The sequence below is a fragment of the Bradyrhizobium canariense genome, assembly GCF_019402665.1.
Lineage (GTDB): Bacteria > Pseudomonadota > Alphaproteobacteria > Rhizobiales > Xanthobacteraceae > Bradyrhizobium > Bradyrhizobium canariense.
Genome location: NZ_VSST01000005.1, coordinates 1 through 111521 on the forward strand (window position 1 = coordinate 1; position 111521 = coordinate 111521).

General features: G+C 64.7%; 109 protein-coding genes, 1 tRNA gene, 1 pseudogene and 1 riboswitch. Of the genes and pseudogenes, 66 read left to right on the top strand and 45 right to left on the bottom strand.

The genetic code is table 11. The features are described from left to right. The 3 genes from FXB41_RS01830 to boxB all read left to right on the top strand — a co-directional run. On the top strand, positions 1–211 hold a 211-nt coding region (locus tag FXB41_RS01830), incomplete at its 5' end, for an alpha/beta fold hydrolase (RefSeq protein WP_219679057.1). 73 nt (positions 212–284) lie between these two features. Then, the gene (gene boxC, locus FXB41_RS01835) at positions 285–1973 is read left to right on the top strand and encodes a 2,3-epoxybenzoyl-CoA dihydrolase (protein ID WP_219679060.1); all 1689 of its coding nucleotides are present in this window, start codon (positions 285–287) and stop codon (positions 1971–1973) included. 179 nt (positions 1974–2152) lie between these two features. Next, a complete protein-coding gene (gene boxB / locus FXB41_RS01840) occupies positions 2153–3604 on the top strand; it encodes a benzoyl-CoA 2,3-epoxidase subunit BoxB (RefSeq protein WP_007597900.1) in 1452 nt (483 codons plus the stop codon). A 165-nt stretch (positions 3605–3769) separates the two neighbouring features. On the opposite strand, the gene FXB41_RS01845 is transcribed toward boxB, so the two are convergent. Both FXB41_RS01845 and FXB41_RS01850 read right to left on the bottom strand, forming a co-directional pair. Beyond that, positions 3770–4570, bottom strand: coding sequence for an SDR family oxidoreductase (locus tag FXB41_RS01845; RefSeq protein WP_007597897.1), 801 nt, complete (start codon positions 4568–4570; stop codon positions 3770–3772). 221 nt (positions 4571–4791) lie between these two features. Then, positions 4792–5850 (bottom strand): polysaccharide deacetylase family protein, encoded by a 1059-nt coding sequence (locus tag FXB41_RS01850; protein WP_007597893.1) that lies wholly within the window; start codon positions 5848–5850, stop codon positions 4792–4794. Between the two features lie 164 nt (positions 5851–6014). Here FXB41_RS01850 and FXB41_RS01855 point away from each other — a divergent pair, with 164 nt between their 5' ends. The 4 genes from FXB41_RS01855 (at position 6015) to FXB41_RS01870 (ending at position 9348) form a co-directional block, all read left to right on the top strand. Continuing rightward, a complete protein-coding gene (locus FXB41_RS01855) occupies positions 6015–7409 on the top strand; it encodes an OmpA family protein (protein WP_007597891.1) in 1395 nt (464 codons plus the stop codon). A 2-nt stretch (positions 7410–7411) separates the two neighbouring features. Next, positions 7412–7708: a hypothetical protein gene (locus tag FXB41_RS01860; RefSeq protein WP_007597890.1), complete on the top strand. Its 297-nt coding sequence runs from the start codon at positions 7412–7414 to the stop codon at positions 7706–7708. 120 nt (positions 7709–7828) lie between these two features. After that, positions 7829–8419 (top strand): TetR/AcrR family transcriptional regulator, encoded by a 591-nt coding sequence (locus FXB41_RS01865; protein WP_007597889.1) that lies wholly within the window; start codon positions 7829–7831, stop codon positions 8417–8419. Further along, positions 8416–9348 (top strand): haloalkane dehalogenase, encoded by a 933-nt coding sequence (locus FXB41_RS01870; protein ID WP_007597888.1) that lies wholly within the window; start codon positions 8416–8418, stop codon positions 9346–9348. Before FXB41_RS01865 ends, FXB41_RS01870 begins: the two co-directional genes overlap by 4 nt. A 27-nt stretch (positions 9349–9375) precedes the next feature. Here the strand turns inward: FXB41_RS01870 and FXB41_RS41410 are convergent, their stop codons facing one another. Beyond that, positions 9376–9507 (bottom strand): hypothetical protein, encoded by a 132-nt coding sequence (locus FXB41_RS41410; protein ID WP_283843401.1) that lies wholly within the window; start codon positions 9505–9507, stop codon positions 9376–9378. A gap of 349 nt (positions 9508–9856) precedes the next feature. Here FXB41_RS41410 and FXB41_RS01875 point away from each other — a divergent pair, with 349 nt between their 5' ends. The 8 genes from FXB41_RS01875 (at position 9857) to phoB (ending at position 17617) form a co-directional block, all read left to right on the top strand. Further along, positions 9857–10912, top strand: a complete 1056-nt coding sequence (locus FXB41_RS01875) for a putative bifunctional lysylphosphatidylglycerol flippase/synthetase (protein WP_007597887.1) — start codon at positions 9857–9859, stop codon at positions 10910–10912. A gap of 33 nt (positions 10913–10945) precedes the next feature. Further along, positions 10946–12244: an ATP-binding protein gene (locus tag FXB41_RS01880; RefSeq protein WP_007597885.1), complete on the top strand. Its 1299-nt coding sequence runs from the start codon at positions 10946–10948 to the stop codon at positions 12242–12244. Between the two features lie 143 nt (positions 12245–12387). Further along, positions 12388–13401: a phosphate ABC transporter substrate-binding protein PstS gene (pstS, locus tag FXB41_RS01885; RefSeq protein WP_007597882.1), complete on the top strand. Its 1014-nt coding sequence runs from the start codon at positions 12388–12390 to the stop codon at positions 13399–13401. Positions 13402–13500: 99 nt separating this feature from the next. Further along, positions 13501–14490 carry a phosphate ABC transporter permease subunit PstC gene (pstC, locus tag FXB41_RS01890; RefSeq protein ID WP_007615692.1) on the top strand — a complete coding sequence of 330 codons (990 nt, stop codon included), beginning with the start codon at positions 13501–13503 and terminating at the stop codon, positions 14488–14490. A gap of 4 nt (positions 14491–14494) precedes the next feature. Continuing rightward, the gene (gene pstA / locus FXB41_RS01895) at positions 14495–15340 is read left to right on the top strand and encodes a phosphate ABC transporter permease PstA (RefSeq protein ID WP_007597877.1); all 846 of its coding nucleotides are present in this window, start codon (positions 14495–14497) and stop codon (positions 15338–15340) included. Next, positions 15337–16158, top strand: coding sequence for a phosphate ABC transporter ATP-binding protein PstB (gene pstB, locus FXB41_RS01900; RefSeq protein WP_007597875.1), 822 nt, complete (start codon positions 15337–15339; stop codon positions 16156–16158). Before pstA ends, pstB begins: the two co-directional genes overlap by 4 nt. Before the next feature lie 11 nt (positions 16159–16169). Next, positions 16170–16886 carry a phosphate signaling complex protein PhoU gene (phoU, locus tag FXB41_RS01905; RefSeq protein WP_007597873.1) on the top strand — a complete coding sequence of 239 codons (717 nt, stop codon included), beginning with the start codon at positions 16170–16172 and terminating at the stop codon, positions 16884–16886. A gap of 23 nt (positions 16887–16909) precedes the next feature. Further along, a complete protein-coding gene (gene phoB, locus FXB41_RS01910; RefSeq protein WP_007597871.1) occupies positions 16910–17617 on the top strand; it encodes a phosphate regulon transcriptional regulator PhoB in 708 nt (235 codons plus the stop codon). A 219-nt stretch (positions 17618–17836) separates the two neighbouring features. Here the strand turns inward: phoB and FXB41_RS01915 are convergent, their stop codons facing one another. Then, on the bottom strand, positions 17837–18349 hold the full coding sequence (locus FXB41_RS01915) for a GcrA family cell cycle regulator (RefSeq protein WP_007597869.1): 513 nt from the start codon (positions 18347–18349) through the stop codon (positions 17837–17839). Positions 18350–18804: 455 nt separating this feature from the next. On the opposite strand from FXB41_RS01915, the gene FXB41_RS01920 reads away from it, so the two are divergent. The 3 genes from FXB41_RS01920 to FXB41_RS01930 all read left to right on the top strand — a co-directional run bounded on the left by FXB41_RS01920 (position 18805) and on the right by FXB41_RS01930 (position 22215). Continuing rightward, entirely contained in the window at positions 18805–20007 is a 1203-nt protein-coding gene (locus FXB41_RS01920; RefSeq protein ID WP_035995336.1) for an aspartate aminotransferase family protein, read from the top strand. Then, entirely contained in the window at positions 20007–20954 is a 948-nt protein-coding gene (gene argF / locus FXB41_RS01925; RefSeq protein WP_007597866.1) for an ornithine carbamoyltransferase, read from the top strand. The genes FXB41_RS01920 and argF overlap by 1 nt, the downstream gene beginning before the upstream one ends. Before the next feature lie 241 nt (positions 20955–21195). Beyond that, positions 21196–22215, top strand: coding sequence for an Hsp33 family molecular chaperone (locus FXB41_RS01930; protein WP_035993783.1), 1020 nt, complete (start codon positions 21196–21198; stop codon positions 22213–22215). A gap of 49 nt (positions 22216–22264) precedes the next feature. Here FXB41_RS01930 and apaG read toward each other — a convergent pair whose 3' ends face one another. Further along, the gene (gene apaG / locus FXB41_RS01935; protein ID WP_088941063.1) at positions 22265–22669 is read right to left on the bottom strand and encodes a Co2+/Mg2+ efflux facilitator ApaG/CorD; all 405 of its coding nucleotides are present in this window, start codon (positions 22667–22669) and stop codon (positions 22265–22267) included. 193 nt (positions 22670–22862) lie between these two features. On the opposite strand from apaG, the gene FXB41_RS01940 reads away from it, so the two are divergent. From FXB41_RS01940 to FXB41_RS01950, 3 genes are read left to right on the top strand one after another with little or no spacing between them, the layout of a single operon-like run. Continuing rightward, positions 22863–24128, top strand: a complete 1266-nt coding sequence (locus FXB41_RS01940) for an OpgC domain-containing protein (protein WP_007597863.1) — start codon at positions 22863–22865, stop codon at positions 24126–24128. After that, a complete protein-coding gene (locus FXB41_RS01945; protein ID WP_007597862.1) occupies positions 24128–24907 on the top strand; it encodes an SGNH/GDSL hydrolase family protein in 780 nt (259 codons plus the stop codon). Before FXB41_RS01940 ends, FXB41_RS01945 begins: the two co-directional genes overlap by 1 nt. Positions 24908–24919: 12 nt before the next feature. After that, on the top strand, positions 24920–25912 hold the full coding sequence (locus tag FXB41_RS01950) for an SGNH/GDSL hydrolase family protein (protein WP_219679062.1): 993 nt from the start codon (positions 24920–24922) through the stop codon (positions 25910–25912). Between the two features lie 122 nt (positions 25913–26034). Here FXB41_RS01950 and FXB41_RS01955 read toward each other — a convergent pair whose 3' ends face one another. Beyond that, complete coding sequence (locus tag FXB41_RS01955) at positions 26035–27231, bottom strand: O-succinylhomoserine sulfhydrylase (RefSeq protein ID WP_219679065.1); 1197 nt, start codon at positions 27229–27231, stop codon at positions 26035–26037. Positions 27232–27301: 70 nt separating this feature from the next. Then, positions 27302–27381, bottom strand: a riboswitch (SAM riboswitch). A gap of 80 nt (positions 27382–27461) precedes the next feature. Between FXB41_RS01955 and FXB41_RS01960 the strand changes: the two genes are divergently transcribed. The 4 genes from FXB41_RS01960 to FXB41_RS01975 all read left to right on the top strand — a co-directional run bounded on the left by FXB41_RS01960 (position 27462) and on the right by FXB41_RS01975 (position 32129). Beyond that, the gene (locus tag FXB41_RS01960) at positions 27462–28598 is read left to right on the top strand and encodes a 2'-deoxycytidine 5'-triphosphate deaminase (RefSeq protein WP_376707474.1); all 1137 of its coding nucleotides are present in this window, start codon (positions 27462–27464) and stop codon (positions 28596–28598) included. Positions 28599–28775: 177 nt separating this feature from the next. Next, complete coding sequence (locus tag FXB41_RS01965) at positions 28776–29186, top strand: PAS domain-containing protein (RefSeq protein WP_219679067.1); 411 nt, start codon at positions 28776–28778, stop codon at positions 29184–29186. Between the two features lie 123 nt (positions 29187–29309). Next, positions 29310–30362: a hypothetical protein gene (locus FXB41_RS01970; RefSeq protein ID WP_007597854.1), complete on the top strand. Its 1053-nt coding sequence runs from the start codon at positions 29310–29312 to the stop codon at positions 30360–30362. A gap of 321 nt (positions 30363–30683) precedes the next feature. Then, the gene (locus FXB41_RS01975; RefSeq protein ID WP_219679069.1) at positions 30684–32129 is read left to right on the top strand and encodes an MATE family efflux transporter; all 1446 of its coding nucleotides are present in this window, start codon (positions 30684–30686) and stop codon (positions 32127–32129) included. Here FXB41_RS01975 and FXB41_RS01980 read toward each other — a convergent pair. The 5 genes from FXB41_RS01980 to FXB41_RS02000 form a co-directional block, all read right to left on the bottom strand. Further along, a complete protein-coding gene (locus tag FXB41_RS01980) occupies positions 32126–32608 on the bottom strand; it encodes a hypothetical protein (RefSeq protein ID WP_219679071.1) in 483 nt (160 codons plus the stop codon). The two genes, FXB41_RS01975 and FXB41_RS01980, sit on opposite strands and share 4 nt — an antisense overlap. A 100-nt stretch (positions 32609–32708) precedes the next feature. Next, the gene (locus tag FXB41_RS01985; RefSeq protein ID WP_219679073.1) at positions 32709–33110 is read right to left on the bottom strand and encodes an SRPBCC family protein; all 402 of its coding nucleotides are present in this window, start codon (positions 33108–33110) and stop codon (positions 32709–32711) included. Between the two features lie 141 nt (positions 33111–33251). Next, positions 33252–33611, bottom strand: coding sequence for a VOC family protein (locus FXB41_RS01990; protein WP_219679075.1), 360 nt, complete (start codon positions 33609–33611; stop codon positions 33252–33254). A gap of 56 nt (positions 33612–33667) precedes the next feature. Further along, positions 33668–34507, bottom strand: coding sequence for a helix-turn-helix transcriptional regulator (locus FXB41_RS01995; protein WP_219679077.1), 840 nt, complete (start codon positions 34505–34507; stop codon positions 33668–33670). A gap of 9 nt (positions 34508–34516) precedes the next feature. Next, entirely contained in the window at positions 34517–35095 is a 579-nt protein-coding gene (locus FXB41_RS02000; RefSeq protein WP_219679080.1) for a methylated-DNA--[protein]-cysteine S-methyltransferase, read from the bottom strand. Between the two features lie 171 nt (positions 35096–35266). Here FXB41_RS02000 and FXB41_RS02005 point away from each other — a divergent pair. Then, a tRNA-Gly gene (locus tag FXB41_RS02005) sits at positions 35267–35340 on the top strand. Positions 35341–35344: 4 nt separating this feature from the next. Here the strand turns inward: FXB41_RS02005 and FXB41_RS02010 are convergent. Beyond that, positions 35345–36337 carry an alpha/beta fold hydrolase gene (locus tag FXB41_RS02010; protein WP_219679082.1) on the bottom strand — a complete coding sequence of 331 codons (993 nt, stop codon included), beginning with the start codon at positions 36335–36337 and terminating at the stop codon, positions 35345–35347. 169 nt (positions 36338–36506) lie between these two features. Here FXB41_RS02010 and FXB41_RS02015 point away from each other — a divergent pair, with 169 nt between their 5' ends. Next, complete coding sequence (locus FXB41_RS02015) at positions 36507–37088, top strand: helix-turn-helix domain-containing protein (protein WP_219679084.1); 582 nt, start codon at positions 36507–36509, stop codon at positions 37086–37088. A gap of 10 nt (positions 37089–37098) precedes the next feature. Next, positions 37099–37566: a GNAT family N-acetyltransferase gene (locus tag FXB41_RS02020; RefSeq protein ID WP_007597839.1), complete on the top strand. Its 468-nt coding sequence runs from the start codon at positions 37099–37101 to the stop codon at positions 37564–37566. A gap of 1 nt (position 37567) precedes the next feature. Here FXB41_RS02020 and FXB41_RS02025 read toward each other — a convergent pair whose 3' ends face one another. Continuing rightward, positions 37568–38095, bottom strand: coding sequence for a DUF1003 domain-containing protein (locus FXB41_RS02025; protein WP_007597837.1), 528 nt, complete (start codon positions 38093–38095; stop codon positions 37568–37570). Positions 38096–38207: 112 nt separating this feature from the next. Between FXB41_RS02025 and FXB41_RS02030 the strand changes: the two genes are divergently transcribed. From FXB41_RS02030 to FXB41_RS02065, 8 genes and pseudogenes are all read left to right on the top strand, one after another. Further along, complete coding sequence (locus tag FXB41_RS02030; RefSeq protein ID WP_219679087.1) at positions 38208–39266, top strand: LacI family DNA-binding transcriptional regulator; 1059 nt, start codon at positions 38208–38210, stop codon at positions 39264–39266. An 83-nt stretch (positions 39267–39349) separates the two neighbouring features. After that, complete coding sequence (gene xylB / locus FXB41_RS02035; RefSeq protein ID WP_007597835.1) at positions 39350–40804, top strand: xylulokinase; 1455 nt, start codon at positions 39350–39352, stop codon at positions 40802–40804. After that, complete coding sequence (gene xylA / locus FXB41_RS02040; RefSeq protein WP_219679089.1) at positions 40805–42127, top strand: xylose isomerase; 1323 nt, start codon at positions 40805–40807, stop codon at positions 42125–42127. It abuts the gene before it with no gap. 12 nt (positions 42128–42139) lie between these two features. After that, complete coding sequence (locus FXB41_RS02045) at positions 42140–42898, top strand: ATP-binding cassette domain-containing protein (protein ID WP_219679093.1); 759 nt, start codon at positions 42140–42142, stop codon at positions 42896–42898. Further along, the gene (locus FXB41_RS02050; protein WP_219679096.1) at positions 42898–43980 is read left to right on the top strand and encodes an ABC transporter permease; all 1083 of its coding nucleotides are present in this window, start codon (positions 42898–42900) and stop codon (positions 43978–43980) included. Before FXB41_RS02045 ends, FXB41_RS02050 begins: the two co-directional genes overlap by 1 nt. 94 nt (positions 43981–44074) lie before the next feature. Then, on the top strand, positions 44075–45007 hold the full coding sequence (locus FXB41_RS02055) for a sugar-binding protein (RefSeq protein WP_007597831.1): 933 nt from the start codon (positions 44075–44077) through the stop codon (positions 45005–45007). A 103-nt stretch (positions 45008–45110) separates the two neighbouring features. Continuing rightward, positions 45111–45365 (top strand): annotated as a pseudogene (locus FXB41_RS02060) (aldo/keto reductase); the annotation flags it as partial. A 99-nt stretch (positions 45366–45464) separates the two neighbouring features. Beyond that, positions 45465–46313 carry an amidohydrolase family protein gene (locus tag FXB41_RS02065; protein WP_219679098.1) on the top strand — a complete coding sequence of 283 codons (849 nt, stop codon included), beginning with the start codon at positions 45465–45467 and terminating at the stop codon, positions 46311–46313. A 21-nt stretch (positions 46314–46334) separates the two neighbouring features. Here FXB41_RS02065 and FXB41_RS02070 read toward each other — a convergent pair whose 3' ends face one another. Then, positions 46335–47138 carry an ATP-grasp domain-containing protein gene (locus FXB41_RS02070; protein WP_219679100.1) on the bottom strand — a complete coding sequence of 268 codons (804 nt, stop codon included), beginning with the start codon at positions 47136–47138 and terminating at the stop codon, positions 46335–46337. 400 nt (positions 47139–47538) lie between these two features. On the opposite strand from FXB41_RS02070, the gene FXB41_RS02075 reads away from it, so the two are divergent. The 3 genes from FXB41_RS02075 (at position 47539) to FXB41_RS02085 (ending at position 50593) form a co-directional block, all read left to right on the top strand. Continuing rightward, complete coding sequence (locus FXB41_RS02075; RefSeq protein WP_007597827.1) at positions 47539–48312, top strand: ferredoxin--NADP reductase; 774 nt, start codon at positions 47539–47541, stop codon at positions 48310–48312. A 218-nt stretch (positions 48313–48530) separates the two neighbouring features. Further along, complete coding sequence (locus FXB41_RS02080; protein ID WP_219679102.1) at positions 48531–50252, top strand: FMN-binding glutamate synthase family protein; 1722 nt, start codon at positions 48531–48533, stop codon at positions 50250–50252. 98 nt (positions 50253–50350) lie between these two features. Further along, a complete protein-coding gene (locus FXB41_RS02085; RefSeq protein ID WP_219679104.1) occupies positions 50351–50593 on the top strand; it encodes a PilZ domain-containing protein in 243 nt (80 codons plus the stop codon). A gap of 74 nt (positions 50594–50667) precedes the next feature. Here the strand turns inward: FXB41_RS02085 and FXB41_RS02090 are convergent, their stop codons facing one another. After that, the gene (locus FXB41_RS02090; protein ID WP_219679107.1) at positions 50668–51963 is read right to left on the bottom strand and encodes a hemolysin family protein; all 1296 of its coding nucleotides are present in this window, start codon (positions 51961–51963) and stop codon (positions 50668–50670) included. 241 nt (positions 51964–52204) lie between these two features. On the opposite strand from FXB41_RS02090, the gene FXB41_RS02095 reads away from it, so the two are divergent. Together FXB41_RS02095 and FXB41_RS02100 are read left to right on the top strand one after the other, a co-directional pair. Further along, positions 52205–54280: a methyl-accepting chemotaxis protein gene (locus tag FXB41_RS02095; protein WP_219679110.1), complete on the top strand. Its 2076-nt coding sequence runs from the start codon at positions 52205–52207 to the stop codon at positions 54278–54280. A 117-nt stretch (positions 54281–54397) separates the two neighbouring features. Further along, positions 54398–55129, top strand: coding sequence for a sulfite exporter TauE/SafE family protein (locus FXB41_RS02100; RefSeq protein ID WP_219679113.1), 732 nt, complete (start codon positions 54398–54400; stop codon positions 55127–55129). Positions 55130–55136: 7 nt separating this feature from the next. Here the strand turns inward: FXB41_RS02100 and FXB41_RS02105 are convergent, their stop codons facing one another. From FXB41_RS02105 to FXB41_RS02115, 3 genes are all read right to left on the bottom strand, one after another. Beyond that, positions 55137–57119, bottom strand: coding sequence for a carbohydrate porin (locus FXB41_RS02105; protein ID WP_219679176.1), 1983 nt, complete (start codon positions 57117–57119; stop codon positions 55137–55139). A gap of 395 nt (positions 57120–57514) precedes the next feature. Continuing rightward, positions 57515–57778 carry a hypothetical protein gene (locus FXB41_RS02110; RefSeq protein WP_219679115.1) on the bottom strand — a complete coding sequence of 88 codons (264 nt, stop codon included), beginning with the start codon at positions 57776–57778 and terminating at the stop codon, positions 57515–57517. Between the two features lie 139 nt (positions 57779–57917). Continuing rightward, entirely contained in the window at positions 57918–58724 is an 807-nt protein-coding gene (locus FXB41_RS02115; RefSeq protein ID WP_219679117.1) for a creatininase family protein, read from the bottom strand. A gap of 138 nt (positions 58725–58862) precedes the next feature. Here FXB41_RS02115 and FXB41_RS02120 point away from each other — a divergent pair, with 138 nt between their 5' ends. From FXB41_RS02120 to FXB41_RS02150, 7 genes are all read left to right on the top strand, one after another. Beyond that, the gene (locus FXB41_RS02120) at positions 58863–59885 is read left to right on the top strand and encodes an ABC transporter substrate-binding protein (RefSeq protein WP_007597806.1); all 1023 of its coding nucleotides are present in this window, start codon (positions 58863–58865) and stop codon (positions 59883–59885) included. A 10-nt stretch (positions 59886–59895) separates the two neighbouring features. Further along, positions 59896–60726, top strand: a complete 831-nt coding sequence (locus tag FXB41_RS02125) for an ABC transporter ATP-binding protein (protein ID WP_007597804.1) — start codon at positions 59896–59898, stop codon at positions 60724–60726. Then, positions 60723–61541 (top strand): ABC transporter permease, encoded by an 819-nt coding sequence (locus tag FXB41_RS02130; RefSeq protein ID WP_007597800.1) that lies wholly within the window; start codon positions 60723–60725, stop codon positions 61539–61541. Before FXB41_RS02125 ends, FXB41_RS02130 begins: the two co-directional genes overlap by 4 nt. Continuing rightward, entirely contained in the window at positions 61541–62530 is a 990-nt protein-coding gene (locus tag FXB41_RS02135) for a 2-hydroxyacid dehydrogenase (protein WP_219679119.1), read from the top strand. Before FXB41_RS02130 ends, FXB41_RS02135 begins: the two co-directional genes overlap by 1 nt. Next, positions 62530–63222: an AprI/Inh family metalloprotease inhibitor gene (locus tag FXB41_RS02140; protein ID WP_007597798.1), complete on the top strand. Its 693-nt coding sequence runs from the start codon at positions 62530–62532 to the stop codon at positions 63220–63222. The genes FXB41_RS02135 and FXB41_RS02140 overlap by 1 nt, the downstream gene beginning before the upstream one ends. A 124-nt stretch (positions 63223–63346) precedes the next feature. After that, positions 63347–63754 carry a YciI family protein gene (locus tag FXB41_RS02145; protein WP_007597797.1) on the top strand — a complete coding sequence of 136 codons (408 nt, stop codon included), beginning with the start codon at positions 63347–63349 and terminating at the stop codon, positions 63752–63754. Positions 63755–63785: 31 nt separating this feature from the next. Next, positions 63786–65063 (top strand): RNA polymerase sigma factor, encoded by a 1278-nt coding sequence (locus FXB41_RS02150; RefSeq protein ID WP_219679122.1) that lies wholly within the window; start codon positions 63786–63788, stop codon positions 65061–65063. Here the strand turns inward: FXB41_RS02150 and FXB41_RS02155 are convergent. After that, positions 65060–66448: a peptidoglycan-binding protein gene (locus FXB41_RS02155; RefSeq protein ID WP_007597795.1), complete on the bottom strand. Its 1389-nt coding sequence runs from the start codon at positions 66446–66448 to the stop codon at positions 65060–65062. The genes FXB41_RS02150 and FXB41_RS02155 overlap by 4 nt on opposite strands. Positions 66449–66701: 253 nt before the next feature. On the opposite strand from FXB41_RS02155, the gene FXB41_RS02160 reads away from it, so the two are divergent. Together FXB41_RS02160 and FXB41_RS02165 are read left to right on the top strand one after the other, a co-directional pair. Then, on the top strand, positions 66702–67076 hold the full coding sequence (locus FXB41_RS02160) for a hypothetical protein (RefSeq protein WP_219679124.1): 375 nt from the start codon (positions 66702–66704) through the stop codon (positions 67074–67076). A gap of 162 nt (positions 67077–67238) precedes the next feature. Continuing rightward, positions 67239–67559 (top strand): YMGG-like glycine zipper-containing protein, encoded by a 321-nt coding sequence (locus FXB41_RS02165; protein ID WP_007597793.1) that lies wholly within the window; start codon positions 67239–67241, stop codon positions 67557–67559. Here FXB41_RS02165 and radC read toward each other — a convergent pair. Together radC and FXB41_RS02175 are read right to left on the bottom strand one after the other, a co-directional pair. After that, positions 67556–68272: a RadC family protein gene (gene radC, locus FXB41_RS02170; protein ID WP_007597792.1), complete on the bottom strand. Its 717-nt coding sequence runs from the start codon at positions 68270–68272 to the stop codon at positions 67556–67558. The two genes, FXB41_RS02165 and radC, sit on opposite strands and share 4 nt — an antisense overlap. 93 nt (positions 68273–68365) lie before the next feature. After that, positions 68366–69307, bottom strand: coding sequence for a DMT family transporter (locus tag FXB41_RS02175; protein WP_219679125.1), 942 nt, complete (start codon positions 69305–69307; stop codon positions 68366–68368). Between the two features lie 132 nt (positions 69308–69439). Between FXB41_RS02175 and FXB41_RS02180 the strand changes: the two genes are divergently transcribed. Continuing rightward, on the top strand, positions 69440–70036 hold the full coding sequence (locus FXB41_RS02180) for a bifunctional transcriptional activator/DNA repair enzyme AdaA (RefSeq protein ID WP_007597788.1): 597 nt from the start codon (positions 69440–69442) through the stop codon (positions 70034–70036). Positions 70037–70049: 13 nt separating this feature from the next. On the opposite strand, the gene map is transcribed toward FXB41_RS02180, so the two are convergent. Next, complete coding sequence (gene map, locus FXB41_RS02185; RefSeq protein ID WP_007597786.1) at positions 70050–70868, bottom strand: type I methionyl aminopeptidase; 819 nt, start codon at positions 70866–70868, stop codon at positions 70050–70052. A gap of 121 nt (positions 70869–70989) precedes the next feature. Further along, positions 70990–72306 carry a mechanosensitive ion channel family protein gene (locus FXB41_RS02190; protein ID WP_219679179.1) on the bottom strand — a complete coding sequence of 439 codons (1317 nt, stop codon included), beginning with the start codon at positions 72304–72306 and terminating at the stop codon, positions 70990–70992. A gap of 210 nt (positions 72307–72516) precedes the next feature. Between FXB41_RS02190 and FXB41_RS02195 the strand changes: the two genes are divergently transcribed. The 3 genes from FXB41_RS02195 (at position 72517) to FXB41_RS40445 (ending at position 75191) form a co-directional block, all read left to right on the top strand. Then, on the top strand, positions 72517–74310 hold the full coding sequence (locus FXB41_RS02195; protein WP_219679127.1) for a potassium/proton antiporter: 1794 nt from the start codon (positions 72517–72519) through the stop codon (positions 74308–74310). A gap of 335 nt (positions 74311–74645) precedes the next feature. Beyond that, positions 74646–74906, top strand: a complete 261-nt coding sequence (locus FXB41_RS02200; protein WP_018460075.1) for a PepSY domain-containing protein — start codon at positions 74646–74648, stop codon at positions 74904–74906. Further along, positions 74907–75191, top strand: coding sequence for a GntR family transcriptional regulator (locus FXB41_RS40445; RefSeq protein ID WP_246648522.1), 285 nt, complete (start codon positions 74907–74909; stop codon positions 75189–75191). It begins immediately after the preceding gene. A 92-nt stretch (positions 75192–75283) separates the two neighbouring features. Here FXB41_RS40445 and modC read toward each other — a convergent pair whose 3' ends face one another. The 6 genes from modC to mepA all read right to left on the bottom strand — a co-directional run bounded on the left by modC (position 75284) and on the right by mepA (position 79459). Continuing rightward, positions 75284–75946, bottom strand: a complete 663-nt coding sequence (gene modC / locus FXB41_RS02210) for a molybdenum ABC transporter ATP-binding protein (protein WP_219679129.1) — start codon at positions 75944–75946, stop codon at positions 75284–75286. 2 nt (positions 75947–75948) lie between these two features. Beyond that, the gene (gene modB / locus FXB41_RS02215; RefSeq protein WP_007597781.1) at positions 75949–76644 is read right to left on the bottom strand and encodes a molybdate ABC transporter permease subunit; all 696 of its coding nucleotides are present in this window, start codon (positions 76642–76644) and stop codon (positions 75949–75951) included. A gap of 12 nt (positions 76645–76656) precedes the next feature. Next, on the bottom strand, positions 76657–77442 hold the full coding sequence (modA, locus tag FXB41_RS02220) for a molybdate ABC transporter substrate-binding protein (RefSeq protein ID WP_219679132.1): 786 nt from the start codon (positions 77440–77442) through the stop codon (positions 76657–76659). A 179-nt stretch (positions 77443–77621) separates the two neighbouring features. After that, positions 77622–78125, bottom strand: a complete 504-nt coding sequence (locus tag FXB41_RS02225) for a hypothetical protein (RefSeq protein ID WP_219679134.1) — start codon at positions 78123–78125, stop codon at positions 77622–77624. 1 nt (position 78126) lies between these two features. Then, positions 78127–78336, bottom strand: a complete 210-nt coding sequence (locus tag FXB41_RS02230; RefSeq protein ID WP_007597777.1) for a TOBE domain-containing protein — start codon at positions 78334–78336, stop codon at positions 78127–78129. 178 nt (positions 78337–78514) lie between these two features. Further along, the gene (mepA, locus tag FXB41_RS02235) at positions 78515–79459 is read right to left on the bottom strand and encodes a penicillin-insensitive murein endopeptidase (RefSeq protein ID WP_219679136.1); all 945 of its coding nucleotides are present in this window, start codon (positions 79457–79459) and stop codon (positions 78515–78517) included. Positions 79460–79927: 468 nt separating this feature from the next. Between mepA and FXB41_RS02240 the strand changes: the two genes are divergently transcribed. Then, the gene (locus FXB41_RS02240) at positions 79928–82090 is read left to right on the top strand and encodes a putative bifunctional diguanylate cyclase/phosphodiesterase (protein ID WP_219679138.1); all 2163 of its coding nucleotides are present in this window, start codon (positions 79928–79930) and stop codon (positions 82088–82090) included. Positions 82091–82143: 53 nt separating this feature from the next. Here FXB41_RS02240 and FXB41_RS02245 read toward each other — a convergent pair whose 3' ends face one another. The 3 genes from FXB41_RS02245 to FXB41_RS02255 form a co-directional block, all read right to left on the bottom strand. Next, positions 82144–82887, bottom strand: a complete 744-nt coding sequence (locus FXB41_RS02245) for a hypothetical protein (protein ID WP_219679139.1) — start codon at positions 82885–82887, stop codon at positions 82144–82146. 206 nt (positions 82888–83093) lie between these two features. Further along, on the bottom strand, positions 83094–84248 hold the full coding sequence (locus FXB41_RS02250) for an acyl-CoA dehydrogenase family protein (RefSeq protein ID WP_219679144.1): 1155 nt from the start codon (positions 84246–84248) through the stop codon (positions 83094–83096). 106 nt (positions 84249–84354) lie between these two features. Next, positions 84355–85980, bottom strand: a complete 1626-nt coding sequence (locus FXB41_RS02255; RefSeq protein ID WP_007597771.1) for an amidase family protein — start codon at positions 85978–85980, stop codon at positions 84355–84357. A 257-nt stretch (positions 85981–86237) separates the two neighbouring features. On the opposite strand from FXB41_RS02255, the gene FXB41_RS02260 reads away from it, so the two are divergent. The 3 genes from FXB41_RS02260 (at position 86238) to FXB41_RS02270 (ending at position 88736) form a co-directional block, all read left to right on the top strand. Next, complete coding sequence (locus FXB41_RS02260; protein ID WP_376707475.1) at positions 86238–87638, top strand: TAXI family TRAP transporter solute-binding subunit; 1401 nt, start codon at positions 86238–86240, stop codon at positions 87636–87638. Positions 87639–88338: 700 nt separating this feature from the next. Next, positions 88339–88512, top strand: a complete 174-nt coding sequence (locus FXB41_RS02265) for a hypothetical protein (RefSeq protein ID WP_219679146.1) — start codon at positions 88339–88341, stop codon at positions 88510–88512. A 14-nt stretch (positions 88513–88526) separates the two neighbouring features. After that, entirely contained in the window at positions 88527–88736 is a 210-nt protein-coding gene (locus tag FXB41_RS02270) for a hypothetical protein (protein WP_219679148.1), read from the top strand. Between the two features lie 20 nt (positions 88737–88756). Here the strand turns inward: FXB41_RS02270 and FXB41_RS02275 are convergent, their stop codons facing one another. Further along, a complete protein-coding gene (locus tag FXB41_RS02275) occupies positions 88757–89095 on the bottom strand; it encodes a response regulator (protein ID WP_219679150.1) in 339 nt (112 codons plus the stop codon). Between the two features lie 165 nt (positions 89096–89260). Here FXB41_RS02275 and FXB41_RS02280 point away from each other — a divergent pair, with 165 nt between their 5' ends. Then, positions 89261–90034, top strand: a complete 774-nt coding sequence (locus FXB41_RS02280) for an SDR family NAD(P)-dependent oxidoreductase (RefSeq protein ID WP_219679153.1) — start codon at positions 89261–89263, stop codon at positions 90032–90034. 208 nt (positions 90035–90242) lie between these two features. Here FXB41_RS02280 and FXB41_RS02285 read toward each other — a convergent pair whose 3' ends face one another. Both FXB41_RS02285 and lepA read right to left on the bottom strand, forming a co-directional pair. After that, on the bottom strand, positions 90243–90530 hold the full coding sequence (locus tag FXB41_RS02285) for a hypothetical protein (RefSeq protein WP_219679155.1): 288 nt from the start codon (positions 90528–90530) through the stop codon (positions 90243–90245). Between the two features lie 208 nt (positions 90531–90738). Further along, positions 90739–92550: a translation elongation factor 4 gene (gene lepA, locus FXB41_RS02290; RefSeq protein WP_007597755.1), complete on the bottom strand. Its 1812-nt coding sequence runs from the start codon at positions 92548–92550 to the stop codon at positions 90739–90741. Between the two features lie 126 nt (positions 92551–92676). On the opposite strand from lepA, the gene FXB41_RS02295 reads away from it, so the two are divergent. Next, on the top strand, positions 92677–94302 hold the full coding sequence (locus FXB41_RS02295; protein WP_219679184.1) for a glycosyltransferase family 39 protein: 1626 nt from the start codon (positions 92677–92679) through the stop codon (positions 94300–94302). 15 nt (positions 94303–94317) lie between these two features. On the opposite strand, the gene FXB41_RS02300 is transcribed toward FXB41_RS02295, so the two are convergent. From FXB41_RS02300 to FXB41_RS02320, 5 genes are all read right to left on the bottom strand, one after another. Continuing rightward, complete coding sequence (locus FXB41_RS02300; protein WP_007597753.1) at positions 94318–94635, bottom strand: HPr family phosphocarrier protein; 318 nt, start codon at positions 94633–94635, stop codon at positions 94318–94320. After that, positions 94632–95033: a PTS sugar transporter subunit IIA gene (locus tag FXB41_RS02305; protein ID WP_007597752.1), complete on the bottom strand. Its 402-nt coding sequence runs from the start codon at positions 95031–95033 to the stop codon at positions 94632–94634. Before FXB41_RS02305 ends, FXB41_RS02300 begins: the two co-directional genes overlap by 4 nt. A gap of 133 nt (positions 95034–95166) precedes the next feature. Continuing rightward, a complete protein-coding gene (locus FXB41_RS02310) occupies positions 95167–95691 on the bottom strand; it encodes an HPr kinase/phosphorylase (RefSeq protein ID WP_219679157.1) in 525 nt (174 codons plus the stop codon). Continuing rightward, complete coding sequence (locus FXB41_RS02315) at positions 95688–97493, bottom strand: sensor histidine kinase (protein WP_219679159.1); 1806 nt, start codon at positions 97491–97493, stop codon at positions 95688–95690. Before FXB41_RS02315 ends, FXB41_RS02310 begins: the two co-directional genes overlap by 4 nt. A gap of 116 nt (positions 97494–97609) precedes the next feature. Continuing rightward, complete coding sequence (locus FXB41_RS02320) at positions 97610–98311, bottom strand: response regulator transcription factor (RefSeq protein ID WP_007597749.1); 702 nt, start codon at positions 98309–98311, stop codon at positions 97610–97612. 242 nt (positions 98312–98553) lie between these two features. Between FXB41_RS02320 and FXB41_RS02325 the strand changes: the two genes are divergently transcribed. The 3 genes from FXB41_RS02325 (at position 98554) to FXB41_RS02335 (ending at position 103901) form a co-directional block, all read left to right on the top strand. Beyond that, entirely contained in the window at positions 98554–99303 is a 750-nt protein-coding gene (locus FXB41_RS02325) for a HugZ family pyridoxamine 5'-phosphate oxidase (RefSeq protein WP_219679163.1), read from the top strand. A gap of 63 nt (positions 99304–99366) precedes the next feature. After that, complete coding sequence (locus FXB41_RS02330; protein ID WP_219679165.1) at positions 99367–101976, top strand: CHAT domain-containing protein; 2610 nt, start codon at positions 99367–99369, stop codon at positions 101974–101976. Positions 101977–102284: 308 nt separating this feature from the next. Further along, a complete protein-coding gene (locus FXB41_RS02335; RefSeq protein WP_219679166.1) occupies positions 102285–103901 on the top strand; it encodes a phosphoenolpyruvate carboxykinase in 1617 nt (538 codons plus the stop codon). Positions 103902–104113: 212 nt separating this feature from the next. On the opposite strand, the gene FXB41_RS02340 is transcribed toward FXB41_RS02335, so the two are convergent. Together FXB41_RS02340 and FXB41_RS02345 are read right to left on the bottom strand one after the other, a co-directional pair. Next, on the bottom strand, positions 104114–104929 hold the full coding sequence (locus FXB41_RS02340; RefSeq protein ID WP_219679169.1) for an acyl-CoA thioesterase: 816 nt from the start codon (positions 104927–104929) through the stop codon (positions 104114–104116). Positions 104930–105023: 94 nt separating this feature from the next. Continuing rightward, complete coding sequence (locus FXB41_RS02345) at positions 105024–107540, bottom strand: glycogen/starch/alpha-glucan phosphorylase (RefSeq protein ID WP_007597739.1); 2517 nt, start codon at positions 107538–107540, stop codon at positions 105024–105026. A 205-nt stretch (positions 107541–107745) separates the two neighbouring features. Here FXB41_RS02345 and FXB41_RS02350 point away from each other — a divergent pair, with 205 nt between their 5' ends. After that, positions 107746–108003 carry a hypothetical protein gene (locus tag FXB41_RS02350; RefSeq protein WP_007597738.1) on the top strand — a complete coding sequence of 86 codons (258 nt, stop codon included), beginning with the start codon at positions 107746–107748 and terminating at the stop codon, positions 108001–108003. Here the strand turns inward: FXB41_RS02350 and FXB41_RS02355 are convergent. Next, on the bottom strand, positions 107958–108302 hold the full coding sequence (locus FXB41_RS02355; protein WP_219679171.1) for a GIY-YIG nuclease family protein: 345 nt from the start codon (positions 108300–108302) through the stop codon (positions 107958–107960). The genes FXB41_RS02350 and FXB41_RS02355 overlap by 46 nt on opposite strands. A gap of 189 nt (positions 108303–108491) precedes the next feature. Here FXB41_RS02355 and FXB41_RS02360 point away from each other — a divergent pair, with 189 nt between their 5' ends. Further along, positions 108492–108923 carry a hypothetical protein gene (locus tag FXB41_RS02360; RefSeq protein ID WP_007597734.1) on the top strand — a complete coding sequence of 144 codons (432 nt, stop codon included), beginning with the start codon at positions 108492–108494 and terminating at the stop codon, positions 108921–108923. 122 nt (positions 108924–109045) lie between these two features. On the opposite strand, the gene FXB41_RS02365 is transcribed toward FXB41_RS02360, so the two are convergent. Next, complete coding sequence (locus FXB41_RS02365) at positions 109046–109831, bottom strand: DUF2865 domain-containing protein (protein ID WP_219679173.1); 786 nt, start codon at positions 109829–109831, stop codon at positions 109046–109048. A 256-nt stretch (positions 109832–110087) separates the two neighbouring features. Next, on the bottom strand, positions 110088–110651 hold the full coding sequence (gene pyrE, locus FXB41_RS02370) for an orotate phosphoribosyltransferase (RefSeq protein ID WP_007597730.1): 564 nt from the start codon (positions 110649–110651) through the stop codon (positions 110088–110090). 198 nt (positions 110652–110849) lie between these two features. Between pyrE and FXB41_RS02375 the strand changes: the two genes are divergently transcribed. Further along, the gene (locus FXB41_RS02375) at positions 110850–111476 is read left to right on the top strand and encodes a glutathione S-transferase family protein (RefSeq protein ID WP_035995324.1); all 627 of its coding nucleotides are present in this window, start codon (positions 110850–110852) and stop codon (positions 111474–111476) included. Positions 111477–111521 lie beyond the last annotated feature (45 nt).

Here is a 111521-nt window from a genome sequence, read left to right on the forward strand (position 1 = left end):
CCTTCAAGGCGTGGACGACCAATACGGGACGCTGCGTCAGGCTGAGATCGCGCAGCAAGAATGCTATTGCCCGGTCGATTTGAAAGTCATTTCAGGCGCGGCGCATTCTCCGCATCGCGAAGCTCCGGCAGCGACGCTTGATGCGATTGAGCAATTTGCAGAAGCGGCCTTACGAGATGACATGCAACAAAATGCATGTGGGAGCCGTTAAGGACTAGACGCGCGCAATAATATGCATTATTGTGCATCTAACGGTAAAACCAAAACGAACTCAAGGGTGGCCCATGGCCGGGGAAGATCGACGCCTCTCAGGCGGCGCGACATTCATCGATTTCCAGACCGAGCCGTCCCGCTACCGGCACTGGAAGCTCGCGGTCGACGGTGACGTCGCCACGTTGACCATGGACGTCGACGAGAACGGCGGCCTGTTCGAGGGCTATCTGCTCAAGCTCAATTCCTACGATCTCGGCGTCGACATCGAGCTTGCCGACGCGGTTCAGCGCCTGCGCTTCGAGCACCCCGAGGTGAAGGTCGTGGTGATGCGCTCGGCCAAGAACAGGGTGTTCTGCGCCGGCGCCAACATCCGCATGCTCGCGGGCTCGACCCATGCCCACAAGGTCAATTTCTGCAAGTTCACCAACGAGACCCGCAATGGCATGGAAGACTCGTCGGAGAATTCCGGCCAGCGCTTCATCACCGTCGTGAACGGCTCGGCCGCCGGCGGTGGCTATGAGCTCGCGCTCGCCACCGACTACATCATGCTCGCCGACGATGGCGCATCGGCCGTTGCCCTGCCCGAAGTGCCGCTGCTCGCGGTGCTGCCGGGCACCGGCGGCCTCACCCGTGTGGTCGACAAGCGCAAGGTGCGCCGCGATCACGCCGATTTCTTCTGCACCATCGAAGAAGGCGTGAAGGGCAAGCGCGCCGTGCAATGGCGCCTGGTCGACGAGATCGCGCCGAACAGCAAGCTCGAAGGCAAGGTTGCCGAGCGCGCGAGGGAATTCGCCGACAGCTCGAAGCGCAAGGGCAGCGGCAAGGGCATCGCGCTGACGCCGCTCAAGCGCATCATCGACGAGACCAGCATCCGCTACGGCTTTGTCACGGTCGATATCGACCGCGCGGCGCGGATCGCCACGATCTCGATCAAGGCGCCTGAAGCCGCGCCGCCCGCCGACATCGACGGCATGATGGCGCAGGGTGTCGCGTTCTGGCCGCTTCAGGTCGCGCGCGAACTCGACGACGCCATCCTGCATCTGCGCATCAACGAGCTCGAGATCGCCATGCTGGTGTTCAAAAGCCATGGCGACCGCGCCCATGTGCTCGCCTGCGACGCCTTCCTCGAAGCCAACAAGGCGCACTGGCTGGTCAACGAAATCAGGCACTACTGGAAGCGTGTCTTGAAGCGCATCGACGTCACCTCGCGGACGCTGGTGACGCTGGTCGAGCCCGGCTCCTGCTTTGCCGGCACGCTCGCCGAATTCGTCTTCGCCGCCGACCGCTCCTACATGCTGATCGGTACGCGCCAGGGCGACAACCGCCCGCCGCCGTCGATCGAACTGTCAGCGATGAATTTTGGCCCGTATCCGATGAGTCATGGCCTGACGCGGCTTCAGTCGCGCTTCCAGGCCGATCCGTCCGATGTGGAACGCGCGGAAGCCACGATGGGAACGGCGCTGGACGCCGAGCAGGCCGAAGAGCTCGGCCTCGTCACCTTCGCGCTCGACGACATCGACTGGGATGATGAAGTTCGCGTGTTCCTGGAAGAGCGCGCCAGCTTCTCGCCCGACAGCCTCACCGGCATGGAAGCGAGCCTTCGCTTCGTCGGCCCCGAGACGATGGAATCGAAAATCTTCTCGCGCCTCACCGCGTGGCAGAACTGGATCTTCCAGCGCCCGAACGCGGTCGGCGAGGAAGGCGCGCTGCGCCGCTACGGCAGCGGCCAGAAGCCGAAATTCGATATGACGCGGGTGTAACGATTCTCGTGTCCCGGGCGCGCTGCGGCACCAAAAGCGCAACGCGCGTCTTCAACGCGCTATGGTGACGCTGCGCAGAACCGGGACCCATGTGGACCGAACAATGGGTCCCGGCTCTGCAGCGCACCGCTTCGCGCTGCGCAGCGTCCGGGACAGAAGACAGACCAAGGAGCACGGCCATGAACATGAACATCATGAACGTCGACTACTCGACCAAGATTCCGAACAACGTCAATCTCGCCGAAGACCGCCAGGTGCTCAAAGCGCTGGAGGGCTGGCATCCCGGCTACATGGACTGGTGGAAAGACATGGGGCCGGAAGGCTTCCAGGAATCGCTGGTGTACTTGCGCACCGCCTATTCGGTCGATCCGCGCGGCTGGGCCAAGTTCGATTACGTGCGGATGCCCGAGTATCGCTGGGGCATTCTCCTTGCTCCCCAGGAAGAGAACCGGGTCGTGCCGTTCGGCGAGCATTTTGGCGAGCCGGCCTGGCAGGAAGTCCCGGGTGAATATCGCGCCATGCTGCGCCGTCTGATCGTGATCCAGGGCGACACCGAGCCTGCCTCCGTCGAGCAGCAACGCCACCTCGGCAAGACCGCGCCCTCGCTGTACGACATGCGCAATCTGTTCCAGGTCAATGTCGAGGAAGGCCGTCACCTCTGGGCGATGGTGTACCTGCTGCAGAAGTACTTCGGGCGCGACGGACGTGAAGAGGCTGACGATTTGTTGCGCCGCCGCTCGGGTGACGCTGACTCGCCGCGCATGCTGGGCGCCTTCAACGAGGCGACCCCGGACTGGCTGTCCTTCTTCATGTTCACCTATTTCACCGACCGCGACGGCAAGATGCAGCTGCATTCGCTGGCGCAGTCCGGCTTCGATCCCTTGTCACGCACCTGCCGCTTCATGCTGACGGAAGAAGCGCACCACATGTTCGTCGGCGAGACCGGCATCACCCGCGTCGTGCAGCGCACCTGCGATGCGATGCGCGAAGCCGGCATCACCGATCCCACCGACATCGCGAAGGTCCGCGCGCTCGGCGTGATCGACCTGCCGACCATCCAGAAGAAGCTGAACCTGCACTATACGCTGTCGCTCGATCTGTTTGGCTCGGAAGTCTCCACCAACGCGGCGAACGCCTTCAACACCGGCATCAAGGGCCGCTATCACGAGACCCAGATCGACGACGATCATCAGCTCAAGAACGCCACCTATCCGGTGCTGAAGTTCATCGACGGCGAGATCAAGCTGGTGGACGAGCCGGCGCTCACCGCGCTCAACATGCGCCTGCGCGACGACTACAGCCAGGATTGCGTCAAGGGCATGCTGCGCTGGAACAAGGTGATCTCGACCGCGGGCTACCAGTTTCAGCTCAAGCTGCCCAACGTCGCCTTCCATCGCCATATCGGCGAGTTCAAGGGCATCCACGCGACGCCGGATGGTCTGTTGATCGACGACGCCACCTGGGCGAAGCGCAAGGACGAATGGCTGCCATCGACCGCCGACGGCGACTTCATCACCTCGCTGATGCAGCCCGTCACCGAGACCGGCCAGTTCGCCTCCTGGATCTCGCCGCCGAAAGTCGGCATCGACAACAAGCCCGGCGATTTCGAGTATGTGAGGATCGAGTCGTAGGTATCTTCTTCACCTCTCCTCGCTTGCGGGGAGAGGTCGGATCGCTCTTGCGATCCGGGTGAGGGGGTACAGGTGCGGCGACAATCTCACGCGCGGACAGTGCGCTCCCTCTCCCCGTAAGAACGGGGCGAGGGAGCGCACTGTCCGCGCGGCGGGCTCGAGCCCCTACCCCGCGATCTCCAGCCCCGCGTTCGCGTACACCACGCCGCCATCCACCGCGATGGTGTTGCCGACCACGTAGTCACCCGCGCGCGAGGCGAGATAGATCGCCACGCCGGCCATGTCCTCGTCGGTTCCGATTCGCCGCGCCGGAATGCGCTTGGCGACATCCTCCGAATGGTCGCGCGCAGCCCGGTTCATGTCTGACTTGAACGCGCCGGGCGCGATCGCGGTGACATTGATGTTGTCCTTGATCAGTTTCGTCGCCATGCGCCGCGTCAAATGGATCACCGCGGCCTTGCTCGCGGCATAGGAGTAGGTCTCGCCGGGATTGACGAAGATGCCGTCAACCGAGGCGATGTTGATGACCTTGGCGGGCCGCTCATGCGAAGCCGCCGCGCGCAGCGGCTTGGCCAGCGCCTTGGTCAGGAAGAACAGCGACTTGACGTTGAGGTCCATCACCTTGTCCCAGCCGCTTTCGGGGAATTCGTCGAACTCCGCGCCCCAGGCAGCCCCTGCATTGTTGACGAGGATGTCGAGCTTCGGCTCCAGCTTGATGATTTCGCCAGCGAGCCTGTCGCAGCCGTCGACGGTCGAGATGTCGATCGGCAGCGCGATGCACTCACCGTCATATCGGCCTGACAGCTCGTTCGCGGTGGCTTCGCAAGGCCCGGCCTTGCGCGCGGTGATATAGACCTTCGCGGCCCCCGCGCTGAGAAATCCCGCCGCGATCATCTTGCCGATGCCGCGCGAACCGCCGGTCACCAGTGCGACGCGGCCTTTGAGCGAGAACAGATCGTTGAACATGGTGCCTCCCTTTGTTTGCGCCGGTTGTGGGCGGGGTGGGGAGGGGAGTCAAGGAAGGCGCCGCATCGTCGTCCTGGCGAAAGCCAGGACCCATTACCCCAGGATAGAGTTGTTTGAATGAGCTGTGGCCCGAGCGCGTCGCAAAATGGACAGCGGTGGCAATGGGTCCTGGCTTTCGCCAGGACGACGGCTGAATTCGGGACGACAGAGGAGATTCGAAACTACGCCGCCGCGATCCTGCGGAAGCCGTTCCACATCGCGGTCGCAGCGCCCGAGGTCAGCACCGGCAGAATCCGCGTGTCCTGGTAATTGCCGTTGAGCGAGACCCGTGGCAGCGCCGTCATGTGGCCGGCGTTTTCGGCGAACAGCATGCCGGGCCGCGTCGTCACCGCGGTCTTGAAGCCGGCGGATGCAGCGAGCACGAATTCACGCTCGCCCGCCGCCTCGCGATCGCCATAGGGATAGGCCAGATGTTGAACGTTGCGGCCCAGCGCCTGCTCGATTCGCGCGCGGCTCACGGCCATCTCCTGCGTGGCGATCGCTTCGCTTTGCTTGGCGAGATTGCAATGGCTGACGGAATGCGCGCCGATCGTGACCAGGGGATCGGCGGCAAATGTCTTCACCTCCTCCCAGGACAGGCAGAGGCTGCGGCACAGCGCGGCCATGTCGACGCCGTATTTCGTGCAGAGCGCCTCGATCTCGCGCTTGAGATCGTGCTCGCCGGGCAGCGCGCGCAACCAGTCGTGCAGGCGGTCGAACGCCGCCTGCTTGGCGGCTGGCGTCGTCGCATCGAGCCGCAGCGCGGCATTGCCGATCGTCACCTCGATCTGCTCGGTCTTGGCGATAACGGCCTCCAGCGCCTCCCACCACAGCCGGCCCGTGCCCTCCGCGAAATCGCTGGCGACATAGACCGCCAGAGGCGCGTCAAATTCGCGCAGAACCGGCAGCGCAAAATCGAGATTGTCGCGATAGCCATCGTCGAGCGTGAAGGCGGCGAAGCGGCGGTCGAACCGGCGCCGCACCAGCCGCTCATGCAGCTCGTCCATGCTGACGATGTCGATCTCGCGCGAGCGCAGATGACGCAGGGTCGCGCGCAGGAATTCGGGGGTGACTTCGAGATGCCTGTTCGGCTGGAACGCCGCCGCGCGGGCCGGCCGCACGTGATGCAGCATGAAAATGGCGCCGACGCCCGACAAAAGCGGCCGCAACAGGTGGTGGGCGCCGCTGAAATAGAGTGCTTCCAGCCCGGCGCGGATGACGTTGTTACGGAGTTGTTTCATGACCCGCTGGCGGACTTTGGCATTCCGCCTTCAACTTACGGAAGAACCCTTGAAGAAAAAGTTATTCCAATTGTCCACGCCCGGCCTTCGGAAGGGCGTCATTTCCGGTTTGACAGCCCGCCAAGGGTTTGTTTTGTCTCCGGTTCCAGAGTTCGGGTCGTCGAATGCAGAAGCTTTTCAGGTGGGCCAGCAAATGGTGGCCGGGGCTCATCCCCCTGGCCGTCATGTGGGGATTTGCGGCCTGGAATAACACTTTGCCGGTCGAGGCGGACCTTTCCGCCCGCAGCTCGGCGGCTCTGAAGGACACCGTTCTGGACAAGACCCGGATCGCGGTGGACGGCCGCGACGTCAGCCTGGCTGCGGACGCGTTTTCCGAGGAGGGTCGCCGCGACGCTGTTGTGGCGGTCGAGACCGTGCCCGGCGTGCGCCTGGTCGACGACCGGACCCGCCTTGTGCCCGAGGCAAAGCCCTTCGTCTGGAACGCCGAACGCGACGTGGTGCGGGTCACGCTGTCAGGCTCCGCGCCCCTGCCGTCGATGAAGGGCCGCCTGACTGAGGCGGCCCGCAAGGAGGTCGCCGGTACCGAGGTGGCCGATCAGATGGGTTTGGCGCGCGGTGCACCGCCGCGGTTCGAGGCGGCTGCGATGCTGCTGCTCGATCAGATCGGCAAGCTCAAGGACGGCAAGATCACGATCACGGACACCAAAGTCACTCTGTCGGGGATGGCGCGCGATCTCGGCGGCCGCGAAGCGGTCGCAGCGGCGCTGAAAAACCTGCCCGAGGGCTTTTCGATCGCCGCCAACGACGTCAAGGCGCCGCCTTACGTCTTCCAGGCCTACAAGGATCCGGTGGCCGCGACGGTGACGCTGACCGGCTATGTTCCCGACAACAATGTCCACGCGGCCATCGCCACCAGCGCGTCGCGGAAATTCTTCAACGAAAAAATCGTCGACAATCTCAAGGCCAGCGTCGGCGCGCCCGGCTCCTTCAGCCCCGCCGTGGTCGCGGCGCTCGGCGCGCTGTCGCGACTGTCGACCGGCACGCTCGTCGTGTCCGACCGCGAGGTGAAGCTGTCGGGCGATGCGCTCTATGAAGGTGCCGCCAACGACATCCGCGCAAGCCTCGGCAAGGATTTTCCGAAAAACTGGCAGTACAAGCCGGAAATCACGGTGAAACCCGCGGCCGGGCCGGTCGACGGCACCGTGTGCCAGCAATTGTTCTCCGAGCTTTTGGCCAAGGCCAAGATTCGCTTCGGGGCGAAGCGCGCCGAGATCGATCCGGATTCCGCCGGCATTCTCGATCATCTGATCGAGACGGCATTGCGCTGTCCCACCACAAATATCGAGGTCGCCGGGCATACCGATGCCGACGGCGAGGATTCCTTCAACCAGGCACTCTCGGAGAAGCGCGCGCAGGCGGTGATCGACTATCTGGTCAAGGCTGGCCTGCCTGCCAGCCGCTTCACCGCGGTCGGCTACGGCAGCACGCAGCCGGTCGCCGGTAATGACAGCGAAGACGCCAAGGCGCAGAACCGCCGCATCGAATTTCTGGTGAGGTGACGATGCCCTATCTCGTCTCGTTCCATCTGGGCTGGCTGATCGGCTCGCTGCTACTCGGCTTCTGCATGGGCTGGATCTCGGTGGTCCAACGCGGCAACGGCACCTCGAAGGTGACCGCGCGCTGGCTCGCCGTGTTTGTTGCCGGCCTGGTCGCGGCCTCGTTCGCGCATGTGGTCCCCGGCCGCTTCGGCTACTGGCTCGACCTCGGCCTGATCATGTTCGCCTGCTATCTCGTCGGCGGCGCCATTGGCGCCTGGCTGCGCGATCGGGTGGTCGCGCGCAGCATGCCGCCGGCCTGAGCGGCTGAGCTGAGAGGCAAACGCGCGCCCGCTATCGCGCTCATCACCTGCTCCGCCATCAGATTTCAAGGGCGAGGATGTGGCGCTTGACATCAATACGTACGTACGTATTATAACGCCATGCCAAAGCCCTCACTCAAAGACGCCATTCTCGACGCCGGCCTGAAGGTCATGTTTCGGACCGGCTATCACGGCACCAGCGTGCGCGACGTCACCACTGCTGCGGGCGCGCCGCAGGGGTCCTTCACCAATCATTTCCGCTCAAAGGAAGCATTCGCCTCCGAGGTGCTCGACCGCTACTTCGAGATCACAAGGGCGCTGGTCGCCGAGGCGCTCGACGACACCTCGCTGACCCCGCGGGCGCGGCTGAAGCGCTACCTGGACATCATCACTGGCCGGCTCGAAGCGGACGGCTACGGCCGCGGCTGCCTGATTGGCGATCTCAGTCTGGAGGCGACCGGCAGCAGCGAGATGCTGCGCGGGCGCCTCGCGGCCATCTTTGCTGAATGGCGCATGCCGTTCGCCGCCTGCATCAGGGATGCCCAAACCAGCGGCGAGATTGCCTCCGATTTCGAGCCTGAGGAGCTCGCCGACTTCCTGCTCGCGTCCTGGCAGGGCGCGATCCTGCGCATGAAGGTCGACCGCAATCCCAAAGCGCTCGAACGTTTCAAGACCATCGCATTCCAAACCGTGTTCAAGGAGCTGACATGACCAAGCAGATCGAGATCAAGATTCGCAAAGCGTCCGTCCTCGGAAGCAGCATGGCCTATCGTGAGGCAGGCGCGCAGAACGCGCCGGTCGCGCTCTTCCTGCACGGCAATCCGACTTCCTCGTACATCTGGCGCAACATCATGCCCTTGGTGTCACCGGTCGCGCATTGCCTCGCGCCCGACAACATCGGCTTCGGTCAGTCCGACAAGCCCGACATCGACTACCGCTTCTTCGACCACGTCCGCTATGTCGATGCCTTCATCGAACAGCGCGGCCTTACGTCGGCCTATCTGGTCGCGCAGGATTGGGGCACGGCGCTCGCATTTCATCTTGCGGAGCGCCGCCCGGATTTTGTGCGCGGCCTCGCTTTCATGGAGTTCATCCGTCCGATGCCGACCTGGCAGGACTTCCACGACACCGAGGTTGCCGAAGAGCAGGAGCATGCCGAGGCGGCGCGGGCGGCCTTCCGTAAATTCAGGACGCCGGGCGAGGGCGAGGCGATGATCCTCGAGGCGAATGCCTTCGTCGAGCGCGTGCTGCCGGGCGGCATCGTGCGCAAGCTCAGCGAGGACGAGATGGCGCCCTATCGCACGCCGTTCCCGACGCCGGAGAGCCGCCGGCCCGTACTTGCGCTTCCGCGCGAACTGCCGATCGGAGGCGAGCCTGCTGACGTCTATGAGGCGCTCCAGTCCGCGCATGCAGCGCTGGCCGCGTCGTCCTATCCAAAGCTCCTGTTCACCGGCGAGCCCGGAGCTCTGGTCGCACCGGAATTTGCCGAACGGTTTGCAGCCTCCCTGAAGCACTGCGCGCTGGTTCGTCTCGGCGCCGGCCTGCATTTCCTCCAGGAGGATCACCCCGAGGCGATCGGGCGCTCCGTGGCCGGCTGGATCGCGGGCATCGAGGCGGTGCGCCCGCAGCTTGCGGCCTGAGCAGAACGCTACCTCCGAACGACATGCTCATCGCGGCCGCTGGCCGGCGGCCGCGATGACGTCTGTGATGTCGCAGTGCAACCGGATGATCGAGCGCGAGCCGTCGGCCACGTAATCGTGCGCGCCGCAGCGGCCGCGCGCGGAGCGACCCTCTTTCAACAGCGGAATCCCGCCCATAGATTGATTTCGACTTAAGCCGCGACGGAACATTGTACGGCCGAAATCATCAAAACTTCATGGCGTCTGCGCAGGATTGCCATGGAGATTCGCGTCAGGCTTGCCGCCGAAAGCGCCAAACCGTGCATCAGGAGCCCGCAACCTGCCTAAAACCTTGAAGCCACGACTTTTTGTTCGAATTGTCGAATTCCACTCCGCCCCAAAACGCGCTAGTGGAGGGGCAGGGGGCATGCGCGATGCCGGAGCCGCTGACGAGGATTCGTCGAGTGCCCGTGCGTCGTCCGCCTGTTCGCTGGCCACCCCGGCCGCTGAAGCGTTGTTCGAGGTCTAGATGCTGGAAGCCATACGCAGAGCGATGACGTTTCTGCGCCAGAAGCAAATCCTGCATAAGCTTGGAGTTGTGATCAGCGTCGCTGTCATCGGCATCGCTTGCTATGTGCTCTACCACATGCTGCGCGGCATCGATGTCAACGAAGTCCTCGAAGCGATCAAGAGCACCGAGCCGAGCCAGATTGCGCTGGCGGCTTTGTTCGTCGCCGCGGGCTATTTCACGCTGACCTTCTACGACCTGTTCGCCGTGCGCGCGATCGGCCACGCCCACGTCCCCTATCGCATCAACGCGCTCGCCGCCTTCACCAGCTATTCGATCGGCCACAATGTCGGCGCCAGCGTCTTCACCGGCGGCGCGGTGCGCTACCGCATCTATTCCGCCTACGGCCTGAACGCGATCGACGTCGCAAAGATCTGCTTCCTCGCCGGCCTGACCTTCTGGCTCGGCAATGCCGCGGTGCTGGGCCTCGGCATCTCCTATCATCCGGAGGCCGCGGCCTCGATCGACATGCTTCCGCCGTGGCTGAACCGGATGCTGGCGATGATGATCATCGTCGGGCTGGTCGCCTACGTGGTCTGGGTCTGGACCCAGCCCCGGATGGTCGGCCGCGGGCCCTGGACCGTGATGCTGCCGGGCGGCCCGCTGACGCTGCTCCAGATCGCGATCGGCATCATCGATCTCGGCTTCTGCGCGCTGGCGATGTACGTGCTGGTCCCGGACGAGCCCAATCTCGGCTTCGTGGTGGTCGCGGTGATCTTCGTCTCGGCCACGCTGCTCGGCTTTGCCAGCCATTCGCCCGGAGGCCTTGGCGTGTTCGACGCGGCCATGCTGGTCGGGCTCTGGCAGATGGACCGCGAGGAGCTGCTGGGCGGGATGCTGCTGTTCCGCGTCCTCTATTATCTGTCCCCTTTCGTCATATCTGTAATCTTGCTGACGTTTCGCGAAGTTATCATCGGCGCACGATCGAAGCGCCTGCAGCAGGCGGCGCTCAAGCTCGACCCCGGGCCCGCGCCTAAAGCCGCTTACGTGAGAAAGCGCAGCGACAGCGGCGCCTGACCGGCGCAACGTCCTTTGGAGAAGCCCGCCCCGATGGCGATCGACGCCCCATCTTCTCCCTCCTCCCAGCCCTGGTCCGACCGGCTGCGGCACTCGACCGTCATCCTGATCGCCGCGGCGCTGGCGCTGTCGGTGGTGGTCTCGCTGGGCGAATTGTCGGCACTGCATGCGATTGCGGTGTTCTTCTGCGTCGCGGCCGCAGCGCTGATCCCGTGGCGCCTGCACGATACTGCCGCCTCGCGCGAAGAGACCCGCCGCGTCAACCCGGTCGAGAGCGCGGCGGTCGCCGCGGTGGTTGCCGGCATGCCCGATCCCGCGGTGCTGCTCGACCGCGCCGGCCGCGTCATCCATCTCAACGCCGCAGCCGCCCAGCTCGCGCCGGCGCTGCGCCGAAATGAGCTCGCTCAGTTCGCGCTGCGCTCGCCCGAGATCATCACGGCGCTGCGCGAGTCGATCGCGACCACCGAGCCGCGGCGCGCGACCTATCTCGACCATGTCCCGGTCGATCGCTGGATGGAGCTGACCATCACGCCGGTGCCGGTGCCGACCACCTTCGGCGGCGCCGACAAATGCATGCTGATGACCTTTCACGACCAGACGCCGCTGCGTCGGGTCGAGGAGATGCGGGCCGATTTCGTCGCCAATGCCAGCCACGAGCTGCGCACGCCGCTGGCCGCACTGTCCGGCTTCATCGACACGCTTCAGGGGCAGGCCAAGGACGATCCCAAGGCGCGCGAGCGCTTCCTCGGCATCATGCACAACCAAGCCACCCGGATGGCGCGGCTGATCGACGATCTGCTGTCGCTGTCGCGGGTGGAGCTGTCGGCCCATGTGCGGCCCGACACCCTCGTCGACCTGCTGCCGATCATCTTGCAGGTCGCCGACGGGCTCGAGCCGCTGGCGCGGGAACGCCAGGTCGAGGTCGAGACCCAGCTCCCTGAGACCCCGGTACTGATCGCGGGGGACCGCGAGGAGCTGCTCCGCCTGTTCGAGAATTTGATCGAGAACGCGCTCAAATACGGCGCCGCGGGCGGTCGCGTCATCGTGTCGCTGATGCCAGGCGCCGCCCCTGATGGAACTCAGGAAATCCGGGTCCTGGTCCGGGATTTCGGCCCCGGCATCGCGCCGGAGCATCTGCCGCGGCTGACCGAACGGTTCTACCGGGTCGATGTCGGCGACAGCCGCTCGCAGGGCGGCACCGGCCTCGGATTATCGCTGGTGAAACATATTCTTAACCGCCATCGCGGCCGGCTTTTGATCGAAAGCGTGCCCAAACAGGGCGCCACTTTCACCGCCTGTTTCCCCCAGGGCAAGCCTGCGGCTCTGAGCTAAATTCCAGCGATTTCAGCTGCTTAACGCTGTCATCCGACTGTCACCAAACCTTCGTAAAAGCTCAGCTGTCCGCTCCTAAAGGGGCGGCACGGGGAGCGCGATCGGGCGCGGATGGCGCTTCGCTCCCCTGTATGGAGACCAGCATGAATTTCCTCAAAACACTCGTCGCTGCTGGCATCGTCGCCGCATCGACGACGGCGGCCTTTGCTGCCGATATCACCGGTGCCGGTGCGACGTTCCCGTTCCCGATCTATTCCAAATGGGCTGACGCCTATAAGAAGGAGACCGGCAACGGTCTGAACTACCAGTCGATCGGCTCCGGCGGCGGCATCAAGCAGATCCAGGCCAAGACCGTGACCTTCGGCGCCAGCGACGCGCCGCTCAAGGCCGAGCAGCTCGAGAAGGACGGCCTCGTCCAGTGGCCGATGGTGATGGGTGCCATCGTTCCCGTCGTCAACATCGAGGGCGTGAAGCCCGGCGAGATGGTGTTCGACGGCGAGACGCTGGCCAGCATCTATCTCGGCAAGATCACCAAATGGGATGACGCCGCGATCAAGAAGCTCAACCCGAACGTGAAGCTGCCCTCGGAGGCCATCACCGTGGTCCGCCGTTCGGACGGCTCTGGCACCACCTTCAACTTCACCAACTACCTCGCCAAGGCCAGCGCGGACTGGAAGAGCAAGGTCGGTGAGGGTACCGCGGTCGAGTGGCCGGTCGGCGTCGGCGCCAAGGGCAACGAAGGCGTGTCCGGCAACATCAGCCAGACCAAGAACTCGATCGGCTACGTCGAGTACGCCTATGCCAAGCAGAACAAGCTGACCTACACCGGTCTCGTCAACAAGGCCGGCAAGCCGGTGCAGCCCACCGTCGAAGCCTTCCAGGCGGCCGCCTCCAACGCCGACTGGGCCAAGGCTCCCGGCTACTACGTCATCCTGACCGACCAGCCCGGCGAGAAGTCCTGGCCGATCACGGCGGCGACGTTCATCCTGATGCACAAGGACGCCACCGACAAGGCGGCCTCGCAGGAAGCCATCAAGTTCTTCCGCTGGGCCTTCAAGAACGGCGGCAAGGCGGCTGAAGAGCTCGACTACATCCCGATGCCGGACCCGGTCGTTCAGCTGATCGAGAAGACCTGGGCTGCCGAAATCAAGAGCTAGCTTCGCGACGCTCGTGCCCCGGATGCGATGCGCCGCATCCGGGGCACGGACCAACAAAAAAACGTATGCTATTCAGTACAGGGGATCGGCGTGGCAGAGATGGCCGTTCAGAGCGATGTAATCGACGACGCCGGACCGTATGATCGCGCCAAGGCCTTGAGCGCGTTCAAGCTCGGCGACGTTACCTTCTACTGGATCACGCGGCTCTCCGCGATCTCGGTGCTTCTGATCCTCGGCGGCATCATCATTTCGCTGATCGTCGGCGCCTTCCCGGCGATGAAGGAATTCGGGGTCTCGTTCCTGTGGACGCAGCGCTGGGCGCCGTCGGCCGATCCGCCGGTGCTCGGCGCGCTCGGGCCAATGTACGGCACGCTCGTCACCTCCTTCATCGCGATGCTGATCGCCATTCCCGTGGGTCTCGGCATTGCGATCTTCCTCACCGAGCTCTGCCCGCAATGGCTGCGCCGCCCGATCGGCATGGCGATCGAGCTGCTCGCCGGCATCCCCTCGATCATCTACGGCATGTGGGGCTTCTTCGTGTTGGGTCCGTTCCTCGCCAACACGTTCCAGCCCTTCATGATCAAGATCTTCGACGGCGTGCCCGTGCTGGGCGCGATCTTCGCAGGTCCCCCGTCCTATCTCAGCCTGTTCAATGCCGCGCTGATCCTCGCCATCATGGTGCTGCCCTTCATCACCTCGATCTCAGTCGACGTGTTCAAGACCGTGCCTCCGGTGCTGAAGGAAGCCGCCTACGGCGTCGGCTGCACCACCTGGGAAGTCGTCCGCAGCGTGGTGATCCCCTACACCCGCGTCGGCGTCATCGGCGGCGTCATGCTGGCGCTGGGCCGGGCGCTCGGCGAGACCATGGCGGTGACCTTCATCATCGGCAACTCGTTCCGGATCTCGTCGTCGATCTTCGCGCCGGGCACCACGATCTCGGCGGCGATCGCATCCGAGTTCGCCGAGAGCGACGGCCTGCACCAGTCCGGCCTGATCCTGCTCGGTCTCCTGCTGTTCGTGCTGACCTTCTTCGTGCTTGCAGCGGCGCGGCTGATGCTGATGCGGCTGGAAAAGAAGGCGGGGAACTAGCGCCATGAATCCGATCTATTCACGCCGCCGCCGCAAGGACATCGTCGTTCGCGGGCTCTGCATCGCCGCAACGGCCTTCGGCGTCACCTGGCTCGCGCTGATCCTGATCACGCTGCTCTACAATGGACTGGCGGGACTCAATGTCCAGCTGTTCACCGAGAACACGCCGCCTCCCGGATCGAACGAGGGCGGCCTGCTCAACGCCATCGTCGGCTCGCTGATCATGACCGTGATCGGCGTCGGCATCGGCGCGCCGCTCGGCATGTTCGCCGGCACCTATCTCGCCGAATACGGCCGCAATGACCGGCTGACCTCGGTGATCCGCTTCATCAACGACATCCTGCTCTCGGCGCCCTCGATCATCATCGGCCTGTTCATCTACGGCGCGGTGGTGGTGCCGATGCGCGGCTTCTCGGCGATCGCAGGCTCGCTCGCGCTCGCGGTCATCGTGATCCCGGTGGTGCTGCGCACGACCGAGGACATGCTGCTGCTGGTGCCGAACGCGCTGCGCGAGGCGGCCTCGGCGCTCGGCCTGCCGCGTTCGCTGGTGATCAAGCGGATCGCTTATCGCGCCGCGCGCTCCGGCCTCATCACCGGCGTGCTGCTCGCAACCGCTCGCGTCGCCGGTGAAACTGCGCCGCTGCTGTTCACCGCGCTGTCGAACCAGTTCTTCAGCCTCGGCCTGAATAAGACGATGGCGAACCTGCCTGTCACCATCAACAACTTCGTGCAGAGCCCCTATGCCTATTGGAAGCAATTGGCCTGGAGCGGGGCGCTGCTCATCACCCTGACCGTTCTTGCCCTTAATATTGGCGCGCGCATCCTTGGCGCCGAGAGGACCGCAAAATGAGTGATCTTTCCGTATCGATGAGCGCGGCCGGTGGGCTGCCCCACGCGCCGGTGCTGCCGGAGGCGCCCCCGAAGGTGACCGTGCGCAACCTGAACTTCTATTACGGCGAGCACCACGCGCTGAAGAACATCAACCTGACGCTGGGCGCCAATCGCGTCACGGCGTTCATCGGTCCGTCGGGCTGCGGCAAGTCGACCCTGCTGCGCATCTTCAACCGGATGTACGACCTCTATCCCGGCCAGCGCGCCACTGGTCAGCTGATGCTCGACCAGACCAACATCCTCGACGGCAAGCTGGACCTCAATTTGCTGCGCGCCCGCGTCGGCATGGTGTTCCAGAAGCCGACGCCGTTCCCGATGACGATCTACGAGAACATCGCGTTCGGCATCCGCCTGTATGAGAAGATCTCGAAGTCCGAAATGGACGGCCGCGTCGAGAAGGCGCTGCGCGGCGGCGCGCTGTGGAACGAGGTCAAGGACAAGCTCAACGCCTCCGGCCTGTCGCTCTCCGGCGGCCAGCAGCAGCGCCTCTGCATCGCCCGCACCGTCGCGGTGCGGCCCGAGGTGATCCTGTTCGACGAACCCTGTTCGGCGCTCGACCCGATCTCGACCGCCAAGGTCGAGGAGCTGATCCAGGAGCTGTCCGAGGATTACACGATCGCGATCGTCACCCACAACATGCAGCAGGCGGCGCGCGTCTCCGACAAGACCGCCTTCATGTATCTCGGCGAGCTGATCGAGTTCGACGACACCAGCAAGATCTTCACGTCGCCGACCGACCGGCGCACGCAGGATTACATCACCGGCCGGTTCGGCTGAGGAGACGCGACATGGCTTCCGAACATACCGCAAAGGCTTTCGACACCGACCTCCAGGAACTCACCCGCCTGGTCGCCGAGATGGGCGGCATCGCCGAGCGCATGATCGTCGAGTCCGTCGACGCGCTGATCCGCCGCGACGTCCCGCTCGGCCAGCGCGTCGTCGCCATCGACACCGAGCTCGACGCGCTGCAGAAGCGCATCGAGGAGCGTGCGGTGCTCACCATCGCCCGCCGCCAGCCGATGGCGGTCGATCTGCGCGAGATCGTCGGCGCCATGCGCGTCGCGACCGATCTCGAGCGCATCGGCGACCTCGCCAAGAACATGGGCAAGCGCGTCGCGGCGCTGGAGACGGACTTCCATCCGCTCAAGCTGTTCCGCGGCCTCGAGCACATGACCGACCTCGTGCAGCAGCAGGTCAAGTCGGTGCTGGACGCCTATGCCGCGCATGATTTGCCGGCGGCGATGGCCGTGTGGAAGGGCGACGAGGAAGTCGACGCCATCTGCACCTCGCTGTTCCGCGAGCTCCTCACCTACATGATGGAGGATCCGCGCAACATCTCGTTCTGTATTCACCTGATGTTCTGCGCCAAGAACATCGAGCGGATCGGCGACCACGCCACCAACATCGCCGAGACCGTGTTCTACATGATCGAGGGCCAGGCGATCACCGACAAGCGGCCGAAGGGCGACATGACGACCTTCGCCAACACGGTACCGAACACCTGAAGACTTAAGGGAGCGACGACCCGATGGGCGCACGCATTATGGTGGTTGAGGACGAGGAAGCCCTGACCGAGCTTCTCCGCTACAACCTCGAAGGCGACGGCTATGACGTCGAGACGGTGATGCGCGGCGACGACGCCGACACCCGCCTCAAGGAGCACATCCCCGATCTGATCGTGCTCGACTGGATGCTGCCGGGCCTGTCAGGCATCGAACTGTGCCGCCGGCTTCGCACCCGTCCCGAGACCAAGCAGCTCCCGATCATCATGCTCACCGCGCGCGGCGAGGAGAGCGAGCGGGTGCGGGGTCTTGCGACCGGCGCCGACGATTACATCGTCAAGCCGTTCTCGGTGCCGGAGCTGCTGGCGCGCGTGAAGGGCCTGCTGCGGCGCGCGAGCCCCGAGCGGCTCGCCACCGTGCTTGCTTTTGGCGACATCGAGCTCGACCGCGACAAGCGCCGCGTGGCGCGCTCAGGCCGGCCGATCGATCTCGGTCCGACCGAATATCGCCTGCTGGAGTTCTTCCTGGAGCACCCGGGCCGGGTGTTCTCGCGCGAGCAACTGCTCGACAGCGTCTGGGGCCGCGACATCTATATCGACGAGCGTACCGTCGACGTGCATATCGGCCGCCTGCGCAAGCTGCTCAATCTCGGCCGCGAGCAAGACCCGATCCGCACCGTCCGCGGCGCCGGCTACGCGCTGGATGATCGGTTTGCGAAGGCGGAGCAGGTGTAGGGTTGCAGGCTTGTTTGTTGGCGAGCTGTCCCTGCATTCTCCGATGTCGTCCCGGACAAGCGAGCGCTGATCCGGGACCCATAACCACAGGGAGTGGTTTGGCGAAGACTCCGAGTTACCCCTTTCGCACGACTACTGCGTGCTCGGAGTATGGGTCCTGGCTTTCGCCAGGACGACACTGAAATTATTGAACTGTCTTTGCGCGACGACTTGCCGTGATTACCGCGGACCCGGCTTCACCGGTGCGCGGCGCCGATCCGACGCCGGCTGGTACGCAACACGCGAGTGCTGGGCGCAATAGGGCAGGCCGGACAGCGCCCGTCCACCGCAGAAGAAGAAGTCCGGGCTCGAGGGATCGCCGACCGGCCAGTGGCAGGTCGCCTCGTTCAATTCGAGCAGCGACAGCCGCTGGCTCATCGGCACCACGTTGTCGTAGGTGACCGGATCCGGCTCAGCCTCGACCTCGAAGGCCTGCGCCAGCGCGGTGTTGCCGCGCGAGATCGGGCGGCTCACCCGCATCATGTGCTGCGCGGGGCGCGCCTTGCGCGGCCGGGGCGCTGCCGATGATGGGCTCTTGGCGCGGCCCGAAAGACCGAGCCTGTGCACTTTGCCGATCACGGCATTGCGGGTCACATTGCCGAGCTCCGCCGCGATCTGGCTGGCCGAAAGTCCGGCCTCCCAGAGCTTTTTCAGCTGCTCGACGCGATCATCGGACCAGGTCAAAACCGTCATTGCACCCTTTCCCTCGCTGCGCGCCAGCCATCCTGGGGCCTCGCAGCGAATGCCTAAGCCTTCAAAAACCCGTGCCGCCAGAATCCCTTAAGGCTCGCCGGGCGCGTCTTGAACGCCCGAACGTTTACGCCGGTACATAAGGACTTAAAGATCAGAACCACTGCACGAGATGTCGTATCTGACAATCCAAACGCTACAATATGGCGTGACTCCCGCGCAAGAGTCCGCCGACTCGCTTCCACATGTTCCGTGGCTAAATCCCGCAAAATCGGCACCGCAAGACTACGGATTCAGCGTTTCGCGAGGCTTTCCGGGCGGCATTGACACCCGTTTCACCAGGCCTAAGATAGTCGCACGTGCCGCCCTCAAGAGGCGGCACGTTTCGTTTTCCGGGCCGGTCGATGGTGCGTTGCGTAATGCACGCTCACACCGTCCGCAACATTCAAGTGACCGTCATGACTAACAGCGCAGCGCCGCATTTGCTCCCCGTTTTCGCCAGGTCCGACCTCGGTTTCGAGCGTGGCGAAGGCTGCTGGCTGATCGCGACCAATGGCGAGCGCTATCTCGATTTCACCTCCGGGGTGGCGGTGAATGCGCTCGGCCATGCCCATCCGGCGCTGGTCGCGGCGTTGCAGGAACAGGCCACGAAGCTCTGGCACATGTCGAACCTGTTCCAGAGCCCGGACGGCGAAAAGCTTGCCGCGCGCCTGTGCAATGAAAGTTTCGCGGACTTCGTGTTCTTCTGCAATTCCGGCGCCGAAGCGCTGGAATGCGTGATCAAGGTCGTGCGCCGCTATCACGCCGCGAAGGGCCATCCAGACCGCTATCGCATGATTACCTTCGAAGGCGCCTTCCATGGCCGCACGCTGGCGACGCTGGCCGCGACGGGTTCGGCAAAATATCTCGAAGGTTTCGGCCCACCCATGGAGGGCTTCGACCAGGTTGCGCATGGCGATCTCGAGGCAGTGAAAAAGGCGATCGGTCCGCAGACCGCCGGCATCCTGATCGAGCCGATCCAGGGCGAGGGCGGTGTGCGTTCGGCAACGCCCGCCTTCCTGAGGGCGTTGCGCCAGCTCTGCGACGAGCGCGGCCTGTTGCTCGCCTTCGACGAGGTGCAGACCGGCATGGGCCGCACCGGCGATCTGTTCGCATACCGCCGCCTTGGCGTCGAACCTGACGTGATGTCGCTGGCCAAGGCGCTCGGCGGCGGCTTCCCGATCGGCGCTTGCCTTGCGACCGCGGAAGCGGCGTCCGGCATGACGCCGGGCTCGCACGGCTCGACCTTCGGCGGCAATCCGCTCGCGATCGCGGCGGCGAACGCCGTGCTCGACGTCATGCTCAAGCCCGGCTTCTTCGACCACGTGCAGAGGATGTCGCTGCTGCTCAAGCAGAAGCTCGCCTCCGTGATCGACCGTCATGGCGATGTCGTCAGCGAAGTGCGCGGCGAGGGCCTCCTGATCGGCATCAAGGCCGTGGTGCCTTCCGGCGATCTCGTTGCCGCCTTGCGCGCAGAAAAGCTGCTCACCGTCGGTGCCGGCGACAATGTCGTGCGTTTCCTGCCGCCTTTGATCGTCACCGAAGCCGAGATCGAGGACAGCGTCGGGCGGCTCGAGCGCGCCTGCACGGCGTTGTCCGGCAACAAGCGGGCGGCAAGCTGATGAGCACGTCGCCCGATAAAACGCCCAAGAAAACACCGAAGCACTTCCTCGATATCAACGAGCTGCCGCTGTCGGAGCTCAAGCGCATGCTGGCCGCGTCCTCCGCGATGAAGGCGAAGCAGAAGGCGCATCAGCCGGTCAGGCCGCTCGAAGGCAAGACGCTGGCGATGATCTTCGAGCGCCCCTCGACGCGGACGCGGGTGTCTTTCGATGTCGCCATGCGCCAGCTCGGCGGCGAGCCGATCATGCTCACCGGCGCCGAGATGCAGCTCGGCCGCGGCGAAACCATCGCCGACACCGCGCGGGTGCTGTCGCGCTATGTCGACGCCATCATGATCCGCATCCTCAATCACGATGCGCTGCTGGAGCTTGCGGCGAACGCCACCGTGCCCGTTATCAACGGCCTGACGCGGCGCTCGCATCCCTGCCAGGTGATGGCCGACCTGATGACCTACGAGGAACATCGCGGCCCGATCGAGGGCAAGACGGTGGCCTGGACCGGCGACGACAACAACGTGCTGGCGTCCTGGGCGCACGCCGCCGAGCGCTTCAAGTTCCAGCTCAATGTCGCGACGCCTCCGGAGCTCGCGCCGAAAAAAGCGATGCGCGACTTCATCAAGGCGACCGGCGCGCCGATCATGCTCGGCACGGATGCCGAAGCCGCCGTGAAGGGCGCCGATTGTGTCGTGACCGACACTTGGGTGTCGATGGGCGACAAGGAAGGCGAGCACCGCCATAACGTGCTCAAGCCCTATCAGGTCAATGCCCAGCTGATGTCGCTGGCCAAGCCCGATGCGCTGTTCATGCACTGCCTGCCCGCCCATCGCGGCGAGGAGGTCACCGACGAGGTGATCGACGGTCCGCAATCCGTCGTGTTCGACGAGGCCGAAAACCGCCTGCACGCGCAGAAGGGCATTCTGGCCTGGTGCTTCGACGCGGTGAAGTAACGCGGGCCGGTGAAGTAGCTTTGGATCGTCGTCCTGGCGAAAGCCAGGACCCATTACCACCGGCCGTGGTTTGGCGAAGATTGGCAATGGCCATCCCCTGCCACGACCGCTTCCTGGGGTAATGGGTCCTGGCCTTCGCGAGGACGACACCGAGTTTGCCGTGCTTGCGTACGATCCGTTCTGCATTCCGGATGCAGCCGCCCCCCTTCCAATTCCGCCTTCCGACCCCAGATAAAGCGCCATGGTTTCCCAATCCCCTGACATGAAAACCGGGCCCGAAGGCCCGGTTCGCGCGCCATCCGCGGTTCCCATCGATGACGCCGTGCTGCCCTACGAGGTCGACGCGCTCGACGTGCGCGGTCGCCTGGTGCGGCTTGGTCCGGCGCTCGACGAGATCCTGACCAAGCACGATTATCCGGCGCCGGTCGGCAAGCTGCTCGGCGAGGCCATCGTGCTGACCACGCTGCTCGGCTCGTCGCTGAAGTTCGAAGGCCGCTTCATCCTCCAGGCCCAGACCGACGGTCCGGTGTCGTTCCTGGTCGTGGACTATCAGGCGCCGGATCGTCTGCGCGCCTATGCGCGTTATGATGCCGCGCGCCTCGGCGAAGTCCAGGATTCCGGCAAGACTTCCGGCGCGCTGCTGGGCCACGGTCATCTGGCCATGACCATCGACCAGGGCCCCGACATGAGCCGCTACCAGGGCCTGGTCGCGCTCGACGGCGGCAGCCTCGAAGACGCCGCTCACGAATATTTCCTGCGCTCCGAGCAGATCCCGACACGCGTGCGTCTCGCCGTGGGCGAGGAGTGGCGTTCGAACGACGGCGGCAAGCATCGCTGGCGTGCCGGCGGCATGCTGATGCAGTTCCTGCCGAAGGCGCCCGAGCGCGCGCGGCAGGCCGATCTGCATCCCGGCGATGCGCCCGAGGGCGTCGAGGTCCATGCCGTCGCTGAAGACGATGCCTGGGTCGAGGCGCGCTCGCTGATCGAAACCGTCGAAGACGTCGAGCTGATCGATCCCGAGCTGTCCGGCGAGCGGTTGCTCTACCGTCTCTTCCACGAACGCGGCGTGCGCGTGTTCAATCCGCTGCCCTTGAAGGCGCAATGCTCCTGCTCGCGCGATGCGGTCGCATCGATGCTGAAGAGCTTTTCGTCCGACGACCGTGCCGCAATGGTCAAGGACGACAAGGTCGTCGTGACCTGCGAGTTCTGCAGCTCGGTGTACGAGTTCACACCGGATGAGGCGGGCGTCGAGGACGCGTAGCGCGGTGCCGTAGGGTGGGCAAAGCGAAGCGTGCCCACCATTTCCAGCGCTAGTTCAACACCCGCTTGTTATCCGGGCTGTCCAGCGAGAACGTCGGCACGTCGATCTCGAAGCGTTCGCCGCTTGCGCTGACCATCTGGTAGCGGCCGGTCATGAAGCCCGAGGCGGTCGTGAGCGGCACGCCGGAGGTGTATTCGAAGCGTTCGCCGGGCGCGAGCGTCGGCTGCTCGCCGACGACGCCCTCGCCTTTCACCTCCTGCTGCCGGCCGGTGGCATCGGTGATGATCCAGTGCCGCGTCTTGAGCTGCACGGTCTCATCGCCGGAATTGGTGATGACGATGGTGTAGGCCCAGAAATAACGGGAGCGGTCGGCCGACGACTGCTCCGGAACAAAGTTCGGCTCGACGGTCACTTCGATCTGGCGGGTCACGGCGCGGTACATGATTGCCATCATACCGAAAACCGCCCGGGAACCAAACGCCGGAGGCGGCCTTGGCGACATCGTCCCGCCTGAATTCGCAGGGAAGTACACGTCCAAGTGTAGGTCCAAACGTACTTGCATGTGATCCGGTGGCTTTGCGAGATGACGGCCGGACCGGTACACTCCTTGCCACGTCGCGATTTGCGGAAGGGTTTTTAGGCCCCCGATGACTATTGCCGACCAAGTGACGGGATCGACGATCGCGGGAACCGCTAAACCTGTGGAGGTCAAGTCCGCGGGGGCAAAGCGGCGCGCGGCCGCGCCGGCCATTTCGCTGCCCGCCATCGGGGAGCGCGAGCTCCGGCTCGACCTGTTCCGCGGCCTTGCGCTGTGGCTGATCTTCATCGACCATTTGCCGCCGAGCCTTCTGACCTGGTTCACGATCCGCAATTACGGCTTCAGCGACGCCACCGAGATCTTCATCTTCATCTCCGGCTATACCGCCGCCTTCGTGTACGGTCGGGCGATGCTGGAGTCCGGCATTGTCGTCGCCACCGCGCGCATCCTGCGGCGCGTCTGGCAGATCTATGTCGCCCACGTCTTCCTGTTCACGATCTTCCTTGCCGAAATCTCCTACGTCGCGACCAGGTTCGAGAACCCGCTCTACACCGAAGAGATGGGCATCATGGATTTCCTCAAGCAGCCCGACGTGACGATCGTGCAGGCGCTGCTGCTGCGCTTCCGTCCGGTCAACATGGACGTGCTGCCGCTCTATATCGTGCTGATGCTGGCGCTGCCCTTGATCCTGTGGCTGATGAAATGGCGCCCCGACGTGACGCTCGGCCTCTCGGTCGCGCTCTACGCGGTGACCTGGGAATACGACCTCTATCTGTCCGCCTATCCGAACGGCTTCTGGGCCTTCAATCCCTTCGCCTGGCAATTGCTGTTCGTGTTCGGGGCATGGTGCGCGCTCGGGGGTGCGCGACGCATGTCGCGCATTCTGGCTTCGCGGGTGACGATGTGGATCGCGATCGCCTATCTGGTCGCGGCATTCTACGTGACGCTGACCTGGTATGTGCCGCAGCTCTCCCATTTCATGCCGAAGCGGCTCGAGCAGTGGATGTATCCGATCGACAAGGCCGACCTGGACGTGCTGCGCTTCACGCATTTCCTGGCGCTGGCCGCGCTCACCGTACGCGTCCTGCCGCGGGACTGGCCGGGCCTGAAATCGCCATGGCTGCGGCCGCTGATCCTGTGCGGCTCGCATTCCCTGGAGATATTCTGTCTCGGCGTCTTCCTCGCCTTTGCCGGCCATTTCATCCTGGCCGAGGTCTCGGGCGGCCCGGTCATGCATGCGCTAATTAGTCTCTCCGGAATTCTGATCATGTGGGCCATGGCCTGGCTGATTTCGTGGTACAAGCGGGTGGCTGACAAGAGCGGTTCGAAAACCAAAAGCGCCGTCGGCAGCGCCGATATGGCGGGAGGGGGCTGATGAAGGCGAAGGTTTTCCTGAGCCTGATCCTGCTGTGCGGTGGTCTCGCCGCGCCTCCGGCGCGCGCGGACGATGCTGCGCCGGCTGCTTCAGCCGCGCCCGCAGCCTGTGAAGTGCCGTCCTATCTGCTCACCAGCGAAAGCCAGCTTCCCAAGGTCGCCGATGCCGTGAAGGCCGGCAAGCCGCTCGAAATCCTGGTCATCGGCAGTCGCTCGACCACAATTCCGGCTTCCGAGGACGCCTCTTATCCGGCGCGGATGCAGGCCATTCTGAAGGACAAGCTGTCGCCGTCCGAGATAGTCCACGTCTCCGTAGAAATACAGAGCAAGAAAACGGCCGAGGAGGCGGCCGCCAGTTTCGTTAAGCTGATGGAAGCAAAAGCACCTACTTTGGTTATCTGGCAGACCGGGACTGTCGATGCTATCCGAGCCATCGATCCCGATGATTTTCGCGGCGCAGTGACCGGAGGGGTTGTTGCGCTGCAAAAGGCAGGGGCTGACGTCGTCTTGATGAACTTGCAGTACAGTCCGCGTACCGAAACCATGATCTCGGTGCCGCCATACCTCGACAATATGCGGGTGGTGGCGCAGGAGCACGATATTCCGCTGTTCGATCGTTTCGCGATCATGCGGCAGTGGAATGACCAGGGGCAGTTCGACCTGTTCAGCCCGTCGCGCGGGCCTGAGCTGGCGAAGCAGGTCCATGATTGCCTTGGCCGGGCGTTGGCACAGTTCGTGATCGACGCTGCGCATCTGGAGCCGGCCCAGCAGCAAAATTGAGGTCTAGCGTTAATGAGTTCTCTCCGCCCTTTTTGCCTGACGGCATGGCTGGCTGCGCCTGCAGCAGCGGTGCTGCTGTTGCTGAGTCCGGCCTCGCAATCGCACGCGCAGACGCAGGGCGCGCAGGCAACGCCGGCCCCGCAGCAGTCGGCTAATCCGGCTCCCGCTTCACCGTCCCAGACGACCGTCGCAGCGACGTCCCCCGACCAGCGCGGCATCACGGCGCGCGCCATCGACAAGGTGAAGCAGGTCGCGAAATCCGCCGGCGACGTCTTCAGCCGCGTGCCCTGCCTGTCGCCGAAGGGCGGCGCTAAGGCGATGGGCTCGCTGCCGCATGTCGCGGGCAAGCTCGTCGCCGGCCAGCCCGTTGTCATCGTCGCATTCGGCTCGTCCTCGACCGCGGGATTCGGTGCGAGCTCGCCGGAGTTCAACTATCCCAATCGTCTTGCCGCGCAGCTGCACCGGCACTATCCGACAGCCGACATCACCGTCGTCAATGCCGGCGTCGGCGGCGAGGACGCGCCCGAGATGATGAAGCGCCTTCAGAAGGAGGTGATCGACGTGCATCCGGATCTGGTGATCTGGCAGGTCGGCACCAATGCGGTGCTGCGCAATCTCGATCCCGGCGATACCGCCAAGCTCGTCGAGGACGGCATCAGCCGCATCCAGGCTGCCGGCGGCACCGACGTCGTGCTGGTCGATCCGCAGTATTCGCCAGCCGTCAACCAGCGCGCCGAGAGCGCCGGCAAGATGGTGAAGCTGCTCGGCAAGGTCGCTGAGCTCCGTCACGTCGGCATCTTCCCGCGCTTCGAGGTGATGCGCGACTGGCACGAGAAGCAGTCGCTTCCGGTCGAGAGCTTTGTGATCGCCGACGGCCTGCACATGAACGATTGGGGCTACGCCTGCTTCGCCCAGCTCCTCGGCGACGACATCATCCGCTCCGTCGGCCAGATCAAGCTCGGCGTGAACGTGCCCGCGGACGTGCGGACGTACCGGCCGATGTAGCTTGGTGCCGTAGGGTGGGCAAAGGCGCGCTCTTCGCGCGCCGTGCCCACCATCTATCGGCACCGCGATCGTGAAGGGTGGGCACGCTTCGCTTTGCCCACCCTACGATTCCGAGTGTGTGGCTACGCCTTCTCCAGCGCCGCGGTCAGATCCTCGATTAGATCATCCGCGTGCTCCAGCCCCGCCGAGAAGCGGATGAATCCCTCGCTGATGCCGAGCGCGGCGCGGTCCTCCGGCTTGAGGCGCTGATGCGTCGTGGTGGCGGGGTGCGTGACGAGGCTCTTGGCGTCGCCGAGATTGTTCGAGATCTTGGCAAGCTTGAGCTCGTTGAGCACGCGGAACGCCGCCTGCTTGCCGCCCTTGACCTCGAGGCCGACCAGCGTCGAGCCGCCGCGCATCTGCTTCTTCACCAATGCCGCCTGCGGATGATCGGCGCGGCCGGGAAACACCAGCCGCGAAATCTTCGGATGGCTCGCCAGCACGTCCGCGATGCGCGCGGCCGTCTCGGTCTGAGCGCGCACGCGCACGGCGAGCGTCTCCAGGCCCTTGAGCAGCACCCAGGCGTTGAACGGCGAGATCGACGGGCCGGTCTGGCGCATGAAATTGTGGATGTGCTCGGCGATGAACGCCTCCGAGGACAGGATGATGCCGCCGAGACAGCGGCCCTGGCCGTCGATGTGCTTGGTCGCGGAATAGACCACGACGTCGGCGCCGAGCGCGAGCGGGCTCTGCCAGATCGGCGTGGCGAACACGTTGTCGACGACGAGCCGCGCGCCGCCGCTGTGCGCGATCTCGGCAATGCCGGGAATGTCGAGCACGTCGAGCGTCGGATTGGTCGGGCTCTCCAGGAAAAACGTCTTGGTGTTCGGCTTCATGGCGCGCTGCCACTGGTCAAGATCGAGGCCGTCGACCAGCGTGGTCTCGATGCCGTAGCGCGGCAGCAAATCCTGCACGACGTAGAGACACGAACCGAACAGCGCGCGCGAGGCCACGACGTGATCGCCGGCCTTCAGCGGCGCCAGGATCGCCGTCGTCACCGCGGCCATGCCGGTCGCGGCGGAACGTGCCGCTTCGGCGCCTTCGAGCTCGATCATGCGGCGCTCGAACATCGCGATGGTCGGATTGGAGTAGCGTGAATAGATGAAGCCGGGGTCCTCGCCCTTGAACCGCGCCTCGCACTCCTCGGCGCTGTTGTAGACGTAGCCCTGGGTCAGGAACAGCGACTCCGAGGTCTCGCCATATTGCGAGCGCAGGGTGCCGGAATGAACCAGGCGAGTTTCGGGACGGTATTGCGCGGTTGGCGGCGGGGACTTCGACATAGGACCTCCTGAAGTGACCATCGAAAATGGCCACAAAAAAACCGGCCTGGAATATTTCCACGGGCCGGGATCACAGAGGTCCCCGGCCTGTTTAGCGACTTATTTAACGTGGCTGCAAGCCGGCCGGCTCAAATCACCACGGGATAAGTCATGCTCATATTCCGCAATGCCCTTTCCGTCAAGACGTCCATCGGATAGCCGTAAAACGCTCATATTTCCCGCATGTCGGGATGTGTTTGATCCCTGATGAGGACCCCCGGTTGACGTTCACGGTCGCCGCCGACGCCAATGGTATCCTGCCCGACCGCATGATCGCGGCGATGGCGGAGGGCGGTCTCATCCTGCCCGCTTACGACTTCGTCGAAAGCCAGATCCAGCCGGCGAGCCTCGATTTGCGTCTTGGCGACATCGCCTATCGCGTTCGTGCCAGCTTCCTGCCTGGTCCCGGCGCCACCGTTGCCGAGCGCATCGACGAATTGAAGCTGCACGAGTTCAGCCTCGCCGACGGCGCGGTGCTGGAGACCAACTGCGTCTACATCGTGCCGCTGCTCGAAAGCCTCGCGCTGCCGCCGGAGATCGTCGCGGCCGCCAACCCGAAGAGCTCGACCGGTCGGCTCGACGTCTTCACCCGCGTGATCGCCGACGGCACCCGCCGCTTCGACATGATCGGTGCCGGCTATCACGGCCCGCTCTATGCCGAGATCAGCCCCAAGACGTTCCCGGTGCTGGTCAGCGAGGGCTCGCGCCTGAGCCAGGTACGCTTCCGCACCGGCGATGCCATCCTCAACATCGACGACCTCGAGGCGCTGCACGCGACCGAACGTCTCGTCGATATCGACGATGCCGATCTCACCGGCGGCGTCGCCGTCTCCGTAGATCTCTCCGGCGAGAAGAGCGGCGGCTTCGTCGGCTACCGCGCCAAGCGCCACACCGGCGTGATCGACGTCGATCGCCGCGCCGGCTATTCCGTCGAGGAGTTCTGGGAGCCGATCTCGGCCCGTCCCGACGGCAGCCTGATCCTCGATCCCGGCGAGTTCTATATCCTGGCGTCGAAAGAGGCGGTGCAGGTGCCGCCCGATTACGCCGCGGAGATGGTGCCGTTCGATCCGCTGGTCGGCGAGTTCCGCGTGCATTATGCCGGATTCTTCGATCCCGGCTTCGGCTATGCCGGCGCCGGCGGGTTGGGGTCGCGCGCCGTGCTCGAAGTGCGCTCGCGCGAGGTGCCGTTCATCCTCGAGCACGGCCAGATCGTCGGCCGCCTCGTCTATGAAAAGATGCTGGCGCGCCCCGACGCCATGTACGGCCAGCGCATCGGCTCAAATTACCAGGCCCAGGGGCTGAAGCTGAGCAAGCATTTCCGGGTGTAGGGATAGGCTCACCTTCCGCTGTCATGCCCCGGCTTGACCGGGGCATCCAGTACGCCGCAGCCTATCGGTTCGATCACATCCGCCTCTGGAATACTGGATCGCCCGATCAAGTCGGGCGATGACACCGAATCTGTGTCAGGATAAGAAGCGAATCCGGGCTACGTCCGAGGTGGCGAAATGACAGATCAATCCGAACTCGACGCAAAAATCCTCGACGACGTCGCAGACGCGCTGATCTATTCGGATCGCTCCGGCACGATCATGCGGTGGAATCGCGCATCGTCCGCACTGTTCGGATTCTCCGCGGACGAAGCGCTGGGTCAGAATCTCGACCTCATCATTCCCGAACATCTGCGTGCCGCGCACTGGAAAGGCTTCGAGGCCGCGCTTGCCAGCGGCGCGATGAAGCTTGCGGGCAAACCGACACTGACCCGCGCGCTGCACAAGGAGGGACGCAAGCTCTACATCGAGATGACCTTTGCGCTGGTGCGGGATGCCGCTGGCGTGGTGCAGGGGTCGGTGGCGATGGCCCGCGACGTCACCGAGCGCGTCGAACGCGAGCGTGCCGCCAAAGCCGCGCAAATCTAAGCCTGCGCAAAATTCGTGATGCGGAATTGGCGAGCCGGCGTGCAGGGCGCCCTGCATGCGGCTCAGCTTGTCCGTCACCGGATGCAGTGACACACTCGATCAAAACAACGATCGGGAGCGAACATGACCGCCGCATCTGACCCCGCGCAGGAAGCTCAATGGAAACGCTGGCGCGCGGTTGCCGATCTCAATCACGCCTATTTCACCGGTCTGATCCTCACCGTGGTCACGCGTCGCGGCACGGCGGATGCTGCGGAGTTCGTCTTTCGCGTGTTCCGCCGCCAGCAGCAGGAGCGCTTTCTGCCGGGGCTGGAGAAGCTCGGGTTGACCCATCTGCCGCCCGCCGTGGCGGCCGCGCAATATCACTACCTCTCCAACTGGATCGGCGGCGTGCACGTCGAATACATGTATGAGAGTGATCGCAAAGCCTGGATCCGCTATCCGCCGCCGCGCTGGATCTGGAAGGGCACCGCCATCTGCGGCGTGCCGGGCGAAGTCTCGCGCGCGATGCTGCGCGGCTGGCACGCCAACAACGGTGTGGCGCTCGGCGATACCAGATTAGGGTTCGTCTGCACCAAGCAGAGCGTCGACGGCCAGGATGGGCTCGAAGGCTACTATTATCAATATGACCAGCCCCTCGAACTCGACCAGCGCCTCGTGTTCGCGCGGCATCTCGAAGCGCCGCCGTTCGATGCCGCCGCCGCTCCGGCGTTGCCAGTCGCAAGCTGGCCCAGACCGCGACTGGAAAAAGCCTATCGCAACTATGCGATGGAATATGTGCGCACCGCCGCGCCCGTGATGGTGCAGCTGTTCGGTCCGGAGGATGCCGGCTATCTCCTGCACCTCACGGGCAAGCTGATCGGGATGCAATATTTCGATGAGGTCGCTGCGGCGCTGTCGATGGGCCGCGGCGGTGCGAGCGAATTCGCGACGTTCCTCAACGCGCTGTTGGTCGCGCAGGACGATGTGGCTGAGACGACGCAATCCGAAGGCATGTTCGAAATCCGTCAGCAGAGCTGGAAGTTGATGGACGGCGTCGCCGATGACCACCCTGCCTGCACCAAGGTGCTGGCGGGGTTGTTCGAAGGGCTCGCGGCCGGATGCGGGCGGCACATCGGAGTGCACCTGTCCCCGACATCGCGCGGCCGTCCGCCATTGCTCTGGACGATTGGGTAATGCCGCGCGGGCGTTGGCCTCGTGGTTCGAGACGCCAGCTTCGCGGGCTCCTCACCATGAGGGTCCGACATGTTACCGCGAAACAAGACCTCATCCTGAGGAGCCCGCGACGCGGGCGTCTCGAAGGATGGCCCCACGGAGACTGAGAGCCGCAATTCCACGGGCTGAAATGCGCTGCCGCAGGGCACGCCTGCACCTAGCGCAGGAGGAATCGCTGCGCATCGTGCTAACAAGCCTGTCGTTGCGCCCTGCGCGCGAACCAATTCATTGGTACACCCAAGCATTGCCGCGCCGCAAATGGCGCTTTCGCCCGGAGAGGACATGTCAGACATCGCCGAAATCCCGGTCGATGAACAAGAGCGTCCGCTGCCGCCGCCCCCGCGCCCTGTGAGGAGCGCGCTGATGGACGGGCCGATCCTGCGCACGCTGCTCGGACTGGCCTGGCCCAACGTCGTCGCGCTCTCCGCCGGCACTTGCACGGTGATTGCGGAGACCTCCTATATCGGACGTCTTGGTGTGGAAGCGCTGGCCGCGATGGCGCTGGTGTTTCCGACAGTGATCCTGACCATGACCATGTCGGGCGGTGCGATGGGCGGCGCGGTGGCCTCCGCCATCGCGCGCGCGCTCGGCGCCGGTGATCGCGAGCGTGCCGAGACGCTCGCCGCGCACGCGCTGCTGATCGGAATCAGCTTCGGCCTCGTCTTCATGCTGGGCATGCTGATCTTCGGACCGCGCGTTCTGGAAATGCTCGGTGGCCGCGGCGACGTGCTGACGCATGCGATCGCCTACACCCAGGTGTTTTTCGGCGGCGCCGTGCTGCCCTGGCTACTCAACACCATGGCCGGGGTCCTCCGCGGCACCGGCAACATGAAGCTGCCGTCGCTGTTGATCCTCAATTCTGCGGCCTGGCAGATCGTGCTTGGCGGCACGCTCGGCCTCGGGCTCGGTCCGGTGCCGCAATTCGGCATGCGCGGCGTCGCCGCCGGCGCGCTGATTGCCTATTGCATGAACATCGGCGTGATGGGCTGCTACCTGTTCTCCGGCCGCGCCCGCGTGACGCCGAAACTGCGCGGACTTCGGATCCAATGGGCGATGTTTTTCGACATCCTGAAGGTCGGCGCCATCGCCTGCTTCTCGCCGCTGCAATCGGTGCTGACGATCTCGATCTTCACCCACATGCTTGCGAAATTCGGCACCGCGATCCTCGCCGGCTACGGCATCGGTGCGCGGCTGGAATTCCTGCTGACCTCGATCGCGTTCTCGTTCGGCATCGCCTCGGTGCCGATGATCGGCATGGCGGTCGGCGCCGGTCGCATCGCCCGCGCGCGGCGCATCGCCTGGATCGCGGCCGCGAGCGCCTTCGTCGCCGTCGGTGCACCGGCTTGCCTGGTCGCGATGTTCCCCGATCTCTGGGTCAACATCTTCACCGACAGCGCGACCGTGCGCGCCACCAGCCATCAATATTTGTCGACGGTGGCGCCGTTCTACGCCTTCATCGGCCTTGCCTCGACGATGTATTTCTCGTCGCAGGGCGCTGCCAAGGTAATCGGCCCGGTGCTAGCGCAGACCGCGCGGCTGATCTACATCTCGGCGGTCGGCTGGTGGCTGTCGACGCACGATGCCACCGCGCAAAGCTTCTTCTGGCTGGCGGCGAGCTCGATGGTCGTGCTCGGCCTGCTCTCGTCCTCCAGCGTGGTGCTGACGCGCTGGGGACCGCGCCAAACCAAACCTGCGATCAGGCCGGCTCTGTCGGCCGCTGCGGATTAGCGATGCCTGTGGCGGCGATGGCCGCCACCGCCGCCGACATTGGCGAGCCGCATCAGTTGCGGAATCATCGCCATCATGTCGCCGCCACCGGCGCCGCCGAGCATGCCCATGATATCGCCGCCGCCCATGCCGCTCATTCCAGTCGGCATATATCCGCCTCCGCCCATCGGTGCGTAGCCGCCGTAATTGGGCGCCCCGAAACCGCCGCCGAGATTGCCGCCGCCGAGGCCGCCAATTCCGCCGCCGCCATTCTCCATCATGCGGCTCATCATTGGGCCCATGGTCTGCATCATCATGCCGAAGCGGCGCTTGCCCATCTTGGCCTTCATCATCTCCAGCATCGGCGCCATCTGGGTCATCATGTCCTCGCCGCCGGCACCGCCGCCGCCGAGGAATTGCGCCTTTGCCGGCGCGCTCGAAATCGAAAACATCAGCAGCACGGCGGCCGCCTGGCAGATCGCCTTGTCCGCACCTCTCATGGCCTGTTCCTCGCGTGCGTGGCGCCGCCGGGAGAGCGGAGCCAACCGGGCGCACGCCGCCATGGTTACGGCGGACAAGGGCGGGGCTCTGTGAGAAATATCACGCAGCCGCCGCTGGAAACGCTCGGTGTATGGCGGCGACAGCGTCCTTGGTCTGTCCCTGCACATAGGGCGCGAGCTCATTCGGCAGCATGTCGATGATCCAGACCAGGCGGCATCTCGCCTCGCCCTCGGCGATCACCTGCACCGAGGCGCTGTAATGCTTCAGCCGCTCGTTGTTGATCGCGTAGACCAGCCGCTGCCGCGCATCGTCGCAATCGACCAGCACCTCGCGCGCCACCGATCCATTGGCGAAGGTGACGACGCGCGCGTCGCCGTCGAGCGCGCAGGCCGTGACGAAGCCCGGCGCCAGCCGCCGATGCAGCGCGCCGAAATCACGCACCGCATCCCAGACGTCGCGCGCCGGGGCGTTGAGGGGAATGTCGTTGTGGATGGAGGCCATTGGTAAGTATCCTTGATTTGCGACGGTGGTTGCCAAGCACGCCGTCATTGCGAGCGCAGCGAAGCAATCCAGAAATGATTCCGCGGAGGCAGTCTGGATTGCTTCGTCGCAAGGGCTCCTCGCAATGACGGAGCCTGTGGTTCACACACAAACCGCCTCGACATTGTTGCCATCGGGATCGATCAAAAACGCCGCGTAGTAAGTCGGGCTGTAATCCTTGCGCGGGCCGGCGCCGCCATTGTCGCGACCGCCGCTCTTCAGGCCCTCGCTATGGAATGCCTTGACCGAATCATGATCCCCAGCGCGAAACGCGATATGCGCGCCATCGGCTTTCCGCCCCTTGTTCAGGTGCAGCCACAGCGCCGGCGCGCCCTGCGGTCCGAAGCCGGCATAACCGTCGCCGCTTGAGCACAGGACATAACCGAGCGGCGCCAGCACTGCGGTGTAGAAGCGCGTTGCGGCGTCGAGGTCGGCAACGCGCAATCCGATATGGTCGTACATGGTCGTCTCCATTTCCAAAGCGCGCCGCAATCGGCGCGCGCCGGAGACGAACCTAGTCAGTTGAGGGCGAGCTGCTCTTGGAGAATCTTGCGCTCTCCCTTCGAGGCCTGACGGAACTTGGTCGGCGAGACGCCGGCGGCGCGGTGGAAGGTGCGGACGAAGTTGGAGAGATCGCCGAAGCCGACGTCATAGGCGATGTCAGTGACTGCGATGTCGTCGTCGGTCAGCAGCCGCGCCGCATGCCGCAGCCGCGAGCGCACCAAATATTGATGCGGGGTGACGCCGAGTACGGCCGAGAACAGCCGCAGGAAGTGGAAGGGGCTGAGGCCTGCCTGCCGCGCGGCCTGTTCGAGGTCGACCTCGGCGTGCGAGTTGGCGTCGATCCACAGCGCGGCTTCCACGGCGCGGCGGCGGTCGCGCGCGGTCGGCGTCGTCGGCTTGCGCGCCTTGCCCGAGACGACATCGACGAAACGGCCGGCGAGGATCTGGCCGACCTCGTCGAGACCGAGGTCGCTGTTGCCATCTGCCGCCGTCTGGGCGAGCTCGCCCAGCACCATCAGCTCGGGCAGCGGCGGCGTTGCGCCGACCTGCCAGACGTCTCGCCGGCCGCCGAGCGCGTCGACCAGATCCTCGCCGAGGAAAAAGGACAGGCAGACGTCGCCGGCGACATGCTCATGCGTGCAGGTGTATTCCTCGCCCGGCGCACCGACCAGCATCGAGCCCGCGACCAGATCGAAGAAGCCGGCGCGGCAATGACAGCCAAAGCTTCCGGCGCGGACATAGGCAATGGAATGGCCGGTGCGACACTCCGCAAACGGGCTGTCGTCCGGTCCCGCGTCGCAGCGAAACTCGGAGACGGTCATCGAGGGGGTCGTCAGCAGCGTGGTTGCATCCATCCCGCCTATCTAGGTGGAGGGCCTCGGCGAGGCAACGGGCAGCAGCACGTCGAACAGCGTCTTGCTGGCGATCGGATGGGCGCCCTCCAGCGACAGCAGCCGCCGCTTGGAGATCACCCCGCCATAGGGCGAGAGCCGGTCGGTGTAATTGCCGGCCTCCAGCACCCGGTGGCAGGGCACGATCAGCATGTAGGGATTTTTCGCGATCGCCTGGGCCACAGAATGCGCGGCGCCGGAGGCGCCCAGCGCCTTGGCGATCTCGTGATAGGTGCGCGTCTCCCCGCGCGGGATGGCGCAGGCGGCTTCATAGACCCGCCGGTTGAAGCCGGGCACCCCGCTCGCATCCAGGCTGACCTCGGAAAAATCGGCATCGCTGCCTTGCAGCAAGCCCACGATGCCCTCGATCGCAAACGCGGCGTTCGCGGAAGGCCGCTGCTCGCGCGCCTCGGGATGGACCTGGAAAATCCGGCGGCGGGTGTCGATCTCCCGCGCCTCCGGCAATTGCACGGCGACGACCCCGGTGCTGCTCCAGATGATGCCGCAGCGCCCTATGGTCGTGTCGAATATCGCGTAGCCACACCCCACCATGCACACGCCCCACTCAGTGCACGTCTCCCCAGACAGGCGATCATAACACCGCCACAATCCGGCGCACCCAAAATCTTACCGGAAACTTAAGAAGGGTCAGGCGGCCTGCGCCAAAGCGCTTGGCGAGATGCGCCGTCTCGGCTAATCAGAGCGGGCGCAGGCTGCGCATCCGCGGGCGTAGTTCAATGGTAGAACGGCAGCTTCCCAAGCTGCATACGAGGGTTCGATTCCCTTCGCCCGCTCCATCCTTTAGTTCGGCAGGCTCCGCAGAAATTCCACGATCGCCGCATTCACCTCCGCCGGCCGTTCCTGCTGCGTCCAGTGTCCGCAGCCCGGCAACATCTTGATCTCGCGCAGTTGCGGCACAGACTGCTTCATGTTGGCGATCTGCTCTCCGGCGCCGGGGAAGGAAACGACCATATCGTGGTCGCCGGCGATGAAGAGCGCGGGCACGACCACCTTGACGCCCTCGAAGGCGCCCATCAGCTCCCAGTTGCGATCGATGTTGCGATAGTAGTTGAGCGGTCCGCGAAACCCACTGTGGGCAAATTCGGCACCGTAATAGTCGAGGTCCGCGCTACTCAGCCACGGCGGCAGCGGCACCTGCATTTTCGGTAGCAAGCCGTCCTTGCGAGAGACCATGCCGACACCGGCGGTCCGCCCTTGACGCTCGGCATTGGCGCGGATCACCGCCGCGCCTTCGCCGGAACCGCCATAGAGCATGGCGCCGAGCGTTGCGCGCGGATCCCTTTCGAATTCCGCTTCGGCGACACCCGGCTCCTGGAAATACAGTTGATAGAACTGCGCGTCCGACGTCTGTGGCATTACACTCGTCGGCGGCACCGGACCGCGCGGTCGATAGGGCACGCTGAGAATGGCGGCGGCGCGGAAGCGATCGGGCCGCAGGCGCGCCGTGTGCCAGGCGATCGTCGCGCCCCAGTCGTGCCCGACGATGACGGCGTCCTTCGCCTCGAAAGCGTCGAGCACGCCGACGAGGTCGCCGACCATGTGGAGGATCGTATACTGGTCGATCGCCTCGGGCTTGTCGCTCTTGCCGTAGCCGCGCATGTCGGGCGCGACAGCGTGGTAGCCGGCCGCGGCCAGCGCCGCGAGTTGGTGACGCCAGGAATACCAACCTTCCGGAAAGCCGTGGCAGAGTAGCACCAGCGGCCCTTCGCCCTGTTCGGCGACGTTGAGGCTGATGCCGTTGGCCTTGATGATCCGTTGCGTCGGTCCGTTCATGCCACACCTCCCGCTGCATCGTGATTGCGCCCATCCTAGACGTTGCTGCCCGGCGCGCAAAGATTCCAATATATTAGCCCCTCGATCCCGGCATACGCCGCTGCTCCGGCCTAATCTTCTCGTCCGGCGGATGCGGTCCCTGCGACGGGCAACGTTTGGATCAGAGATCATGGACCAGCAAAAGCTCGACCGCGCGATCGGTCGCCGATTGAAGACGGTGCGGACGCAGGCCGGAATGACGCTGAATGAGCTTGCCACGCGCTCCGGCGTCAGCCGGGCCATGATCGGGCGGGTGGAGCGGGCGCAGAGCAGTGCGACGGCGTCGCTGCTCAACAAGCTCTGCGCGGCGCTCGATGTGTCCTTGAGCGACGTGGTGGCGCTGGCCGAGAAGCCGCCGGAGCGGCTGGTGCGGCTCGCCGACCAACCGCACTGGCGCGATCCCGACAGCGGCTATCGCCGCCGTCACGCCTCGCCGACGGACGCGGCGAGCGGCATCGAGGTTATCGTCGTCGATTTGCCGGCCGGCGCGCGGGTGCCGTACAGCCCCTGGGGGCGCAACGCCTTCACCCAGCAGCTGCTGATGCTGGAGGGCGCGATCGCCGTGCACATCGACGCCAAGGCGGTTCGCCTGCGCGAAGGCGACTGTCTCGACTTCGACGTGATGCGCGCGGTGATCTTCGAGAACGAGACCAGACAGGACGCGCGCTACGTCATCATCACGCGCCGCGGCGCGTCCTACGGCAAGATGTGAGGCCCTGACGATGCAGATCCGCACCGGCGACACCTTTGATCCGCGCGTCATCGCGCTGCTCGACCATCACGTTGCGGCGGCGCGAGCACAGACCGCGCCGGGCAGTGCGCATGCGCTTGATCTCGCCGGGCTTCGTGCCCCGGAAGTCGCGTTCTGGACCGGCTGGGACGGCGACACGCTGGTCGCCACCGGTGCGCTGAAGTCGCTGTCGGGAGCGCATGGTGAGGTGAAGTCGATGCACACGCTCCAGACCACGCGGCGGCGCGGCTTTGGCGGTGAGATGCTCCGCCACATCATCACGGAAGCCCGCGCGCGCGGCATGGCGCGGCTCAGCCTCGAAACCGGCTCCTGGGACTATTTCAAGCCGGCGCACGCGCTCTACCAGGCGCATGGCTTTGTCCTCTGCGGCCCGTTCCAGGGCTATGTCGAGGATCCCAACAGCCTGTTCCTGACTCTGGATCTGTCGGCGAGCCGATAGCTCAGGAGCGCGTCTCCTCGATCCTGTCGAGCACGCGCTCGGGGGCGATGTCCCGGCTTGCCTCCTCCAGATCGCGCTTCGAATCGGGCTGGACGTCGAGCCGCTCGGCGATCTGCGTGAGCAGGCGGGCAACCTTGGTCAATTCGTGCTCGGCGAGAAGGCTGATCTGGAGATCGAGATCGGCGCGCTTGTCCGCTGCTGCGCTCATGCGGTTCTGCGAGATCAGCACGAATGTCGACAGGAAGATCGCCTCGACCGAAGCAATCATCGCCAGCACCACGAAGCTCTCGTCCCAGGCCGGGATTCCCGGCAGCCAGTGCAGATTGGCGATGATCCAGAAGCCGAACACCGCGACATGGAGATAGACGAACGCCATGCTGCCGGTGAACGCCGTGATCGCATCGGCAAGTTTTTCCTGACCCCTGGCACCGCGCTGCTCGCGGCGGCGGCGCTCGACCAGGGCCTGGATGTTGCGCTCGAGCGTCGGGCTCAATCCCTCACCGGGATCATGGGTGATATCGTTATGCACGGGGCAGCAACGGCGGACGGGAAAAGCTGTTCCTGGGCTCAGCCGAGGGAAAATGCTCGCCGCCCCTCAAAATGAGTTGCGTACCTCAAAACACCTCTGCTAGCCTTCAGCCATGGCCGAGACGCTCACCACGACTGCGCTGACGCTGAAGGACATCGCCCGCCAGGCCGGCGTCAGCCTCGCGACGGTGGACCGCGTCCTGCACAATCGTCCGGGCGTGCGGCCGGATACGGTCCGGCGCGTCAAGGAGGCGATCGAGCGCAATTCGTTCCAGCCGCACGTGGCCGCCGCCGAGCTCGCCCGCGGCCGCGCCCGCCGTTTCGCCTTCGTGATGCCGTCGGGGCCGAACCCGTTCATGCAGCAGATCCAGGACTATCTCGGCGAGATGTCGGGCTGGCTGTCGTCCCGCCGCCTCGGCGTCGAGACGGTCGCGACCGACGTGTTCGATCCGTCCGTGCTCGCCGCTTCCCTTGAAGGGCTCTCGGATGATTACGACGGCATCGCCGTGGTCGCGTTGGACCATCCCGGCGTCCGCGCCGCCATCGACGATCTCGTCGATGCCGGCGCCAAGGTCGTGACGCTGGTCTCGGACGTGCCGTCGTCGCGCCGGCACCATTATGTCGGTATCGACAACATTGCCGCGGGGCGCACCGCCGGCGCGCTGGTCGGGCGGCTGGTCGGACAAAAGTCCGGCAAGGTTGCGATCGTCGCGGGCTCGCAGGGCCTTCGCGACCATGCCGAGCGCATTTTTGGCTTCAACCAGGTGATGGCGTCGGAATTCCCCGGCCTCAGCGTGCTGCCGGTGCTCGAAGGACGCGACGAGGACGCGCGTTCGGAACAATTGTTGGCGCGGCTGCTGGGCAGGCATACCGATATTGTGGGTCTTTATAATGTCGGCGCCGGCACGCAAGGCGTCGCCAACGCGTTGAATGAGAAGGCCTTGAGCGATGCCGGCCGCGACAGGCAGGTGGTGTTCGTCGGACACGACCTCACCGCGCTGACGCGCCGGCTGCTGCTGCAGGGCGTGATGCATGCCGCGATCTCGCAGAACCCCGGACACGAAGCGCGCGCCGCCGTGCGCGTGCTGCTCGCGCTCGCCCGTGGCGAGCCGATCTTGCGCGAACAGGAGAAGATCAGGATCGACATCGTGATGCGAGACAATCTGCCTTAACGGCAGGTGGAATTCAAAACGACCCCGTTGCGGATAAGGCGACCTTGAGTTCGCGCACCGCAACAGGCGAAAGGGAGGACGGCGTGTTTCTCGGAATCGACATCGGCACATCAGGTGTGAAAGCGGTGCTCGTCAGCGAAGCCGGCGCGGTTGTCGCGACGGCGGCGCGAGAGCTCGCGCTGTCGCATCCCGCGCCGCTGTGGTCCGAGCAGGATCCCGATGGCTGGGTCGATGCGGCGGTCGGCGCGGTCGACGATCTTGCCGCCCGCCATCCGCGCGAGGTCGCGCGGATGCGCGGCATCGGGCTATCCGGCCAGATGCATGGCGCGACGCTGCTGGACGAGGACGGACGGCCGCTGCGTCCCGCGATCCTCTGGAACGACGGCCGCTCGCACGCCGAATGCGTCGCGCTGGAGCGGCGCTGCCCCTCGTTGCACACCATCGCCGGTAATCTGGCCATGCCCGGCTTCACCGCGCCGAAGCTGCTCTGGGTCGCCAGGCATGAGCCAAAAATCTTCGCGCGCGTCGCAAAGGTGCTGCTGCCGAAGGCCTATGTGCGCTATCGACTGACCGGCGAGATGATCGAGGACATGTCGGACGCAGCCGGCACGCTGTGGCTCGACGTCGGTCTGCGCCGCTGGTCGGCGCTGCTGCTGCATGCCACCGGGCTCGATCTCCACCACATGCCGCGCCTGGTCGAGGGCAGCGAGGTCAGCGCGACGCTCGCGCCGGATTACGCCCAACGCTGGGGCATGGCAAAGAATGTCGTGGTCGCCGGCGGCGCCGGCGACAATGCCGCGAGCGCGATCGGGCTCGGCGCCATCGCGCCGGGCGATGCCTTCCTGTCGCTTGGCACATCCGGCGTGGTGTTCCGCGTCACTGATCGGTTCGCGCCGGCGCCGGCCTCGGCGGTCCATGCGTTCTGTCACGCGCTGCCCGGCCGCTGGCATCAGATGGGCGTGATGCTGTCGGCCGCGGCTTCGCTGGCCTGGCTCGCCGGCGTGATGGAGGTTCCGGCCGCAGCGCTGCTGGCGCCGCTCGGCGAGCGCGTCGATGGACCGAGTCCGGTCAAATTCCTGCCCTATCTCGACGGCGAGCGCACGCCGCACAACGATGCCGCCGCCAGCGGTGCCTTTGTCGGCCTGCGCGGTGCGACCGGGCGCTCCCAGATCGTTCAGGCCGTGCTCGAAGGCGTCGCCTTCGCCGCGCGCGACAATCTGGCGGCGCTGAGCGCGGCCGGCGGACCGCTTGCCGAGGTCGATCTCGTCGGCGGCGGCTCGCGCTCGCCGCTGTGGGCGCAGATCTGCGCAGATGTGCTCGGCATTCCCGTCCACCGCGTCGAGGAGGGCGAGGTCGGGGCGGCGCTCGGCGCCGCCAGGCTCGGACGGCTCGCCGCCACCGGCGAAGACGCGGCTGCGGTTTGCACCCGTCCGCGCCGGCTCGCGAGCTTTACGCCTCGCCCATCGGTCAGCGCGGCCTATGACGAGGCCTATCGCCGCTGGCGCGAACTTTATCCCGCCTTGAAGGAGTGTGCCTAAGTGACTGCGTCAGCGAAATTCTTCGATACAAGCGTACCTGTCGCCTTCGCCGGCGGGGATGCGAGAAACGCGCCTGCTTTCCGCTGGTACGATAAGGACCGCCTCGTCCATGGCCGCAGGATGGAGGACCATCTGCGCTTTGCGGTCTGCTATTGGCATTCGTTGTGCTGGCCCGGCGGCGATCCCTTTGGCGGCGAGACGTTCCTGCGACCCTGGCATCACGGCGCCGATGCGATGGCGCAGGCGCGCGCCAAGGCTGAGGTCGCCTTCGAGCTGTTTCGCCTGCTCGACGTGCCCTTCTTCACCTTCCACGACGTCGATGCGGCGCCGGAAGGCAACTCGCTTGGCGAATCCGTCGCCAACCTCAATGCCATCGCCGATCTGTTCGAAGCGAAGATGGCCTCGAGCAAAGTGCGCCTGCTCTGGGGCACCGCCAATTTGTTCACGCATCGCCGCTACATGGCGGGCGCGGCCACCAATCCCGACCCCGAGATCTTCACCTATGCCGCCGGCCAGGTCCGCGCCGCGCTGGAGGTGACGCACCGTCTCGGCGGTCAGAACTACGTGCTGTGGGGCGGGCGCGAGGGTTACGAGACGCTGCTCAACACCGATCTCAAGCGCGAGCTCGACCAGCTCGGCCGCTTCGTCTCGCTGGTCGTCGAGCACAAGCACAAGATCGGCTTCAAGGGACCAATCCTGATCGAGCCGAAGCCGAAGGAGCCGACCAAGCATCAATATGATTTCGACGTCGCCACCTGCTACGGCTTCCTCGCACGTTACGACCTGCTGAAGGACGTCAAGCTCAACATCGAGCAGAACCACGCCATCCTCGCCGGGCACTCGTTCCATCACGAGGTCGCGCTCGCGGAGGCGCTGGGCGTGTTCGGCTCGCTCGACATCAACCGCGGCGACGATCTGCTCGGCTGGGACACTGACCAGTTCGCGATGAACGTTCCCGAGCTTGCCCTGGTGTTCCACGAGCTCCTGAGCCGCGGCGGCTTCAGCTCGGGCGGGCTGAATTTCGACGCCAAGATCCGGCGCCAGTCGATCGATCCCGACGATCTGATCCATGCCCATGTCGGCTCGATGGACGCCTGCGCGCGGGCATTGCTCGCCGCCGCGGACATGCTCGATGCGGGCGTGCTCACTGCGCCGCTCGCGAAACGCTATGAGGGATGGGCCGGGCCTGAGGGCCGCGCCATTCTCGGCGGCCAGCGCTCGCTCGCAGAACTTGCCGACCGCGCGCACGGCCCGGGCTTTGACCCGCAGCCGCGCTCGGGTCGGCAGGAATATCTGGAATCGCTCGTCAATCGCTATGTCTGAGGAAGGTCGCTGATGGCAACTGCGCAAGCAACACCGGTCCTGCAACTGACTGGGATCGGCAAGGAGTTCGGCGCGATCCGCGCGCTGCATGATGTCGACATGCAGGTCCTCCCCGGCGAGGTCGTCGGCCTGATGGGCGACAACGGCGCGGGCAAGTCGACACTGGTCAAGATCATCGCCGGCAATTTCCGCCCCAGCCACGGCGAAATCCGCTTCGCCGGCAGCGCGGTTCATTTCAACCGGCCCATCGATGCCCGCGGCGTCGGCATCGAGGTGGTCTATCAGGACCTTGCGCTCGCCGACAATCTCACCGCAGCGGCCAACGTCTTTCTCGGCCGCGAGCTGAAGCGCAGGATCGGGCCGTTCGCGTTGCTCGATCACAAGGCGATGGCGGCGCGTGCGCTGGAGCTGTTCGGCGAGCTGCGTTCGGAAACGCGTCCCGACGATCTCGTCAAGCAGATGTCGGGCGGCCAGCGCCAGGCGGTTGCGATCGCGCGGACGCGGCTCTCCAACGCGAAGCTGGTCATGATGGACGAGCCCACGGCCGCGATCTCGGTCCGCCAGGTCGAGCAGGTGCTCGGCCTGATCCACCGGCTGAAGGAGCAGGGCGTTGCCGTGATGCTGATCTCGCATCGCATGCCCGACGTGTTCGCGGTGTGCGATCGCGTCATCGTCATGCGCCGCGGCGAAAAGCGGGCCGACAAGCCCATCCACCAGACCTCTCCCGAGGAGGTCACCGCCCTGATCACTGGCGCGAAGGAGGCGGCGTGATGGCCATGCCCTTGGAATCCCCGATCACCTTTTCGAACATCGGCAAGATCAGATGGTGGCAGCGCGGCATCTTCGCGTCCCAGACCGGCTATGTCCTGCTCGCGCTGGCAGTGCTGCTGGTGGTCATGCATTTCGCCAGCCCGTACTTCTTCACCGAAGGCAACATGCAGAACGTGGCGAAGAATTTCTCCTTCATCGCCATTGCGACGCTCGGCGTCACCTTCGTAATCATCACCGGCGGCATCGATCTGTCGGTGGGCTCGATGATGTGCTTCTCCGCCATGGTCACCTCGATGGTGATGACCGAGCTGTCGGCGCCCGGCTCGCCGGCAGGCTCCCTGTTCGTGCACATGGCGGCCGACGGCAAGACCGTGCTCGCCAATGTCCCCGGCCTGATCCTGGTGGTTTCGCTTCTCGCCGGCCTCGGCGTCGCGCTGCTCGCCGGCCTCGTCAACGGCTTCTGTATCGCGGTGCTCGGCCTGTCGCCGTTCGTCACCACGCTCGGCATGCTCTCGATCGTGCGCGGGCTCGGCTATGTCGTCTCCAACGGACGCGGCAGCTTTCCAGGTGGGCCGGATGCCGATTATTTCTACGCGCTCACCTCGGGCGACGTGCTCGGCGTGCCGGTGCCATTCATTTATCTGATCGTCCTCGCGCTGGCGATGGCCGTGGTGCTGCACCACAGCGCGTTCGGCCGTCACGTGTTCGCGCTCGGCGGCAACGAGAAGGCGGCCGAACTCACCGGCATCCCGGTCGTGCGGGTGAAGATCGAGGTTTATGTGATCTGCGCGCTCGCCGCAGGCCTCCAGGGCATCATCATCTCCGGCTGGCTCGGATCGGCGCCGGCCAACATGGCGACGTCCTACGAGCTCAATGTGATCGCTGCGGCCGTCATCGGCGGTGCCAATCTCGCTGGCGGCATCGGTGGTCCACTCGGCGCCATCGTCGGCTGCGTGCTGCTCGAAGTGATCCGCAACGGCCTCGTGCTCGCCCAGGTCAGCTCCTACTGGCAGCAGACGCTGGTGGGCGTGATCATCATCCTGGCCGTATTGGTCGACCGCATCCGTTCGCGGATGATCTGAAACGACGTCGTTCCGGGACGGCAACGAAAATGCCGCCTGTCCGCTTCCCGGACGATCTCAAGAGGACAGGCGTCAAAGAAGGGTGGAGGAGACGATGAGGAAATTTATTCTTGCCGGCATTGCGGTCGCGATGATGGCTACGCCGGCGTTTGCCGCAAACTACCGGTTCGTGATCGTGCCCAAGGCGATGAACAATCCGTTCTTCGACTTCGCGCGCGACGGGTGCCTGAAGCGTGCCAAGGAGCTCGGCAATATCGAGTGCATCTACAAGGGGCCGGTCGAACACGAGCCGGCGACGCAGGCCCAGATCATCCAGGACTTCGTCACCCAGAAGGTCGACGGCCTCGCCATTTCGGTTGCCGACGTCGCGGCGATGACCAAGTCGATCGACGCGGCGACGGCGGCCGGCATCCCCGTCATCACCTTCGACGCCGATGCGCCCGGCGCCAAGCGCATCGCCTATATCGGCACCAACAACAAGGAGTTCGGCGTCGCCCTCGGCAAGCAGCTCCTGAAGCTGCGGCCCGACGGCGGCAAATACGCCATGGTCTCGGGTGGTCCCGGCGCCAAGAACCTCGCCGAACGCGTCGACGGCGTCCGCGAGGCGTTGAAGGGCTCGAAATGGACCGAGGTCGCGGGCTCGCCGACGTTCTGCAACGACGATCCCGCGCTGGCGGTTCAGCAGATGACTGACATGCGCACCGCGACGCCCGACCTCGCCGCGATCGTTCCCATTGGCGGCTGGCCGATGTTCGCCCCGGAAGGCTTCAAGGCCTTCGCGTCCAGGTACAAGAAGGATATCGATTCCGGCAAGTTCACGCTTGTCGTCGCCGATACGCTGAAGATGCAGCTCGAGCTGTTGCGCGATGGCTATGCCAATGCGCTGGTCGGCCAGCGTCCGTTCGAGATGGGCGAGAAGGCGATGGACACGCTGCTCGCGATCAAGAAGGGCGAGAAGGTGCCGGAGATCGTCTATACCGGCCTCGATCTCGTCACCAAGGACAACGTTGCCCAGATGTTGAAGTAGGAGCGTCGCCAGCCCCGCGCTCCTGCGTGCCTCTCCCGCTTGCGCTTGTCGCAAGCGGGAGAGATGATTTTGGTTGTCGGGGAAGACTGTTGAGGCAATGGGAATGAAAAGGTCGCGGCTCGGCTCTCTCGATGTCACCTCACTCGGCCTCGGTTCCGCCCCGCTCGGCGGATTGTTCACCCCCGTCAGCGATGCCGATGCGGAAGCGACCATCGCCCGCGCCTGGTCGCTCGGAATCCGCTTCTTCGACACCGCGCCGCTCTACGGCTTTGGCCTCGCGGAGCGACGCCTTGGCGCATTCCTGCGGCAACAACCCCGTGACTCCTTCGCCATCTCGACCAAGGTCGATCGCCTGCTCGACGAGCTCTGCCGCAAGCACGGCACGCAGATGAGCTGGGAGCTGCGTGGGCGAAAACTCGTCGATGCCCGCGCGCCATTGCCGGGCGGAGCGTAAGGCATGATCGTCGACGCTCACCAGCATTTCTGGGATCCCGCGCGCGCCGACTATCCCTGGATGGACGCGCCCGAGCTCACGCCGATCCGGCGTGCCTTCGGTCCGGCCGATCTCGCGCCGCTCTTGAAAGCCAACGGCATCGACGCGAGCATCCTGGTGCAGTGCCGCTCCGCACTGGCGGAGACCGAGGAATTTTTGCGAATCGCGCATGCGACGCCCTCAGTGATTGGCATCGTCGGCTGGGCCGATCTGACCGACGCTGAACTTGGCGAGACGCTGGAGCAGTTGCGTGCTTCGCCCGGCGGCGACAAGCTGGTCGGCATCCGCCACCAGGTCCATGACGAGGCCGACCCGGATTGGCTGTTGCGCGAGGACGTCCAGCGCGGCCTCACGGCCGTGTTCGCGCACGATCTCGCCTACGATTTCCTGGTCCGCACCCGCGAGCTGCCGGCCGCGATCGCAACCGCACAAGCGTTCCCGCAGGCGCGCTTCGTGCTCGACCACGCAGCCAAGCCGCCGATCGCCGATGGCGGAAGCACTGAATGGTCCAATGGCATCGCGGCACTCGCGGCCTGCGGCAATGTCTGGTGCAAGGTCTCGGGGCTGGCGACGGAAGCGGTGTGGAGCGACTGGAATGCGGAGCGGCTGTTTCCATTCGTCGCGCACGCCGCGACCTGCTTTGGCGAGAATCGCCTGATCTTCGGCTCGGACTGGCCGGTATGTTTGCTCGCGGGAAGCTATGGCGAGATCAAGGGCGCGCTGGAGGCCTGCCTGACGAAGCTCGGGCCGCAGGTGAGGGAGAAGGCGTTCGGCGTGAATGCCAAGGCTGCGTATCGGCTGCCGGTGAGTTGAAGTCGCCAGCGCGCGTGTCGCTCAGTGTTCGTCCCCAAACACCCGATCCAGCGCCGCATCGTACGTCGTCTGCACCAGCTCCGGATGCAGCTTCGCCAGCGTCTCCATCATCACGCCTGAGTTGATCTCGAGCACACGCCAGACGCCGTCGACGTGCACGAGGTCGATCGATGCGAAGGTGATGCCGATGGCATTGGCGGCATCGATGGCGAGCTTTGCGCAGGCTGCGCGTAGATCGTCGTCCCGCATCAGCACGGGCGTTGCACCCGCATCGAGATTGTGCCGCCAATCCGGGCCAAGCTGCTTGCTGTAGACGACGAGTGGCACATCGTCGAGCAGTACCACGCGAACTTCATCCTCGATCACGACATAGGGTGAGATCACGAGTCCGGCGCTCATCGAAAAGGCTTCGCCAACCGCATGATCGAGCTCTGTTTCCGTCGTTACCCTGAAGACGGATCGTCCCGACGTCCCGTCGTTCGGCTTCACCACCACGCCTTGCGGATTGTCGTGAAGCAACGCCAGCATGGTCTCTCGCCAGGCGACGCCGACAACCTTCCCGCCCAACTTCGGATTGAGGAAAAGGCGATGGGGAATGCAGGGCACGCCCTCGAGCGCCAGCACCTCGGCGGCGGCCGATTTGTCGTTGGCCAGGCGGTGCGCGATGGCGCTGTTGAGGCCGATGTCGTAGCCGAACGCGAAGCGGCGCTGCTCGCCCCGGCGCATCGCGAGCAGCCAGCCATCGGCGCGGACTTCGAGCGCGATGCCATGGGTTGCGCAATAGCGCTTGATCGCCTGCACGAAGGTCCGCTCGCCACTCGCCATGTGTCTCAGTCGCCAGTCCCAGTCGTCAGTTCCAGTCGATCTTGGCGCCAAAAGCCGCAAAAATCCGGGAAACGGCGCCAAACGGGGGTGAAATCAGAGCTATTCTTAATGAAATTCTCGCGAGCACTACGGAAATTAAGTGCTGTATTCGAGCCCCGGAGGGAAAAGAAATTGCCCTCCGCATGCGCCGGACAGCAGATCCATTAATGGTGTGACCATTTCCGCCGCAAATGCCGGTTTGACCGGCATCAATTGCATCCGGAACGAGGTTGATTATTGGTCTCAATGGCGTAGATCACACTCGCGAAATCCTCCGCCATGGCAATGGTGTCCGCTCCGCTTTCAGGGGCCGGGCAACGCTTTTGCCCTAAAACCGCAATTATTCGGAATATCGAAAATCATGAGCGCGTTTTACCGAGAGAAGGTTCTTTCCGTCCAGCACTGGACCGACACCCTGTTCAGCTTTCGCGCAACCCGCGATTCCGGCTTCCGCTTCCAGAACGGCCAGTTCGCGATGATCGGCCTCGAGGTTGAGGGCCGCCCGCTGCTCCGCGCCTACAGCATGGCGAGCGCCAACCACGAGGAAGAGCTCGAGTTCTTCTCGATCAAGGTTCAGGACGGCCCGCTGACGTCGCGTCTCCAGAAGATCAAGGAAGGCGACACCATCCTGGTCGGCCGCAAGGCGACCGGCACGCTGATCACCGACAACCTCATCCCCGGCAAGCGGCTGATGCTGCTCTCGACCGGCACGGGCTTGGCGCCCTTCGCCAGCCTGATCAAGGACCCCGAGGTTTACGACCAGTTCGACAGCATCGTGCTGGTGCATGGCTGCCGTCAGGTCTCCGAGCTCGCCTATGGCGAGAAGCTCGTCGCCGGTCTTCGCGAGGACGAACTGTTCGGGGAGTTGCTTGCGGACAAGCTCATCTACTACCCGACCGTGACCCGCGAGCCGTTCAAGAACCGCGGCCGCATCACCGATCTCATCAGCTCCGAGCAGATCTTCAACGACATCGGCCAGGGTCCGCTCGACATTGCGACCGACCGCATCATGATGTGCGGCAGCCCGGCGATGCTCGAAGAGCTGAAACTGATGTTCGAGGGCCGCGACTTCGTCGAGGGCTCCGGCAACAAGCCCGGCCATTTCGTGATCGAAAAGGCCTTCGTCGAGCGGTAGGCCCTCTCGGCGTCGTCCTGGCGAAAGCCAGGACGCTTGCCTGGGTAAAGCACCTTGACCGGTTAATGGCCATCCATTCCGGGCTCTGCTGCACCGCAGCAGCCCGCCCATCGGGCTGATTGATTTGTCCCCGCCGAATTCGCTAGCCTGAAACAACCGCCGCGTCATATCCGTATGACAGGCGCGGGCGTATCGTACCGCCTCATGCTGGCGAGAGGATGGGAATCGTGGCCGACGAGAATAAGACGCAGGAATCGCCTCACTTATCGGCCAACGTATCCGCCAAACGGCTGCCGCTGGTGGAAGAGGGGATCATGGAAACCCTGCTGCTGCCATTCTCCCCGCGCTTCATCGTCCTGACGATCTGCGCGGTGGTCACCGCGCTGCTAATCGGCATCGGCATCGCCGACCGCAAGATCTTCGACATCCTGCTGATCCCGATTCTGATCTTCGGCGCGTTGACGCTGCTGGGCGTCCGCGACCTCATGCAGAAGGGCCACGCCGTCCTGCGCAACTACCCGATCTCGGCGCATATCCGCTTCCTGCTCGAAGAAATTCGCCCGGAGATGCGGCAGTATTTCTTCGAGAGCGAGAAGGACGGCATGCCGTTCTCGCGCGACATTCGTGCGGTGGTCTATCAGCGCGCCAAGATGCAGCTCGACAAGCGTCCGTTCGGCACCCAGGAGGACGTCTACCGCGAGGGTTATGAGTGGATGCATCACTCGGTCTCGCCGAAGACGCATGCCGAGGAGAAATTCCGCGTCACCATCGGCGGCCCGGATTGCGCCAAGCCGTATTCGGCTTCGGTGTTCAACATCTCCGCGATGAGTTTTGGCGCGCTCAGCCCGAACGCCGTGCGCGCGCTGAATGCCGGCGCCAAGAAGGGCGGCTTCGCGCACGACACCGGCGAGGGCGGCTTCAGCCCCTATCACGCGGAGATGGGCGGCGACATCATCTGGGAGATCGGTTCGGGCTATTTCGGCTGCCGCCATCTCGACGGCGCCTTCGATCCCGAAGCCTTCGCGCGCGTCGCGAGCCAGGACCAGATCAAGATGGTCGAGCTCAAGATCAGCCAGGGCGCCAAGCCCGGTCATGGCGGCGTGCTGCCGGCGGCGAAAGTCTCGGAGGAGATTTCCAAGATCCGCGGCGTCGCGATGGGTGAGGATTGTATCTCGCCGGCCTCGCATCGCGCCTTCTCGACACCCTTCGGCATGATGCAGTTCATCGGCGAGATGCGAAAGCTCGCCGGCGGCAAGCCGACCGGCTTCAAGCTGTGCATCGGCCATCCCTGGGAATTTTTGGCGATCTGCAAGGCAATGATCGAGACCGGCATCTATCCTGACTTCATCGTGGTCGACGGCAACGAGGGCGGCACCGGCGCCGCGCCGCTCGAGTTCATGGACCATTTGGGCATGCCGATGCGGGAGGGCGTCAATTTCGTCCACAACGCTCTGATAGGCATCAACGCACGCGACCGCATCAAGATCGGCGCCTCCGGCAAGATCGCCACCGCGTTCGACATGGCACGTGCCATGTCGATCGGCGCGGACTACTGCAATTCGGCGCGCGGCTTCATGTTCTCGCTCGGCTGCATCCAGTCGCTGAGCTGCCACACCGACCGTTGCCCGACCGGCGTCGCGACGCAGGACCCGACGCGTGCGCGTGCGCTCTATGTGCCGCTCAAGATCGACCGCGTGCACAATTATCACCTTGCGACGCTGCACTCGCTGACCGAGCTGATCGCCGCGGCCGGTCTCGAACATCCGCAGCAGCTGCGCCCGATCCATTTCTCGCAGCGCACCTCGACGACGGACGTGAAATCGTTCGCGCAGCTTTATCCGTCGCTGCGTCCGGGCGAACTGCTCGAAGGCACCGAAGACCCGCGCTTCCGCGACGCCTGGCGGATGGCGCGGACAGAGACGTTCCAGCCGGCGCTGTAGGCGCCGGTCCACTTGCAAGGCCGCAGGCCCCGCGCGCAAAAGCATCGCAACGAGGACTGCGTTTAACGTTTGGTTCAACTTTGGGTTAGATTGTCGCCATGGATGAGCGGCGCGACAAGGCAAGGCATCGCGTGCTGAAGGCCGGAACGATCGAGTTCGGCGGCGGCGGCGCGATCGACTGCACCATCCGCAACCTGTCCGATACCGGCGCCGCGCTCGACGTCAGCAGTCCCGTCGGCATCCCCGACCGTTTCAGCCTGTTCGTCCAGGCCGACGGAACACATCTCGCCTGCACCGTGATCTGGCGCAAGGAAAAGCGGATCGGGGTGAGGTTCGGGTGAGGGCTCCAGCGCACTAGGCCGGGACGACGTGAAGCTTAGTGCGGCGATCTGCATTTCAACACGTCGCCGCTCGCTCACCCCGTTTCTACTTCGCTCCGCCGGCTCGCGAGAATCTTGTCGATCCTCCGTCCGTCGAGATCGACCACCTCGATGTGCCAGTCGCCGAAGTCGAAGGCGTCGCCGACATCAGGCAGCACGTTGAACTGTTGCAGCACGAGGCCGGCGACGGTGTTGTAGCGGTGCGGCGGCAGTTCGATGCCGAGCAGCTCGCCGAATTCGTCGACCGGCATCCAGCCTGAGACCAGCAGCGAATCGTCCGCGCGCTTGACGTAGGCCGGTTCCGGCGGGCCTTCCTCTGAATGGAAGGCGCCGACGATCGATTCCAGAATGTCAGCCGTCGTCACGATGCCTTCGAAGGCGCCGTATTCGTCGTAGACGAGGCCCACATGCACCGGCGCAGCCTTGAGGATCGCCAGCACGTCGCGGGCATCGGCCGAGGCGGGAATGCCCGGCGCCTCGCGAACCAGCACGCGCAAATCCGGCGTGCGCTCGTTCATGAAGGCGACCAGCAGGTCCTTGGCCTGGAGCACGCCAATCGGCTTGTCGCGGTCGCCGTCGGAGACGGGAAAGCGTGAATGCGGACTCTTGGCGATGGTCGCTCGAATGCTCTCCGGCGTATCGTTCAGGTCGATCTCGTTGACCTCCGTGCGCGGCGTCATGATCGCGCCGACCGGCCGATCGCCGAGCCGCATCACGCCCGCGATCATCTCCTTTTCACCTGACTCGAGCACGCCCGCGCTTTCGGCTTCGCTGACGAGATGATGGATCTCGTCTTCCGAGACCTTCTCTTCGGACTTGCCGCCATGGCCGAGCAGCGTGAGGATCAGCTTGCCGGAGAGATCGAGCAGGAAGACCAGCGGCAGCGAGACCTTCGCAAGCACGTGCATCGCGGGTGCAACCCTGACCGCGATGCTCTCGGGGTCACGCAGCGCCACCTGCTTCGGCACCAGCTCGCCGACGATCAGGGTGGCGTAGGTGATGAGCGTGACAACCAGGCCCACGCCGACGATGTCGGCAATTCCTGCGGACAGGCCGAGCTCGAGCAGCCATTGCGTCAGCCGCTGTCCGAGCGTCGCGCCCGAGAACGCGCCGGAGAGGACGCCGACCAGTGTGATCCCGATCTGCACCGTCGAGAGGAATTTGCCGGGATCGGCCGCGAGCGTCAGCGCCCGCTCGGCGCCGCGGACGCCCTTGGCGGCGAGCATCGACAGCCGGGCCGGACGTGACGAGACCACGGCCAGCTCGGACATGGACAGCAAGCCGTTGATGACGATCAGGACGACGACGATGGCGAGTTCGGCGGAGAGCATTGATGTTCCGAGGTAATGGAGTGTGGCGCGGATGGCGACACAGGCCTTGATATAGGTATTCGGGGGAGAAATGCCGACGATTCTGTCGTATCCGGCATCGCGAAGGAACTTCGGCGACACCGTCCGGAAGGCACTCGAAGCCCAATACTCCGCGGAACTACGGGCATGCCGTTGCTTAACGGGCTCTTAGCGGCAACCGGCTAAGTTTTCGGCATTTGCAGGAATGTATTCGGGGGATCAGATGCGGATCGGGAAGCTCTTTGCGCTGTCGATGCTGACGGTGACGGTTTTTGCAGTCATCCTTGGCGCCGAGGTGCTGATACCCCAGGCGCGCATCTTCGCGAACCGCTCCGACGCGATCAAGACGGTCAACGCCTTTGGTGCGACCCTGACGGTCAGTCAGCACATTGCTAGCCTTCGTGCCCCCTACATTTCCCCGATTTTCCAGGAGAACGCTGCGACCCAGGTCCAGATCGAAGCCGCCGCGAAGGCGGCGAAAGCGGTCGATGTCGCGTTCGAGGGGGCAAGGCGCGCCATCATGGTGCTGGATGATTCCGGGCCAATGATCGAAAACCTGGACCGTACCGCGCGGCGGCTCAAGGATATCACCACCGCGGCAGATCGCGCGATGAGCGTTCCGCTGGCGACGCGCGACAGCGCTGCGATCAAGGGCTTCCTTCCGGGCGTTGCCGAGGTCATCGGCAATATCGAGCCGATCATGAACCGGCTCGAAGCGAAGGTCATCAATGCCGATTCCTCGCTTGCGGCACTGTTGAGCCTGGCGCGAACGGCGCAGGATCTGCGCGTCTCGGCCGGTAGCCGCGCCGCCTCGCTGTCGCCGGCGCTGAGCGCACGCCGACCGCTCACGGCGGTCGAATTCTCGCTGATGGATCGGATGCAGGGACGTGTCGAGGCCGACCGCGAGCGCATCGAGGCCGGCATCGACCAGCTCGGAAGCCCGCCCCGCATCGCCAGCGCGCAGAAGGCGGCGACGGATTCTTATTTCGGGAAAGCAGCGCTCATCGTGGACAAGGAGATGCCCGCGGCACGTGGCGACGGCAAGTACGGCATCAACGCCGAAGAGTTGGCCAACGTCATCGTACCCGCCATCCAGATGTTCTACGGCGTGCGCGATGCCGCCTTGGTCGAAGCTGCCGAGCGCGCCTCGGCCGCGCGCGACGGCGCGCTTGCGATGCTCGCGCTCGCGGGCGTGGCGGTGCTGGCGTTGCTGGGGACACTCGCTGGCGTGACCATGATGCTGCGCCGGCGCGTGGTGACGCCGCTGGGCCGGCTCGCGGACGTGATCGCAACGCTTGCGGCTGGGCAGCACGAGGTCGAGATTCCCGTGACGGGCCGCAATGACGAGATCAGCCAGGTGGCGGGCTCGCTCCAGCACTTCAAGGACTCGCTCTCCGCCAAGAAGGCCGCCGACGAGGCCGCCGCGGTCGAAGCCGAGGCGAAGCTCCAGCGTAGCCAGCGCATGGACCAGATCGCGCGCGATTTCGAAGCGTTGATCGGCGACGTCATCAACACTGTGTCGTCGGCATCGTCGGAGCTGGAAGTGTCGGCGGGAACGCTGACGAGTACCGCCGATCAATCGGAAAAGGTCACCGCGACGGTCGCGGCCGCCTCCGAACAGGCCTCCACCAACGTGCAGACCGTTGCCGCGGCCGCGGAGGAAATGGCGTCCTCGGTCGACGAGATCGGCCGTCAGGTCCAGGATTCCGCGCGGGTGGCCAGCGAAGCGGTGCAGCAGGCCGCGCGGACCAACGACTATGTCGGCGAGCTCGCCAAGGCTGCCGGCCGGATCGGCGACGTGGTCGAGCTCATCAGCCAGATCGCGGGCCAGACCAATCTTCTGGCGCTCAATGCAACGATCGAGGCGGCGCGCGCCGGCGAGGCCGGGCGCGGCTTCGCCGTGGTCGCCTCCGAGGTCAAGGCGCTGGCCGAGCAGACCGCCAAGGCCACCGGCGAGATCAGCCAGCAGATCACGGGAATTCAGAGCGCGACGGAGGATTCGGTCGGCGCCATCAAGTCGATCAGCGACACCATCACCCGCATGTCCGAGATCGCATCGGCGATCGCTTCCGCGGTCGAGGAGCAGGGCGCGGCGACGCGGGAGATTTCCCGCAATGTGCAGCAGGCGGCACGCGGCACCCAACAGGTCTCCGCCAGCATCGTCGACGTGCAGCGCGGCGCGAGCCAGACCGGATCGGCCTCCTCCACCGTGCTTGCGTCAGCGAAGTCGCTGTCCGGCGAGAGCAGCCGCCTCAAGGTCGAGGTCGGGAAGTTCCTGGACGCGATCCGGGCCGCCTAAGAAGGTCATTGTCGAGGGAAGCGGCTTCACCTAGGCTCGCACCACCGGGGATGTCGCAGCCTCCCCGTGAAGTGGTGATCCCACGCAAGCGCTGCTCGCTGACGTTTGGAGCGAGCAATGGACGGGATCACAGTCGAACTACCGCTTTTCCTGTTGGCCACCTTCGCCGGTGCATTCGTCGCCGGCCTCTCCGGCTTTGCCTTCGGCCTCGTCGCGGCATCGCTGTGGCTTTACGTGCTGACGCCGCTTCAGAGCGCCAGCCTGATCGTCGGCTTCGGCCTCCTGGTTCAGGGCTACTCGGTCTGGAAGCTGCGCGGCGCGCTCGACTGGCGCCGGCTATGGCCCTTCATGGTCGGTGCCGTCGTGGGCGTGCCCGTCGGCGTGTCACTCCTGACTTCGGCCGATCCCAAGAATGTCCGCATCGCGGTTGGAGCGATCCTGATCGTCTACAGCCTCCATGCGTTCTTCAGGCCAAAACTCAAGGTCGCGACCATCGTGCCGCCGTCCGCCGAAATGACCATCGGTTTCGTCAACGGCCTGCTGGGTGGATTGACCGGCCTTGCCGGCATCATCATCACCATCTGGTGCAATCTGCGCGGTCTGCCCAAGGACGTCCAGCGCGCCACGTTCCAGCCCGTAGCAGTCGTGGTGTTCGCCACGGCGGCGCTCTTTCTGGGGACCAAGGGAGCGCTGACGTTCGAGACCGCAAAGCTGTTCGCGCTCGGCCTGCCGTTTCTCTTTGCGGGAACGTGGCTCGGGCTGAAACTGTTCGGCCGCATCGATGAGGCCGCGTTCCGCAAGATCGTGCTCGCGCTGCTGTTCGTCTCGGGCGTCGCGCTGTTGTTCTGAGCCGCGCTCAGAACTCGCCGTGCAGTCGTCCCGAGAACACCGACACCGGGCCGCGGTCGGCGTTGTAGGCGGGATTGACGATGAGCTGGTAGTCGGCGGTGAGGGTGAGACTCTTGTTCAGCGCGTAGGCGTAATAGGTTTCGAGGATGCGCTCGCGGCGGTAGTTGAGCGCGCCGTCGCCGATAAGAACACCGAGGCCGCCGGCGGCCAGGAAGTCGCGATAATCCTGCGAGATGGCATTGATGGCGCCGCCGACGCCAATCACGTCATCGGGCCGGCCCCATTTCGTGCCCTTGATCGAAAGACCACCGGACAGGCTGCGGTGAATGTCGGTGAAGGCCAGCGTCTCGGTCTTGCCGTCATTCCAGCTCCAACGGCCGAACAGACCGACATCCTCGGTGATCGCCTGCTCGAGGTTGAGCACGTAGCCATACTTCAGACGGCCGCGCCGGGTCTGCGCAATGTCGAGATTGAGCGCCGGATTGTTCAGCGTCTCGCGGAAGCTGCCCATATTGGCGCTGTCGAGCCAGCCTATGGTCCTGAGCTTGCCGGGCTGGCCAAGCAGCGAGAAGCGCGTTTCGAGCTCGAGCACGTACTGGCCGCGCTCGCCGACCCTGGTGTCGAAATGATTCGAATTGGACTCGGCGACCATCAGGAAGTAGCCGCCGCGCAACGCCCACTGCTTTTGGTTCAGCTCGGCGGTGACGCCGTAGGTGAGGCCAACCTTGTCGGCGGAATAGTCGAAGGCGCCTGGCGCCCACAGCGACCAGTTCATGAAGTCCTTGCGGGTGTCCTTGGCGTAGGCGTTGCCGTCGAACACGTCGATCACGGGGAATTTGCCGGCCTGCACCGTGAGCCTGGAAACGTCGACCTTCTGTCCGAGCTGCAACTGGCCGCTCGCGAGCTCTTCCTGCTCGCCGCCAAAGCCAAACGTCTGGCGCACGAACAGGCGCGAGGTGTTGTAATGCGGATAGGGAAAGTTCGACTTCTGCGCTTCGCCATTCGGGAAGCCGGCCGCACCGACGGTGTCGTTCAATCCAAATCCCTGCAGCAGTTCGGGATTGTAATAGACCTCGCCGCCGTCCCACAGCTTTGCGTTCAGGAACAGGCTGTTGCTCCAGGTCGCCTTGGCCTGCCGTGATGGCGAGAGCGAGTTCGGCCCGGTGTAGAGGGCGGGGAACGAAGGATAGCCTTGCGGCAGATACGTGCTCTGGCCGTGGATCTCCCAGCGATCCGATTCCGTGTCGATCAGCGAGCCGATTCCCGAGCTCTTGGGATTGTAGCTCGGCATGCCCGGCCAATCGACCTTGCGGTTGAGGCCAAGCCGGACCGACTGGAAGTCGAGCGATGAAGAATTGCATTGGGCGCCCGTGGAGAAGGCGACATTGCCGCCGTCGAAGCGGCTGTAGAGATATTCGACCCGTGCGCTCCAATGCGGCGCGAAACCGTATTCGATGCCAGCACCCGCGATCCAGCCGGGCCGCGTGTTCAGGATTTTCGGGACTGCTTCGCCTGCGGCTGGCGTGTCGAAATAGCGCTCACCCATCCAAGCAAAGCCGCCGGTGGCATAGACCAGCCATGGACCGCTGGTGTAGCCGAGGCGCCCGCGCACGCTCGCGGTGTAGTCCCATTGCTGCGTGACGGTGTTGGCGGGTGTCGCCAGGACGGAAACGATCGAGTTGGAGGTGATGTAGTTCGGAAAAGAAAAATCCCCTTCGACGCCGAGAAGCCAGCCGGAATTGAGACGGTAATTGTAGCCGGCCTGCACGCCGCCGATCATGCCGCTGAAGACGCCGCTGTCGTTGATGCCGGTGCCGTCGTTCAGCGCGGAGCGCGACGAGCCGAGGCTGTAGCCGGCATGCGCACCGATGTAGAGGCCGGTCCAGTCATAGACGGCCTTCAGCGCTGGTGCCTTCAGCGGCAGATCAGCCGCGCGGCTGGCGGCGGGCAAAGCCAAGACGCCCGAGGCAATCGCCGCGGCCGTCCGCAAATACCTGTAACGGTGACCCCTCAACGTCAAAACGCACGCCCCCAAAGCGAGTGTGTCCACTCGCCGCACTATCCCTGCCGATTCGCGGCGACCCTGTCATCAGGATTAGGTGCTCCGCGATCGAACGAGATGATCTCGATCCGGCCCGATTTCTTCCCAAGCTCCTGAGCCTGTTGCGAACCTTATTGCGATTAATTCGCAATAGCAACTGATGCGGATTGCCGCAGAGGATGGTTCGCACCGCTCTGTGACGGGACTGCAACAAATTCCGAGGCGCAAAAACAGTTGACCCCGCCCGGGGGGACATCCGGGCGGGGTCGGGGGCACGACACGGGGTGGATGAGGCGCCCGTGTCGGACGCGGGATCCACGTGAGATCGGCCTCAGGGACTCAAATCAGAAGCAGGTACGAACGCGGCCAACGTACTGGCCGTAGGCGTTGCACTGGGCGGCCCAGCCGCAGCGATGATAGCCGTTGTAATAGGGGTCGTTGCTGGCGGCGATCGCGGAGCCGACGACGGCGGCGGTGGCGATGCCCAGGCCGACGCCGACGCCCCAGCCGAGCGGCTTGGCTTGCGCCTGCGAGGTGGTGGCGACGACGCTGCCGGTCAGGGTGAGCGCGGTGAGGGCAACTGCGAAAATCTTGGTCTTGATCGACATGTGAAACTCCATCCGGGTTGAGGCGGTCCGTTGTGGCCCGCGTACCGAGTTGGACGGAGGCTCCGCGCGTCCGGTTCGAAACCGGCAAAAGCGGAGCTCGACTTTGAATCTTTCCCGAATGATTCCAGCAGGATAAGCGCTAACCGAGCGGGCCTTTGGCGAGCCTGTTCACGTCGAAGTTATCGACCTCGGCAAGCAGCTCGCAAAAAGCGCGGGCGCCCTGGTCGATCAGTTGCTCGCCCTTCGCGGCCACGGCCAGCGTCGCATTGCCGACCGCGCCGCTTGGGTTGAGATCCTGCGCCTGCCAGGCGAATGGTGCGGGTCGCTGCGTCGACAGCCAGCGATATTGCTGCTCCATCGCGATGCTGCTCGCGGGAAAATCCGCGATCGCATCACCGCGTACCTGATCGGGATAGCGCGCCAGCATGATTGAGGTCTCGACCGCGCCGCCATGAATGCCGTGGCGCACTTCGTCGGCCGGGAACAGGCTGTCCGCGCCCGACAACCGCGACCACGACGTCGTCACCACGAACAGCTTCTGATGCGCGCGAAGATCCTGCGCGATCAGCATCATGGCCGCGCTGTTGCCGCCATGGCTGGTGATGATGACGAGCTTCTTCAATCCGCGACGCGCGACATCTTCGCCAATCGCGGTCCATTTTTTCAACGCGATGTCGGTCGGCAGCGTCTGCGTGCCCGGATAGTCGATATGCTCGGTGGAAATCCCGATCGGTTCAACGGGCAGGAAACTGGCCGGAGCGCTCTCGGGCAGCAGCTCGCGCACCCGCGCGAGATAGGTGTCGGCGATCAGCACGTCGGTCTCGAGCGGCAGATGCGGGCCGTGCTGCTCGGTCGCCGCCAGCGGCAGCACTGCGATCCAGCGCGACACCTCGGCGGGGCTGGCATCGGCCCAGCGGATCTCGGTCCAGTCGCGGGAAGGCGTCATCAAGGTTTCTTTGCCCGAATTTGTCGCGTAATTTGGGGTATCAGGGGACGCGGGCCAGGCCGGCTCGCGTCCCTGAATGTCTTGCGGTTTTATCGCGTTGCTTGGACATCGGCTAGAAGCGATCGACGGAGTCCCATCATGAGCCCCTCTCATCTGCGGCGAGCCTTAACGGCGGGTCTGATGGCCGCTTTCGTCTCGGTGGTCCCGGCGCGCGCCGAGACCCTGGACAAGGTCACCTTCGGCACCAATTGGGTCGCCGAGGCCGAGCATGGCGGCTTTTTCCAGGCCGTCGCCGACGGCACTTACAAGAAATACGGCCTCGACGTCACCATCGTTCCCGGTGGTCCCAACGAAAACAACCGGATGCTCCTGATCGCCGGCAAGATCGATTTCTTCATGGCCGCGAACACGCTGATGTCGTTCGACGCGGTCGCCAACAACGTCCCGGTCGTCACGATCGCCGCGGTGTTCCAGAAGGATCCGCAGGTGATGCTGACGCAGCCCGATGCCAAGGTCACCAAGATCGAGGACCTCAAGCCGCTGACGCTGTTCGTCTCCAAGGAGGGCATGACCAGCTATTTCCAATGGCTGAAGTCCGAATACGGTTTCAGCGAGAAGAACGTTCGCCCCTACAATTTCAATCCGCAGCCCTTCATCGCCAATCCCAAGAGCGCGATGCAGGGCTACGTCACCTCCGAGCCCTTCGCGGTCGAGAAGGCCGCCGGCTTCAAGCCCAACGTGCTGCTGCTCGCCGATTACGGCTTCAACACCTATTCGACCCTGATCGAGAGCCGCCGCGACGTGGTCGAGAAGAAGCCCGACCTGGTGCAGCGCTTTGTCGATGCCTCCATGGTCGGCTGGTACAATTACATCTACCGCGACAATTCCGCGGGCAACGCCATGATCAAGAAGCTCAATCCGGAAATGACCGACGAGCTGCTCGCCTATTCTGTCGCCAAGATGAAGGAGTACGGCATCGTCGATTCCGGCGATTCGCTGAAGAACGGCATCGGCGCGATGAGCGACGAGCGCTACACCTCCTTCTTCAACAAGATGGTGAAGGCGGGCGTGGTGAAGGCGGACCTCGATTTCCGCAAATCCTATACGCTGCGCTTCGTCAACAAGGGCGTCGGCGCCGAGCTGCGCCCGAGCAAGCCGTAGCGCAAGGCCGATGTCATCAGTCCAAACGTCGGCGGGGGTCGAGGCCGGCCTGACGGCCCTGGCTGTCAGCCTGCGCGGCGTGACAAAGACCTATGATAACGGCGTGCTGGCGCTCGGCCCGCTCGATCTTGCGGTGCGCAAGGGCGAGTTCATCTCGCTGCTGGGCCCCTCAGGCTGCGGCAAATCCACCGCGCTGCGGTTGATTGCCGAGCTCAGCGCGCCGTCGTCCGGAATCGTGAGGCTGGCGCGTCGCGAGGGCAAGGTGCAGCCAAGTCTTGTTCAACCAGGTCATGGCATCGGCTTCGTGTTTCAGGAACCGACCCTGATGCCCTGGACCAGCGTGCGCGAGAACGTGCGATTGCCGCTGAAGCTCGCAGGCGTTCCGAAGGCGGAAGCGCGCGCGCGTGCCGACGAGGCGCTGGCAAGCGTCGGGCTTGCCGATTTCGCCGACGCCTTTCCGCGCGAGCTCTCCGGCGGCATGAAGATGCGGGTGTCGCTGGCGCGCGCGCTCGTCACCGACCCTGATATCCTCCTGATGGATGAGCCGTTCGCGGCGCTCGACGAAATCACGCGCTTCCGCCTCAACGACGATTTGCTCGCGCTATGGCGCCGGCTTGGTAAGACCGTCATCTTTGTCACGCATTCGGTGTTCGAATCCGTCTATCTGTCGCAGCGCGTGGTGGTCATGACGGCGCGGCCGGGCCGCATCCAGGCCGACTTCCGCATCGAGACGGTCGAGCCGCGTGGCGAGGAGTTTCGCACTTCAGTCGCCTATTCCGATTATTGCCGGAAAGTGTCGGCGGCGCTGGCGCCGTCCTATGCGGGGCAGTCGACGCTATGAACGCGCAAGCTTCCGTCACTGCGAAGCCGTCCGGCGCAAAACGCGCGGTGCGCTTCGTGCTGCCGGTCATCGTGTTCGCGGCGGGACTTCTCGCCTGGGAGCTCGTGGTCCGCATCAAGGACATCCCGCCTTACGTGCTGCCGGCGCCCTCCGTCATATTCGTGACACTGATCAAGGATTGGTCGGTGCTGTCACAATCGCTCGCCGCGACGCTGCTGACCACGCTTGAAGGTTTTGTCGCGGCCAGTATCGGCGGCATCGCGCTGGCGCTGCTGTTCAACCAGTCCAAATGGGTGGAAGCATCGCTGTTCCCCTATGCCGTGGTGCTTCAGGTCACGCCTGTCATCGCGATCGCGCCGCTGCTGCTGATCTATCTGGAGCAGCAGACCGCGGTCGTGGTCTGCGCCTTCATCGTCGCCTTTTTCCCGGTGCTGTCGAACACCACGCTCGGGCTCAATTCGGTCGATCGCAACCTCGCGGGCCTGTTCCAGCTCTATGGCGCCTCGCCGCAGCAGACCCTGCGCTTTCTCAAGCTGCCGGCGGCGCTGCCTTATATTCTCGGCGGCCTGCGCATTGCCGGCGGCCTGTCGCTGATCGGCGCGGTCGTGGCCGAGATTGCGGCGGGAACGGCCGGGGCCGGCTCCGGGCTCGCCTACAGGATCGCAGAATCCGGCTACCGCTTGAACATACCCCGCATGTTCGCAGCGCTGCTGCTGTTGTCGCTGGCCGGGATTGTCATCTATGGGGTGCTGGCGCTAGTTTCCCACCTCGTTTTACGGCGCTGGCACGAGAGCGCGCTTGGAAAGGACAACTGATGACCACCGGTTCGATTTCGTCCGAAAAGATCGACCTCCTGATTTATGGGCCGGTCCGGCCGATCCTCGAGAACGGGTTTTCCGATCATTTCGTCGTGCACAAGGCCGAGACGCGGGGCGATCTCGAGCGGCTGACGCCGGCAATCCGCGAAAAGATCCGCGGCGTCGCAGTGACCTATCACACCGTGCGTGCCGACAAGAGTTCCCTGTCGCAATTGCCCAAGATCGAGATGGTGGCGAGCTTCGGCGTCGGCTACGACCACGTCGATGCCAAATACGCCGCCGAGCACAACATCATCGTCACCAATACGCCCGATGTGCTGACCGAGGAGGTCGCCGACGTCGCGATGGGCCTTCTGATCTCCACGGTGCGTGAGTTCATCAAGGCCGACCGTTATGTGCGCTCCGGTCTCTGGCAGACCCAGAACTATCCGCTCAGCGTCGGCTCGCTGCGCGACCGCAAGGTCGGCATCGTCGGCATGGGCCGGATCGGACAGGCGATCGCACGGCGGCTCGATGCCTCGCTGGTGCCGGTGGTCTATCACACCCGCAATCCGTCCAAGGACGTCGCCTACAAGCATTACCCCGACCTGATCGAGATGGCGAAGGCAGTGGACACGCTGATGGTGATCGTGCCCGGTGGCGCCAGCACCAACAAGATGATCAACGCCGAGGTGCTGAAGGCGCTCGGTTCGCGCGGTGTGCTGGTCAACGTCGCGCGCGGCTCGGTGATCGACGAACCGGCGCTGGTCCAGGCGCTCAAGTCCGGCACCATCCTTGCCGCCGGCCTCGATGTGTTCGCGGCCGAGCCGAACGTGCCGGACGAGCTCAAGACCATGCAGAACGTCGTGCTGCTGCCGCATATCGGCTCGGCCTCGGTGGTGACGCGCAACGCGATGGATCAGCTCGTGGTCGACAATCTCAAGGCCTGGTTCTCAGGCAAGGCGCCATTGACGCCGGTTGCGGAAACGCCGTTTAGGGGACGCTGATGGGAGGTCTTCGGGTCCTAGCATCTGTGATCGCGGCATGCGTTGCCGCGATCGGCATCGCGCAGGCGCAGGATACGACGACCCTGAAGAAGGAGATGCCCGGGCAGTGGGAGCTCTCGACCACTGAGCGCAGCAAGACCTGCGTCGTCACGCTCAAGGCGGACGCCGCCGCTCAAGGCTTCAAGCTCGAGCTGGAGCCGGCCTGCAAGGCCGCGCTGCCTTTCACCAAGGACATCGTCGCCTGGAGCGTCAGGGGTCTCGACATCGTCCGCTTGCAGGATTCGAGTGGTGAAGCCGTGATCGACTTCACCGAGGTCGAGGCCGGCATCTTCGAGGGCCTGCGGCAGGGCGAGGGCGTCTACATCCTGCAGGACCTTGCCGCCGCCCGCTCGATGGCAAAGTCGATGGACCAGATGATCGGCGACTGGTCGATCGTGCGCGGCAACGGCCAGCCGGTCTGCGGGCTGACGCTGACCAACACGGAAGCCGGGCCGGACAATTTCCAGGTCTTCCTCAAGCCGAAATGCGATGCGGCGATCGCGCAGTTCAACCCGACGCAATGGCGGCTCGACCGCGGCCAGATCATCCTGCTGTCGAAGGCCGGTGAGGCCTGGCAGTTCGAGGCCGACGACAACGCGCAATGGCGGCGCGTCCCCGATACCGCCGATCCCCTGATCATGCTGCGTCAGTAGCGTTCGCCCGGCCTCGCAATTTTCCCGTTGCTGATGTCGATCCGGCGCTGGCTGGATCGTCATCCCAATAGCGAGCTGATTTCGCGGCCGAACTGGCCGCGTCTCGCCTCAACAGGAGTTTTGCATGCGTTTCATGTACATCGTTACTTCCCCGAAGCCCCTGGCAGGGCCGTCCCCGGCGCTGGCGGAGGCGATGCAAAGGATCTCCGAACGGGAGATCAAGGCCGGCCGGATGCTCGACAATGGCGGCCTGATGCCGCTTGCGACGGGCGCGCGGGTGTATGTCGCGGACGGCGAGCTCAGCGTCATCGACGGCCCGTTCGTGGAGGCCAAGGAGGTGATCGGCGGCTATGCCATTTTCGAATTGCGCGACAAGGACGAGGCCCTGGCGATGGCCAAGGAATTCATGCAGTTGCACCTCGACCACATGCCGGGCTGGGAAGGCACCTGCGAATTGCGGGCATTCGCGACGCCGGGCGTGGACGTGGCCTGTGAGGTCAACGCGCGTGCAGGGGTCGCCGCCCACGCCTGATGGACAACTCCGCTCGTCTCCTTCGGCGGCGATGACGGCCGCCGACACCGACATCGATCGTGTCATCCGCGCCACCTGGCGCGTCGTGCAGCCGCGGCTGATAGCCACGCTGTCGCGGATGCTGCGCGACGTGCCGCTGGCGGAAGAGCTGACCCAGGACGCGCTGGTTGCGGCGCTGGAATCCTGGCCCATCGTCGGCGTGCCCGAAAATCCCGGCGCCTGGCTCATGACCGCTGCCAGGCGCCGCGCGCTTGATCATTTGCGCCGCGGCAAGATGCTCGCGGAGAAGCACGACATGCTGGCGCGGGACATGTTGCAGGAGCAGGCGACCGTGCCGGATTTCGATGCCGCGCTCGACGACGACATCGGCGACGAATTGTTGCGGCTGATCTTCACGGCCTGTCATCCGATCCTGTCGCGCGAAGCCCGCGCGGCGCTGGCGCTACGCATGATCTGCGGCTTGACCACATCGGAGATTGCGCGCGCCTACCTCGTGCCGGAAGCAACGATCTCGCAGCGCATCGTCCGCGCCAAGCGAACGCTGTCGGAATCCGGCCTCGCCTACGAGACCCCGAGCGGCGAAGCTCTGTCGGAGCGTCTCGCCTCGGTGCTGGAGGTTGTCTATCTGATCTTCAACGAGGGCTATCTCGCGGCGCGGGGAGAGGAATGGTTGCGGCCGCAGCTCTGTGACGAGGCGTTGCGCATGGGCCGGGTGCTCGTCGGTCTGGCGCCGGACGAGCCGGAAGTTCACGGCCTCATCGCCCTGATGGACCTGAATGCTTCGCGTGCGCGTGCGCGCACCGATGCGAATGGTGATCCCATTCTGCTGATGGACCAGGATCGCACGCTCTGGGATCAATTGCAGATTCGTCACGGCCTGCGGTCGCTCGAACGTGCCTGCGAGCTCGGCGGCGCCGGAGGATTTTACGCGCTTCAGGCCGCAATCGCGGCGTGTCATGCCACGGCGGCGGATTCTGCTGCAGGCACGGACTGGCGGCGCATCGCGCAGCTCTATGCCGCGTTGGCGCTTCTGGTGCGCTCGCCGGTCATCGAGCTCAATCGCGCGGTCGCGGTCGGCATGGCGGAAGGATCGCAAGCCGGGCTCGACGTGCTGGACGCAATCGCCGTCGAGCCGGCGCTGACGGCCTATCATCATCTGCCGGCGGTTCGTGGCGACTTCCTGCAAAAGCTCGGGCGCCTCGCAGAGGCGCTGCTGGCGTTCGAAGCTGCCGCTACTCTTGCGACCAATGGGCGTGAGCGCGCGCTGATGCAGCGTCGCGCCGCGGCGCTGCGCGACCAGTGTCTCTAGGTCGTCGGCCTGGGCGGCGGCGCGGTGCCTTGGGCCCACTTCTCCATCTTGCCGAGTATGCCCCAGGCCGTGAGCGCCAGCGAGATCGGCATCGCGAACTGGCCGAGGCCCGGCACCGCCGACACGAGCGTCCCGAGCAACCCGGCAATGCCTCCCGCGTTGGGGCTCGCCGTCACCGACGAGAGCAGCGCCGTGATCAGCGAGCCGCCGATGCCGAGCGCAGTCTTCTTGCCGTCGAGCATCTTGCCGATGGTATCGCCGAGCGCGCCATTGACCTGGCCGAGGACAGGCTTGCCGTCCCGGTTGAGCAAGGTGCCGAGCAGGTCGACGACCTGCTTCAACTGGTCGACGGGAGCGGTGCTGGTCGGGGTGAGGGGGCCTGGCATGGGGGCTGTCTTGTTGACGAGGGAGAAGAGCCGTTCGAACAGGCTGATCGGATCATTGGTGGCGGGCAGTGTATTGCCCGATGTAGTCGTTGCCGGCGTCACACCGCCGACCGGCGGCCGCAGCAATTGCGCGAGGTCCTCGAGCCGCTTCATGATCCGGGACACATCGCCGGTCGGTCCGGTGGGGGCCGACTGCGTCGCGCGCGTGAGGGCGGCGACCGTGGCGCCGTCGAGAAGTCCGGTATCTCTCAGGCCGTTCTGCTGCTGAAATTGCGAGACCGCGGTTCTGGTCTTCGGTCCGCTGATGCCGTCCTCGGCGAGCGGCGGATTGGCGCCGAGCTTGTTGAGCGCCTGCTGCATGAGAACGATCGTCGACGCCGCGTCGTCTTCCGGCTCCGCGCGGCTCGCGAATTGCGGGCTGTCGTCGAGGGTGATCGAGGAATCCAGCGACATCATGGCATGCAGGATTACCGCGGTGCCGAGCTGGGAATCGACGTGGTTCGAATCGAACACGTGATCGCGAACGAATTTGCCGGCCCTTGCCTCGGGCGGGCCATACAGCGTCGAACCGCCATAGAGATAGGGCGAATTGCAGCCCTTGGCGTGATAGCCGAAGCCGTTGAACGCTTCGAGCCGGAACAGAATCCGCGCGATCCCCCAGTCGTGAGCGCCGACGAAATTCTCGATCCTGAAGGCGTCTACGGCGCCGTCCACGAACGTGGCAAACGGACCGCGCCCCTTCGGAACGAGCGCCGTCACGCGATGAAGCGTTTCGCCGTTGCCGAGATAGGTGTCGAAATCGAAATTGGACTCGCGGTAATGGCAGAGGGCAGCGAAATGCCAGGGGACGCCGGTCAACCGTTCGATCTGCTGATAGGTCGCCTTGCCGTTGATGGCCTTGCGCGCGACCGCATTCGCGTCGGACAGGCGCGAAGGCCGGATCTCGAGATTGGACCAATTGCGCTCGTATTCGCTTTTCAAACTCTCGAATGAAATCATTTTCCGCTCCCACAATGAATGAACTATCGCAACTCCGCGTCAGACGAAGTGAACCAGGTGCCGTGATCAGGGCGTGAGGCCAGCGTGATCTCCCGCAAGTCTGGCAGGCCGCCGCGGCGCCGCGTGTGAAGTGGGTTACAACCTCGCCGGGAAAATGAGCGGCAGGACCGGGATCAGGGCGGCCGCCCGCGAGGGAACCGGCAGGGCCGCTGCCCCGTTAGCGACGCGAGACAGTCCGGCCAAGGAGCCCTGCATGACCACGCGCGTCCTCGCGATCGGCATCGAACCCGGCAATGCGGACTACAGCGCATTCCCGCAGCTCACGCCGGAGCTCGTGCGCAACTATATCGATGCGCAGCTGCTGCGCCTGCGCGATCTCGGTTACGAGGTCACGAGTTGCCTGATCGATCTCGATGCCGCGGCGGAAGCCGCCGTCACGGCGGCGTTGCGCGAGGAGAATTTCGACTGCATCGTGATCGGCGCGGGGCTGCGCGAGCCGAAGGAGCGCCTGCTGCTGTTCGAGAAGGTGCTCAACCTCGTCCACCGCCTGGCGCCGGATGCGGCGATCTGCTTCAACACCACGCCGGCCGACACCGCCGAGGCCGTGCAGCGCTGGGTCGATGCATGAGATGAAGCATCCGGCCGCGCGGCGCACGCGGCATGGCCTGAGCCGCCTTCGAGCCGAGCCTCCGACGCCATCGCGAGACGTGCCGGGTCCCGGCATGGTGATTTTTCTGGTCCGAATCCGGTTGCGGCGCTATGACTCGTCTGACCACAGGGGAGGGCGAGCATGCTTCGAGGTCTTCGCATTGGAAGTTTCGCTATCGCGGCATGTCTGGCGGTCGTAATCGCGATGCCGGCTCATGAAGCGGCGGCGCAGGACGCAATTGGCGGTGCCATCCTCGGCGGCGTCGGTGGAGCGATCGTGGGTGGCGCCATCGGCGGAGGCCGCGGAGCCGCCATCGGCGCTGTCGTCGGTGCCGGCACGGGCGCCGCGATCGCCTCCGAGGGCGAACGCCGCCGCTCCGGCTATTACGCCTATCAGCGCGGCTGCTACATGCAGCGCCGGGACGGCTCCTATGTCCCGGTCGATCCGCGATATTGTTACTAGATCAACCGCATCCCGCGCAAACTCGCATGCCCGCTCTTGCCCACGATGATGTGGTCGTGGACGGCGATGCCGAGCGGCTTGGCGATGTCGATGATCGCCTTGGTCATCTGGATGTCGGCCTGCGAGGGCGAGGGATCGCCTGAGGGGTGGTTGTGCACCAGGATCAGCGCGGTCGCGGATAATTCCAACGCGCGCTTGATCACCTCGCGCGGATAGACCGGGGTGTGATCGACGGTGCCGGTCTGCTGCACCTCGTCGGCGATGAGCTGGTTGCGCTTGTCGAGGAACAGCAGGCGAAACTGCTCCTTCTCGGCAAACGCCATGCTGGTGCGGCAATAGTCGATCACCTCGTTCCAGGACGACAGCGCGTTGCGGCTGTTGACCCCGCCCTTGGCGACGCGGTGCGCCGCCGCCGCGAGCAGCTTGAGCTGGTGGATCGCGGATTCGCCGACGCCGTCCACCTCGCGCAGGCGCGCCACCGGCGCGTGCACGACCTCGGCAAACGAGCCAAAGGTCTTGATCAGCGACTTCGCCAGCGGCTTGGTGTCACGCCGCGGCAGTGCCGGAAACAGCGCCATCTCCAGCAGCTCGTAGTCGCTGAGCGCGTCCGCACCCGCGCTGTAGAAGCGCTCGCGCAGCCGTTCGCGATGGCCGAGATAGTGCGGCGGCGCGTCCTCCGGCTTGCTCTTGTCATGGTCGGTCTTGGCGGGCATCGGCCGCCAGCATTGCTGCGGGTAATCGTTTTTGCAACCGTCAATTGCGCCTGCGGCGCGCTGGTCCCGACAGCTGGCCCAGAAGATGGTGGCTCAGCCTATCGGCTTCTTGGCGCTGTGCGCCGGCGGGGACACCGTAATCGCCACCACGCCGACAAGAATGAGCGCCATGCCGGCAAGGCTGGACCAGCTGAAGTGCTCGCCGAGCCATACGGTGCCGAGCGCCACGGCAAAGCCCGCACGCAGGTAGCTCCCACTGGTCGTGCCAAGCGGGCCGAGCATGCGGATCAAGCGGAAGTAGATCACCATCGCAAGGGCCGTACAGACAATCGCGAGCGTGATGACCGCTGCGATCGCGCTCGCGGGCGGTGGCGGGAGGGTCCAGGGCCGTTCGATGGCGGTGGCCGCGGGCAGCATCAGCGCTGCGGCGCAACTCATGGCGCCGGCCGCGGTGACGATTGCGGGCAGGCCCGAGAAGCGTTGTCCCCATATCGGTGCGAGCGCGTAGCAGAGGCTCGCGCACAGCACGGCCGCCTGCGCCAGCGGTGCCGTCGTGCCGATCCCCGAGAGCGCGTCGGCGCCCATGGTTAGGGCAACGCCCGCAAGCCCGAGCGCGATGCCGATGATCTTCCGGCTACTCATGGCTTGCCGCCCCGGCCCGGTCATCAACGCGATCGCGAGCACGAACATCGGCGGGGTCGCATTGAGCACGCCGGCAAGACCGCTTGCGATATGCATCTCGCCCCAACTGATCAGGGTGAACGGCAAGGCGCTTTGCAGCAGCCCTTGCACGAAGAAAGCCGCCCATACCGATCCACGGCCGGGAAGGGCGTGTCCCTGCGCGCGAGCGACCGCAATCAGGAGAATGGCCGCGATCGTCACACGCGCGGCAACCATCGTGAAGGGCGGGATCGTCGGGACCGCGACCTTGATCAGCGTGAACGAGCTGCCCCAGATCAGCGAGAGCAGCAGCAGAAGCCCGATATCGAGCGCGAGAGTGGTTTGTTCTGTCGTGTGTTGCGCCTGCGGGCTCATGCGAATCTGCTCCGGGATGGACCGGGACCATGATCCGGCGCGGCGGCGCAGGCTGGCTGGATTCGGACCTCATCGCCCGACCGAGTCCGATTTCGGCTACTCGGCGTGCAGCGCGGGCATTATTGTCGCGCAATGGCGACAGGTTCGGAACATCGGCAGACGCTGCCACCGCATCTCGACTGGGACACTTGCGATCGCGCGCGCCTCGCGCGTGCGCGCGCATTCGACGGCCTGTTCTTTTCGGGTGTCCGCTCGACGCGGATCTACTGCCGGCCGGTCTGCCCGGTTCGCCCCGCGCGCTCCGAAAACGTCACCTTCTATCCGACCGCCGCCGCCGCCGAACGTGCCGGCTTTCGCCCGTGTCTGCGCTGCCGGCCGGAAACCGCGCCGGGGTCGCCGGCCTGGATGGGAACGGCGAGCACCGTTGCGCGCGGCGTGCGCCTGATCAATGAAGGTTTCCTGGATCGTGCATCCATGGCGGAGCTTGCAGAAGCCCTTGGCGTTGGGCCGCGCCATCTGCTCCGCCTGTTCATGCGCCATGCCGGGGCGAGCCCGAGCGAGATCGCGGCGACGCGGCGCGTGCAGGAAGCCAAGCGCCTGATCGACCAGACCAGCATGACATTGGCGGAGATCGCCTTCGCCGCAGGCTTCGGCAGCGTTCGCAGATTCAACGATGCCTTTGCCGCGACCTACAAGCGGCGGCCGTCGTCGTTCCGCCGGCCGCGATAAGCGCGCGGTGGGATCACCCGATCTGCTTCTCGCCGTGCCGCTCCGACAGCGTGAAAATCTCGACGCCGGTGGCGGTAACGCCCACCGAATGCTCGAACTGCGCCGACAGCGAGCGGTCACGGGTCACGGCGGTCCAGCCGTCGGAGAGGATCTTCACATGCGGCTTGCCGAGATTGATCATCGGCTCGATGGTGAAGAACATGCCGGGCTTGAGCTGCACGCCTTCGCCGGGCCGGCCGATATGGATGATGTTCGGCTCGTCGTGGAACATGCGCCCGAGGCCATGGCCGCAGAAATCGCGCACCACGCTCATGGCCTGCGGCTCGACGAAACTCTGGATGGCGTGGCCGATGTCGCCGGTGGTGGCGCCGGGCTTCACTGCGGCGATGCCGCGCATCATCGCCTCATAGGTCACCTCGATCAGCCGCTCCGCCTTGCGCGCGATCGGGCCGACCGCATACATCCGGCTGGAATCGCCGTACCAGCCGTCGACGATGAAGGTGACGTCGATGTTGACGATGTCGCCCTCTTTCAGCGGACGGTCGCCAGGCATGCCGTGGCAGACCACGTGGTTGAGCGAGGTGCAGGTCGAATAGCGGTAGCCGCGATACATCAGCGTCGCCGGATAGGCATTGTTGCTGAAGGCGAAGTCGCGGACGAACTGGTCGATGCGCTCGGTCGGAACGCCGGGCCCGACGATGTCGGTGAGCTCGTCGAGGCACTTCGCCACCAGCGCGCCCGCCTTGCGCATGCCGGCAAAGGCGCTTGGCCCATGCAGCTTGATCTGTCCGGTCTTGCGCAGGGAGGTATCGGAGGCTTCGACGTAGCTCATGCGGGCGCAATCTTCTGAGGTGGGCTCGATATCGGCGGAAAGGCTTGATTTCGCGCCCCAATTTAATGATTGCGCGCCTTCATGCAAGTCAGGCCTGCCTGCCTTGCGCCCCTAAGCTGGCCTAATTCGGGACTTCCATGATGGTTTCCACCGGCAGGGCACCGCCGCGGACGCGGATTTCGCGGACCGGGTAGGGAACCCGGATGCCCTCGCGCTTGAAGGCGTCCCACAGCGCCAGCATCACGTCGCTCTTGACGTTGTCCATGCCGTCGGGGTCGGCGATCCAGAAGGTCAGCGAGAACTTCATCCCGGCTTCCGCGAACTCGGTCAGGATGCAATTCGGCGGCTTGCCCTTCTGGGCGCGCGGATGCGCGGCCGCGGTCTCGGCGGCGAGCTTGCAGACCAGCCGCGGGTCCGCGTCGTAATTGGTGCCGAAGGCGATCTTCACCAGCGTGTTCTTGTCGGTGTAGGTCCAGTTGACGACCTTCTGCGTCACCAGATCCTCGTTCGGCACCAGGAATTCGCGGCCATCGCCCGCGGCGACGGAAATATAGCGCGTCTTCATCGCGCTGATTCGCCCGGTGTTGTCGCCGATGGTGACGAGATCGCCGGGCTTCACCGATTTGTCAGCGAGCAGGATGATCCCCGAGATGAAATTGGCGACGATCTTCTGCAGGCCGATGCCGATGCCGACGCCGACCGCGCCGGAGAACACCGCGAGCGCCGAGAGATCGATGCCGACCGTGCCGAGCGCGATCACGATCGCGACCGCAAGCAGGCCGATGCGGATGATCTTGACCAGCAGCACCTGTACCGACGGGGTCAGATCGGTGGTCGAGTTGATCCGGCTCTCGGCGAAATTGCTGGCGATGTTGGTGAGCCAGAGCGCGATGAGCAGCAGCGCGCCGGCCTTGATCACCAGCAGCGGTGTCAGCCGCAGCCCGCCGAGCACGATGGCGAAGGAATCGAGCAGGTCGACCGTCGCATCGAGCTGGCCGAGGATCGAGAGCGCCGCGACGAACCAGGCCGTGATCGACACCAGCTTGACGATGAAGGCGTTGCGCAGCACCGAGGTCACCAGCCGGACCGCGAGCCAGGCCAGGCCGAGCTTGGCGGCGACCATCAGCAGATAGGAGCGGCTCGGCCAGGTGGCGTGGTACATGACCACGCGCGAGATGATCACGAGCAGGGTGAACACCGCCGTCGAGGCGCTGGAGACCATCACCCGGGCGAAGTGCCGGAGCGGCAGCGGCCAGCGCATCGCCAGCGAGGTGATGTCGACCCGGCTGCGAACGGCGGCTTCGGCGGCATAGGCGATGCCGGCCGCGGCCAGAATGAGCCCGAACTGCAGGTAGAACCAGGGCGAGGAGATTTCGGCCCCGACGCTGCGCGCGGTGGTCTGCACGAACTCCATGAAGTCTTTGAGGTCCATGTCTATCGGTCTCGTCGGGGAGCGGCGGGAGGCATTGATTCGAGCGCGCCGGAGAATCCCACAAAGGGCCCGGCCGGGCCACCGATACACCGCTAAGTAAAGCGCGTTAAGGCCGCAAAATGCGGGCAGATTGCCGCGAGCGGGAGAAAATGGGTTGGCGTGGGAGTCCGCCGACGATAAGGATGCAATTCCAGCGATTTCGTACCCGGAAGGTGGATGGCTTCCCTCGACACTGTCAGCCTCGCCATATTGCTCGGCGCCGTCCTGGTGTTGGCCGGGATCCTGTCAAGCCTGCTTGCGCTGCGCTTCGGCGCGCCCCTTCTGCTCGTCTTCCTCGCGATCGGCATGCTCGCGGGCGATTCCGGTCCCGGACAGCTGCAGTTCGACGACGTCCGAACCACCTATCTGGTCGGCTCGGTCGCGCTCGCACTGATCCTGTTCGATGGTGGCTTGCGGACCCGATTTGCCAGCATTCGCACCGTGCTCGCGCCTTCCATGGTGCTCGCGACCGTCGGCGTGCTGCTGACCGCGCTGATCACGGCGCCGTTCGCTAAATACGCGCTCGACCTCAACTGGACGGAGTCGCTGCTGGTCGGCGCGGTGGTGGCCTCGACTGACGCGGCCGCAGTGTTCCTGCTGGTGCATACCCAGGGCCTGCGCCTGCGCCCGCGCGTCGGGGCGACGCTGGAGGTCGAATCCGGCACCAATGATCCCTTCGCGATCTTCCTGACCCTGATGCTGGTCGAATACATCTCGCTCGGAACGGGCACGGCCGCGCATGTGCTGATGGAGTTCGCCCAGGAGGCCGTGCTGGGCGCCGTCGTCGGGGTGATCGGCGGGCGTCTGGTGGTCATCGCGCTCAACAAGGTCGCGCTGCCGCAGGGCCTCCATGCGCCGTTTGTCACCACCGCCGCGCTCGTCATCTTCGGCGGCTCGCAGATCATGCACGCCTCGGGCTTCCTCGCGGTCTATCTCGCCGGTATTATCATCGGCAACCGGCCGACGCGTGCGCATAATTCGGTGGTGGCCTTCCTAGACGCCGCGACCTGGCTCGCGCAGATCGTGATGTTCGTGCTGCTCGGCCTGCTGGTCTCGCCGAGCCGGCTTGGCGGCAGCGTGCTGCCGGCGGTCGGGATCGCATTCGTCCTGATGCTGGTGGCGCGGCCGATCGCGGTGTTCGTGTGCCTGGCGCCGTTCCGCTTCAACTGGCGCGAAAAGATCTTCATCGCCTGGACCGGTCTGCGCGGCGCGGTCGCGATCTTCCTGGCCTCGATCCCGATGCTGGTCGGGCTGTCGAAGGCCTATCTCTATTTCGACGTCGCCTTCGTCGTCGTCATCATCTCGCTCCTGCTGCAAGGCTGGACGCTGGCGCCGGCCGCGCGCAAGCTGCACGTGGCGCTGCCGCGCGCCGAGCGTGGCCCGCGCCGTGTCGAATTGGATCTGCCCGGCCAGCTCGAGCAGCAGCTCGTCGGCTATCCGGTGCGGTCCAAGAGCCTGTATTTTCGCCGCGGCCTGATCCCGTCCTGGTCGAAGCCGACGCTGGTGATCCGCAACGAGAACATCTTGACGCCGATTGAAGCCGAGCCGATCGCGCCCGGCGATTACATCTATCTGCTGGCGCCCCCGGAAAAGGCCGAATCGCTCGACCGCTTCTTCGTCGACATGCAGCCGAGCTCGGCGCCGGACCCGCATCTGCTGGGCGACTTCATGGTCTCCGGCGAGCACACGCTCGCCGAGCTCGCGGAGATCTACGGCGTGAAGGTCGGCGAGGACGAGAGCGGGCACACGCTCGCTGATTATTTCGACGTCCATCTCGACCGCGCGCCGAAAGAGGGGGCGGAGCTCGTGCTGGATCCGATCGTGCTTGTGGCGCGCTCGATCTCCGGTGGCCGAGTCAACGTCGTCGGCCTGCGCCTGCCGGAAGATGAGGAAACCCCCGCCCCGCTGACGCGCATGCAGGTCCTGCGGCGCAAGCTCGCGGATTTGTGGAGCTCGGTGGCGGGGGTTTAACGCTACATCCGCGTCGGCGGTCATTGATGAAGCGCACGTCTGCTTCTTCGTCGTCCTGGCCTAGTGCGCAATTGCGCACGGGGGCCAGGACCCATAACCACCGCCAGCTGTTTCGCGAAGGCTGGTGGTGACGATCTGCCCCACCCGCTTCTCCCTAGGGTAATGGGTCCTGCCTTTCGCCAGGACGACGGCGGGGTCCGTGGCGACAGCGCGGGAACCGCCACCAAATCGCCGCAACCGCCGAAGATTTGCGCGTCTTCGTGACCGCCGCTCCCGGAACGCTCCGCGATGCCGCTCGTTCTTAGCGGCGTAAACGCAGCTGACAGGAGTAATCCATGCGAAAGCTCATCTTGCCGGCGATCGTTGCGATCGGCCTCGGATCGGCCGCGCCCGCGATGGCCTATGACACCGGAGATCAGATCTCGATGCAGGTCGCGCTCGATGTCGCCACCGATATCGGCGTCATGACCGTCTCGCACACCGAGTTCCTAGGCGATGAATGGCAGATCGAAGGCCGTGATCGCGCCGGCCGCTGGATGGAGGTCGACGTGGACGCCCGAACGGGCGAGGTGCGCAACGTCGATCGCGGCTGGTAGTTGCGGTTCCCGGTAGCAGAGCGCGCCGCCGCAACGCGCGGCGACCGCGTCGCCTCGGTGCGGCTGTCGAGCGCGCTCCACGTTCATCTGGTGGAAGCGCTCGGCAATGCGGAGCTGTCGCACTTCCTCGCCGATCTGCTCAGCCGGTCCTCGGTGATGGTCTCGGTCTACGAGTCCGCCCCAACGTCGTCCTGGCGAAAGCCAGGACCCATTACCCCGGGGAGTAGTTTTGCGAACACGGGCAGTTACGTTTTCTTCGCTGGTACGCACACCACCTGCCGCTGATAGATCACGCGGTATGGGTCCTGGCTTTCGCCAGGACGACGGCGGAGGGTGGGCCGGCGGCTTGCCTCATCCGTTGCCTGCTCAACCGCCCCTCACGTCAGCACCTTCACCCCGCCGAACGACGTCACGCGGCCGTGCTTCAGCATCACGATCTGCGTCGCGAGCTGGCGCAGCTCGGCGGCGTCGTGGCTGACATAGACCATGGGGACGTTGGCCTCGTCGCGCAGCCGCACCAGATAGGGCAGGATCTCCAGCTTGCGGCCCTCGTCGAGCGCGCCGAGCGGTTCGTCGAGCAGCAGCAGGCGCGGCCTCGACAGCAGCGCGCGGCCGAGCGCGACCCGCTGCCGCTCGCCGCCGGAGAGTTTTCCGGGACGGCGACCCTGCAGTGCGCCGATGTCGAGCAGCTCGATGACGCGCTTGTGCTGCGCCGGATCGGGCGCGAGGCGGTTCATCCGCCTGCCATAGTCGAGATTTTGCGCGACGTTGAGATGCGGAAACAGCCGCGCATCCTGAAACACATAGCCGATGCGACGGCGCCAGGTCGGGACATGAATGCCGGCCACGCTGTCGTCGACAGTCTCGCCGTCGATCACGATGGTGCCGCGGTCGGGCCGCAGCAGCCCCGCGATCATGTTGACCAGCGAGGTCTTGCCGGCGCCCGACGCTCCGAACAGGCCGATGACGCGGCCCTCGCTCGCGAAGGCGGCGGACAGCGAGAATTCGCCGAGCTGCTTTTCGATGTCGACACGCAGCATGGTCAATTCCCGTGCAGGCGCGCGGTGGCGCGGCGGGCGAACCATTCGGCGGCAATCAGCGCACCGAGCGCCAGCACGATCGAGACGATCACGAGCCGTCCCGCGGCGGCGTCGCCGTCCGGGGTCTGGATCAGCGAATAGATCGCGGACGAAATCGTTTGGGTCTCGCCGGGAATGTTGGAGACGAAGGTGATGGTGGCGCCGAATTCGCCGATCGCCTTGGCAAAGCCAAGCACCATGCCGGCGAGCACGCCGGGCAGCGCCAGCGGCAGCGTCACCGTGAAGAACACTTTGAAAGGAGTGGCGCCGAGCGTCTCGGCGGCCTGCTCGAGCCGGCGGTCGATCGCCTCGATCGACAATCGCATCGGACGCACCAGCAGCGGAAACGCCATCAGGCCGCAGGCAAGCGCGGCACCGGTCCAGCGGAAGGCGAAGACGATGCCGAGATGGTCCGCCAGGAAGCCGCCGACGAGTCCGCGGCGGCCGAAAGTGAGCAGCAGCAGATATCCGGTGACGACGGGCGGCAGCACCAGCGGCAGATGCACCAGCGCATCGAGCACCGACTTGCCCCAGAACTCACGCCGCGCGAGCAGCCACGCCAGCGCAATGCCGAACGGCGTTGCCACCAGCGTTGCGATCACGGCGACCCTGAGCGAGAGCAGGATCGCCGTCCATTCGGCGGGAGAGATGTCGAGCATCAAATCGCAAAATTAAGTGGAGGGGCTGATCAGGAACTTGAAACCGTATTTTTCCAGAATGGTCTTGGCGGCGGTCGAGCGCAGGAAGGCGAGATAGTCGCTGGTCTCGCCCTTGGCTGTCGTGGTCGCAGCGACGGGATAGATGATCGCGGGATGCGAATCCGTCGGGAAGGTGCCGACGATCTTCACGCCGGGCTCGACCTTGGCATCGGTGGAATAGACGATGCCGAGATTGGCCTCGCCACGCGCGACCAGCGTCAGCGCGGCACGCACGCTCTCGGCCATGGCGAATTTCGGCTCCGCCGCCTGCCAGGCGCCGAGCTTTTCCAGCGCCGCCTTGGCATATTTCCCGACCGGCACCGACTTGACGTCGCCGGTCGCGATCCTGCCATCGCCGGCGAGTTTTGCGAGGTCGAAGCCCTGCGCGATGGTGACATTGTCGAGTCTGGAATCCTTCGGCGCAATCAGCACGATGCTGTTGCCGAGCAGATTGACCCGGGTCGGCTCGTTGATGGTCTTCTTGGAGATCGCGTAGTCCATCCAGTCGGTGTCGGCGGAGACGAACACATCGGCCGGCGCGCCCTGCTCGATCTGCCTGGCGAGCACGGAGCTTGCGGCATAGCTGACGCTGAACTTGACGCCGGTCCTCGCGGTGTAGGCCGCGTCGACCTCGTCGAGCGCGTTCTTCATCGAGGCTGCCGCGAACACGGTGATGGTCTTGTCCTCGGCGGCGGCAGGCGAAAGGCCCGCGCCCGCGAGGATCACGAAAGCGGTGAAAAGTCCGGCAATACGAATCATGGATGCGCTCCGTGCGAGATCGCGCGCGCAAGAAGCACGCGCAGATCCGGCGTTGGTGGGTCTGAGCGACGAGCGGAAGCGCTGTTCCACGGGTCCCGGCGGCGGCTTACGGCCGGCAGGGATATCGCTACTCTCGAAGATAGCAGGCCAGGGCCTCAGGTCAAAGGCGACCGCTTGGCTCATTGCGCCGGTAGGATGGCGATTGAGAGCGAATTGTCCTTGGCGCCGCTGACCTGGAGCACGACGGGCTGGCCCGACAGCTCGTATTTCATGGTCTTGCGGATGCCGTCGCAATCGGTCGCGCCACTGAACGCCACGGGCTTGAGGGCATGCCCGTCCTGGACCAAATCGACCCACGCGCCCGAGGACAGGCTGACCGTGTAGAGCCCGGCCTTCGGGGCCTTGATGCCAGTGAAGCCGGCAAATGTGCCGTCCTTTGGCGCGCGCTCCGGAGGCGTCGGCAGTTTTGCCTCCGCGGACGCGACCAGCCCCAGCGTGATGGCCGACGACGGCAACGCGGCCTGCTCGCTTCCCGATGCCATCTTGACACCGTCGGGCGCGGTCAGCGCGGCGCGCTCGCGCTCGATCGACCATTTGAATTTGTCGCAGCCGCTGGGTTCTTCCGCCGCAAAGGTGGGCGCGATACCGAGCAACAGCAATCCAAGCAGCAGAGGGATGCGCATCTCAGTCCACCGCGATCATCACATCGGAGGCCTTGATCACCACCGTGACCTGCCCCTTCGCCTTGATGCCGAGGTCGTCGACCGCCTCGTTGGTGATCGAGGAGGTCACGATCGTACCGTTGCCGATGTCGACACGGACGTGGGACGTCGTGGCGCCCTTCGTGACTTCGATGACCGTTCCCTTGATCTGGTTGCGTGCACTGATGCGCATGGGCTCTCACAATGGCTGGCGCGCGCGACGAAGCCGCACGCGTGAGGAGGGATTTGGTTGATGAGGGCGGGATTGCATCCCGGCAGGGCCGACCCGCTTACGGCAGGGCAGCGCCGCACTCTAACGCATTTGGAGATCCGAGGACTAGCCGCTGACGAAGTTGTTACAGCCTGACCGGCTACGGCTTCGCATTGCCCGCGTGCAGCACGGCCTTGCAGGCCGCCGGCATCTGCGCCAGCGTCATCGGCGGTTTCGGCTTCGGTGGCTCCGGCGGGGGTTTGGGGTGCAGCACGCCGTCGCTGAACCAGTAGGCGAGATCGGACGGCTTGCAGCCTTCGTCCTCGGATTGCGACGGCTGGCCCTCGCAGTCGCTCGCGCCCGCCGGGCAGTGCATGCGGATGTGGAAGTGGTAGTCGTGGCCCCACCACGGCCGGATCTTCGACAGCCAGGAACGGTCGCCCTTGGCCTCGCGGCACAGCGCCTTCTTGATCGCGGCATTGACGAAGATGCGCTGCACCGCCGGCTCCTGCGCCGCGTCGCGCAGCACCAGCACATGCCCCGGCGTGAACACCTTCGGATCGATGTCGAGCCGGTCCGGCCGCACCATCATCACCGCCGACATGTCCTCGCGCTCTTCGCGCGAGAGCCGATGGTCGGGCATCGGCGTCAGCCAGATGTCGGCATCGAGGCCGATCTGGTGGCTGGCATGGCCGGACAGCGCCGGCCCGCCGCGCGGCTGGGCGATGTCGCCGACCAGGATGCCCGGCCATCCCGCGTCCTTGTGCGCCCTCGCCGCAAGCCGCTTGATCAGCGCGATCATCGCGGGGTGACCATAGCTGCGATTGCGCGATAACCGCATCACCTGCCAATTGTCGCCATTGAGCGGCATCTGCTCGGCGCCGCCGATGCAGCCCTTCACATAGGAGCCGATGACGTGCGCCGGTCCCTTCGACGGCAGCAGCTTTCGCGCGAACAGCTCCTTGGCACCAATACTCGGATCGTTCGGATTAGCGAGCGGCGGCAGCGGTTTTGGGTTGATGCTGCCCTTGTCCTGGGCCAGCGCGTCGCCGGCGGCCAGGAGCGTCATGACGAGCAGGAGAGGGGCGAGGCGGCGGGGACTCATGTTGACATTCTTATAGCCCAACACCGCGTCAGGGTTAAGGAACAGTCCAGCAGATGAAATCTCGTTCAAAAGTCGCAGTTCCGCAGCGTCGGCCGGCCGATTCTTAACGACGCGATAACCCTCTTATGCATTGACCAAAATTCGTGCGCGGGACGCGTGCTCACTCCCTTCTGCATGCAATCGCGCGCGATCGCGGAAATGATTCAAGGCAGCGCGCAATTTTGCGCCATCTCGTTCTCCGATGACGACAATGCGATGCGCCTGGAGCGCCCATCGGCACTGCCGCGCCTTGCAAACGGGCAATGAGGGCTGTTTTTTCGAGACTGCCAGACCGTGCGTCCCACCGCCATGCCACCCAAGATTACCTTTTTTTCAGACACTTGCCCCAAGAGTTGCGGTGGCTGGGCGCGACTGGGGCGAGTGAAGTTGAGTTTGGGGTTTCGAAAGCCAAAAAAGCGAAAGGGAAGCGTGCTTGGCAGGTCCGGCCTGCACCCGCGCAAGCCGCGCTTTGCGCGCGCCCCTCATCCTCCGTCCGAACGCGACGAAGCTTTGCGCAGCCGTGCCGAGGCTGCGATCGCGGAAGCGCGCAAATCCCATGAGCGCCTGCGCCAGGCCATCGACATCCTGCCGCAAGGCATCGTGTTTCTCGATGCCGAGGGCCGCTATGTCCTCTGGAACAAGCAATACGCGGAGATCTACAGCAAGACCGCCGATCTGTTCGAGGAGGGCGCCCGCCTGGAGGACACGCTCCGCATCGGCGTCGCCCGCGGCGACTATCCCGAAGCTGCCGGCCATGAGGAAGAATGGATCGCGGAGCGGCTGCAAAAGCTCTATCAGCCCGGCTCGCGCCACGAGCAGAAGCTGGCGGACGGCCGCGTCATCCTAATCGACGAGCGGCTAACCGAGGACGGCGGCGTCGTCGGCCTGCGCGTCGACATCACCGAGTTGAAGCAGCGCGAGGCCTCGTTCCGGCTGCTGTTCGACGGCAATCCGGTCCCCATGATCGTCTGCGCGCTGGACGACGAGCGCATCCTCGGCGTCAACGATGCCGCGGTCGCCCATTACGGCTATAGCCGCGCCGAGTTCGAGCGGCTGACGATCCGTTCCCTTCAGGCTTTCGACAATGAGCCGCCCTGGACCGCCGCTTCGGCCGGTGAGGAGCAGGCCGGACGCACCTGGAAGCACGTCAAGGCCGATGGCGCCCTGATCGACCTTGCGATCTATTCCCGCGAACTGACCTATGCCGAGCGGCCCGCGGTGCTGCTCGCGCTGATGGACATCACCGAGCGCAAGCGCGCCGAGGCGCGGCTCGCCTTCATGGCCCAGCATGACGGGCTGACCGGTCTGCCGAACCGCAATCTGCTGCGCCAGCAGGTCGACGAGATGCTGCTGCATACGAGGCGCAGCACCGACAAGGTCGCCCTGCTGATGCTGGGGCTCGACAATTTCAAGGCGGTCAACGACACGCTGGGGCACGCGGTCGGCGACAAGCTGCTGCGCGGCGTCGCCAAGCGGCTGCGTTCGTCCTTGCGCGAGGACGACGCGCTGGCGCGGCTGAACTCGGACGAGTTCGCGATCGTGCAGAGCGGCCTGACGCGTCCCGAGGATGCGGTGCTGCTGGCCAAGCGCCTGCTCGAAGCCATCGCCGATCCCTATCTGCTCGACGGCCATTCCGTGGTGATAAGCGCCTCCATCGGCATCGCGATGGCGCCGGGCGACGGCGACGATTCCGAAAAGCTGCTCAAGAGCGCCGACATGGCGCTGTCGCGCGCGAAGCTGGATGCGCGCGGCTCGTTCGCGTTCTTCGAGGCGGCGCTCGATGCGAAAGCGCAGACCCGCCGCAAGATCGAGGTCGAGCTGCGCGACGCCATCCAGAACGACGTGCTGCGGCCGTATTACCAGCCGCTGATCGACCTCCAGAGCGGCCGCATCACCGGCTTCGAGGCGCTGGTGCGCTGGCCGCATGCCGAGCGCGGCATGGTTTCGCCGGCCGAGTTCATTCCGGTCGCGGAAGAAACCGGGCTGATCAATCCGCTCGGCGGCCTGATGCTGCGCCGGGCCTGTCACGACGCAGCGACCTGGCCGGACGACGTCCGCGTCGCCGTCAACCTGTCGCCGCTCCAGTTCCGCAGCGGCAATCTGCTTTCGGTGGTGACGGATGCGCTGAAGCATTCCGGCCTGCCGCCGCGGCGGCTCGAGCTCGAGATCACGGAAACGCTGCTGCTGGAAAAGAGCGCCCAGGTGCTGGCGACGCTGCATGCGCTGCGCGCGCTCGGCGTGCGCATCTCGATGGACGATTTCGGCACCGGCTATTCCAGCCTGAGCTATCTGCGCAGCTTCCCCTTCGACAAGATCAAGATCGACCAGTCCTTCGTGCGCGATCTCGGCGCCAATCGCGAGGCCCAGGCGATCATCCGCTCCATCGTCAGCCTCGGCAAAGGCCTCGGCGTCACCATCACCGCCGAAGGCGTCGAGACCGAAGCCGAGCTGAGCTGCCTGCGTGCCGAAGGCTGCGACGAAGGCCAGGGCTTTCTGTTCAGCAAGGCCCGGCCGAATGCCGAGATCATCAGCCTGCTCGCCGCGCAGCGCGGCATCGACGGTGCCGAGGAAGACGCCGCGCTGGTGGCCTAGAGTTAGGATGCTGACCTGTTGTCTCGCGTCTCGACATGCCCAAACCTGGAAGCTCACCGACCGACAAGTGTTACGGCCTCTTGCTCCTCGGCAGGAGCGGTTTCATGGGACCGCACGAATACGAACCGGGATGCCGCGGGGATCTGTGCCTCGGCACTCCCATCCTGGCCGATGAGGATGAGTCCCGCGCCGCCATTGGCGACATTCAAGATGACGGGCGCGCCCTGCCAGGTCCCGATTGGCTCCATTCCGATGATGAGAAACTCACCGATCGGCTGGTCGAAATATTGAAGCCTCAGTTGTGGTCCGACTTCTGCAGCCGCCAGGCCGAAACCCAATTGTTTGGCGCGCGCATAGATGTCCGCCAGCAACGCCGTGTCGGTCCGAAAGCCCAGTTCGGCTGCCGACACCGTGAAAAGCTCTACACTCGTTTTCGTGGCGCTAACGGTAAACGTTGGCCGCGCGAGAATTTCGCCGGCCGAGTTTCCGATGCCACAACCTGCCGCATCCAAAGCGTTACTGAGGGCGAAGAAGTTTGCAAACGTCCCGATCCTGATCGTCTTCCACGCGGGGAGATCGACGGCGGATTTGATTGGGACTTGCGGCCGATCAGACGGCGCCTGCTTGAGCTTCAGCTGATTCCGCAGGACGTCTCGCGCCGAGCATTGCGCCACGGCTTCGCTCGCAAACAGGAGAGTGCAGAGGGTGGCAACAAAGAGGATGCCACCATGGTGCCATCCCGGCGCATGACCCTGAATGGCATGGCAACTGACTTTCCTGCCAGCTGTTCGGCCCATAACGGACCTCTCTTGCGCAAATGCCGCGCGCTAAAAACAATTCGGAATTATCGCTTCCATATGGTCGGCGCGGTCACGGCGGAAAAGCCGTCGTCCTGTAGCTATAGAAATTAGTCGGAGAAAATTCACCAAGGTTCAGCGACGAAGACGCCGGATGGCGAACTCAATATAGGTCAGCGTGCGTGCACTTTCGCAACTGGTCGACGTCAGCGGTCCCCTGAAAGGATCATCTTACCGACATCCTCGTAATGCGTGTCGCGCGCCTGGATCTGCTGGGCGATGGCGTGCATGTCGCGAAAGCGGCGCTCGAACGGATTGCTGCGGAATACGGCCGTGGCGCCGGCCATGTGGTAGGCGGTGTCGACCACCTTGGCCGACTGGTGAATGGTCCAGGTCGCGGCGAGGCGAACCGAGCTCCGATGCGCCGCGCCGAACGCGCCGGTCGCGCAGAGATCGCGCCACATCGCACTTGCCGTCGCATAGAGATAGGCGCGCGCGGCCCGCAGGTCGCCCTCGGTGCGGCCGATCAGGCCCTGGACCGCCGGGTTGTCGTGCATGGCGCTGGCCGCCAGCGACTGATGCTTGCCGCGCGCCAGCGCGATCGCGGCATCCAGCGTGGCGCGCGCCACGCCGAGCGACACCGCGGCAAAGCCGAGGCTGAAGGTCGAGCCGGTGCCGATCCTGTAAAGTGGACCCTGCTCGCGTAGCGCGGACGGCACGTCACGAAACGCGGTGAAGCGCTCGGGGACGAACAGGTCGGCGACCTCGTAGGAATCGGTGCCGGTGCCGGCGAGCCCGATCGCCTGCCAGACGTCGTGCAGCACGGCGCTGGCGACCGGAAACAGGATGGTGCGCACCTCCGCCGAGCCGTCGGCATTTTTCCGCGGCGTGCCGTCAGCGCCGACGATGCGGACATGCGCCCCGAGCCAGCTCGCCTGCCGCGAGCCCGAGGCAAAATCCCAGCGCGCCGTGACGCGATAGCCGCCCTCGACCGCCCGCGCCTCATGCGCGATTGCGCCCCAGGCGAGGATGCCCGGCGCCGTGTTGAAGATCTCCTGCGCGGTGTCGTGGTCGAGCGAGGCCGCGATCATCGCACAGACGCTGCATTGGCCGAGACACCAGGCGGTGGAGGCATCCGCTTTCGAGATCTCCTCCAGCATCTGCATGAAGGCTTCCGGCGGCGCTTCGACGCCGCCAAGACTCTGCGGCAGCAGCGCGCGATAGAGCCCGTTCTCGATCAGCGCGTCGACGACGGCCGGCGTCAGCCGCCGCGTCCGCTCGATATCGTCAGCCTCGCCCGCGATGAGCGGCGCGACGGCGCGGGCGCGTTCGCCCAGATCGACGCCGGAAATAGTGTTCATTCGCGTTTCCTCGCCCCTTCTGCCGTGAGCGGTAAGTGGTGCGATGGTGGTCTATCTGGCAGGGAGGATCAAGCTGTCGCGCAATTTCGCGCGCACGCGGATGACATCACAGCGCGGGCAAGCCCGGCGGCGGCTTGCGAGCGTTGCTTGCTTGCTCGAAGGCATACGCCAGACGCAGCAGCTTGTGCTCGCTCCAGGCGCGCCCTGCGAAGGTGACGCCGAGCGGATAATCAGGCGTGTCTTTGCCGTCGAACGTTCCCGAGATGAAGCCGCCGGGCACCATGACGCTGGGATAGCCCGCCTTGGCGGCGATCGCCGCGCCAGTTGCGCCTGGGAATAGCACGGCGTCGAGCTCGTGCCGGTTCATGTAGGCGTCCATACCGTGCGTCTTGGCGGAGAGCAGATCCATGGCACGTGCAGATTTGTACACGCGTTCGCTCAAGTCGCCTCTGGTCAGGTCGGCGGCGAGGAAGAAGTCCTGGCCGAAGCGCAGCGCCTTTCCCGCGTTCGCGTTGTTGAAGGCCACGACGTCGGCAATGGTCTTGATGTCAGTATTGGTGGCCCAGTCCCTCAGATAGAGATTAAGATCACTCTTCAACTCGTAAAGGAAGACGACCGGCGGCCGCACGACCGTGCCTTTTTGGCTGCTTAGGGGATTGCAATTGAGCACCGCCATAGTTGTGCCCGGCCCACCGATCCAGCCGAGCGTCGGCATGTTGGCGCGCACGATGACGGCGCCGAGATCTTCCAGCGTCTTGATCGTTTCGGTCATCAGCTTGAACCTGTCGGGCAGCAGCTTGCCGTAATAGCAATCGTTCAGCGGGTCAGCGGGGTCGCTCGGCACGCCGATGCGCGCGCCCTTAACGGCGTCCGACGCGAGGCCGGCGGTGTAGTCGGCCGGGCGCCGCTGCGCTTGCGTCACTGGGTCGAGCGGGTCCTTGGCAGCCAGCACATTCAGCAGCATCGCCGCATCGCGCACCGTGCGCGTCATAGGCCCGGCGGTGTCCTGGCTGTGCGCGAGCGGCAGGATGCCGGCACGGCTGATCAGCCCGACCGTCGGCTTCACGGTGACCAGTCCGTTCAGGCTGGCAGGAAACAGCAGCGAGCCCGAGGTTTCGGTACCGATCGAGGCCGCGCACAGTCCGGCTGCCACCGCGACGGCCGAACCCGAGCTTGAGCCCCCTGGGGTCAGAACCGGGATGCCGTGCTCGTCCATCAGGCCTGGTGAGTAGGGGTTCTTCACCTGCCCGCCCAGCGATGAATAGCCCGAGGGCATGTCGATCGCGAGCATGTTGGCGAACTCCGTCAGGTTCGCCTTGCCCAGGAGCACCGCGCCGGCGCTCCGCAGCAGCTTGACGATGGTGGCATCATCCCTGGCGTGCGCGCCCTCGAGCGCCAGCGAGCCCGCCGTGGTCGGCTGTTCGTCGCCGGTCGCGATATTGTCCTTCAGCAGGATCGGTACGCCCGCCAGCGGCCGCTGGACCGACGGCCTCGTGCCGTCGAGCGTGCCCGCGAGCGCATCGGGATTGAGCGCGCGGACCGAGTTGAGTTTAGGCCCATCGCGGTCATAGACCGCGATGCGGGCAAGATAGAATTCGGCCAGTGCCCTCGCGGTGATCCGCCCGCCGGCCAGGGCATCGACGATGTCGCTCATCGGCGCGTGCGCGAGCATCTGCATGGTCGGTGCCGACGGCGTCCGTTCAGTCAGGCCAGCTCCAGGAAGCTCGGACATGCGCGTTTCCTCGCCCATTCTGCCGTGAGCGGTCAATCGCGCGATGGTGATCTATTTGCAGAGGAGGATCAAGGTGGTGTGGCGTCAATCCGGCAATCACTACGTGAAGTGCGGAATCGGAGATGATGGCGCAAGCTCGAAGAGCTCACGCCGGCCCCAAGAAACTATTGGTGCTGCTCGGACATTATCGTTGTCCAGAAGAGCATGATACTGTTCCGAAACAGGCAGCGATTTTGACCTCCAACCGGCAGCGGCAAATGTCCTCGTCTGATGCTCCGATGAAACGCGGTGACGCAGCCCGCCGAGGGCGGAGACAGACGAAGACCCTACTGCTGATTTTAGCCATCGGATTTCTCGTTTTCGGTGCCGCTGCGGGTACATTGTATTACGCGCTGCGGCCGATAACTCTTCGGATTGCCGTCGGACCGCCGGGAAGCAACGATCACAAAGTGATCGAGGCGATGACCGAGGCCTTTATCAACGAGAGCAGGACCGTGAGGCTGTCTCCGATCACGACCGCCGGAGCGGCCGAAGCTCTCGCTCTGCTCGGTGCCGGCAAGGTCGACCTTGCGGTGGGTCGCGGCGATCTGGAAATGCCCGCCGACGCGCAAACAGTCGTCATCTTGCGCAAGAACTTCGTCGTGCTGTGGTCTTCTTCGGGACCGGCGGGCAAGGGCTCCAAGCGAAAGCCGGCGGCGAAAATCAAGGAGGTCGCCGATCTCGCGGGACACAAGGTGGGGGTGATCGGCGCGACCCCGGCGAACGCCGCGTTGCTGAGGGTGATCCTGAGCGCCGCCGGTGTGGAGCCGGACAAGGTCACGGTCACTCAATTCGGCACGGGCCAGTTCGAGGAGCTGGCGCGCGACCCGAGCCTCGACGCCTTCATGGCGGTCGGTCCGCTCGACAGCAAGATAACCGCCGACGCGATTGCCGCGACCGCCCGGACGCGGGGCGAGCCGAAATTTCTCGCGATCGACGCATCGGAAGCCATCGCCCTAAAGCATCCTCGTTATGAATCGGAGGAAATTCCGCCAAGCATTTTCAATGCGAATCCAGCCCGGCCGGATGACAAGGTGGAGACCGTCAGTGTCAGCCATTTGATCGTCGCACGGAAAGCCTTGTCCGAGACGACAGTGTCAGCCTTTTACCGACAGCAATTCGCCCTCCGCCAGTCAATTGCCAGGCAGGTGCCTGGCGCTGCGCAAATCACCAAGCCGGACACCGAGAAGGAAGCCGAGCTGCCGGTTCACCGGGGAGCGGCGGCGGTGATCGACGGGACCGAGCGCACCTTCCTCGACAGGTACGGCGACTATTTCTGGTTTGCGCTCCTGCTTCTCTCCGGCATTGGCTCGGCCGGCGCCTGGTTGCGTCAATATCTGAATCGGGACGAAAGGGACGAGAACACCAGCCATCGCAACAGAATCCTGGCCCTGGTTTCCAAGGTGCGCACCGCGGAGTTCGACCACGAACTGCTGGCCATGCAGCAGGAGGTTGACAGCATCATCGAGGAAACGCTTGGCTGCTACGATGACGGCGCCATCGAGGAGGAGGAGCTGGCAGCCTTCGGCCTTGTGCTCGAACTGTTCGACCATGCCCTCAGTGAGAGGCGCGCAGCGTTGCAAACCCCTCCTTCGAACGTGCTCGCTGCGCGGCGCTAGGCGATACTGGCTTTGGTATCTTGAGCTTCGCTCAATCGATAGCGCGCCGCCCTCAATCCAATGCCGCGTAGAAGGTCTCAGCGGTGACTGAGAAAGCTCGTAGGATGGGTTGAGCGGAAGCGAAACCCATCAAACTTCTAGACTGCGCTCGTCGAGCGATGGGTTTCGCAAGAGCTCAACCCATCCTGCTCCAGTCGGCGCGCCGGGTTCGCTCCGTGAAAAGCGCAATGACCCCTCGCTATTGCAGTCCCAGACCGCTGCAGTACCACGCCATGTCTTCGTGTCTCCAGCCGCGCTTGACGCCTGATTCCTTGCATTCATTGTAGGACTTAAAGTTTGCTCCGTTTCGGCAGCCTGACGGGTAGCTCCCGAAGCCGCCACCCGAGGTGGAACATGCGACCGGGCTGGCTGCCGTGGTCGGGGCGGCCGTGGCTTTGGGAGCTGCGTTCGCTGATGTGATCGACAAAATGATCAAACCCCCTAACGCTAAAACCGAAGCTTTCATTGCCTTCTCCTGATCGCAGGGATGCGTCATGCTATCCCAGGATGTGTTGTAGCAGAAGATGCAACCGAGATGAAGGAGCACTGTGCTGCGCGCGCTTTCTGGTTGTGCCATTCAACAGCAAACCCCCACTGCGTCGGTTCCTTCGGAGGAACGGTCATCAGCTCCAGGCGTTTGAGGTAGCGAAAGGACACTTGCATGACCGAGAAATTCGATCCGGCGCCGCCGGACAAGAACGCGGAAGATCTCAAGCGTGGCATCCGACGCGACAAGGCCAAGGACGACGAATTGGAAAAGGGCTTGAAGGACAGTTTCCCGGCGTCGGACCCGGTGAGCAGCACCCAGGCGTCGAAGGCGACGCCGGACGCATGAAGGAGGGATAGATTATGGGCATCGCAGCCTATGATATTGTTGGCAGGGATGGTGCATGGCACGTCGACCACGATGGTGAAATCAGGAACACTTACCAGACCAAGGAAGCCGCTTTCGAGGCGGCTGTTGCGGCGGCATCGCTTGCCATGCGGCAGGGTCACTCCGTCCGGCTGACGGTGCCGGAGAGCGAGAACGCCGTCGGCGCGGAAAATTCGGGCGGATGACCTTCGAGGAAATCCCCGTTCTACACGGCCGCCAGCAAATGAGCTGGCACAAACGGCTTGCGCAAAAAAATCGTGTTGGGCGGCAGCGGCGCCATCATTGTCCCGGACATCAGCACGATGTTCAGCCCCGGATGGGCACTGCGAGCGTACTCTGCGAGCTCGAGCCCGGTCATTCTCCCTGCGAGGTTGTGATCGGTGATGAGCGCCCGCAGCTCCGTGCCCGTCGACGCCACGATAAGCTCCGCCGCTTCTGCGGTGGCACATTCGACGACTTCGAACCCTTCGTCCTTGAGGAGGTCGGATAGAACTTCGCGCTGGAGCGAGTCATCCTCGACCAGCAGCATGACGAAATTCGACATGCGGTCATTCCCAACTTATCGGATGTTAATGCGCATCCCGGAAGATTGTTCGGTTGTGATGTCTTCGTTCGCAGCGACCTGCGCACGGCATGATCAGTCGAACATGTTGCATTCTCCTTGAGGCTTCGACGGAGGCGCCGAAGCGGGGATCGGACAGGAGTGGCAATGGCAATCGTCTTCATCACGGGCAGCACGGACGGTCTGGGCCGCGCAGCTGCCCAGTCTCTCCTCGAACAGGGCCACCAAATCGTCCTGCACGCACGATCGGCGGAACGTGCGGCGGCAATCTCCGAGCTTGACTCGCATTCCGCACGGGTCGTGATCGGCGATCTCAAGAGCGCCGCCCAGACGAGGCATGTGGCAGATCAGGTCAACGCGATCGGACGAATGGACGCGGTCATCCACAACGCCGGCGTCTATACCGAGCGCAGCCGCGGCCCGACGCCCGAAGGCCACGCCTCCACCCTGGCGGTCAACACGCTCGCGCCCTATGTGCTCACCGCCCTGATGAAGCGCCCCGATCGGCTGGTGTATCTCAGCAGCGGGCTTCATCGCGGCGGAGAGGGATCGTTGAACGATCTCGACTGGACGAGGCGAGCCTGGGATCCAGCCCAGGCGTACGCGGAGAGCAAGTTGCACATGGTCGCACTGGCCTTTGCCTTGGCGCGGCGTTGGCCGCAGGTGCTGAGCAACGCCGTCGATCCCGGCTGGGCGCGCACCAAAATGGGCGGTGCCGGAGCGCCGGTCGGCGTGGCCACCGGACAACGGACGCAGACCTGGCTCGCTGTGAGCGATGATCCCGCCGCCCTGGTCAGCGGTCGTTACTGGCATGACCTCCGGCAACAAGAGCCGGCGCACGAAGCGACCGATCCCGATTTTCAGGACAGGCTTCTCGACAGACTGGGCGAGTTGACGGGGGTGATGCTGCCCCCGGCGTAGAAGCAATTCGCCTGATGCTCGTAGGATGGGTAGAGCGCAAGCGAAACCCATCAAACTTCCAGACAGCGCTCGTCGGCCGATGGGTTTCGCAAGAGCTCAACCGATCCTACGAGCTGATCGGGCGTTGGTCCAAATGACCGGAATGTGCACCGATGCCTCGTCGAGCCGGTGTTCCTCCAATCGCACCGAAGACCTCGCGTGAGGTCCGTCAGACGTCCGCTATCGGAAACACTTCCAGCTTGGCTGCTGATTTTTCCAGCAACGAGGCCTGACCTGTCCGCCGAGGGTCATTCCGATAGTTTTGAAAGTCCTCATCGGATGCGAAGCTGACGATGTGCATCTCGATGGTGCCATCCGGAGTTCGAAGCCGACGGTCCAGACGTCCGTTGAACTCGGGCAATAGCGGCAGAACCGCGCCCTCGTAGGCTCGAAAGTCCGCGATACCCTCTGCCGGTATTCGGGCCACGAGCACGACTGGTTTGCTTTGATGGGACATCGCCGCCTGCCGACCGCACCGCTGCCATGATGCTCCTGTTTTGCCCGACGAGTCAAACAGGATTCGTAAAATCGGAAGTTGGAAAAACCTTGTGCCAACAACGTGCCGGCTACTGTGCATGGGGTTGTTTTCGCGTTTTTTGTTATCCGGCCCCAAACATCCCTACCGGACCTGTGTTGTTTCGCTCGAGCCGGGCTAGGCCCCCGCCTCAGCTATCCACCTTCAGCGCGGCAATGAAGGCTTCCTGCGGGATGTCGACCTTGCCGAACTGCCGCATCTTCTTCTTGCCTTCCTTCTGCTTCTCCAGAAGTTTTCGTTTGCGCGTGATGTCGCCGCCGTAGCACTTTGCGGTGACGTCCTTGCGCAGCGCGCGCACCGTCTCGCGGGCGATCACCTTGCCGCCGATCGCCGCCTGGATCGGGATCTGGAACATGTGCGGCGGGATCAAATCCTTCATCTTCTCGACCATGGCGCGGCCGCGCCCCTCCGCGCGGGTGCGGTGGACCAGCATCGAGAGCGCGTCGACCGGCTCGTTGTTGACGAGGATCTGCATCTTCACCAGATCGGCCGGCTTGTAGTCGGTGAGATGATAGTCGAACGAGGCGTAGCCTTTGGAGACCGACTTGAGGCGGTCGTAGAAGTCGAACACGACCTCGTTGAGCGGCAGATCGTATTTCACCATGGCGCGGGAGCCGACATAGGTCAGCTCCTTCTGCACGCCGCGGCGGTCCTGGCACAGCTTGAGCACGCTGCCGAGATATTCGTCAGGCGTGAGAATCGTGGCCTCGATCCAGGGCTCCTGGATCTCCGCGATCTTGACCACATCAGGCATGTCGACAGGATTGTGGATCGAGATTTCCTGCCCGTCGGTCAGGCTCATCTTGTAGATCACGCTCGGCGCGGTCGCGATCAGATTGAGATCGAATTCGCGCGACAGACGCTCCTGGATGATCTCCAGATGCAACAGCCCGAGGAAGCCGCAGCGGAAGCCGAAGCCGAGTGCGGCCGAGGTCTCCATCTCGTAGGAGAAGCTGGCATCGTTGAGGCGCAGCTTGCCCATCGCCGCGCGCAAGGTCTCGAAGTCGTCGGCGTCGGCGGGGAACAGGCCGCAGAACACCACGGGAATGGCCGGCTTGAAGCCCGCCAGCATCTCGGTGACAGGCTTCTTGTCGTCGGTGATGGTGTCGCCGACGCGGGTGTCGGCCACTTCTTTGATCGCGGCGGTGATGAAGCCGATCTCGCCGGGGCCGAGCTCGTCGACCTGCGTCATCTTCGGGGTGAAGAAGCCGACGCGCTCGATGTCATAGGCCGCGCCCGTGCCCATCATGCGAACCCGGCTGCCCTTCTTCATGACACCGTCGACGACGCGGATCAGCACGACGACGCCGAGATAGACGTCGTACCAGCTGTCGACCAGCAGCGCCTTCAGCGTCGCCTCGCGGTCGCCCTTCGGCGGCGGCAGGCGGGTGACGATCGCTTCCAGCACATCGGGCACGCCGAGGCCGGTCTTGGCCGAGATCATCACGGATTCGGAGGCGTCGATGCCGATGACGTCCTCGATCTGTTGCTTGACCTTCTCGGGCTCTGCGGCGGGGAGGTCGACCTTGTTCAGGACCGGAACGATCTCATGCCCCGCATCGAGCGCGTGGTAGACGTTGGCGAGCGTCTGCGCCTCGACGCCCTGGCTGGCGTCGACCACCAGCAGGGAACCCTCGCAGGCCGCCAGCGACCGCGAGACTTCGTAGGCGAAGTCGACATGGCCGGGCGTGTCCATCAGGTTGAAGATGTAATCCTTGCCGTCCTTGGCGCGGTAGGCGAGGCGCACCGTCTGCGCCTTGATGGTGATGCCGCGCTCGCGCTCGATGTCCATGGAATCGAGCACCTGCTCCTTGCCCGCCATTTCCCGGTCGGTGAGGCCGCCGGTCATCTGAATCAGGCGGTCGGCCAGCGTCGATTTGCCATGGTCGATATGGGCGACGATGGAGAAATTGCGGATGTTGGAAATGGGGACGGTCGTCATGGGCGCGGGATACCACTCACATCCCCGTGCGGCAACCATATTGCTGTATTTTCAGGGCCTTTGTTCACGCCAAGCTGATTCCACGACAGCCCGAAACGCGCTACGCAACGCCTGATGTCCAGGCCCATGTCGACGACCTCGATCCCGTCTGCCCGAGCGCGCGCGAAGACCCGGGTGAGCTATGCCCGCTTTCGGGCCTGGCTGGTTGCCAGCGCGACCCGCCCCGAGGCGCGCCTCTGGCTGGTGATCCAGCTCGCCATCCTGCATGCGGTGCTCTGGACCTTCATCCTGATCAATCTCAAGGCCGCGCAGGACGTTCACATGGACGTCGCGGAAGCCTGGGGCTGGGGCCAGAAATTCCTCTGGGGCTACGGCAAGCACCCGCCGCTGTCCGGCTGGGTCGCCGGCCTCTGGTTCACATTGTTCCCGCCGACGGACTGGGCGACCTATGCGCTGGCGATGACGACCGTCAGCACCGGTATGGTGATCTGCTGGCTCATCGCGCTACGCGTCGTGGATGCGCGGCGCGCGTTCCTGGTCGTGGTGATGGTCGCGCTCTACCCGATCTTCAATTTCAAGGGTTTCAAGTACAATCCCGATCTGCTCCAGCTCGTCACCTTGCCGCTCCTCGTGCTCGCTTATCTCAATGCGTTCGAGAAGCGGAGCTGGCAATCCGGGATCTTGCTCGGCCTTGCCGGCGCGCTGGCGCTGATGACCAAATACTGGGTGCTGACCATGATCGGCGCCATCGGGCTCGCCGCGCTGATCCATCCGGAGCGGATGAGATTCCTGTCGTCGCCGGCGCCATGGGTTGCGATCGCGTCGATGGTGGTGGCGATGATCCCGCACATCGTCTGGCTGGCGGACGCGCATTTCGTGCCGCTGACCTATGCGGGCGATACTTACAGCCTCGAGGACAGCGGCCAGGTGCATCAGCTCGTGGCCGGCTATGCCCTGCATAATGTCGCGCTGCTGGCATTGCCGGTGGCGCTGGCTGCACTGGCGATGGCGCTGGTGCCGCCTTGGTTCAGGCTGCTCCTGCGTGCGCCCTTGCGCATCGTCACGCGGGCCTGGGCGCGCGGCGCGAATGTGAGCGTGAACCTTTCGCAGGCGCGCAACGTCTGGATTATCCAGATCATCGTCGCGGTCGGCCCGGCGCTCGGCGCGCTGGCCTTCAGCATCTACATGAAGACCGATTGGGGCATCTCGCTGTTCTTTCTGGTGCCGCTCTCGCTGGTCGCGATCCCGGCGTTGCGGGTGCAGAGTGCGGCGCTGTTCAACATTGTCGCGATCTGGCTCGTGCTCAGCGTTGCCACGCTCGCTGCCTCGCCGTGGATCGCCGCGCGCGAGATGGCGGCCAATGCCGGCAACACGGCGACTTATGGCGCGCGCTCGGATCTCGCACGCGAGCTGACGCAGGCCTGGCACGCGCGCTTCGCCTCGCGCTGGGCGGTCGTCGCCGGCACCATGGAGTCGATCCAGCCGATGGTGTTCTACAGCCCGGATCATCCGGCCGCGTTCACGCCGCTCGAAGCCTGGGGGTCCGGGTTGATTTCGCCCGATGACGTCAAGCGATACGGCTTCATCGGCGTGTTCGACCCGGCCGACGGCCGCCTGCCGGCGTTCGAGAAATGGGTGTCCGAAGTTGCGCCAAACGCCGAGCGCATCGTCATGACGACGCGCCGTTTCACCCACGGCAAGGCCGGTCCGTCGATGAGCTGGAACATCTACATCGCGCCGCCGGGGAAATGATCGAGGCGAAGCCGCCTAAATCCCTTCCTCGTTGAATTTGCTTTCAACGAGTTCGGTGATCGCCGCGAGCGCGGCTTCGGCATCGTCGCCGGAAGCGGCGACCGTGATGGTGGTGCCGGGACCGGCGGCGAGCATCATCAGGCCCATGATCGAGGTGCCGCCGACGGTTTCGCCGCCGCGCGTCACCCAGACCTGCGCGTTGAAGCGCTCGACGGCCTGGACGAACTTGGCGGAGGCCCGCGCGTGCAGGCCGCGCTTGTTGATGATCAGGAGGTCCTTGGAGATCGCGCCCGCGGGCACGCCCGTCCCGGCTTGCGGCGCCTCGTCGCTCATTTGCCGGCGAGGACGCGGCTGGCGATGGTGACGTATTTGCGGCCGGCTTCCTGGGCCATCGCGATCGCGTCGGGGAGCGGACGCTCCTCGCGCACCTTGGCGAGCTTCACCAGCATGGGAAGGTTGATGCCCGCGAGCACTTCGACCTTCGGCCGGCTCATGCAGGATATTGCCAAATTGGACGGCGTGCCGCCGAACATGTCGGTGAGGATCGCGACGCCGTCGCCGGAATCGACGCGGTTAACCGCCTCGATAATGTCGCTTCGACAGAGATCGGAATCATCTTCGGCGCCGATCGTGATCGCTTCGATTTGCTTTTGTGGGCCCATGACATGTTCAAGCGCTGCCTTGAATTCGTCGGCAAGGCGCCCGTGGGTCACAAGTACTAGACCAATCATCGGAAAACTCCTCGCGGGCGCTTTTGGTGCACCGCACGAACGCGCCACTTTGACCATCCAGAGCCCCCGCGCAAGAGGGGATGTTGCGTATCTCCCTGAATCTAGACGGATGGATAAGGGGAGCTGCGCCGGTCTATTCGGTCGCGAGTGTGGGGTTCATATGGTTACCATTTCCCTTCAAACAATCGGCTGAAGGGTTAACGGAAGATGAACTCTTGGTAGTGGTCAAGGCCGCGACAACCAGAGGGAGGGGCAAATAGTCGCGGCCCACAGGTATTCGCGGTATTTCGACACCGAAAATGACTGCTTTTAAGGATTCTGCCGGCGGCAGCCGCTCCGCATCCGCGGCGTCCAGATCGACCACGAGGCCGACGGTCGCATGCTCCACAAAGTCGCAGCGGCGGATTCCCAGCCCCCGGATCTCGATCAGGCCGGCCAGGAGCTGAGCGGGGCGGACCTCAATTTCGCGGCCGAGTGTCGCCAGATGGACACGGTCATCACCGATCAGAACGGCCCTTTCGAGCACGCCGCTACGCCCCGCCATGATCAAATCGAAGGCAAGGCGCGACTTGCCGGAGCCCGAGGGCCCGCGGATCAGCACCGCCAGATCTCCAACCTTGACCGCCGAGGCGTGAATGCTGGGGCCGCCGTCGCTCATAGCGCCGGCAGCCTCACCACGAAGCGCGCGCCGACAACACTAGGCGCTCCGTCCTCGTCCGCCGGGCCGGGGCGGTTCTCGGCCCAGATGCGTCCGCCATGCGCGTCGACGATCTGCTTGGAGATCGACAGGCCGAGGCCGGAGTTCTGGCCAAAGCCCTGATGAGGTCGGTCGGTGTAGAAGCGCTCGAAGATGCGCTCCAGCGCGTCGTCGCGGATTCCGGGGCCGTCGTCGTCGACCACGATCTCGATCTCTCCGCGCACGCGGCGGCAGGTGAGGCGCACCTTGTTGCCGGGCTCGGAGAAGGACTGTGCGTTCGAGAGCAGGTTGGAGACCACCTGTCCGAGCCGCGAATCGTGGCCGGTCACGGCGAAATTGTCGGTCGGGCTGCGGCCCTCGAAACGCATTTCGACCGCGACGTCATGGCCGAGCTTGGTTTCATTGGCGACGGAGACGAGCGTCGTCAGCAGGCGGCGCAGGTCGACCGGGATCGCATCCTGGCGCTGCAGTTCGGCATCGAGACGGCTGGCGTCGGAGATGTCCGAGATCAGCCGGTCGAGCCGCTTGACGTCATGCTCGATCACCTCGAGCAGCCGCGCGCGGCTGTTCTCGTTGCGCGCCAGCGGCAACGTCTCGACCGCGGAGCGCAACGAGGTCAACGGGTTCTTCAATTCGTGGGCGACGTCGGCGGCGAACATCTCGATCGCTTCGATGCGGCTGTAGAGTGCACTGGTCATGTCGCGCAGCGCACCGGAGAGATGGCCGATCTCGTCGCGACGACGTGTGAAGTCGGGAATTTCGACCCGGGTCCTGATGCGGCGGCGGATCAGCTCGGCGCTGTCTGCGAGCCGGCGGACCGGACCTGCGATCGTGCTGGCGAGCAGCAGCGACAGCATGATCATGACCGCGGCGGCGACACCGCCCACCTTGAGGATCGCGAGGCGCTCCGCGGTGACCATCTGGTCGATGTCGTCGCCCTGCGTCGACAGCATCAGCGCGCCATGGATGGCGCGCGAGCGCAGCACGGGGACCGCGACCGAGACGATCACCTCGCCGCGCGCATTGACCCGCACCATCGAGCGCTTCTGGCCCTGAAGCGCGTCGCCCACCTCCGCATAGCCATTGCCGTTCTCGGGGCCGAGCTCGCGATAGAGCGGCAGGTCGCCGCGATTGAGCCAAGTACGAACCGCGACCATGCCGCGTTCGACCATGCCCGGCTTCTCGGCGGAGACTGACGGCAGGGGGAAGCGCACCACGGTATCGAGGCTGCGGCTGTCGACCAACAGGCTGCCGTTCGGGTCGTAGATGCGGGCGCGCGTCTTGGTCGGCGAGATCAGCGTGCGCAGCACCGGCGCCACGCGCTCCGGATTGATCGGAAAATCCAGCGGGGAATACTCGTCCGACCCGCCATAGGTCTCGCCCGGCTTGAGGTCGAGCAACCGGTCGGGGTCGATGGTGATGGCGTTGGTCTGCACCGTCGCGGAGGCCGCGATCGCGCCGGCGATGATCTCCGCCTGCACCAGCAGGCTCTGCGCGCGCGCGTCGATCAGGCCGGCGCGGAATTGCGACAGATAGAGGATGCTCGCCACCAGCGCGACGAGGCCGGCGAGGTTGAGCGAAACGATGCGGCGGGTCAGGCTCGAGAAGGACAGCGCGAAGAAGAACTGCCCGGCGCGTTTCAGCCAGTTCAGCGGACGCCAGCCCCGCACGGCCGGCTTGTCATCGGCCAATTGATCCGGAGCGCCGCGGGCGGTGACGTCCTCGGCGTTCTGGTTCTCGTCAGGCTGCGTTCGGTCAAGCAATGCTCACGCCCGCGTTAGGACAGCTCGTGCGAAGGTCCCCGCATCCTAGAGCCATCCCGGTCCCGATGGAATCAGAACCGGCGATGCTCTCGGTCTTTCGTGGAGGCGCGCGCGCCTCAGGCTTCCTTGAAGCGGTAGCCGACGCCGTAGAGCGTCTCGATCATCTCGAACTCGTTGTCGACGACCTTGAACTTCTTGCGCAGCCGCTTGATGTGGCTGTCGATGGTGCGGTCGTCGACATAGACCTGGTCGTCATAGGCGGCGTCCATCAGCGCGTTGCGGCTCTTCACCACGCCGGGCCGGGTCGCGAGCGCCTGCAGGATCAGGAATTCGGTGACGGTCAGCGTCACCGGCTCATTTTTCCAGGTGCAGGTGTGCCGTTCAGGATCCATGCGCAGCAGGCCGCGGTCGAGCGCCTTGGCGTCGTTCTCCTTCGGCGTGACGGTCGGATCCTTCGGCGCCGAGCGGCGCAGCACCGCCTTGACGCGCTCGACCAGCAGGCGCTGCGAGAACGGTTTGCGGATGAAGTCGTCGGCGCCCATCTTGAGGCCGAACAGCTCGTCGATCTCTTCGTCCTTGGAGGTCAGGAAGATCACCGGCAGATCGGATTTCTGCCGCAGCCGGCGCAACGTCTCCATGCCGTCCATGCGCGGCATCTTGATGTCGAGGATGGCAAGATCGGGCTGGGTGGTGCGGAAACCGTCGAGCGCCGAGGCGCCGTCGGTATAGGTCATGATGCGGTAGCCTTCGGCCTCCAGCGCGATCGAGACGGATGTGAGAATGTTGCGGTCGTCGTCGACCAAAGCGATTGTGGGCATGAGCCTCTGCTTTCTGCTTTCCGTTTGGGTCGTGGCTTGAAAACGGCGAGCAATCCACTGATGCGCCGCATACATGGGTGCCGATGTTGGCATTCGAACCTTGTCACCGAGCAATGCAAGCTAGGCTGAAGTGTGACCAAGTTCCACGAAACACGGCAGATTCGCCGCATCTCGACCCATATCCGGGCCCCGGTTTACCCGAAAAAAGGCCCTCCATGCAACCACCTGACCCGAGAAAGCCGATGCAACCGACCTCCGATTTCGACCCCGGAAAGCTCGCCAAATCGCTGCTGCGGCGGTCACGGCAGGGGGCCCTGGCGACATTGATGGCCGGCAGCGGCGATCCCTATTGTTCCCTGGTCAATCTGGCGAGCCATCCGGATGGCTCCCCGATCCTGCTGATCTCGGGATTGGCCGTGCACACCAGGAACATCCTGGCCGACAGCCGGGTGTCCCTGATGCTGGATGAGCGGGCGGCGGGCGATCCGCTGGAAGGTGCCCGAATCATGCTGTCCGGCCATGCCGAGCCGGCCGATGCGGACAAGGATCTGCTCCGGCGACGGTATCTCAATGCTCATCCCTCAGCGGAAGCCTTTGTTTCGTTTAAGGATTTTTCTTTCTTTCGGATCCGACCTACGGGAACCCATCTGGTCGCCGGCTTCGGCCGGATCGTCGATCTCAAGCCGGAGCAATTCCTGACGGACCTCACGGGGGCCGAGGACTTGCTGGCGGCGGAGCAGGGCGCGGTCGAGCACATGAATGCCGACCACCGCGAGGCCATGGGCCTCTATGCAACAAAACTGCTGGGCGCTGCCGCGGGCGACTGGCGCTGCACCGGCTGCGATCCGGAGGGCCTCGACATGCAGGACGGCCAGACCGCCTTGCGGCTGGACTTCCCGGAGCGGGTTACTGATGGCACCGCGCTGCGCAAGATGCTGGTTCGCCTCGCCGGCGAAGCGCGCACCAGGATGGACCAGAGCGCAAAAGATTGAACGCTGCTGCCCATCGCCGCGACCCAAGACCATAATTGGTCAGAAGACGGCGGCGAGAGCGTCATGGCAGAATGGAATAGACTGACGCTGGTTGCGGGTTTGACGCTCGCGATCACCGCATCGCTTGTCACGCCCGGCCTTGCCCAGACAAGCCTTGCTCAGAAAGGTCTCGCCGCGGAGGGCGAGCGGATCAACGCACTGATGAGCGCCGGCAGATATTCGGAAGCACTGCCGTTGGCGCAAGGCATGGTCGCGAGCCTGGAGAAGAGCGATACCGGTCGCGACCTCGCCGCCGCGCTGAACAACCTTGGCCAGGTTCATGCCGGTCAGGGCCACGACGATCTGGCGGAGCCGCTCTACAAGCGCGCCATCATGCTGATGGAAAAGTCGCTCGGTTTCGAAACCCCGTTGATTGGAGCCGAACTGAGCAATCTCGCCGCGCTTTACCAGCGGCAGAGTCGCTACGCCGAGGCCGAGCCGCTGTTCAGGCGAGCGCTCGCCGTTCGCGAGAAGGGGCTGTCGCGCGAGCATCCCGATGTCGGGCAGTCGCTCAATAATCTCGCCACGCTCTATGTGAAGCAGAAGCACTATGCAGACGCCGAACCGTTGTTTCACCGGGCGCTCGCGATCTATCAGAAGGCCGGCGGCCCCGAGCATCCGGCGGTGGCGACGGTCCTGAACAATCTCGGCCAAGTCTATCGCGATCTCAACCGCGATGCCGACGCGGAAGCGCCGATCAAGCGCTCGCTCGCGATCCGCGAGAAGGTGCTGGGACCGGATCATCCCGACGTCGCCCGCTCGCTGAACAATCTCGCAGGCCTCTACGAGCACCAGCAGCGCTACGGCGACGCCGAGCCGCTCTATCGCCGCGCGCTGCTCATCCGCGAACGCGCGCTTGGGCCTGATCATCCCGAGGTCATGACCTCGACCAGCAATCTCGCTTATTTCCTCTACGTGGCCGGGCGCACCGCGGACGCATTGCCGTTCGCGGAAAGGACGCTTCGGGGCGATCGCGCCCAGTTGCGCGTCGTGTTGCCGGTCCTGTTTGCCGCACGCCAACAAGATCTGCTGCCCGGCGACAAGGCGCTGGACGAGGCCCTCGCCGCGATCCAGCGCGGCACACAATCCTCCGCCGCATCAGCCGTGAACAAGCTCGCGGTTCGGCTTGCCGCCGGCAGCGACCGGCTCGCCGAGCTGGTTCGCCGGGACCAGGATCTTGCGGCTGAATCCGAGGCACTCGACAAGGCGATCGTCACCGCAGTGTCGAAGCAATCCGCGCAGCGCGATCTCGCAACCGAGCAGCGCAGCCGCGCGCGGATTGCAACGATTGCCAACGAGCGTGCGGGCTTGCAGAAGACGCTCGCGGTCGAGTTTCCCGACTACGCGTCGCTCTCCAATCCCCAGCCGTTGACGGCAAAGGACATCCAGCTGCTGCTATCAGCCGACGAAGCGATGGTGCTCTACTCCGTCGTCGACAAGCAGAGCTATGTCATCGCGATCACGCGCGAGGGCGTCGACTGGATGGCCATCCCACTCGGCGCGGATGCGCTGACGCAGAAGGTGACGGCATTCCGCAAGGGACTCGACGTCGGCAAGGCGCGCGATGCCTCCGGCAAATCCGGATTGTTCGATCTCGCGCTCGCCAACGAACTCCATGTCGCGCTGCTCGGTCCGGTCGAGGCGTTGACAAAGGACAAGCGCAGCCTGCTGGTGGTGCCGTCGGCTGCGCTGACCGCATTACCGTTTCATCTGCTCGTCACCGAGAAGCCGCAGGCTGCGATCCCCGACACGCTCGAAGGCTATCGCAGCGCTGCCTGGCTGCTGCGGCGTCAGGCCGTCTCGGTGCTGCCGTCGGTGGTCAGTCTGAAATCGTTGCGGGCCTTTGCGCGTCGGGACCAAAGCGTGAAGCCGATGACCGGCTTCGGCGATCCCGTGTTCAATCCTGCACTGGAAGCGCCCGCCGAGCGGCGCGCCGCGAACGGCAAGGTCGCCGCGCGCAGCATCGCGACCATTGCCTATAGCGATTTCTGGCGCGGTGCCGGCGTCGATCGCGCGCGGCTTGCGCAGGCGTTGCCGCAACTGCCCGACACCGCCGACGAGTTGAACGCGGTGGCCAGGGATGTCGGCGCTGCCGAGGCCGATATTCATCTCGGCCGCGACGCCAGCGAGACGACGCTCAAGCGTGCAGCGCTTGCTCAATACGGCATCATCTACTTTGCCACCCACGGCCTCGTTGCCGGCGACATCAAGGGACTGGGTGAGCCCTCGCTCGCGCTCTCCATTCCCGATCAGCCGACAGAGCTCGACGACGGTCTCCTCACTGCAAGTGAAGTCGCTCAGCTCAAGCTCAATGCGGATTGGGTTGTGCTGTCGGCCTGCAATACCATTGCAGGCGACAAGCCGGGCGCCGAGGCTCTGTCGGGACTGGCGCGCTCGTTCTTCTACGCCGGTGCGCGCGCACTCCTGGTCTCGCATTGGGCCGTGGATTCGGAAGCTGCCACCCGCCTGACCACGATGACTTTCGAGCTGCTCAAAAACGAACCAAAAATGGGGCGTGCCGAAGCCTTGCGCCGCGCGATGTTAACCTACGTTGACGACACCTCGTCACCGCGCAACGCCTATCCTGCGATGTGGGGGCCCTTCGCGCTCATCGGCGAAGGCGCGGTAAGATAGGGTGGGCTTGGAAATTTCGTCGAGACTCTATTCGGCGTTGTGCGTCGCAATAACCTTGGGAAACGCCGAAACGCCTATTTGGTTGCGCGATCATTGTTGATTTTTTGGTGCGCCTGCTCAGAGCTGACATGCGCGACGTTTGGCGCGGTCCTTGAATAAACCAAATCCTAAGGGATCAGCTTGGCAACGCCAGCGTTCATCAGTATTAGGTCGTTCCAACCGAGGCCGGACGGCCTGTTATTCACGGTGACTGCGATGGCGCCAAAGCATGATCGCGCTGAGTGTCGCGGGTTCTAGGAGGGTTTTTCGTGCAAGAGACGGGCGTGCGCAACGGTGCCTTCGGTGCCGACAAATTTGGCTTAAAGAATCTCAAGCAGGTTCACTGGAACCTGGGTGCGCCGCAACTCTATCAATACTCGCTCGCAGCGGGCGAGGCGGTGTTGTCTGCCGACGGCGCGCTCTGCGCCGACACCGGCGAGTTCACCGGCCGCAGCCCCAAGGACAAGTTCACGGTGCGTGACGCCACCACCGACAAGAAGATGTGGTGGGCCGGCAACCAGTCGATCACAGCGGAGCAGTTCGAGACGCTCTACCAGGACTTCCTCAAGCATGCCGAAGGCAAGTCGCTGTTCGCGCAGGACCTCTATGGCGGCGCTGATCCGGCTTATCGCATCAAGACCCGCGTCTTCACCGAGCTCGCCTGGCACTCGCTGTTCATCCGCACGCTGCTGATCCGTCCCGAGGCGGTCGAGCTCTCGGCGTTCGTGCCCGAGCTCACCATCATCGACATGCCGAGCTTCCGCGCTGATCCGAAGCGCCATGGCTGCAAGTCGGAGAACGTCGTCGCGATCGATTTCGCCCGCAAGATCGTGCTGATCGGCGGGTCTTATTATGCCGGCGAGATGAAGAAGTCGGTCTTCACCACGCTGAACTACTATCTGCCCGAGCGTGGCGTGATGCCGATGCATTGCTCGGCCAATGTCGGCGCCAAGGGCGATGCCGCGATCTTCTTCGGCCTGTCCGGCACCGGCAAGACCACGCTGTCCGCCGATCCGAACCGCACGCTGATCGGCGATGACGAGCACGGCTGGGGCCCGAACGGCGTCTTCAACTTCGAAGGCGGCTGCTACGCCAAGTGCATCAAGCTGTCGCAGGAAGCCGAGCCCGAGATCTACGCGGCGTCGACGCGCTTCGGCGCGGTGCTCGAGAACTGCGTGCTCGACGAAGACACCCGCGTGGTCGATTTCGACGACGGCTCCAAGACCGAGAACACGCGCTCGGCGTATCCGCTCGAATTCATCCCGAACGCCTCGCGCACCGGCCGCGCGCCGCAGCCGAAGAACGTGGTGATGCTCGCCGCCGACGCCTTCGGCGTGCTGCCGCCGATCGCCAAGCTCTCGCCGGCGCAGGCGATGTATCACTTCCTGTCGGGCTACACCGCCAAGGTCGCGGGCACCGAGCGCGGTCTTGGCAACGAGCCGCAGCCGGAATTCTCGACCTGCTTCGGTTCGCCCTTCCTGCCGCTCGACCCCTCCGTCTACGGCAACATGCTGCGCGACCTGATCGCCCAGCACAATGTCGACTGCTGGCTGGTCAACACGGGGTGGACCGGCGGCAAGTACGGTGTCGGCTCGCGCATGCCGATCAAGGTGACGCGCGCGCTGCTCACCGCTGCGCTCGACGGCTCGCTTCGCAACGTCCAATTCCGCACCGACAAATATTTCGGCTTCGCGGTCCCGACCGCGCTGCCGGGCGTGCCGAGCGAGATCCTCAACCCGGTCAATACCTGGAAGGACAAGGACGAGTTCGACAAGACCGCCCGCGCGCTGGTCGGGATGTTCCAGAAGAACTTTGCGAAGTTCGAAGCCCAGGTCGACGCCGAAGTCCGCGCCGCAGCGCCGGACGTGAAGCTCGCGGCGGAGTAAGATCGCCGCGCTTGAAATCGAAAAGGGCGGCCGCGAGGCCGCCCTTTTTTATCTTTCCTTCTCCCCTTGCGGGAGAAGGTGGCGCGAAGTGCCGGATGAGGGGTTCTCTCCGCGCGTTCAACCGCAAGAGAAGCGCTCGCGGAGAGAATCCCTCACCCGTCTCGTCGCTTCGCGACGAGCCACCCTCTCCCGCAAGGGGAGAGGGGAAGCAGCTACGCTTTGAAATACGCGATCTGCGTGCTCGTCGCGAGCAGCCTTCCGTTCGGCGACCACAGCTCGGCGTTCTGGTCGGCGTAGCTCTTGTGCATGATTTTTGAATCTGCGGTCGCCAGCACGCGCGTGATGTCCTCGGCCGCGAGCTCTTCGCTGTCGGTGTGGAAATACGTCGTCAGCGACACCGTGCCGAACGGCACCAGCTCGCGCCGCGCATGGAAGATGCGGCCGAAGAAGGCGTCCGACATCGACATCAGCGACGGCATGTCGAGCTTGCGCGGCTCGCGATCACTGATCCAGAGCTTTGAGTAAGTGCTGGCGAGCTCGGCCCGCGGCGGGCCGATCCGCATCTCGCCCTCGACGAAGCGGAATTCATACTGGTTGGCCCAGGACGCCGCGATCTTCGGGAACGGCATCGTCTGTTCGAACGGCTTTGCATCGGGATATTGCGCCACCCTGTGCTCCCAGGACGGCCGGCGTTCGGCGAATACGGCGGTGGCGAGCGTTGCGACCTCGCCGCCGCCTTGCGACAGTTCGACGCTCCAGTGCTGGCTGGAGCGGTTGGCCTTCACCAGCCGCACGTCGAGATCGAACGGTCCCTTCGCGATCGGCGCGCAGTAATTCACGGTGAGCGCCAGCGGATCGCCGGCACGTTCCGGATGCTCGATCAGCGCACGCAAAATGGTCGCAGCAGTGGCGCCGCCGAACGGGCCGACAAAGGCCCAATAGTCGTCGCTGGTGTGTCCCTGCCAGCTCGAGTCACCGGCGGTGACGCGGGTGGCGTCGTCGAAAGGGTGCGGGAGCTTGGCGTGCATCGTTTGATCCGGCGTTCAATGACGGACGTCATATCACGCCCGCCGCCGGCTTGTGCAATTATCTCGCGGGTAACCGATTTCACGCAGCGGAAAATCAGCCCGCGACGTCGCGCAGGGTCGGCAGCAGCGGTGTGGTCGGATTCACCGGCACGTTCCAGATCTCCTCGGCGTATTCGCGGATGGTGCGGTCGGAGGAGAACCATGCCATGCGCGCGACGTTGAGGATCGAGGCGCGGGTCCAGGCCGGCGCCACCTGCCAACGCGCATCGACGCTGCGCTGCGCCTCGTAATAGGAATCGAAGTCCGCGCTGACCATGTAATGGTCGAGATAACGCAGCGCGTGCGCGATCGATTCGAAGCGGCCGGGATCGCCGGGCGAGAACTCGCCGGCGCCGATCGCGTTGATGGCGCGCTGGAGCTTTGGCGAATTGCGGATCACGTCGGAAGCGTCCAGCCCCTGCTTGCGCCGGATCATGACGTCGCCGGCTTCCATGCCGAAGATCGCGATGTTCTCCGCGCCGACATGGTCGCGGATCTCGATGTTGGCGCCGTCGAGCGTGCCGATGGTGAGGGCGCCGTTCAGCGACAGCTTCATGTTGCCGGTGCCGGAGGCTTCCATGCCGGCCGTCGAGATCTGCTCGGACAGGTCGGCGGCGGGAATGATCACCTCGGCAAGGCTGACATTGTAGTCGGGCAGGAAGACGACCTTGAGCTTGCCGCCGATCGCGGGATCGTTGTTGACGGCTTCCGCAACGTCGTTGATCAGCTTGATGATCAGCTTGGCGTAACGGTAGCTCGCCGCAGCCTTGCCCGCAAAGATCTTCACCCGCGGCACCCAATTGCCGTTGGGATCGTCCTTGATCGCCTGGTACAGCGCGACGGTCTCGATGACGTTCAGGAGCTGGCGCTTGTATTCGTGGATGCGCTTGATCTGCACGTCGAACAGCGCGGTCGGATCGACCTTGATGCCGAGCCGCTCGCCGATCAGGCGCGCCAGCGCGGTCTTGTTGTGATGTTTGACGGCGCGGAACTTCTTCTGGAATTCGACGTCGCTGGCGCGGGCCTCGATCAGGCTGAGCTGCGTCGGATCGTCGAGCACGGCATCGCCGCAGGTCTCGCGCAACAGATCGGTCAGCTTCGGGTTCGCCAGCATCAGCCAGCGGCGGAAGGTGATGCCGTTGGTCTTGTTGGTGATGCGACCGGGATAGAGATGGTTGAGGTCGTGGAACACGGTCTCGCGCATCAGGTCTGAATGCATCGCGGAGACGCCGTTGATGCGGTGCGAGCCGACGAAGGCGAGCTGGCCCATGCGCACGCGCCGCCCGCTCCTCTCGTCGATCAGCGAGACCGAGGCGCGGAAGTCGATGTCGCCGGGGGCGCGCGCCTCTGCGAGCGCGAGATGCTGCACGTTGATGCGGTAGATGATCTCGAGATGCCGCGGCAACAGCCGTTCGAACAGCTCGACCGGCCAGGTCTCCAGCGCTTCGGGCAGCAGCGTGTGGTTGGTGTAGGACAGCGTGGCGACCGTGATCTTCCAGGCCTCGTCCCAACGGAAATTGTGGTCGTCGATCAGGATCCGCATCAGCTCGGTGACGGCGAGGCTCGGATGGGTGTCGTTGAGCTGCACCGCGACCTTGCTCGACAGGCTGCGGAGTTGGCCGTCCGACGCAAGATGCCGCTTGATCAGGTCCTGCAGCGAAGCCGAGACGAAGAAATATTCCTGGCGCAGGCGCAGCTCGCGGCCCGCCGGGCTCTCGTCGTTCGGATAGAGGAATTTACAAATGGCTTCCGCGCGCGACTGCTCGGCGCTGGCGCTGACATAGTCGCCGGTGTTGAAGGCGTCGAGCTTCAACGGATCGGGCGAACGTGCCGACCACAGCCGCAGCGCGTTGACGTGCTGGCCGCGCCAGCCGACGATCGGCGTGTCATAGGCCATCGCCTGCACGGTCTCGGACGGATGCCAGATCGCGCGATCCCGGCCCTTGTCTTCGACGTGCTCGACACCGCCGCCGAAGCGAATGTCATAGATCACTTCGGGCCGCTGCAATTCCCAGGGGTTGCCGAAGCCGAGCCATTCGTCCGGGTATTCCTGCTGCCAGCCCTGATTGATGATCTGGCGGAACAGGCCGTAATCATAACGGATGCCGTAGCCGATCGCGGGGATCGACAGCGTCGCCATGCTTTCCATGAAGCAGGCGGCGAGACGGCCCAGGCCGCCGTTGCCGAGCGCCGCGTCCGGCTCGCATTTGCGCAGCTCAGGCAAGGAGACGCCGAGATCGCCGAGCGCGACCTCGAAGATCTTCAGCAGCCCCATATTGTTCAGCGCGTCGCTGAAGAGGCGGCCGATCAGGAATTCGAGCGAGAGATAGTAGACGCGCTTGCGTCCCGCATCGTAGCTGTGCTTCTCGGCCGTGAGCCAGCGATGCACGATGCGGTCGCGCAGCGCCAGCGCGGCGGCCTGGTACCAGTCGTGCTTGGTCGCCATGCCCGCATCCTTGCCGATGGCAAGGCGCAGCTTCGCCAGAATCGCGCCCTTGATCTCAGCCAGCGCGAGCTCGTCGATGGGCTGGTTGGCGGCGGGAAAATTGGGCTGGAACGATGAATCTTGCAAAGTCGTCACTTCCTGGTCGCGAGAACACTACTGACCCTACGCATCTTGCCTCTGTACCGGAACCATTGCTGGTGCGACCGTGCACTGCGCTGGCGTAAAATTATGCAAGGAACGGGCCGATTTGGGAACCCGGACGCATACGGGGAAACGTGGATTTGGTGCTAGAATGGCGGCCAATTCAGCCATCAGTGTGGAGGAGACATCCATGAAAGCTCTGATGAGACCTGTGACGCGACGGCTGATCGAAATCGCAGCGGCCATCTTTCTCGTCGTCTGCATCACCGCCTCCAGCGCCGCCTTCGCCGCCGGCAAGATCGGCCGCAGCGTCGACGGCCTGAGCTGCGCCGTCACACTCCCGCAAAACGCATCACCCGCCGCCCGCTGCGCCGCCATCAAGCGCCAATGCGGCGGTAAGTTTTACGCGAGCGCGTGTGGGGACAGGTTGATGTCGGCGGCGAATTGAGCATGACCGGTGCAACGGCCCGACCGATCATTCCAATCGGGATTTTCTTGCTCGATCAGCTTGATCTTCCAATCGCGCTTCCAGGATTTCAATTGCTTCTCGCGCGCGATAGCTTCCTGGGGAGTCGCGAATGCTTCGACGTGAACGAGGCGGAATGTCTTGTACTTCAGCACGAACTTCGAACCCCGACCCGAGCGGTGTAATTCAAGCCGCGCGCGGATGTCGTTGGTGACGCCAATATAAATTGTCCCGTGGTGGCGGCTCGCCAAGATGTAGACGTAGTAGCTGCTTGCGCTCATGGCCTCAGCTCGCAAGGGCAACGCTGACCGGGGTAATGGGTCCTGGCTTTCGCCAGGACGACGCTCTCCAACAATCGCGCCTAGCCTCAGAACAAATTAAGAACACTTTAGCAAGTCTTTGATATATCATTGTGATTCGGCGCGTTGCCGACACAATATCTAGCGTCCGCCAGACTTCGCGAGGACTACATGTCCACCATTGCCTTCGACCAGTTTGCCCTCACCAGGATCGCCGATTTCGCGCGCTCGCTGTCGCGGCTGCATCAGGCGGCGCGGCGCTACGCGGTCGATGACGACCAGTTCGACCGCGAGTTCAATGCGGTGTGCCAGTCGATCTGGGGCTACACCATCGACGACGTCAGCGACGATCTGTTTTCTGCCGAGGACCATCTGTTCCTCGACACGCTGGACGAAGCGCAAGCGCGCATCTTCGCCGCCGAGCAGGGTTATGACCTCGTCGACGATCAGGGCATGCTCACCGACTGGTGGGGGTTTTGCTGGATGATCCTGGCCGAGAAGCGCGGCCTGCTCACGGCAGACAACCGCGCCGCCGCGCGCGCGGCGATCGAGGAGAAATATCTGGCGGCGCCGAACGTGATCGGCGTGATCATCGGACGTTGACGGTCTCAACCCTCATCCTGAGGAGCTTGCGCAGCAAGCGTCTCGAAGGATGAAGGCCGAGCCGTAGCAGCCGGGCCTTCATGGTTCGAGACGCGCGTTCCGCGCTCCTCACCATGAGGATTTCAGTCCAGCCCCGCCCGCTTCGCTGGCTTTTGCGTTTTCGGCACCGTCACGTCGGGCAGCGTCTCGCGCACGATCTCCGTGGCGGGGCCATCCGCCGCCACCGTGTCGGCGCGCACCGGCGCCACCTTCATCTCGCCGAGCCGTGCGCGGACCTGCGCGGTGAGACCGGGATAGGAGGCGACCGGCGTGAAGTCCGCGGCCTGGTCGTTGCCGACGCGAATGCCGGTATAGGCGACGAGGCCGTCGCTGGTGGCGATCACGTCGCCGGGTTTTAGCGACGAATCCAGCGCCAGATCGACCGGAGCAAGTCCGACCGGCTCGCGGCCGTTGCAGGTGCAGTCGGCGCGCAGCGCCTTGCGATAGGCGAACGCGTTCTCGCTATCGGCGTAGCGCTCGCCGGTCTGCGACGCCGCGCCGTCGATCGAGGAGCCGAAATAGATCTTTGTGGTGCTGGCAGGACAGAAGGCCTGACACATCTGCGCGGGCGAGGTGAGACCGCGCATCAGCGGAAAATATTTGCCGTCGCAGCTGCGCACGCAGAACGCCGGTCCCGAGCCGCCGGCTGCGGCCGAACGTGTCGGCGGCACGTATTGCGGGGCTGCGGCATTCTGCTGGCCGGTGAAGGGGTCGGCGTAGGAGCTCGCCTGCTGCGGCACCTCACGCTGGGGCCGTTGCTGCTGCTGCTGCTGCTGCATTCCGCCGAAGAAGAAATCGAACAGGCCTTCGGCCGAAACCGGGGCCGGAGCTGCAAGCAGCGGTGCTGCCAGTGTCGCGGCTACGAGCATCGCGCGATTCCGGCGCGCATGGGACATGACTGTACGCAAACGCTTACTCCACCCGACGCTACCCAACCGGCCGGGACCATCAGGTCTCAGCACATGATTCACCATAGAGCGGGATGGTAAATGAGCGGTTGAGGGGGGAGCGGTGTCGCCGGACGGGGTGGACCTCGTCATGGCCGGGCTTGTCCCGGCCATCCACGATCTCTGGTGCGGCAAAGACGTGGATGCCCGGGTACGACGGCGGAGAAAGTCTAGCCGCTCAAGCCTTCAAGAACTCCGACGCCTTGTACAGCGAGCGGAATGGCAGCCCGGCCGCGCCAAAAGTGTCGTCGGCGCCTTCCTCGCGGTCGACCATGGTCAGCACCAGCACCACCTCGGCGCCGGTCTCGCGCACCGCTTCCACTGCCTTCATCGCCGAGCCGCCGGTGGTGGTGACATCCTCGACTATCACGACGCGCTTGCCCTCCAGCGTCTCGCCCCTGGGCAGCCCCTCGATCGCGAGCTTGGCGCCGTGCTCCTTCGGCTTCTTGCGCACGAAGAACGCCGCGATCGGATGGCCCTTGATCCAGGAAATCTGCGCCAGCGCGCCAGCCAGCGGCACCGCGCCCATCTCGAGCCCGCCGATGAAATCGAGATTGTCGTCCTTCAGCGCCTCATAGGTCAGCTCGGCCAGCAGGGTCGCGCCCTCCGGGTCCAACATGGTCGGCTTGAGGTTGAAGTAGAAGTCGCTCTTGCGGCCCGACGCGAGCGTCACCTCGCCGCGGCCGAAGGAGCGCCGGCGGATGATCTCGAACAGGCGGGCGCGGGAGGCTGATTTAGACACGGCGGGCCCTCGGGAGCATTTTTGGAAGTGGCGGAATTTATCCGCGACGGCCCCGACATTCCAGAGGGGGCTTCCCCCGTCAACAGGGATCGGCCATCCCGGCCCGCCGGTTGTGGGGGTGCAACCTTCTGGAGTAGGTGGATGCCGGATATCTTGGGCAAGAAAACCGGCAAGAAGGCTGGGCAAGGACACGCGAAAATGACCATCGAGCTGCACACCTGGAATACGCCGAATGGCCGCAAGATCTCGGTCGCGCTGGAGGAGATGGGGCTGCCCTACAGGGTGATCCCGGTGAATATCAGCAAGGGCGAACAAATGGCGCCGCAGTTCCTGAAGCTCTCGCCCAACAACAAGATCCCCGCGATCCTCGATCCTGATGGCCCGGACGGCAAGCCCGTCAGCATCTTCGAGTCGGGCGCGATCCTGCTTTATCTCGGCGAGAAGACCGGCAAATTCCTGCCGAAATCGCTTTCAGGCCGCATCCCCGTCTATGAATGGCTGATGTGGCAGATGGGCGGTTTCGGGCCGATGCCGGGCCAGGTGCACCATTTCATCGCGCTCGAGAACGAGCAGGACCGCGCCTACGGCCTCAAGCGCTACATGGCGGAGACGCGACGGCTCTACGGCGTCCTCGATCGCCGGCTAGAGGCCCGCGATTTCGTCGCCGGCGAGCTCTCGGTTGCCGATTTTGCCATCCTGGGCTGGGCCTGGCGTCACCCTCGCCACAAGGTTGACCTGGCCGACTTCCCCCACGTGAAGCGCTGGTACGAGGCCCTGATGGCACGCCCGGCGGTGAAGCGGGGCATGGAGGCGAAGCTGGATTGAACTGACGGTGTCATCGCCCGCGAAGTGTTTAGACCGGAGACATAG

Bases quoted from the DNA above. Each gene is read 5' to 3' on its own strand.
- boxC (WP_219679060.1), top strand. From the start codon at position 285: ATGGCCGGGGAAGATCGACGCCTCTCAGGCGGCGCGACATTCATCGAT.
- boxB (WP_007597900.1), top strand. From the start codon at position 2,153: ATGAACATGAACATCATGAACGTCGACTACTCGACCAAGATTCCGAAC.
- FXB41_RS01845 (WP_007597897.1), bottom strand. From the start codon at position 4,570: ATGTTCAACGATCTGTTCTCGCTCAAAGGCCGCGTCGCACTGGTGACC.
- FXB41_RS01850 (WP_007597893.1), bottom strand. From the start codon at position 5,850: ATGAAACAACTCCGTAACAACGTCATCCGCGCCGGGCTGGAAGCACTC.
- FXB41_RS01855 (WP_007597891.1), top strand. From the start codon at position 6,015: ATGCAGAAGCTTTTCAGGTGGGCCAGCAAATGGTGGCCGGGGCTCATC.
- FXB41_RS01860 (WP_007597890.1), top strand. From the start codon at position 7,412: ATGCCCTATCTCGTCTCGTTCCATCTGGGCTGGCTGATCGGCTCGCTG.
- FXB41_RS01865 (WP_007597889.1), top strand. From the start codon at position 7,829: ATGCCAAAGCCCTCACTCAAAGACGCCATTCTCGACGCCGGCCTGAAG.
- FXB41_RS01870 (WP_007597888.1), top strand. From the start codon at position 8,416: ATGACCAAGCAGATCGAGATCAAGATTCGCAAAGCGTCCGTCCTCGGA.
- FXB41_RS01875 (WP_007597887.1), top strand. From the start codon at position 9,857: ATGCTGGAAGCCATACGCAGAGCGATGACGTTTCTGCGCCAGAAGCAA.
- FXB41_RS01880 (WP_007597885.1), top strand. From the start codon at position 10,946: ATGGCGATCGACGCCCCATCTTCTCCCTCCTCCCAGCCCTGGTCCGAC.
- pstS (WP_007597882.1), top strand. From the start codon at position 12,388: ATGAATTTCCTCAAAACACTCGTCGCTGCTGGCATCGTCGCCGCATCG.
- pstC (WP_007615692.1), top strand. From the start codon at position 13,501: ATGGCCGTTCAGAGCGATGTAATCGACGACGCCGGACCGTATGATCGC.
- pstA (WP_007597877.1), top strand. From the start codon at position 14,495: ATGAATCCGATCTATTCACGCCGCCGCCGCAAGGACATCGTCGTTCGC.
- pstB (WP_007597875.1), top strand. From the start codon at position 15,337: ATGAGTGATCTTTCCGTATCGATGAGCGCGGCCGGTGGGCTGCCCCAC.
- phoU (WP_007597873.1), top strand. From the start codon at position 16,170: ATGGCTTCCGAACATACCGCAAAGGCTTTCGACACCGACCTCCAGGAA.
- phoB (WP_007597871.1), top strand. From the start codon at position 16,910: ATGGGCGCACGCATTATGGTGGTTGAGGACGAGGAAGCCCTGACCGAG.
- FXB41_RS01915 (WP_007597869.1), bottom strand. From the start codon at position 18,349: ATGACGGTTTTGACCTGGTCCGATGATCGCGTCGAGCAGCTGAAAAAG.
- FXB41_RS01920 (WP_035995336.1), top strand. From the start codon at position 18,805: ATGACTAACAGCGCAGCGCCGCATTTGCTCCCCGTTTTCGCCAGGTCC.
- argF (WP_007597866.1), top strand. From the start codon at position 20,007: ATGAGCACGTCGCCCGATAAAACGCCCAAGAAAACACCGAAGCACTTC.
- FXB41_RS01930 (WP_035993783.1), top strand. From the start codon at position 21,196: ATGGTTTCCCAATCCCCTGACATGAAAACCGGGCCCGAAGGCCCGGTT.
- apaG (WP_088941063.1), bottom strand. From the start codon at position 22,669: ATGATGGCAATCATGTACCGCGCCGTGACCCGCCAGATCGAAGTGACC.
- FXB41_RS01940 (WP_007597863.1), top strand. From the start codon at position 22,863: ATGACTATTGCCGACCAAGTGACGGGATCGACGATCGCGGGAACCGCT.
- FXB41_RS01945 (WP_007597862.1), top strand. From the start codon at position 24,128: ATGAAGGCGAAGGTTTTCCTGAGCCTGATCCTGCTGTGCGGTGGTCTC.
- FXB41_RS01950 (WP_219679062.1), top strand. From the start codon at position 24,920: ATGAGTTCTCTCCGCCCTTTTTGCCTGACGGCATGGCTGGCTGCGCCT.
- FXB41_RS01955 (WP_219679065.1), bottom strand. From the start codon at position 27,231: ATGTCGAAGTCCCCGCCGCCAACCGCGCAATACCGTCCCGAAACTCGC.
- FXB41_RS01960 (WP_376707474.1), top strand. From the start codon at position 27,462: ATGTGTTTGATCCCTGATGAGGACCCCCGGTTGACGTTCACGGTCGCC.
- FXB41_RS01965 (WP_219679067.1), top strand. From the start codon at position 28,776: ATGACAGATCAATCCGAACTCGACGCAAAAATCCTCGACGACGTCGCA.
- FXB41_RS01970 (WP_007597854.1), top strand. From the start codon at position 29,310: ATGACCGCCGCATCTGACCCCGCGCAGGAAGCTCAATGGAAACGCTGG.
- FXB41_RS01975 (WP_219679069.1), top strand. From the start codon at position 30,684: ATGTCAGACATCGCCGAAATCCCGGTCGATGAACAAGAGCGTCCGCTG.
- FXB41_RS01980 (WP_219679071.1), bottom strand. From the start codon at position 32,608: ATGAGAGGTGCGGACAAGGCGATCTGCCAGGCGGCCGCCGTGCTGCTG.
- FXB41_RS01985 (WP_219679073.1), bottom strand. From the start codon at position 33,110: ATGGCCTCCATCCACAACGACATTCCCCTCAACGCCCCGGCGCGCGAC.
- FXB41_RS01990 (WP_219679075.1), bottom strand. From the start codon at position 33,611: ATGTACGACCATATCGGATTGCGCGTTGCCGACCTCGACGCCGCAACG.
- FXB41_RS01995 (WP_219679077.1), bottom strand. From the start codon at position 34,507: ATGGATGCAACCACGCTGCTGACGACCCCCTCGATGACCGTCTCCGAG.
- FXB41_RS02000 (WP_219679080.1), bottom strand. From the start codon at position 35,095: ATGGTGGGGTGTGGCTACGCGATATTCGACACGACCATAGGGCGCTGC.
- FXB41_RS02010 (WP_219679082.1), bottom strand. From the start codon at position 36,337: ATGAACGGACCGACGCAACGGATCATCAAGGCCAACGGCATCAGCCTC.
- FXB41_RS02015 (WP_219679084.1), top strand. From the start codon at position 36,507: ATGGACCAGCAAAAGCTCGACCGCGCGATCGGTCGCCGATTGAAGACG.
- FXB41_RS02020 (WP_007597839.1), top strand. From the start codon at position 37,099: ATGCAGATCCGCACCGGCGACACCTTTGATCCGCGCGTCATCGCGCTG.
- FXB41_RS02030 (WP_219679087.1), top strand. From the start codon at position 38,208: ATGGCCGAGACGCTCACCACGACTGCGCTGACGCTGAAGGACATCGCC.
- FXB41_RS02045 (WP_219679093.1), top strand. From the start codon at position 42,140: ATGGCAACTGCGCAAGCAACACCGGTCCTGCAACTGACTGGGATCGGC.
- FXB41_RS02050 (WP_219679096.1), top strand. From the start codon at position 42,898: ATGGCCATGCCCTTGGAATCCCCGATCACCTTTTCGAACATCGGCAAG.
- FXB41_RS02055 (WP_007597831.1), top strand. From the start codon at position 44,075: ATGAGGAAATTTATTCTTGCCGGCATTGCGGTCGCGATGATGGCTACG.
- FXB41_RS02065 (WP_219679098.1), top strand. From the start codon at position 45,465: ATGATCGTCGACGCTCACCAGCATTTCTGGGATCCCGCGCGCGCCGAC.
- FXB41_RS02070 (WP_219679100.1), bottom strand. From the start codon at position 47,138: ATGGCGAGTGGCGAGCGGACCTTCGTGCAGGCGATCAAGCGCTATTGC.
- FXB41_RS02075 (WP_007597827.1), top strand. From the start codon at position 47,539: ATGAGCGCGTTTTACCGAGAGAAGGTTCTTTCCGTCCAGCACTGGACC.
- FXB41_RS02080 (WP_219679102.1), top strand. From the start codon at position 48,531: ATGGGAATCGTGGCCGACGAGAATAAGACGCAGGAATCGCCTCACTTA.
- FXB41_RS02085 (WP_219679104.1), top strand. From the start codon at position 50,351: ATGGATGAGCGGCGCGACAAGGCAAGGCATCGCGTGCTGAAGGCCGGA.
- FXB41_RS02090 (WP_219679107.1), bottom strand. From the start codon at position 51,963: ATGCTCTCCGCCGAACTCGCCATCGTCGTCGTCCTGATCGTCATCAAC.
- FXB41_RS02095 (WP_219679110.1), top strand. From the start codon at position 52,205: ATGCGGATCGGGAAGCTCTTTGCGCTGTCGATGCTGACGGTGACGGTT.
- FXB41_RS02100 (WP_219679113.1), top strand. From the start codon at position 54,398: ATGGACGGGATCACAGTCGAACTACCGCTTTTCCTGTTGGCCACCTTC.
- FXB41_RS02110 (WP_219679115.1), bottom strand. From the start codon at position 57,778: ATGTCGATCAAGACCAAGATTTTCGCAGTTGCCCTCACCGCGCTCACC.
- FXB41_RS02115 (WP_219679117.1), bottom strand. From the start codon at position 58,724: ATGACGCCTTCCCGCGACTGGACCGAGATCCGCTGGGCCGATGCCAGC.
- FXB41_RS02120 (WP_007597806.1), top strand. From the start codon at position 58,863: ATGAGCCCCTCTCATCTGCGGCGAGCCTTAACGGCGGGTCTGATGGCC.
- FXB41_RS02125 (WP_007597804.1), top strand. From the start codon at position 59,896: ATGTCATCAGTCCAAACGTCGGCGGGGGTCGAGGCCGGCCTGACGGCC.
- FXB41_RS02130 (WP_007597800.1), top strand. From the start codon at position 60,723: ATGAACGCGCAAGCTTCCGTCACTGCGAAGCCGTCCGGCGCAAAACGC.
- FXB41_RS02135 (WP_219679119.1), top strand. From the start codon at position 61,541: ATGACCACCGGTTCGATTTCGTCCGAAAAGATCGACCTCCTGATTTAT.
- FXB41_RS02140 (WP_007597798.1), top strand. From the start codon at position 62,530: ATGGGAGGTCTTCGGGTCCTAGCATCTGTGATCGCGGCATGCGTTGCC.
- FXB41_RS02145 (WP_007597797.1), top strand. From the start codon at position 63,347: ATGCGTTTCATGTACATCGTTACTTCCCCGAAGCCCCTGGCAGGGCCG.
- FXB41_RS02150 (WP_219679122.1), top strand. From the start codon at position 63,786: ATGACGGCCGCCGACACCGACATCGATCGTGTCATCCGCGCCACCTGG.
- FXB41_RS02155 (WP_007597795.1), bottom strand. From the start codon at position 66,448: ATGATTTCATTCGAGAGTTTGAAAAGCGAATACGAGCGCAATTGGTCC.
- FXB41_RS02160 (WP_219679124.1), top strand. From the start codon at position 66,702: ATGACCACGCGCGTCCTCGCGATCGGCATCGAACCCGGCAATGCGGAC.
- FXB41_RS02165 (WP_007597793.1), top strand. From the start codon at position 67,239: ATGCTTCGAGGTCTTCGCATTGGAAGTTTCGCTATCGCGGCATGTCTG.
- radC (WP_007597792.1), bottom strand. From the start codon at position 68,272: ATGCCCGCCAAGACCGACCATGACAAGAGCAAGCCGGAGGACGCGCCG.
- FXB41_RS02175 (WP_219679125.1), bottom strand. From the start codon at position 69,307: ATGAGCCCGCAGGCGCAACACACGACAGAACAAACCACTCTCGCGCTC.
- FXB41_RS02180 (WP_007597788.1), top strand. From the start codon at position 69,440: ATGGCGACAGGTTCGGAACATCGGCAGACGCTGCCACCGCATCTCGAC.
- map (WP_007597786.1), bottom strand. From the start codon at position 70,868: ATGAGCTACGTCGAAGCCTCCGATACCTCCCTGCGCAAGACCGGACAG.
- FXB41_RS02195 (WP_219679127.1), top strand. From the start codon at position 72,517: ATGGCTTCCCTCGACACTGTCAGCCTCGCCATATTGCTCGGCGCCGTC.
- FXB41_RS02200 (WP_018460075.1), top strand. From the start codon at position 74,646: ATGCGAAAGCTCATCTTGCCGGCGATCGTTGCGATCGGCCTCGGATCG.
- modC (WP_219679129.1), bottom strand. From the start codon at position 75,946: ATGCTGCGTGTCGACATCGAAAAGCAGCTCGGCGAATTCTCGCTGTCC.
- modB (WP_007597781.1), bottom strand. From the start codon at position 76,644: ATGCTCGACATCTCTCCCGCCGAATGGACGGCGATCCTGCTCTCGCTC.
- modA (WP_219679132.1), bottom strand. From the start codon at position 77,442: ATGATTCGTATTGCCGGACTTTTCACCGCTTTCGTGATCCTCGCGGGC.
- FXB41_RS02225 (WP_219679134.1), bottom strand. From the start codon at position 78,125: ATGCGCATCCCTCTGCTGCTTGGATTGCTGTTGCTCGGTATCGCGCCC.
- FXB41_RS02230 (WP_007597777.1), bottom strand. From the start codon at position 78,336: ATGCGCATCAGTGCACGCAACCAGATCAAGGGAACGGTCATCGAAGTC.
- mepA (WP_219679136.1), bottom strand. From the start codon at position 79,459: ATGAGTCCCCGCCGCCTCGCCCCTCTCCTGCTCGTCATGACGCTCCTG.
- FXB41_RS02245 (WP_219679139.1), bottom strand. From the start codon at position 82,887: ATGGGCCGAACAGCTGGCAGGAAAGTCAGTTGCCATGCCATTCAGGGT.
- FXB41_RS02250 (WP_219679144.1), bottom strand. From the start codon at position 84,248: ATGAACACTATTTCCGGCGTCGATCTGGGCGAACGCGCCCGCGCCGTC.
- FXB41_RS02255 (WP_007597771.1), bottom strand. From the start codon at position 85,980: ATGTCCGAGCTTCCTGGAGCTGGCCTGACTGAACGGACGCCGTCGGCA.
- FXB41_RS02260 (WP_376707475.1), top strand. From the start codon at position 86,238: ATGTCCTCGTCTGATGCTCCGATGAAACGCGGTGACGCAGCCCGCCGA.
- FXB41_RS02265 (WP_219679146.1), top strand. From the start codon at position 88,339: ATGACCGAGAAATTCGATCCGGCGCCGCCGGACAAGAACGCGGAAGAT.
- FXB41_RS02270 (WP_219679148.1), top strand. From the start codon at position 88,527: ATGGGCATCGCAGCCTATGATATTGTTGGCAGGGATGGTGCATGGCAC.
- FXB41_RS02275 (WP_219679150.1), bottom strand. From the start codon at position 89,095: ATGTCGAATTTCGTCATGCTGCTGGTCGAGGATGACTCGCTCCAGCGC.
- FXB41_RS02280 (WP_219679153.1), top strand. From the start codon at position 89,261: ATGGCAATCGTCTTCATCACGGGCAGCACGGACGGTCTGGGCCGCGCA.
- FXB41_RS02285 (WP_219679155.1), bottom strand. From the start codon at position 90,530: ATGTCCCATCAAAGCAAACCAGTCGTGCTCGTGGCCCGAATACCGGCA.
- lepA (WP_007597755.1), bottom strand. From the start codon at position 92,550: ATGACGACCGTCCCCATTTCCAACATCCGCAATTTCTCCATCGTCGCC.
- FXB41_RS02295 (WP_219679184.1), top strand. From the start codon at position 92,677: ATGTCGACGACCTCGATCCCGTCTGCCCGAGCGCGCGCGAAGACCCGG.
- FXB41_RS02300 (WP_007597753.1), bottom strand. From the start codon at position 94,635: ATGAGCGACGAGGCGCCGCAAGCCGGGACGGGCGTGCCCGCGGGCGCG.
- FXB41_RS02305 (WP_007597752.1), bottom strand. From the start codon at position 95,033: ATGATTGGTCTAGTACTTGTGACCCACGGGCGCCTTGCCGACGAATTC.
- FXB41_RS02310 (WP_219679157.1), bottom strand. From the start codon at position 95,691: ATGAGCGACGGCGGCCCCAGCATTCACGCCTCGGCGGTCAAGGTTGGA.
- FXB41_RS02320 (WP_007597749.1), bottom strand. From the start codon at position 98,311: ATGCCCACAATCGCTTTGGTCGACGACGACCGCAACATTCTCACATCC.
- FXB41_RS02325 (WP_219679163.1), top strand. From the start codon at position 98,554: ATGCAACCGACCTCCGATTTCGACCCCGGAAAGCTCGCCAAATCGCTG.
- FXB41_RS02330 (WP_219679165.1), top strand. From the start codon at position 99,367: ATGGCAGAATGGAATAGACTGACGCTGGTTGCGGGTTTGACGCTCGCG.
- FXB41_RS02340 (WP_219679169.1), bottom strand. From the start codon at position 104,929: ATGCACGCCAAGCTCCCGCACCCTTTCGACGACGCCACCCGCGTCACC.
- FXB41_RS02350 (WP_007597738.1), top strand. From the start codon at position 107,746: ATGAAAGCTCTGATGAGACCTGTGACGCGACGGCTGATCGAAATCGCA.
- FXB41_RS02355 (WP_219679171.1), bottom strand. From the start codon at position 108,302: ATGAGCGCAAGCAGCTACTACGTCTACATCTTGGCGAGCCGCCACCAC.
- FXB41_RS02360 (WP_007597734.1), top strand. From the start codon at position 108,492: ATGTCCACCATTGCCTTCGACCAGTTTGCCCTCACCAGGATCGCCGAT.
- FXB41_RS02365 (WP_219679173.1), bottom strand. From the start codon at position 109,831: ATGCTCGTAGCCGCGACACTGGCAGCACCGCTGCTTGCAGCTCCGGCC.
- FXB41_RS02375 (WP_035995324.1), top strand. From the start codon at position 110,850: ATGACCATCGAGCTGCACACCTGGAATACGCCGAATGGCCGCAAGATC.